Raw genomic sequence first — 109457 nt, 5'->3', positions numbered from 1 at the left:
CTCCCACCGCCGCTTTGGCGGTCGCTCTCACCGCTTTTGCCTTCAGCGGCCCGGCGTCCGCCCAGACCTCGGCGCCGAGCGCCACTCCGCCGGCGGCGAGCGCCCCCGCGGCCCAGCCGGCCGGCAGCGATCCGGTGCTGGAGACGGTCAACGGGGCCCCGGTCCGTGCCAGCGAACTGGCCATCGCGGAAGAGGATATCGGCGCCGGCCTGCCGCAGGTGCAGGGCGAGGCGCGCAAGGAATACATCCTGTCCTTCCTCACCGACATGACGCTGCTGGCGCAGGCCGCCCAGGCGCAGAAGCTCGACCAGACCCCCGAGTTCCAGGCCAAGATGAACTATCTGCGCACCAAGGCGCTGATGGAGACGCTGATGGGCGCCGAGGCCAAGAAGGCGGTCACGGAAGAGGCCAAGCGCAAGACCTATGACGAGTTCGTCAAGCAGACGAAGCCCGAGGAAGAGGTCCACGCCCGTCACATCCTGGTTGAGACCGAGGCCAAGGCCAAGGAGATCGCCGCCAAGGCCAAGGCCGGCGCCGATTTCGCCAAGCTCGCCAAGGAGAATTCCAAGGACAGCGCCGAGGACGGCGGTGACCTGGGCTATTTCACCAAGGAGCAGATGGTGCCGGAATTCGCCGAAGCCGCCTTCAAGCTCGACAAGGGCCAGGTGTCGGACCCGGTGAAGACCCAGTTCGGCTGGCACGTCATCAAGGTCGAGGACAAGCGCCAGAAGCCGGTGCCGAGCTTCGAGCAGGTGTCGGACCAGATCGACCAGTACCTGATCCGCAAGTCGCAGTCGGATCTGGTGACCAAGCTGCGCGCCGACGCCAAGATCGAGAAGACCTCGGCGGCGCCTGCCACGCCCGCGGCGCCGGCCGCCCCGGCTGCGCCCGCGACCCCGGCTGCGCCCGCGACCCCGGCTGCGCCGGCCGCGCCGAAGAACTGACGACGCCTCGTCGGCGAGACTGCCGGCGGATGCAATGGCAAGCCCGGCCGCGCCCCGCGCGGTCGGGTTGTTTTTTGCCCGGGAGGCGCCTGCATCGCCCCGGCTGGCCCCGGCGCCCGGCGCGCTCCTGACCTTGCGAGGGCCTTGCCTATGACGGCGAGGTGCGGCACACCGGCTCCCGCCAACTCTTTGGGGGCCTTCATGTCCGCGTCCATCTCGCCGCTTGCGCCCAAGTCCCTGCCCGAGGTTCCGCCCGTTCCGGGCGTGTCCTTCGCCACCGCCGAGGCGGGCATCCGCTACAAGGGCCGCACCGATGCGCTGCTGGTGGCCTTCGCCAAGGGCACGACGGTGGCCGGCGTCACCACGCGCTCGCTCTGCCCCTCCGCCCCGGTGGAATGGTGCCGGGAAGCCCTGAAGAAGGGCAAGGCGCGCGGCCTCGTGGTCAATTCGGGCAATGCCAACGCCTTCACCGGCCACAAGGGCCGCGAGGCCACCGCGCTCACGGCCCAGATCGCCGCCCGGACGCTGGGCTGCAAGTCGACGGAGGTGTTCCTCGCCTCCACCGGCGTCATCGGCGAGCCGTTGGACGCGACCAAGTTCGAGGGCGTGATGGGCACCATGGCCGGCAGCCTCGCCGCCGGGCCGTGGGAGGCGCCCGCCCGCGCCATCATGACCACCGACACCTTCCCCAAGCTCGCCACCGCGACGGTGCCGTTCGGCAAGACCAGCGTGACCATCGCCGGCATCGCCAAGGGCGCCGGCATGATCGCCCCGGACATGGCGACCATGCTGTCCTTCGTGTTCACCGATGCGCCCATCGCCGCGCCGGTGCTCCAGAAGCTGCTGAACAAATTGGTGGTCAACAGCTTCAATGCCGTGACCATCGACGGCGACACCTCCACCTCCGATACCCTGCTCATGTTCGCCACCGGCGCCGCCAAGGACGTGGGCGCGCCGCAGGTGAAGGACGCCGCGGATCCGGTGCTGCGGGCGTTCCGCAAGGCGCTGAAGGGCGTGCTCAATGATCTGGCCGAGCAGGTGGCCCGCGACGGCGAGGGCGCCCGCAAGCTGGTGCGCGTGCATGTGACCGGCGCGGTGTCCAAGTCCTCGGCCCGGCGCATCGCCTTCTCCATCGCCAATTCGCCGCTGGTGAAGACGGCGGTGGCGGGCGAGGACGCCAATTGGGGCCGGGTCGTCATGGCGGTGGGCAAGGCGGGCGAGCCCGCCGACCGCGACCGCCTCGCCATCTCCTTCGGCGACATCCGCGTCGCCGCCGAGGGCGCGCGCGACCCGTCCTATGACGAGGCCGTGGTCTCGGACTACATGAAGGGCGACGTCATCGACATCCGCGTGGACCTCGGCCTCGGCAAGGGCAGCGACCGGGTGCTGACCTGCGATCTCACCAAGGAATACGTGGCCATCAACGGCGACTACCGCTCGTGAAGATCGTCCTCGTCGCCGCCTGCGCCCTGGTGGACGTGGATGGCCGGGTGCTGGTGGCCCAGCGCCCGGAGGGCAAAGCGCTGGCCGGGCTGTGGGAATTTCCCGGCGGCAAGGTGGAGCCGGGCGAGCGGCCGGAAGAGACGCTCATCCGCGAGCTCCACGAGGAGCTCGGCATCACCGTGAAAGAGGCGTGCCTGGCGCCCCTCACCTTCGCCAGCCACGGCTATGCCGACTTCCACCTGCTGATGCCGCTGTGGATCTGCCGCCGCTGGGAGGGGCCGGTGACGGCCCGCGAGCACAAGGCGCTGAAGTGGTTGCGCGCCTCCAAGCTGCGCGACATCCCCATGCCTCCCGCCGACGAGCCGCTGATCCCGCCGCTCATCGACCTGCTGGGTCCCTGAGGCGAGGCGGAACCGCAGCCCGGCGGGACCGTTGTTGCCCATACCGGCACTTCGGAGGCTCCCGCCATGTCCGTTCGGCTGCAAATCTCGGCGATGCTGTATCTGATGATCCAGGCGGTGCTGTTCGGCGCCGGCATCATCGCCATTCTCTCCACGCCGCTGGCCCAGCAGGCGTTCACGCTCATCCCGCAGATGACCATCGCCACCGCGTTGGTCTCCGTCCCGCTCGCCTGGATGCTGGCGCCGCGGGTGCGGGCCATCGGCCGCAGGCGCAACCGCCCGCTGGCCGCAGGCGCCTGAGCGCTCACACCGCCAGCGGGGCGAGCGCGATCTTCAGATGGTCCGGCAACGGCACCGGGCGGCGGGTGTCGCGGTCCACATAGACGTGGACGAAATAGCCCTGGGCCGAGGCGGTGTCCTCGCCCTGCTTGAAGATGCCGATCTCGTAGCGCACCGAGGTGCCGCCGAGCCGTGTGACCCTGAGCCCGGCTTCGACCGTCTCGGGGAAGGTGAGGCTCTTGAAATAAGAGCACCGGGTTTCCACCACGAGCCCGATGGCCTGGCTCTCGTGCGGGTTCACCCCGTCGGTACGCATCAGATACTCCGCCACCACCGTGTCGAAATAGGCGTAATAGACCACGTTGTTCACGTGGCCGTAGACGTCCATGTCCGCCCAGCGCGTGGTGATGGGCAGGAAGTGCGGGAAGGACGCGCGGGTCGCGGGCGCTTCCCGCTTGGTCTTCGGGGCGTCGGCGGCGGTCTCTGCTTTGGTCATGCCCAGGCGGCCTCATAGATGGCGAGCGCGTCGGCTTCCTTCACCGGGCGCGGATTGTTGACCAGGAGCCGCGTCTGCTTCATCGCATCGGCGGCAAGCCGGGGCAGATGGTGCTGCGGCACGTTCACCTCGCGCAGCGTGCGCGGCAGGCCCAGCTCCACGTTCAACGCCGCGAGGCGCTCCACGAAACGCTCGGCCACCGTCTCCTGCGGGCCGCTGCCGATGTCCGTGAACACGCAGGGCGCCAGCGTGGCATAAGCGCCGGCGGCCGCCAGCAGGTTGAAGCGCAGCACGTGGGGCAGCACCAGCGCGTTGGTGAGCCCGTGCGGCAGATGGTAATGCCCGCCCAGCGGATAGGCGAGCGCATGCACCGCCGCCACCGGAGAATTGGCGAAGGCCTGCCCGGCCAGCAGGGAGCCCAGCAGCATGTTCTTGCGCGCCTCCCGGTCGGTGCCGGTGTGGACGGCGGCGCGGATGTTGGCGCCCAGCAGCCGCAGCGCCTCCAGCGCCAGCGTGCGGGAGACCGGATTGTTGTTGGGGCTCGCCGAGGCATAGGCCTCGATGGCGTGCACCATGGCATCGACGCCGGTGGCGGCGGTGACCGCCGGGGGCAGGCCGAGGGTCAGGTCGGGATCGAGCAGCGCCACGTCCGGGATCAGGCAGGCGGAGACCACGCCCTTCTTCTCATTGTGCCCGGTGGTGACGATGGAGATGGGCGTCACCTCCGAGCCGGTGCCGGCGGTGGTGGGCACCAGGATGAGCGGCAGGCGCGGCCCCCGCGCGAGGCCGACGCCATAGATGTCGGCCAGCGATTCCTCGCCCTTCGCCAGCAGCGCGGCGAGCTTGGCCACGTCCAGCGAGGAGCCGCCGCCGAGCCCGAGCACGCCCTGCGCGCCCATCTCCACCGCCTCGGCGGCGGCGGCGAGCACCACCTCCTCCGGCGGATCGGCCTCCACCCTGTCGAAGATGCGGTGGGCGATCTGCGCGTCCCGCAGGACCTCCAGGGTGGGGGCCAGGAGGCCGGCCTTCAGGATGCCGGGATCGGTGACGATCAGCACCCGTGAGACCTTGCGCAGCGCGAACAGGTCGGCCACCCGCGTGGCGGCGCCGGAGGCGCAGACGATGGAGGGGGTGGTGTTGAACACGAACCCGGGCATGGCATGTCCTCGCATGATCCGCTGGCGCGGCCGGCCGTCCACGCGGCCTTGGCGCCGATGCTGACCATGTTCGCCCCGAGGTCAAGCCTGCGATGGGGCGGCTCGGCGCCGGAGCGGGTCGAAACTCAGGCTTAGAAAATCGTCCAGCGGCTTGCGGTCGCGCTGGATGCGGCTGCGCATGAGCGCGCCCTCGAACGCCGCCAGCAGAACCCCGGCCATGGCCGGGCAATCCGTGTCGGCGGGAATGGTCCCGGCCGCGCGCGCTTCGGCCAGCACCGTGGACACGATCTCGGTCCAGTCCGCGAGGGCGGCCGCGAGGCGTTCGCGCACCAGCGGGGCGTGGTCGGCCACTTCGAGCCCCATGTTGCCGAGGAAGCAGCCGCCCGCGAACCCGCCCGCCTCCATGCGGGCGAACTGGCCTTCGAAGAAGCCGCGCAGGCGCTCCAGCGGCGGGTGCGCCGGATCGGACAGGCAGTCGGCCAGCCGCCCGCGGAGCTTGGCCCAATAGGCATCCACGGCGGCGGCGGCGAACGCCTCCTTGCTGGGGAAGTGGTTGTAGAACGAGCCCTTGGGCACGCCCGCCGCCTGGGTGATCTCCTGCACCCCACATGCGGCATAGCCGCTGGCATGCAGCCGCCGCAGGCCGGTGGACAGCAGATGGGCACGGGTTCCGGGCGTGGCGGGTCTCGGCATGCTTTTTAGATGACTGGTCGTCTTGAATCCGTCAAGCTCGCAGGAACAGCTTGAGGAGATGCCCATGACCCACGGTTCCGCGCCCGAGATCGCCATGCCCGCGAGCGGGGCCGCGCCGGCCTTCGGCTTCGTCCCGCCCGAGGTGCTGGCCTCCATGGGCGGGCTGGAATTCCTCGGCGCCATCGCCGACGGCCGGTTTCCCCGGCCGCCCATCTTCGCTCTGTTCGGCTTCGAGCTCGGCACGCTGGAGAAGGGGCGGGTGGTGTTCACCGGCGCGCCGGACCAGCGCCATTACAATCCGCTGGGCATCGTCCATGGCGGCTATGCGGCGACCGCGCTCGATTCCTGCATGGGCTGCGCGGTGCACTCCACCCTGGACAAGGGCAGCGGCTACACCACGCTGGAATTCAAGATCAGCTTCGTGCGCCCGATGACCGATCAGACCGGGCCGGTGGCGGCGGAGGGGCGCGTGCTCCATGCCGGCCGGCGCACCGCCACGGCCGAAGGCTCCCTCACCGATGCCAAGGGCCGCCTGCTGGCCCATGCCACCACCACATGCCTGGTGTTCGACCTCTGACGCCTTGGCGCCGTCAGGGCGTCTCGTCGGCCGGGCGCTCGCTGGTGCCCAGCGCGTCGGCGAGGCGCATGCGGGCGGAGCCAGGACGCAGCGGCTTCTGCTGGCTCTCGTCCGGCGCCCAGCCGGACAGCCAGACGATCTCGAACGTGGCCCGCACCCGCCCGTCGGGATCGGAGAAGCGCTCGGCATAGACCTCCGCCGCGCGCAGCAGCGTGGCCCGGCGCAGCGGCGTCCGCCGCCGCTCCACCAGCGCGTTGCCGGCGCCCATGCGGCGCAGGTCGGCCATCAGGCCGAAGGGCGAGCTGTAGCGCACCACCACCCGGTCCACGTCGGTCACGGGCAAAGCGAAGCCGGCGCGCTGGAGCAGCCCGCCGAGGTCGCGCACGTCCGCGAACGGGGCGACGCGGGGCGAGATGCCGCCGGTGGTCTCGCTCTCGGCCACCGTGAAAGCCTCACGCAGTTCGGCGAGGCTGCCGCCGCCGACGAGGGCGGCAAGGAACAGTCCGTCCGGCCGCAGGGCGCGGCGGATCTGGGCGAAGGCGCCCGGCAGGTCGTTGACCAGTTGCAGGGCGAGGGCGGAGACCACGAGGTCCAGCGCGCCATGGCCGAAGGGCAGGGCCTCCTCGTCCGCCACCACGGCGGGCGCGCGGCCGGCGAGCCCCGCCGCCAGCGGCGCCGCCGCCATGAGCGTGCCGATGCCGGGATGGCCGGCGAGCGCACGGGCGACGGCATCGGTCGGCGTGCCGAGGTCCACGGCGCGCTCGAAGCGGCGCTTGATGGTGGCGAGGCGCTCCGCCAGATCCTCCGCCGCCCGTTCCAGCAGGAACGGCTCGGGGCCGAGGCGGGCGGCGCGGGCCTGGCGGCGCCGCAGCAGGGCGCGATCGAACACGATGGGCTGGCTCATGCCCCGCATATAATCGCTTGGCGCGGCGCGCGCACCTGCGGCGCGGTCAGGGCTGGTCCTGCTCGGAACAGAGCGTCAGGGTGACCGGATCGGCATCCGGCGGCACCAGTTCGCCCATGGGGCGGCAGGTGCCGTCGAGGCAGATCCTGTAATCCGCAGTGGCATTGGACCGGCGCAGCACCACTTCGGCCAGCGGGGCGATGTGGGGATGGGCGACGTAGCGCCCGTCGAGGCGCACAGCGTCTTCCGGCGGTTCCATGCCGGCCCCCGAGCCCTCGATGCGCATCTCGGTGATGACGAGGCCCTGGGGCGTCGCCAGCCAGTCTTCCTCCCAGGAGGTCTTCTGCACCGAATGCGTCCAGGCAAGGGTGAAGGCGAGGGCGAGCTTCACTGTCGTACCGGCACCGGACAGGCAGATGAGGAGCGACGGATCCATGCCGCCAGCTTAAGACGGGAACCGGGCGGTCGGGAACCGCTTTGCGTGCCCGACCGGGCGGGAATCGGATCTGGCCATGACATGACAGGGGCGCCCCGTCCCGGTGGCCGGGAGCGGGGCGCCGGCTGCTCAGTTCATGTCGAGGACGATGCGGCCGTCGATGCCGCCTTCCTCCATGCGCTGGAAGATGGCGTTGATGTTCTCCAGCTTGTCCCACGAGAAGTGGGCGGCCACCTGGCCATTGCCGGCGAACTCCAGCGATTCTTCCAGATCCTGCCGCGTGCCGACGATGGAGCCGCGCACGGTGATGCGCTTCAGCACCGTGTCGAAGATCGGCATGGCGAACATGCCCGGCGGCAGGCCGCACAGCGCCATGGTGCCGTGCGAGCGCAGCATGTTGAAGGCCTGCTCGAACGCCTTGGGCGAGACCGCCGTCACCAGGACGCCGTGCACGCCGCCGAGCTGCTTCTGCAGCACCGCGCCGGGATCTTCCTCGCGGGCGTTGACGACGATCTCGGCACCGAGCTTCTGCGCCAGGGCGAGCTTTTCCGGGTGCACGTCGACCGCGGCCACGTGCATGCCCATGGCCTTGGCATATTGCACCGCCATGTGGCCGAGGCCGCCGATGCCGGAGATGGCGACCCATTCGCCCGGCTTCACCTCGGTTTCCTTGAGGCCCTTGTAGACGGTGACGCCGGCGCACAGCACCGGCGCGGCCGGACCCCAGTCCAGCTTGTCCGGCAGGCGGCCGACATAATTGGGATCGGCGAGGGCATATTCCGCGAAGCTGCCGTTCACCGAATAGCCGGTGTTCTTCTGGTCGGCGCACAGCGTCTCCCAGCCGGTGCGGCAATGCGGGCAGTAGCCGCAGGCGGTATGCAGCCACGGAATGCCGACACGGTCGCCTTCCTTGACGCGCTTCACCGAGCGGCCGACGCCGACCACGGTGCCGACGCCCTCGTGCCCGGGAATGAACGGCGGGCTGGGCTTCACCGGCCAGTCGCCCTTCACGGCGTGAAGGTCGGTGTGGCAGACGCCGGTGGCGGCGATGCGGACGAGAATCTGGTCCGGGCCTGGCTCTGGAACGGGCACCTGCTCGATCACGAGGGGCTGGCCCAACTGGTGGACGACGGCGGCTTTCATCATGTTTGTCATTGCCGGTCTCCTCAACTCGCCCGGGAGGACAGCGCAATGAGCCCAAGCTCACCTTGATCCTCGTCAAGCGCACGCGGCGGGATGCGGCCGCGGGGCGGCGCGGGGCCATCATGCATCGCCTGGGCGGCAAACGGTCAACACGCCATTGTGAGCGTCGGGCCGGCTGACTTGACGCGGATCAACGCCGACATGTGAGGCGGCGGGGAGACTGCCAATGCCTTCAGCCGTCGCGCCTTTTTTGATGACGCTGGGGGAAGTGGGGCGGAGGGTGCCCGCCGAAGGCGACAGGCGGTGAGGATCGATATTCCGTGCCGGACGCGCGTCCTTGAGGGCGCGAGCCGGCGCACATGGTGCGCCCGCCCGGGCGGGCGCATGCCTCCCAACAGAACGGACATGGCCATGGCCTATGCGACAACCAATCCCTACACCGGCGAAGTGGTGAAGACCTTTCCCGACGCCTCCGACGCGGAGGTGAAGACGGCCATCGACAAGGCGCACGCGGCCTTCCTTGGCTGGCGCGAGACCGCGTTCGCGCAGCGCGCCCAGGTGATGCAGAAGGCGGCCGACCTGCTGCGCAAGGACGAGGATGCCTATGCCCGCATCCTGACGCTGGAAATGGGCAAGCTGCTGGCCGAGGCGAAGGCGGAAGTGGAGCTGTCCGCCCGCATCTTCGAATACTATGCCCAGAAGGCCGAGGGCCTGCTGGCGCCGGAAAAGCTGCCGGTGGCCGATCCGGCCGAGGGCGATGCGGTGCTGGTGTGCGAGCCGCTCGGCGTATTGCTCGCCATCGAGCCCTGGAACTTCCCCTATTACCAGATCGCCCGGATCATCGCCCCGCAGCTCTCGGCGGGGAATACCATGCTGCTGAAGCACGCCTCCAACGTGCCGCAGAGCGCCGCCGCCTTCGAGAAGCTGATGGCCGAGGCCGGGCTGCCGGCGGGGGCGTTCAAGAACCTCTATGCCACCCGCTCGCAGATCGAGCTGATCCTCAACGATCCGCGCGTCCATGGCGTGGCGCTGACCGGCTCGGAGGGCGCGGGCGCGGAGGTCGCCGCGCAGGCGGGCCGGGCGCTGAAGAAATCCACCATGGAGCTCGGCGGCGCCGACGCCTTCGTGGTGCTGGCGGACGCGGACCTGGAGAAGACGGTCAACTGGGCGGTGTTCGGCCGCCATTGGAACGGCGGGCAGGTGTGCGTGTCGTCCAAGCGCATGATCATCGTCGACGCGCTCTATGACGCCTTCCTGGAGAAATACAGGACCGGCGTGGCGGCGCTGCGGGCGGGCGACCCGCTCGATCCGGCCACCACGCTCGCTCCGCTCTCCTCCCAGGGCGCGGCGGACGAGGTGCGGCAGAAGATCCAGGACGCGGTGGCCCAGGGGGCGAAAGCCGAGGAAGTCGGCCCATCCGTGCCGAACCAGGGCGCCTTCGTGCAGCCGACCATCCTCACCGACGTGGGCGAGGACAATCCGGCCCGTTACTGGGAGTTCTTCGGCCCGGTCTCCATGCTGTTCCGCGCCAAGGATGAGGACGATGCGGTGCGCATCGCCAACGACTCGCCCTTCGGCCTCGGCGGCTCGGTCTTCACCTCCGACACCAAGCACGGCGCGGAAGTGGCCAAGCGCATCTCCACCGGCATGGTGTTCGTCAACCATCCCACCATGGTGAAGGCGGACCTGCCGTTCGGCGGCGTGCGGCGCTCGGGCTACGGGCGCGAACTGCTCGGCCTCGGCATCAAGGAGTTCGTCAATCACAAGCTCATCGACGTGGTGGACATCGACGCGCCGTTCTGAGCCGCTGATTATTTCAGGTCCCCGTGCGGCCTTCCGGCTGCGCGGGGATTTTTGCGTTCAGGGGGCCGGCGCGGGCGTGCGGCGCACCTGGAGCAGGTGCCAGCCCAGGAACACCGCGAGCAGCGCGAAGCCGGAGATGTCGGACATGGGCATCGCCGCCACGAACAGGAAGGCGGCCAGCGCCGCGACCACGCGCTCGACGATGCCGAGGGGGCCGAACAGCCAGCCGATGGCGATGGCGCCCAGCAGCCCGATGACGATGCACGCCTTGAGCGATACGTAGGCCACTTCCACCCAGTAGCCGTATTGCGCGGCGATGGCGCCGCCCTCCTGGAGCATCAGGGTGGGCTCGTAGACCGCCATCACCGGGATGAGGAAGCCGGCCAGCGCGATGCGGCAGGCCTGCCAGCCGATGGCGTCGGGCGAGGCCTTGGCGATGGGCGCGGCGGCCAGCGCGGCCAGCGCCACCGGCGGGGTGAGGTCGGCGATGATGCCGTAATAGAATACGAACATGTGGCTGACGATCAGCGGCACGCCCAGCGTCAGCAGCGCCGGCGCGGCCAGCGAGGCGGTGATGATGTAGGTGGGGATGGTCGGGATGCCGGTGCCCAGGATGATGCTGGTGACGATGGTCAGCAGCAGCGAGAGCCACAGCGTATCCTTGCCGATGGACACCACCCAGCCGCCGAAGATGGTGGCGGTGCCGGTGAGCGTCAGCACGCCGATCACCGTGCCGACGATGGCGCAGGCCATGCCCACCGGCAGCGCCTGGCGGGCGCCCTCGGCGAGGCCGTCGCGGCACAGGACGAGCGTCGCCCGGCCGCCGCGGGTGGCGAAATTGGCCAGGATCAGCGCCGCCACGAGGCCGACGACGACCATCACGCCGAGCTTGAAGAAGGCCGAGCAGGCCAGCCCGATGGCGATCCAGAAGGCAAGCCGCAGCATCGGATTGCGGGCGCTGCCGGCAAGGCTCTGGCCGAGGATCAGCACGACGGTGAGAGCAAGGCCCACGGCGCCCGCGAACAGCGGCGTGTAGCCGGCGAACAGCAGATAGACCAGCACCGCCAGCGGCAGCAGCAGGTACCAGCCGCGGCGCAGCGCCGAAAGCACGTGTGGCAGCTTGTCCCTGGGAATGCCCACGAGGCCGTGCTTGCCGGCCTCCAGATGCACCATCCAGAAGGCGGAGGCGAAATAGAGGATGGCCGGGATGATCGCCGCCTTGACGATGGTGGCGTAGGGCACGCCGATGGTCTCGGCCATGATGAAGGCGACCGCGCCCATCACCGGCGGCATGATCTGCCCGCCCATGGAGGCGGTGGCCTCCACGCCGCCGGCAAAGGACGACGAGTAGCCGAAGCGCTTCATCAGCGGGATGGTGAACTGGCCCACCGTCACCACGTTGGCGACGCCGGAGCCGGAGATGGTGCCCATGAGCGCGGAGGAGAACACCGCCACCTTCGCCGGCCCGCCGCGGGCACGGCCGAACAGGCCGAGCGCGATGTCGTTGAACAGCTGGATCATGCCGGCCCGCTCCAGGAACGTGCCGAACAGGACGAACAGGAAGATGTAGGTGGCCGAGACCGCGATGGGCGTGCCGTAGATGCCCTCGGTGCCGAACGACATCTGCTCGACGATCTGCTCCAGCGAGTAGCCGCGATGGTCGAGCGGGGCGGGCAGATACTGGCCCAGCAGGCCGTACAGGAGGAAGGCCCCGCAGATCAGCGGCAGGGCCGCGCCCATCATCTGCCAGGAGATGGCGAACACCACCACGATCAGCGCGATGCCGACCACGAAGTCGGCCCGCGAGATCTCGCCGGCGCGCAGGATCAGGTCGTTATAGAAGATCCACTGGTAGAGCCCGGTGCCGAAGCCGATGAGCCCCAGCGCCCAGCCGAGCGCCACGCCGGCCTTGGAGGCGGAGCGGTGGTTGGCGATCAGCGCCGCCGAGATCAGGCACAGGAAGCCCACGTGCAGCGCGCGGATCACCTGGCTCGGCAGGATGGCGTAGGTGGAGACGAACAGCTGGTAGACCGAGAACAGGATGGCGATGGAGAACAGCAGCGTGCCCTTGAAGCCGCTGCCGAAGCCGGGCGGCAGACCGTGCTCCATGTCGTCGATGGGGGCAAAGGTCTGCGGCGGGGTGATGTCGGTCTCGGCGGAGAGGCTCGGCGCGCTCATCTTCGGGGTTCGCTCCACAAGGCGGGCCGCGCCAGCGCGGCAGGACGGAAACACGGCATCGCCACGCCCGCCTCCCGCCGCCGGGCGGACCGGCGCGGGAGTGGGGCGCGACGCTTCGCGCAGCCTGTGCGGCGGCCCGTGACGGGCGCCGCGCGGCCGGGTCTCAGGGCGTGACGCCCTTTTCCTTGAAGTACTTTTCCGCGCCGGGATGGAACGGCACCGGCGAGCCCTTCATGGCGTCCTTCAGCGAGATGGACTTGGCGGCCACGTGGGCGGCCTGGAGGTCGGCCAGATTGTCGAAGATCGCCTTGGTGATGGCGTAGACGTCGCCTTCCTTCATGTCCTCGCGCACCACGAGGAAGTTGGGCACGGCGGCGGTGGGCACGTCCTTGTCCTGGCCGGTATAGGTGCCGGCGGGGATGCTGGTCTTGAGATAGGGCGTGCCGACCTTGTCCACGACGCTGGCCGGGATTTCCACCACGTTGATCTCGACCGCGGTGGCGAGGTCCTTGATGGAGGCGACGCCGAGCCCGGCGGACTGGAGCGTGGCGTCGAGCTGGCGGTTCTTCATCAGTTCCACCGACTCGGCGAACGGCAGGTATTCCACCTTGCCGAGGTCCTCATATTTGAGGCCGGCGGCGTTCAGGATGGCGCGGGCGTTCAGCTCCGTGCCGGACTTCGGCGCGCCCACCGAGAGGCGTTTGCCCTTGAGGTCGTCGATGCTCTTGATGCCGCTGTCCTTGGACGCGACGATCTGGATGTAGTTGGGATAGATGGCGGCGAGCGCGCGCACCTTCTTGAGCGGCGCCTTGAAGCCGGCGTCCTCCTTGCCCGCCCAGCCGTCGGCGAGGCTGTCGGCGAGCGTGAAGCCGATCTCGCCCTTGCCCTGCTGGATCAGGATGAGGTTCTCCACCGAGGCCTTGGTGGCCTGCACCGAAGGGCGCGCGTCCGGCACCTTGTCGGAGATGATCTTCGCGATGGCGACGCCGAGCGGATAATAGACGCCGGACGTGCCCCCGGTCAGCACGTTGATGAATTCGGCCCGGGCGGCGAGGGGCGAGAAGGCGAGGGCGCCCGCAAGGGCGGCAATGGCTAGTTTCTTCAAGGGCGGTCTCCCAAAGCGGTGTTCTTGATTTTGTATTTGGAAGTGAAGCTACCGCCTCTCCCGCCAAAGGCCAGCGGGTTTTTGCAGGCTATCGACTAATTTCCCATAGGGGCGGCCCGCGGCCGGCGGGAGCCGTTGCCCTCCGCCGAAGGTCGGGTTACGACTATTGGCATAAAGTATACATAAGGAAACGCCATGCCGTCCGATCGGGACATCCTGCTCGCCCTGTTCGATGCCGCGCTGACGGCCGCCGTGCCGGAAGGCAAGTTCGAAGGCCGCCTGCCGGAGCCGCCCCGGGGCCGCACCATCGTCATCGGCGCCGGCAAGGCGTCCGCCCGCATGGCCCGCGCGTTCGAGGTCGCCTGGGGGCGGCCGTGCGAGGGGCTGATCGTTACCCGCTACGGCCATGGCTGCGAGACGCAATATGTGGAGATCGTGGAGGCCGCCCATCCGGTGCCCGATCAGGCCGGCTTCGATGCCGCCCGCCGCATCCTGGAACTCGCCCGCTCGGCCGGGCCGGACGACCTGGTGGTGTGCCTCATGTCGGGTGGCGCCTCGGCCCTGCTCACCCAGCCGGCCGAGGGCCTGACGCTGGCGGACAAGCAGGCGCTGAACACGCAGCTGCTGAAGTCCGGCGCGCCCATCGGCATCATGAATCGGGTGCGCAAGTCCATGTCCGCCATCAAGGGCGGGCGCCTCGCCACCGCCATCGCCCCGGCGCGGGCGGTGACATATCTGATCTCCGACGTGCCGGGAGACGACCCCGGCGCCATCGGCTCCGGCCCCACCATTCCCGAGGCCTCCGACCCGGAGGAGGTGCTGCGGCTGATGCGGGCCTACGGCATCGCGGTGACGCCGCATCTGGAGCAGGTGATCCGCACCAATGTGGTCTCCGGCGATCCCTTGCCCGGCCAGGAGGTGCACATGATCGCCACCCCGCTGATGGCGCTGGAGGCGGCACAGGCGACGGCGCGCGGCTTCGGCCTCACGCCGCTGATCCTCGGCGACGCCATCGAGGGCGAGGCGCGCGAGGCGGCGACCGTGTTCGCCGGCATCGCCCGCTCGGCCGCGAGCCACGGCCTGCCGGCTAAGGCGCCCTGCGTGCTGCTGTCCGGCGGCGAGACGACCGTGACGGTGCGCGGCAAGGGGCGCGGCGGGCGCAACGTGGAATTCCTGCTGGCCCTCGCCGTGGCGCTGAAGGGCGAGGCCGGCATCAGCGCCATCGCCTGCGATACCGACGGGGTGGACGGCACCGAGGATAATGCCGGTGCCTGGTTCGATGCCACCGTGCTGGAGGCGGCGCGGGCCAAGGGGCTCGCGCCCGACGCCTATCTCGCCAATAACGACGGCTACAGCTTCTTCCAGGCGCTGGACCGGCTGGTGGTCACCGGGCCGACGCTGACCAATGTCAACGATTTCCGCGCCATCCTCATCCGCTGACCCACCCCGCTGCCGCCGCTGCGCCGCATGATGTTGCGGCGCAGCAGGTTTGCGTGTTCCGCATGGCGGCGCAAAAATCTCCTGCTCTCAATAGCTTGCAATTTTTCATGCAACCCATTGGAGGTTAATGCTTCCATATCGGTAGGTCAGTGCGCTTGACCTTTGCTGCGATGCACATATTTACGGGAGACAACGCAGACCGGGGGGATGCAGGACAGTTGGGAGTTTTCATCATGAGCGACGAGCGCGCGCCGGGCATCATCCGCAAGCTGTGGCCCAGCGAAGTTCAGATCTTCCGTGATCATCTCCTGCGCCTCGACACCGAGACCCGCCGCAGCCGCTTCGGCTCTGCGGTCAGCGATGATTTCATCAGCCATTATGCCGAGCGCGTGTTCCGCTCCGGCGCCATCGTGCATGGCTGCTTCGTGGACGGCGTGCTGTGCGCCGCCGCCGAGCTCTATCCCTTCTCCGAGATCCTGCCGAGCGAGGCCGAAGCCGCCTTCAGCGTCGAGGCGCCCTACCAGAATCTCGGCCTCGGCACCCTGCTGATGAACCGCACCGTGCTCGCCGCCCGCAATCGCGGCATCCGCACGCTGTACATGAACTGCCTCGCCCGCAACCGGCGCATGCAGCAGATCGCCCGCAAGTTCGACGCCGACCTCTCCTTCGAGACCGACGAAGTGGTGGCGCAGCTCAAGGCGCCGTTCCCCACCGTGGCCTCGCTGGCCCGCGAGGCGGCCGCCGATGCGCAGGGCATGGCGGGCGCGCTGTTCCAGGCGCAGTGGAACGCCGGCCAGCGCATGCTCAACCTGGTGCTCAGCCCCACCGGGGCGTGAGCGCCAGCCGAACGTAAGCAACAAGCTCTCGCTTGGGAAGCTCACGGCCGTGTTCCTGCTTTAACGTCTCTATGCCATAGCGCGCGACAGATCAGGATTTCAGACGTTTAGGCGCAACTCATTGTTCCGATTCAATGATCTGAATCAGTGTCTTAGCTTGCCAAAGATAGAAGAGGCTGTTACAGATGCACATCGGTGCCGCACGGGTGGAACCGCCGCGGCGCCGATGATCTTACCCCTTATGGAAGGGGGCAGGACGGAACCGCCTTAGGGCGGACCCGCTATCAAGCGGGTGGGGTGCCAAACCACGCTGTTCTCCTTTCCCTTTTTTTGCGCCGGCTAGACGCGGGTAGATCAAGAGAAGACGCTGAGGTCGCTACCCTCAGCGGTCTCCGGCTTCGAGGCCCCTTCCGCTGCTGCGGTTGGGGCCTTTTCCGTTTGAGGAGCCTGCGCAAGGCTCCACGCGATTCCGTCACGCACGAGGATGCCGTCAGCCTTGAGCCGTGAGAGTTGAGGGCTAAGACTCGTACGTGGGTAATCAACTCCGAGCCGTTGGTTCACCTTTGGGAGAATTTCAAGAGCAGTCATGCCGTGCCCGGCATCCTTCAGAATTTCGACAACTGCCTCCTTGATGGTCTTCTCCGCGACGACCTTCTGACGTGTCCTCTCCACTGCGAAGAAACCGTTGTTCTCGCGGTACCTTTCGGTGGCGATAGCGTTCTCCTCGATCCCCGCCGCGCGGGCCGCCTTGTCGATCTGCTCGAACTCTTTGTCCAAAGCATCAAGCTCCACTCGCAGCCGATCTTGAGCCTCCGCGATCTCGCGGCGGCGACGGATGATGAAGTCTGCAAGCGTCTCTATAGTCATGGCTTGGGAATATGCCTGATTCCTTCCGCTGGCGCAATCCAAAAGACTACACCGTTAACGACTCATTAACCTAGACTCCGAGTGTAGTGAAAGGTCGGAGTTTTGGCTTGGTGCTTCCGCCACCAAACCACCCGTCAGTGCACCGGCGTCTTCGACAGCAGGTTCACCGTCAGCACCCCGGCGATGATGAGGCCGATGCCGACCGCTCCGGCCAGATCGAGCGCCTGGCCGTAGAGCGCCCAGGCGACGCCGGCCACCAGCACGATGCCGACGCCCGACCATGTGGCGTAGGCGATGCCCACGGGAATGGTCTTCAGCGTCAGCGACAGGCAGACGAAGGCGACGCCGTAGCCCGCGACGACGATCAGGCTCGGCCACAGCCGGGTGAAGCCCTCGGCGGCCTTGAGCGCCGAGGTGGCGATCACTTCGGCGACGATGGCGACCAGCAAGATCACATAGGTCATGAAACGCCTCGCAAGCGGAGGCGTCACGCTATCCCATGCGGGCCGGCCCGTCAGCCCAGCGCCCTGAGGTGGCGCATGGGGCGGCCCGGCGCGATGGCCTGCGCCGCGGCCACCATGGCGGCGGCGTCCACGCCGTGGTGCCGGTAGAGGTCCTGAAGGCTGCCGGTCTGGCCGAAATGCTCGACCCCCAGCGACCGCACGCGATGGCCCAGCACCGAGCCGAGCCAGCCGAGGGTCGCGGGATGGCCGTCGATCACCGTCACCAGCCCGCAGTGCCGGGGCAGGGGCTCCAGCAGCCGTTCCACGTGGCTCCTGGCCTGGACATGCCCCTGCTCGCGGGCGCGCGAGGCCGCCGTCCAGCCGGCGTTCAGCCGGTCGGCGGAAGTGACCATGAGCAGGCCGACGTCGCGGCGGTCCTCGGCGATGAGCCCCACCGCCGCGATGGCCTCCGGCGCCAGCGCGCCCTGCACCGCGATCACCACCTCCGCATTGGGGCCGGGCTCGCGCAGCCAGTAGGCGCCGTCCACCATGTGCCGCTTCTGGCTGTCGGTGAGCGTGCGCTTCGGCTGCTCCAAAGCGCGGGTGGAGAGGCGGAAATAGACCGAGCCGCCGGTGGCGTCGCGCAGCCAGTTGGCGGCCTCGTCGGGCCCGGCGCCGTCGCGCTGCACATAGTCGAAGGCGAATTCCATCAGCACCGCCAGTTCGTCCACGAAGGCCGGCTCGAACGAGGCCAGCCCGTCCTGCGCCATGCCGATCAGCGGGGTGGAGATGGACTGGTGCGCGCCGCCTTCCGGCGCCAGGGTGATGCCGGCGGGCTCGCCACTACGATGAAGCGGGCGTCCTGGTAGCAGGCATAGTTCAGCGCATCGAGGCCCCGGCAGATGAAGGGGTCGTAGAGCGTGCCGATGGGGATCAGCCGGGCGCCGAACAGGGAATGGGAGAGGCCCAGCGCCGAGAGCATGAGGAACAGGTTCATCTCGGCGATGCCCAGTTCCATGTGCTGCCCCTTGGGCGAGAATTCCCAGTTGAAGGTGGAGGGGATGCGCTCGCGCTTGAACACGTCCGCCAGCTCGCGCTCGGCGAACAGGCCGCGCCGGTTCACCCACGGCCCGAGATTGGTGGAGACGGTGACGTCCGGCGAGGTGGTGACGATGCGGGCGGCCAGCGCGCTGTCGCCCCGCGCCAGCTCCTGCAGGATCAGGCCGAAGCCCGCCTGGGTGGAGACGGTCGGGTTGGGCGGCGCGGCGATGGCGGGCACGGCGAGCGCGGCGTCGGTGTAGCGGCGCGCGCCCTCGCGCCGGAACGGCACCGCCTTGAGGAAGCGCTCCAGCGTGGCGGCGGGCAGCGACAGGCCCTCGAAGCGGCCCCATTCATGGCCGGGGCGGACATTCATGGCCGCGCGCAGCGTGTCGATCTGCGCCGGTGTCATCAGGCCGGCGTGATTGTCCTTGTGGCCGGCGAGCGGCAGGCCGAAGCCCTTCACCGTGTAGCAGAGGAAGCAGACCGGCCGGTCGTGGTCGATGGCGTCGAACGCCTCCATGACGGTGTGCAAATCGTGGCCGCCGAGATTGGTCATCAGCGCGGAGAGTTCGGCGTCGGTGCGCGCCGCGATCAGGCGGCTGACGTCGCCCTGGTCGCCCAGATCGTCCATCAGGCGCTTGCGCCACGCGGCCCCGCCCTGGAAGGTCAGGGCGGAATATTCGCCGTTCGGGCAGGTGTCGATCCAGTGGCGCAGCTTCTCGCCGCCGGGCTCGCGGAAGGCGGCCTGCTGGAGCGAGCCGTATTTCAGCACCACCACCTGCCAGCCCATGGCCTCGAAGATGCCGACGAAGCGCTCGTACAGCCCCTCGCGCACCACGGCGTCCAGGCTCTGGCGGTTGTAGTCGACGATCCACCACGTATTGCGCACGTCGTGCTTCCAGCCCTCCAGCAGGGCCTCGAACACATTGCCTTCGTCCAGCTCCGCATCGCCCACCAGGGCGATCATGCGCCCCTCGGGGCTGTCTTTGCGGGCAAGGCCGTGGGCGCGCACATAGTCCTGGGCGAGGCTGGCGAACAGGGTCTGCGCCACGCCGAGGCCCACGGAGCCGGTGGAGAAGTCCACGTCGTCCGTGTCCTTGGTGCGCGAGGGGTAGGACTGCGCGCCCTTGTAGGCGCGGAACGCCTCCAGTTTCTCGCGGCTCTGGGCGCCCAGCAGATACTGGATGGCATGGAAGATGGGGCTGGCGTGCGGCTTCACCGCCACCCGGTCCTGCGGCCGCAGGGTGTGGAAATAGAGCGCCGTCATGATGGTGGCGAGCGAGGCGGAGGAAGCCTGGTGGCCGCCCACCTTCAGCCCGTCCGTGGAGGGGCGCAGATGGTTGGCATTGTGGATGGTCCAACTGGCCAGCCAGAGCACCTTGCGCTCCAGGTCCGCCAGGATTTCCCGTTCCGACGCCGTGCTCACGTTTCATCTCCCTGCCGGCCTCGCGCGGCCTTGACCGCATCATAGCCGCGTCCGGGGCGGCGATTGTGCCGAATTGGCCCCCGCGGGCGGGCCGAATTGGAAAATTCGACCACACCGGCGAAGTCAGATGAAGGATCATCCCAATCCGGGCCATCGCCGCGCGGAAACGGGTGGACGTCTGGACGGGGCGCTGTCATCCGGGCCGACCTGTTCTAAGCTTCCTCTCGCGCAGGAGACGGACCCATGACCATTCGCGTCGGCATCGGCGGCTGGACCTTCGAGCCCTGGCGGGGCACCTTCTACCCGCAGGGCCTGCCCCATGCCCGCGAGCTGGAGCATGCCAGCCGGCACGTCACCACCATCGAGGTGAACGGCACCTTCTACCGCACCCAGACGCCGAAGACCTTCGCCAGCTGGGCGGAGCAGGCGCCGGACGACTTCGTCTTCGCCCTGAAGGCGCCGCGCTATGCCACCAACCGGCGGGTGCTGGCCGAGGCGGGCGAGAGCATCACCCGCTTCGTGGACAGCGGCCTTGCGGAGCTTGGCGACAAGCTCGGCCCCATCAACTGGCAGTTCCCGCCTACCAAGGCGTTCGATCCGGAGGACTTCGGCGCCTTCCTCGCTTTGCTGCCGGCGACGGCGGGCGGGGTGGCGCTGCGCCATGCGGTGGAGGTGCGCCACGCCTCCTTCTGCACGGCCGCGTTCGTGGCGCTGGCGCGCGCGCACAAGGTGGCCATCGTGTTCGCCGACGATGACGACTATCCGGCCATCGCCGACGTGACGGCGGACTTCATCTACGCCCGATTGCAGCGGGCCAAGGAGGAGGAGCCGAACGGCTACAGCGCCGCCGCGCTCAAGGACTGGCACAAGCAGGCGGCGGCCTGGGAGGCCGGCGGCGTGCCGGCGGACCTGCCGGCCTATGGCGACGCGCCGGCCGCGAAGGGAAAGCGCAAGCGCGACGTGTTCGTCTACATGATCAACGGCGCCAAGGTGCGGGCGCCGGCGGCGGCGCAGGCGCTGCTGGCGCTGCTGGCGCTGCTGGCCTAGAGCTTTTCCGGCGGGTGCCGGTCGGCCGCGCGGTGCCCGGCGGGATGAGGGGCGCTGCTGTGGTGCTCGGTGCCCGCATGCGCGGTGTCCTGCGGGTCCTGCGCATGGTGGCCGCCGGCGTGGGGCGTGCTCCTGTGGCGCACGCTCACGTGGTGCACGCCGAGGGCCTCGGAGAGGCGGGTCAGCACGGCGAAGATCAGCGCCGTGGACCAGCCGAACAGCAGCATGCCGTTGGCCGCCGTCACCGGGCCGAGCAGCCGCCAGCGCGGCGCCGGCAGCAGGTCGCCATAGCCGAGCGTCGTGAAGTTCACGAAGGCGAGGTAATAGGCGTCCTTGTCGTTGGTCACCCCGTCGACGCTGATATAGGACAGCGCCCACACCCCCACCTCCAGCAGGTGGGCGAAGGTCAGGATGGCGCCGGTCAGCGCCATGCCCAGCAGCAGGCCGCGCATGGGATGGCGGATGCGCACCCTTTTGCCGAGCGCCAGCATCGCGCGGACCAGCAGCACGCTGGCGATGGACTGGATCACCACGTTCACCAGGCTGATGATGATCCCGTACAGCAGTTCCAGCTGCATGCGCGCAATGCTCCTCGGTTCCGCCGCCGGCATCCTCGCCGCGCTCATGGCCCGCGAGCACGGTTCTGGCAAGGCCGCATTGCGGCGCCCGTGCACGCCTTCGCGAGGCGGGCCAGGAATTTTCGCGAGGCGGGCCGGGAATTTTTCGACCGGGCGTGGAACCAAAGCCGCCTGCCGCCGTTCTGACAGGGTCACGTCGCGGCGCCGCCGAGCGACAGACGGCGCGCGACCTCTCCAACAGGAGGCACGCTCATGACGCCGGAAACCTCTCAGACCAAGCCGGTGAAGCTGCAATACTGGTCCAGTTCCCACGCGGTGAATGCGCCGGACGGCTGGCCCGAACCCTATGGCTTCGATACCGTGGACGATGCCGTGGCGTTCGCCATGACGCAGGCGCCGGCCAATCGGGAACTCGCCTGGCTGCGCACCGAATCCGGCGAGGTCCTGAAGCCCGAGCAGATCTACCGGCGCTGGTCCATGCGCCGGCTCTGACGGCCCCGAAACGGCGGGCGGGCAAGGCCCGCCCGTGGCCGTTTCAGCGAAATGGCCGCACGGCGTTGAATTTCGCGCGTTGTCGTGTATTTTGCGCCGCAAAATTCCGGCAAGCGGGTTCGAGGGATCGGGCCCGCGTTTTGGTGTTTAGGGACCCCATGCAACTGCGCAACATTGCGATCATCGCCCACGTCGACCACGGAAAGACCACGCTGGTGGACAAGCTCCTCCAGCAGTCCGGCTCCTTCCGCGAGAACCAGCGCGTGGCTGAGCGCGTCATGGACTCGAACGATCTCGAGAAGGAACGCGGCATCACCATCCTCGCCAAGGCGACGTCGGTGGTGTGGAACGACATCCGCATCAACATCGTGGACACCCCCGGCCACGCCGACTTCGGCGGCGAGGTGGAGCGCATCCTCTCCATGGTGGACGGCGCCATCGTGCTCGTCGACGCCGCTGAAGGCCCCATGCCGCAGACCAAGTTCGTGGTCGGCAAGGCGCTGAAGATCGGCCTCAAGCCCATCGTCGCCATCAACAAGGTGGACCGTCCGGACGGCCGCCCGCAGGAAGTCATCAACGAGGTGTTCGACCTGTTCGCGGCGCTCGACGCCACCGACGAGCAGCTCGACTTCCCGATCCTCTACGGCTCCGGCCGCGACGGCTGGATGGCCATGGCCCCGGAAGGCCCGAAGGACCAGGGCCTCGCGCCGCTGTTCGACCTCGTGGTCAAGCACGTGCCCCCGGCGCATGTGGACGACGCGCCGTTCCGCATGCTCGGCACGCTGCTGGAGGCCAACCCCTTCCTCGGCCGCATCATCACCGGCCGCATCGCCTCCGGCACCGTGAGGCCGAACCAGTCCATCAAGGTCATCGACCGCGAGGGCAAGCTGGTCGAGACCGGCCGCGTCTCCAAGATCCTCGCCTTCCGCGGCATCGAGCGCTCCCCGATCGAGGTCGGCGAGGCGGGCGACATCGTCTCCATCGCCGGCCTGGTGAAGGGCTCGGTGGCCGACACCTTCTGCGATCCCTCGGTGGATACGCCGATCCAGGCCCAGCCGATCGATCCGCCCACCGTCACCATGAGCTTCATCGTCAACGACAGCCCGCTGGCGGGTACCGAGGGCGACAAGGTGACGAGCCGCATGATCCGCGACCGCCTGTTCAAGGAGGCCGAGGGCAACGTCACGCTGAAGATCGAGGAATCCGCCGACAAGGATTCGTTCTTCGTCTCCGGCCGCGGCGAACTCCAGCTCGCGATCCTGATCGAGACCATGCGCCGCGAGGGCTTCGAGCTCGCCGTGTCGCGTCCCCGCGTGGTGTTCTCGCAGGGCGAGAACGGCGAGACGCTGGAGCCGATCGAGGAAGTCGTCATCGACGTGGACGAGGAATATTCCGGCACCGTGGTGCAGAAGATGTCCGAGCGCCGCGCCGAGATGGTGGAGATGCGCCCCTCCGGCGGCAATCGCCAGCGCCTGCTGTTCCACGCCCCCACCCGCGGCCTCATCGGCTACCAGTCGGAACTGCTCACCGACACCCGCGGCACGGCGATCATGAACCGCCTGTTCCACGCCTACCAGCCGTTCAAGGGCGACATCCCGGGCCGCATCAACGGCGTGCTGATCTCCAACGAGCAGGGCGAGGCCGTGGCCTACGCGCTGTGGAACCTGGAAGACCGCGGCCCGATGATCATCGAGCCGGGCTGGAAGGTGTACCAGGGCATGCTGATCGGCATCCACAACCGGGACAACGACCTGGAAGTGAACGTGCTGAAGGGCAAGAAGCTCACCAACATCCGCACCACCTCCAAGGACGAGGCGGTGCGCCTGACCCCGCCGATCCGCATGACGCTGGAGCGCTCGCTGGCCTGGATCCAGGACGACGAGCTGGTGGAGGTGACGCCGAAGTCCATCCGCCTGCGCAAGCGCTATCTCGATCCCAACGAGCGCAAGCGCATGAAGGGCAAGGCGGCGGAAGTCGCCTGAGCCCGGCCGCATCCCGTTCGAAAGCCCCGGCCCTGCGCCGGGGCTTTTTCGTTTCGGGACCCGGTTCAGGCCGCGGGCGGCAGCGGCGTGGCGGCGGCGGGCGGCAAAGCGGCGAGGCGCTCGGCGATCATGCGGCTGCGCATGCGGTCGCGCTTGTCCCGCGCCAGGCCGGGAATGAGGAAGACGTCCACCAGCAGCCACAGGAAGCCGATGCCGATGAAGAAGGTGAGGATCTGCAGGACGGCGGTGCCCGGGCGCCCCAGATAGAAGCGGTGGGCCGAGACGATGCCGAGGAAGAACCAGAACAGATAGGCCAGCACGAGGCTCGGCCCGTCGTTGGCGAGGCGGGTCTCGATGAGGATCTGCTCGTTGAGGTCGAGCGCGCGGTGCGTATCCGCCATGGCCTGTTTCCCGTTTCGCGGAACCGGGGTGGAACCGCGCCGCACCCTTCTGGCTTCCGTTCCGTGCGCTGGCAAGCTTCCCCAGCGGAGGGGGCGTGCGGGAATGTGAGGCCAAACATCGCCATCCCGCCTCGGCTGTGGCGGTACGTGAAGGTGCCGAGCCGCCGCGAAAACCACGTTCAGAACGGAATAAGGGTCCGTTGACAGTTTCTCCAAGCGCTCCTACCACTGATAAGCCGGCCGGTTTGCAAGAACAGAGGCGCGGGTTCGGGGCCTCCCCGATCCTTCGCCCAACAGGGATCAAATCGCATGGCTCTTCGTGTCTCGGGTAAGAACATCGATGTCGGGGAAGCGCTGAGGCAGCGTCTTTCGGATCGCGTTTCCGAGGTTGTCGGCAAGTATTTCGATGGTGGGTGGTCTGGCCACGCCACCGTCTGCCGCGAAGGTTCCGGATACCGCTCCGAGCTTCTCCTCCACCTTGATTCGGGCGCCAATCTCCAGGCGCAGGGCAATGCGCAGGATCCCAATTCCTGCGCCGATGCCGCCATGGACAAGATCGAGAAGCGCCTGCGGCGCTACAAGCAGCGCCTCAAGGATCGCCACGGGCACGGCAACAACGGCGCGGAAAGCTATGCGGCGCAGAGCTATGTGCTTGATGTCGCCCCGCTCGACGAGGCCGCCGAGGAAATCGACGGCTGGAGCCCGACGGTGGTGGCCGAGGCGGCCTCCCGCCTGCACACCCTCTCCGTGCGCGACGCGGTGGTGGAACTGGAAGTCACCGGCGCGCCGGTGGTGGTGTTCCGCCATGCCGGGCATGGGCGCGTGAGCGTTGTGTACCGCAGGGCCGACGGCCATGTGGGCTGGATCGACCCCTCCGCATTTTCAGCCGAGGAAAGCCATTGACCGACGCCAGCGCTTGGGACTAGCGTCCGCCGCCCGTCCCAAGCGCCTCTCGTCGGCCAGCCTTCCGCAGGGATTTTATTGAATGCCCCTTGCCGATCTCTTGGCCCGCGAAGCGGTGTTTCCCTCGTTGCGGGCGAGCAGCAAGAAGCAGGCGCTTCAGGAGCTTGCCCAGCACGCCGCCACGCTGCTCGGCCGCGACCCGCGCGAGATCTTCGAGACGCTGCTGCAACGCGAGCGTCTCGGCTCCACCGGCGTCGGCAATGGCATCGCCATCCCGCACGGCAAGCTGCCCAAGCTCGACAAGCTGTTCGGCGCCTTCGCGCGCCTGGAGAAGCCGATCGACTTCGAAGCCCTAGACGGCGAGCCGGTGGACCTGGTGTTCCTGCTGCTGGCGCCGGAGGCGGCGGGAGCGGACCATCTGAAGTCGCTCGCCAGGGTCGCCCGCATGCTGCGCGACCCGGCCACCGCCGACAAGCTGCGCGGCACGCGCGACGCGGGCGCCATCCACGCCCTCCTCACCGCGACGCAGGCCTCCGACGCGGCCTGACCGCGGAAGGCCACGGGGCGCCTCCGGCGAGGCATCGGGCAGGGCACGGACAGGCGCGGTGGCGGCGGGTCATAGGCCCGCCCTTTGGCCGCGCGGCAACGCCCGGCCGTTCGTCCCCGCGATGGGATTTTCAGGAGATCGCCGGCGCAGCGGCACCCGCCAGCATGATCCGCCAAACCTGATCCGCCAAACGGCGCCGCCGGCGTTTCGGCCGGCTACGCCCAGGCTGGCGGGTGGCGTCAGTGGACGCTCACCGCCGTCAGTTCGTGCTGCGAGGCGTTGGCCAGCGCGGCTTCGCGGCTGTCGGTCAGCATGATCGGCGTGCCGTCGGCGGCATGCAGCGTGAACAGCGTCAGCCCCGGCGCGATGCTGGGCGCCTGCGGGAACAGCCGCTGCACGTCCTCGGACTTGATGGCCCGCACATAGGCCAACTCGCCCCCGCCCAGCACAGCCAGCGCCTCGGGGCTCATGTCGATTGTCGTCTCGTTGATCTTTTCCGTGTTCATCTCGCAACCCTCTCTTCCCGCTGCACGCTTTCCGTCACCCGTCAGGAACACGAAACGATGTCGATCCGTTTCGCCTGCCGTATGGGCTCGGGCCGCACGAGGTCGATGGACAGGAGGCCGTTGCGCAGTTCGGCGCCGAGGACGTTCATCCCCTCGGCCAGAACGAAGGTGCGCTGGAACTGCCGGGCCGCGATCCCCCTGTGGAGGAAGATCCGGGCCTCGCCATCCTCGGCCTGACGGCCCCGAATGGTCAGTTCCTTCTCTTCGAGCGACACTTCGAGCTGGTCCGGGCCAAACCCAGCCACCGCCAGCGTGATGCGCAGGCGAAGCGGGGAGCCCGGTGCGGCTTCGATCCTCTCCACATTGTAGGGAGGATATCCGTCCGCGCCCTTGGTCACCCGGTCGAGCGTGCGCTCGACCTCGTCGAAGCCCAGCAGGAAGGGGCTCGACAGCGAAGAGAGTCGCGACATGTGCCAAAGTCCTCATCAAGCGACTTTGCGGGTACACGGCGCGATCCTATCCGGACCCCGCCCATCGGAGCCCTGCAAGGCACCCCGACGCTTTCGCATATGGGGGCCGACCATCCTCATCGCAAGCCTCGCAAAGAAGGGTTGCGTGGGGATGTCGCCACAATCTGCGCGCGGGTTTCAGGCCGCCCGGCGCGGCCCGACGTCGATGCGCGGCACGAAGCTGTCGGCGTCCGCCGCCCGCCATTCGGCCGCATAAGGGGTGTCGTCGGGGGCCTCCACCAGGGCGAACGGGGCGAGGAAGGTATAGAGCCGGTCGAGCGGGCGCACCTCGATCGGGCTGAGGCGGTGCCAGACGTGGTGCGGCAGCAGGTCGGAGGGGTGGGCGAGGCCGGCAGCCGCCACCAAATCGGCCAGCGCCGCCACGGTGTGCTTCTGGAAGCTCGCCACCCTCAGCGCCTTGTCGGCGACCACCAGCCCGCGCTGGAGGTGCTCGTCATTGGTGGTCACGCCGGTGGGGCACAGGCCGGTGTGGCAGCGCAGGGACTGCACGCAGCCGAGAGAGAACATGAAGGCGCGGGCGGCGTTGCACCAGTCGGCGCCGATGGCCATGTTGGCGGCCATGGAGAAGCCGGAGGTGACCTTGCCCGAGGCGGCGAGCCGCACTTCGCCGCGCAGGCCCGCGCCCACCAAAGCGTTGCGCATCAGCACGAGGCCCTCGCGCAGCGGCATGCCCACGTGGTCGGCGAGCTCGCGCGGGGCGGCGCCGGTGCCGCCTTCCGAGCCGTCCACCACCACGAAGTCCGGGCGGATGCCGGTCTTCAGCATGGCCTTGACGATGGCGAAGGTCTCGCTGGGATGGCCGACGCAGAGCTTGATGCCCACCGGTTTGCCGCCGGACAATTCGCGCAGCTGGGCGACGAACTCCATCATCTCCACCGGCGTGGAGAAGGCGGGATGGCGGGACGGAGAGATGCAATCCTCGCCCAGGGCGATGCCGCGGATCTCGGCGATCTCGGGCGTCACCTTGGCGGCCGGCAGCACGCCGCCGTGGCCCGGCTTGGCGCCCTGGCTGAGCTTGATCTCGACCATCTTCACCTGGTCGTCCGCCGCCTTTTCGGCGAAGCGCTCGGGCGAGAAGGAGCCGTCGCGGTTGCGGCAGCCGAAATAGCCCGAGCCCAGCTCCCATACGATGTCGCCGCCATGGATGCGGTGGTAGGGCGAGAGCCCGCCCTCGCCGGTGTCGTGATAGAAGCCCCCACGCTTGGCCCCGAGGTTCAGCGCCTCGATGGCGTTGCGGCCCAGCGAGCCGAAGCTCATGGCGGAGACGTTGAGCACCGCGGAGGAATAGGGGCGGGTGCATTGCGGCCCGCCGACCGTCACCCGGAACGGCTCTTCCGCCGCCGGCAGGGGGGCGAGCGAATGGGTCATCCACTCATATTCGCTGGAATAGGCGTTCAGCTCCGTGCCGAACGGCTGGCGGTCCTCCTCCGCCTTGGCGCGGGCATAGATGAGGCTGCGGTCGCTGCGCGGATAGGGCCGGCCTTCCTGGTCGCCCTCCACGATATACTGGCGCAGATAGGGGCGCAGGTCCTCGAACAGCCAGCGCATGGTGCCGATGAGCGGATAGTTGCGCAGCAGCGAGTGCTGCTGCTGCACCATGTCGAACACGCCGATGGCGACCAGCGGCATGGCGGCGCAGAACAGCCAGATCCAGGCCGGGCTTCCGGCGAACGACAGGACGAGGCCGAGCAGCGCCACCGCCACCACCGCGAAGAAGACGCTGTGGCGCCTGAGCCAAAGGATCGTGCCGGGTTGAAGCGCGCCGGACATTGTGAGCCTCCCTGAGAACCGCGTGCCGTGCGAACGCCATGGCACGTGTCGAACACCCGGATATGACGATCCCGCCGCGCCGGCGGGCGGCGGGACGGGATCGTCAACGGACGTTTTCGCGCGTGAGGTTAGGCGGGCGCCCGGCGCGGCACAAGGCGCGGCCGGCGGGCGGTGGCGGTGCTGGGCTAGAGCGCGATCCGATCAGATTGAATCAATCTGATCGGTGAATCGCCCTCTGACGTGCTCTAGGCGGCGGCGAGCCCGGCGGTGGCGGCGAAGTCCGCGCCCAGGCGGCGCAGCACGCCGATCTGCTCCGGCAGCTCGCTCCAGTAGCGGCGGTGCAGCTCCAGATTGACCACGGCGCCGGGCGCCAGCACGCACTGGCGGGTGATGTCCGCCCAGGGAATGTCGCCCCAGCCGAGCGGCAGGTGCAGGTCGCCTTCGCCGAGGCCGAGCCGCTCGCCGTCGTCGATGGCCCAGCTTTCCAGCGGCCGGCCGAAGCTGTCATGCACGTGCACGTGCTTGGCGAAGGGCGCCAGCGCCACCAGTTCCGGCAGCAGCGGCACGCGCGCGTCGGTGCAGCGCAGGTAGGCGTGGCTCACGTCCAGGGTGGCCCGCACATGAGGATGGTCGAGCGCGTCCAGCTCGGCCGCGAGGCGCGAGGGCAAGGGCGTCTCGCGCATGCGCTCGAAACGGAACACGTTCTCCACGCAGAGCGTGGTGCCGTTGGCGGCGGCGACATCGCCGGCGGTGGCGAGGGCGTCGCGCTGGCGCTTGTAGGCGACCTCGATGTCGCTTTCCTGCTCGCGCACGCAGCCGGCGTGCATCACCATGTTCACCGCGCCGACGGCGCCGGCGATCTCCAGCGCCGCCTTCAGCAGGGCCTCGTGGCGCGGCAGCTTGGCCGGCTGGTCCATGAGGTTGATGGCCAGCGGGCCGTGCACCGTATAGCCGAACGGCCGGTCGCGGGTGGCCTCCACCAGGCGCTTCAGGCGGTCAGCCAGGATCTTGCCGTTGACCACCAGTGTCCAGGCGAAGATGGGCAGTTCGACGAAGTCCACCCCGAGGCGCTCCGCCTCGTCGAGCTTGGCGCCGAGATCGTCGAACTCGGGCGAGGTGGCTCGGATCGAATAGCCGACACCGAGCAGGGAAGGGGGTTGAGTGAGCGCGTCCATCTGCTGTTCCTTCTCGCTGGGGGAGGTTCAAACCCTGAGGGAAACCAGAGCCTGGCGGCGCGCGAGACTTAACACAGACGGGGCGTTTCTGCCTGCCCCAATCTTTCGCAGTGCATCAAAGCGTCAGGGGGCCGCCGCCCCGCGCAGCGCCCGCACGGTCTGGGCCAGCGTCATGGCGTCGAACGGCTTGGCCACCACGCCGACGGCGCCGAGGGCGCGGAAATGCTCCACCTCGTGCTGCTGGGTGCGGGCGGTGACGAAGGCGACCGGGATGTCGCGGGTGCGCGGGTCGGCGCGCAGCAGGCCGAGCGTGGTGGGCCCGTCCATCTCCGGCATCATCACGTCGAGCAGGATCAGGTCGAGGCCGCCGGCCTTCGCCCGTTCGAGCGCGGCGGCGCCGGAGGGGGCGGTCTCGGCCGTCATGTCGGGATCGAGCGAGAGCGCGAGGGCGACGATCTCGCGGATGTCCGGCTCGTCGTCCACGTAAAGCACGCTCAAGGGCACGTCGGCATCCTCCTCAAACCGTCCCGCCGGGCGCCGGCGGCTTCACCAGCCGGCCCACCGTGGCCGCCAGGATCTCCAGCGAGACCTGGGACTTGGTGAGCATGGCATCCACTTGCCGGGCGAGCTCCGGGTCCTGGTCGCGGGCGGAGAATATCACCACCGGCATCTTCTCGCCGTCGCGCCGGCGCAGGTGCGGCAGCAGCTCGCGGCCGGACCCCGTGGGCAGGCCGAGGTCGAGGATGGCGGCGTCGAAGTCGCGCTCCGCCAGCGCCGCGCGGGCCTCCTGCAAGGTGGCGGTGGACCACACCTCCATGGTCGGCGCCAGCGCCGCGCGCACCACGGCCCGCACGCTCGGGTCGTCGTCCAGGTGCAGGATGGCGGCCCGCCCGCCGTCCGGCATCGCCCGCCGCACGGCGGCGGACAGCAGCGCCGGATCGACCGGCTTCTCGATCCAGTCGAGGATCTGCAACGCCTCCGCCTCGCCCGGCGGCAGCGCGCCGCCGGAGGCCCGGGCCGAGACGATGAGGATGGGGATGGTGCGCGTGCCCTCGGCCCGCCGCAGGCTGCGGATCAGGCTGATGCCGTCGCGGTCGGGCAGGCCGAGGTCCACCAGAATGGCCTTGTAGGCGAGGGCGTGGGCCTGGCGCTCGGCCTGGGCGGCGGTGCCGGCCACGTCGGCGCGGATGCCGGTCCGTTCCAGCATGGCGCGGATCACGTCGGCATTGTCCGGATTGTCCTCCACCAGCAGCACGTCGCCGGGCCCCGCGGCGGGCTCCGGCTCCGGTTCTGGTTCCGGTTCCTGCGCCGGCGGCGGTGCGGGGAGCGGGGGCGGCGCGGCCGCCACGGCCTGCGGCTCGGGCGCGGCGTCCGGTGCGGCCGGGCGGGCGGCGGGCAGGTCCATGTGGAAGGCGGTGCCCACCCCCATCTCGGTTTCGAACGACAGGGCGCCGTCGTGGCGGTCGACGATCTCCTTGGCGATGGCGAGGCCGAGGCCGGTGCCGCCGCGCTGGCGGGTGTCGGAACTGTCGGCCTGGGCGAAGCGGGTGAAGATGGAGGGGCGGAAGCTCTCCGGAATGCCGGTGCCGTGGTCGCGCACGGTGGCGCGCACGCCGGCGCCGGCGCGGGCGACGTTGACCTCCACCGTGCTGCCGGCGGGGGAGAACTTGACCGCGTTGGAGATGAGGTTGGTCAGCACCTGGATCAGCCGGTCGCTGTCCCCCGTCACGCTGGTGTCGCCGGGGCCGAGGTTCAGCGACAGGCTGACGTCGTGCTCCAGCGCGAAGCCGCCGGTCTGGTCCACCGCCCGCTTCGCCACCTCGGCGAGCGACACCGTCTGGCGGGCGAAGGTGATGGTGGCGGACTGCATCTTCTCGATGTCGAGGATGTCGTTGATGAGCCGCACCAGCCGCTGGCAGTTCTGCGCGGCGATGGTGACCAGCCGCTGGGCGCGCTCGGGCAGGGTGCCGGTGGCGCCGCCCGCCAGCAGGCCGAGCGACCCGGCGATGGAGGTGAGCGGCGTGCGCAATTCGTGGCTGACGGTGGAGACGAACTCGTTCTTCATCACCTCCGCCCGCTTGCGCTCGGTGATGTCGTGCAGCACGGCGAGGAGGCTGCGCCCGCCGGAGGCGCGCATCTCGCCGATGGCCACGTCCACCGGCACGGTGGAGCCGTCCTTGCGCAGGCCCACCAGCTCGCGCACGCCGCCGCCCTGCGAGGCGGCGGTGCTCAGGGCGTCGAAGAAGCCGTCGCCGGTCTGGTCCGCGGGGATGCGGAACAGCGCGCTGAGATGGCGCCCGGACAGTTCCTCCGGGGTCCAGCCGAGCAGGCGCGTGGTGGCGGGGTTGGCGCTGTCGATGCTGCCGCCGGCATCCACGGTGAGGATGGAATCCATGGCGCTGGAAAGGATCGCCCGGTGCCGCGACAGCGTATCGCCCAGCGCCTGCTCGGCGCGCCGGCGGCCGAGCAGATGGGCGATCATGATGACGGTGGAGCCGCACACCACGGCGATGGCGGCGGCCAGCAGCATGAGCAGGGTCTGCTTGGTGCGCTGGCCGACGATGCGCACCTCGCGGGTGCGCTCGGCGATGGCGGCGATCTCCGCGTCGGCGATGTCCTGCACCGTCTCCGCGATATGGTCCATGATCGCCTTGCCCTGGCGCACCTGGATCATGGTGGCGATGGGAGAGGTGTCGGCCCGCTGGCGGGCGTCGATCATCTCCTGCAGCAGGCGCAGCTCGGCGTCGGCGAGCCGGTTCAGCCGGGCGAGGGCGGCCACGTGCTCGGGCCGCTCCACCGCGAACACCGTGACCTCCCGCAGCTTGCGCAGGATGGCTTCGCGATCCTCCACCAGGGGCGGCATGAACTCCGGCTCGCCGGTGATGATGAAGCCGCGTGTCGCGCTCTCGGCCGCCAGGATCTGCTCGTAGATGGACTGGAGGTCGGCACGGATGGTGGAGGAATAGATCAGGTCCTCGCGCGCGTGCTGGCTGGTCGCGAACTCACGGAAGCTGGCGAAGCCGACGGCGAGGACGATGGCGATGGAGGCGATCGCCGCCAGCACGGCGATGATGGAGACGCCGCGGATGCCCCGGCGGTAGCGCCGCCGTTCCGGCCGCTGTGCGGTGAGCGGATTCACGGCCGGCATGCGGCACTGCGGGGCTGGCGGGGCGAGGAGGCGGGCAGCGGCATGGGAGACCGGAGGAGGAGGCGGGGAGCGCGCCCCGGGGGGGGGCGCTACACTATTGCGTGATGCCGCAGTCAAAATGCGAGGTAAATCTGCGCCTGAGGCAGGACGTTCAGTCGGGGTCCTCCACCGTCAGGTCGAGCCAGGCATCCAGGAACCGCTCCAGCCAGTGGCACACCGCCGGGTCGTGGCGATACCAGCCGTCGAAATGGGCGTGGCTCGGCTGGGCGCCGGGCTGCGACAGCTTGGCGGCGCCCTTGGAGGTCCAGCGGCACATCATCTCGTGCGTGACCTCGGGGTGGAACTGCACCGCGAAGGCGTGGCGGCCATAGCGGAACGCTTGGTTGGGGAAGACGTCGCCGGTGGCCAGCAACTCGGCGCCCGCCGGCAGGTCGAAGCCCTCGGAATGCCAGTGGTAGACATGGCTGGGCCAGGGCAGCAGCTCCGCGCCGGTGGGCGTTGGCCGCAGCGGATAATAGCCCATCTCCGACAGCCCGCCCGCGTGCCGGCCGACCCGGGCGCCGAGCTGCCGCGCCATGAGCTGGGCACCGAGGCAGACGCCGAGCAGGGGTGCGTCCGCCGCCATGGCCTTGCCGACGAAGTCGATCTCGGTCTTCAGCCAGGGCAGGGGGTCGTTGACGCTCATGGGGCCGCCGAACACCAGCACGCCGCGATGGTCGTCGAGATGCTCGGGCAGGGCGTCGCCCAGCGCCGGCCGGCGCACGTCGAGCGTGTAGCCGCGCAGCTCGATCAGCCGCCCGAGGCGCCCCGGGGTGGAATGCGCCTGATGCAGGATGGTGAGGATCGGTCCCCGATCCTCGTCCGGCTCGCCCAGCGGCCGGCTGTCAACTCTCGTGTCCACCGTCCCCTTCCGCCTCTCTGCGCACGTCGCGGCGGATCCGCACGCGATCCCGCGAGCCGATGTTCAGCAACTCGGCGGCCCGCCACACCAGATTGTCCTCGAATTCGGTCAGGTTGCCGTCCGCATAGGCGACCTCGAACATCATCTCCACCACGCGCAGCCGGCCCTCCTCGTCGAGGGCGCGGTTGAGGATGCTGGTGAAGGCGTAAAGATCCACCGCCTCGGCGTCGCGGGTGATGGCCAGCTCGACCAGCGCGTCGGTGTCGCTCTCGGTCAGATCGAAGCGGCTGGAGAGGATGGTCTTCAGCACCTCCCGCTCCTCGTCCGTCACCGCGCCGTCGATGGCCATCACATGGACCAGCAGCACCGCCGAGGCGAGGCGATAGTCATTGTCCTCAAAAGCACTGGCTTCGCGCCGCCCGCCGGAGATGTCGGAAATGAAATCGGAGAGCGCGCGGAACATGAAGCCTCTCGGAACGACTGCCTTGCAAATTGGTGCCACGAAAACTCACGGGGCGGCAAGCACAAGCCTGCCGCCCGGGCTTTGTCTTGGAACAAAGCTTGGTGAATTTTCCGCCACTGTGGCCGCATTCCCACGCTCGGCGGCGATGCCGCCGCCGCGCCGGCGGCCGGCCGGTTATTGCTGGTTCTGCGGCAGCGGCTGGCGCCGGGTGCTGCCGCCCTGGATGCGCAGCGAGGAATCGCCCTCGTTGGGCCGCGTGGTCGGGGGCGGGGTGGGCACCATGTTCTGGCGCGGCTGCGGCGGCGCCGTGTTCTGTCCCGGCACCGGGGCGATATAGATCTGCGGCAGCGTCGGCTTGGTCTGCTGCGCCATCGCCATGCCCGGCGCCGCGAGGCCGGCCATGACCACGCCCACGGCCAGAAAGCCGGCGAAGCGGCGGGCGCCTGGGACTGTCGGGGTATTCGGCACGATCATCTCCACCATTCTCTGCCCCTGGAGATGGACCCGGCGCGGGCGAAGCGCAAGCGGGTGCGGTGCTCTGTCAGGGGGCGGCTCAGTGCTCGCCGGCCGGCAGATGCGGCGCGGCGCGGGCCGGCTTCACCACCAGCCGAGCGGGACCCGGCGTCGGGGCGGCGCTGTCGGCGGGATGGATCACCACCTGCCCTTCGGCCCAACGCTGGGGCGTGTCCACCAGGCGGCTGATGCCGAGGCCGACCGTGATGGCGAGCATCGCGGTGAGGAGGGCCAGGGATCCTTCTTTCAACACCAGCATGGGATTTCCGCTTCTCGGCCTTTTGGTGGCGAAATCTTGTCTGCCCTAACGCCGCCCGCGCCGGGAAGTTCCTGCCCGGCCTGCTTCGGGTGGCGGGACATGCGGGTCGCGATGTCCAGCGATCGTAATTCCAGCAATCACAAGCGCTTTCGCAGCAAAGCTCCGGTTTGCCGCGCCGCCGGAGGGTGGGCGGCAAACCTTAACAAGTGGTGAGCGCGGCTAGGCTGCCCACATTCCTCAGAGGAATGCGGGAATATAGCTGGCGCATCTTCTCGTTGATGCATGAAATGTACGGAACGGATGGCAGGAAAGCGAGTTGTCCGGGATGTAACGACTCGCGTTACTGCGCAGTCTCGATTTATGGAGCATGCAATGCGAAAGACGACGATCGCGGCGACCGCGCTGGTCGCCCTCATGGCCTCGCCGGTGTTCGCGCAGAGCGCGGCTCCGGGCGCCACTCCGCCCGCCGCTTCCTCCCCGCCGGAGGCTTCCGCCCCCGCGCCGGGCGCCAGCGCGGCCACGTCCTCCGGCACCTTCGTCGAGGCCCAGCGCCAGGACCAGTGGCTGGCCTCCAAGCTGATGGGCAGCAAGGTCCGCGGCGGCGCCGACGAGACGCTCGGCGACATCAGCGACGTGGTCATCGACGGCAACGGCTCGGTGTTGGCCGTGGTCATCGGCGTGGGCGGCTTCCTGGGCGTCGGCGAGAAGAGCGTCGCGGTGCCCTTCAAGTCGCTGGAGATGGTGCGCGCCACCACCGGCGACAAGCTGGTGCTGCGCCACTCGAAGGACGAACTGAAGGCGGCCCCGAGCTTCCAGGCCTATCGCCCGCCGTCCACCGGCGGCGCCGTCACCGGCAGCAACACCACGGCGCCGGCGACCTCCACCACCCGCTGACCCCGGCACCGGCCCCCATCGCCCCCGGCCCGCCCCGCGCGGACCGGGGGTGTATTTTGCCGGCGAGGGCCGGCGCGGCGGAACCGCGTCGCCGGGACCGCGTTGAACACCGCCGGCAGACCCGCGCGCCGATGCGGCGTCGCCCGGCATCGCCTACGCCCTTCCTTGCCGCCTGGGCTTCGGTGCCGTCGCCGGCCACGGAGCTTGGGCCCGCCCAGCGAGCCGAGAGAGCCTTGCCCGACAGCGCGCTGCGTTTCTCCCATTTGGCCGAGGCCCTGCCGCAGATGGTCTGGACGGCCGGCGCCGACGGGCAGGCGGACTATTTCAATGCCCGCTGGCAGGAATTCACCGGCGCGTCGGAACAGATCCGGTGCTGGGACGCCTATCTCCATCCCGAGGACCGCGATGCCGCGTTCGGCGCGTGGGAGGCGGCCCTGAAGGGCGGCGATCCGTTCAGCGCCGAGGCTCGCCTGCGCGGCAGCGAGGCCTATCGCTGGTTCCTGTGCCGGGCGGTGCCGGTGCGCGACGGGGACGGCGCCGTGGCGCGCTGGTTCGGCTCCTGCACCGACATCTCCGACATCATGGAGGCGCGCGAGACCCTGGCGCGCTCGCGCGAACAACTGGAGGCCCTGGTGGCGCAGCGCACCGCCGAGCTGGCGCAGGCCAATGCCCGCCTCCAGGCCGAGATCGACCAGCGCATCGCCACCGAGGTCCAGCTCCGCCACGCCCAGAAGATGGAGGTGGTGGGCCAGCTCACCGGCGGCATCGCGCATGATTTCAACAATCTGCTGACCATCATCCTGGGCAATCTGGAGGCCGCCGAGCGGCGGCTGCTGCCGCAGCAGGGCGAGGTGGCGGGCTTTCTCGACCATTCCCGCCAGGGCGTGCTGCGCGCCGCCACCCTGACCCGGCGGCTGCTGGCCTTCTCCCGCCGCCAGCCGCTCGACCCCCGGCCCGTCGACATGAACCGGCTGGTGGAGGGCATGTGCGAGCTGCTGCGCCGGACGCTGGGCCCGCGCGTCGAGGTGCGCATGGTGCTCGATCCCGCGCTGTGGCAGGCCGAGGTGGATGCGGGGCAGCTGGAGAGCGCGTTGCTCAATCTGGCCGTGAACGCGCGCGACGCCATGCCGGCCGGCGGGCGACTGACCATCGAGACCGCCAACGTCCATCTGGACGAGGACTATGCCCAAGCCCACGGCGAGGTGGTGCCGGGACCCTATGCGGCGGTGTGCGTCAGCGACAATGGCGAGGGCATGAGCGCGGACGCCCGCAGCCGGGCCTTCGATCCGTTCTTCACCACCAAGGCGAGCGGGGAGGGCGCGGGGCTCGGCCTCAGCCAGGTCTATGGCTTCGTGAAGCAGACCGGCGGCCACATCAAGATCTACAGCGAGGTGGGGGCCGGCACGTCGGTCAAGCTCTACCTGCCCAAGGTCGGCGGGGCGCGGGAGGCGCAGGAGGAGATGCCCGGCGCGCCCGGCACCCGGCGCCCGGCGGTGCTGGTGGTGGACGACGAGGGCGCGGTGCGCGCCCATACGGCCGGCCTGCTGGAGGCGCAGGGCTACGAGGTGCAGGAGGCGGCCGCCGCCGAGGCGGCCCTCGACATGCTGCGCGGCGGCGCGGGGGTGGACCTGCTGCTGACCGATCTGTTCCTGGGCGGCGGCGCGGACGGGCGGGACCTGGCCGACGAGGCCCGCCGGCTGCGCCCCGGCCTCAGGGTGCTCTACACGACGGCGTTCGCCCGTCATGCAATCGTCCATAATGGGGCGCTTGATGCACAGGCCCCTGTGCTGACAAAGCCCTTCACCCCTCTGGAACTCGCGGGAAAGGTGAGACACGTGTTGGAGCAACCGGAGCCGCGCGGCACCGCCCTTCTGGTGGAAGACGAGCCGTTCGTCGCCATGGTGGCGCGCCAGATCCTTGAGGACGAGGGGTTCGACGTGGCGGTGGCCAGCACCGCCGGCGGCGCTCTCTCCTACATGGAGCGCGACGGCGCGGGGCTGGTGATGGCGGTGGTCGATCTCGGCCTGCCGGACATGCCCGGCAACGAACTGGTCGAGCGCCTCGTCAGCCGGCGCGCCGACCTGCCCATCATGATCGCCAGCGGCTATGGCCGGGCCGAGTTGCAGAGCCTGTTCGGCGAGCATGAGCGCCTGGCGCTGCTGCCCAAGCCGTACGACGTGTCGGCCCTGCGGCGCGCCCTGCGCGAGCTGGGCTTCGCGGCGGAGGACTGACGCGCCCGCTCAGGCGCGGCGGTCGAAATCCTGGCGGCAGGCGTCGATGCCGGCCCGGTTGGCATGGGCCCAGGTCATCAGCGCGTGCAGCGGCTCGATCAGCGAGCGCCCGCGCGGGGTCAGCTCGTACTCCACCCGTGGCGGGATGGTGGGATAGACCGTGCGGCTGACGAGGCCGTCCCGCTCCAGCCCCTTCAGCGTCAGGGTCAGCATGCGCTGCGAGACACCGCCCACCTGGCGGAAGATCTCGCTGTAGCGCATCCGGCCCTTCGACAGCGCGCCCACCACCATCACCGTCCATTTGTCGCCGATGCGGGTGAGCACGTCGGCCACCGCGCGGCATTCCGAATGGTCCGGCGGGGCCGCGCGAACATCCATGTGCGCATCGCTCAAAATAGTGCCTCCTTGTGCGTTTTCGGGCGCCATGCATTTTAGCGCAACGAACAAAAAGTTCCCAACGGCAAATATGAAAGCCCAGTCGCGGGAACGGTTCGCCATGCCCTCATTCCGGAGTTCGTCCCATGAACCTCCTGCATATCGATTCCAGCATCACTGGCGCGCAGTCGGTCAGCCGCCAGCTTTCCGCCAGCGTCGTCGCGCGCCTCGCCGCGATCACGCCGGGCCTTTCGGTGGTCTACCGGGATCTGGCGGTCGCCCCGGTGCCGCAGCAGTCGCAGGACCTGCTGTTCGCCCGGCTGAAGGCCTCATATGACGCCGGCGCCCTCGCCGGCGAGGTGGCCGAGGGCGTCGCCGCCGCCGTGCGGGGCGGGGCGCAGGTGACCCCGGCGGGGCGGGACGCGGCGGCGCGGGCCGACGTCGTGCTGGAGGAGTTCCTGGCCGCCGACATCGTGGTGGTCGGCGCGCCGATGTACAATTTCGGCCCGCCCAGCCAGTTGAAGGACTGGCTCGACTGCCTGTGCGTGATGGGCAGGACGTTCCGCTATTCGGCCTCGGGCATCGAAGGGCTGGCCGGCGGCAGGAGCGTGATCATCGCCTCGTCGCGCGGCGGCATCTATTCCGCGCCCTCGCCCATGGCCGCGATGGACCACCAGGAGAGCCTTCTCGCCACGGTGTTCGGTTTTCTCGGCGTCCGCGACATTTCCTATGTGCGGGCGGAGGGGGTCAATCTCGGGCCGGAGCAGCGTCAGCGGGCCATTGCCGACGCTTTGGCGGAGGTCGCCGCCCTCAAGGCGGCCTGACGGCGCGCGCGTTCCGCCGCGCCGCGGGTTCTGGGCGCCCTTTCGGGCCGCGCCGGAACGGAGCGGGCGGCCGACGCACCGGAGACCGGGGGGAGGGAGGGGTAGTGCCCGGTGCGCTGGCCGCCCGGCTATCGAACGCCGCCCGGCCGGTGCTGTTCCCTCCGTCCGCCGGCTTATGCGCCTGCCGTCTCCGTCGCCCCGGGCGATGGGGGCGGCGCGCGTCAGCGGCGGCGGCCGGCGAGGACGGCTTGCAGCACGCCCACGCCCGCCGCCACCGCCACGGTGGCCATGGGGTGGCGCTCGGCGAAGCGCGTCACCGCCGACAGGGCGCCGAGCCCCGCCGCCGAGGCGTCGAAGGTCGGGCTGCGGCGGCGCCACAGGGCGATCATGCCGAACAGCGCGGTCAGCACCACGGCGGCGAGCGCGGTGGCGAGGGCCGCCAGCGGCGCGTGGAGCCGGGGCTCCAGCGCGCCGTAGAGGCCGATCGCCAGAAAGACCTCCGCGATCCAGACGAATCCCGCGGCGAGCAACAGGAGGAAGGCGCGGACGGCCATGGCGCTCAGCGCCGCAGCATGAGGTGGCCGAGCAGGGCGCCGACGCCGGCGGCAACCGCGATGGCCGTGAACGGCTGGGACTGGATGCAGGTGCGCAGCGTCTCCGCCTGGCCTTCGGCCCAGTCGGTCATTTCCCCGGCGGCGGCTTCGGCCTCATTGGCCGCGCCCTTGACGCTGTGCTTGGCGGTGGTTCCGAGCGTCTCCACCAGCTTGGCGAAATCCACCCGCAGTTGCTCGAGGTCGGCGCGCACGTCGGCGAGGCTGGGTTCGCTTGCCACGGGGTCCGGCTTGTCCACCATGTTCAGTCTCCGCTGTGTGTGAGAGGCATGCCCGATGGGGCGGGGCATGCCTCTCAAACGTCCTGCGGAGCGGTAAGTTCCAGCTAAGCCCACGCTGTCCGCCGGTTTCGGCCGGCCTCAGGCGATGCGGGCGGACGGGGCGGCGGCGGCCGCCGCCTCCGCCTTGCTCTGGTGGAAGAACAGCGCCTGGGCGATGGTGGCCTTCACCGTCTCGCTCAGGAACGGCTTGGTGATGAGATAGGTCGGCTCCGGCCGCTCGCCGGTGAGCAGGCGGTCCGGGAAGGCGGTGATGAAGATCACCGGCACGTCGAAGGTCTGGAGGATGTCGGTCACCGCATCGATGCCGGACGAGCCGTCCGCCAATTGGATGTCCGCCAGCACGAGGCCGAAGTCGCCGTGCCGCGCCAGCTCCACCGCCTTGGTGTGGGTGGGGGCGACGCCGACGATCTCGTGCCCGAGCTCCGACACCAGGGTCTTGAGGTCGAGCGCGATCACCCACTCGTCCTCGATGATGAGGACGCGGGTGGCGAGCTGCTGGTCGATCTCCGCCTGGGCGGCGATCACCTGGGCTTCCACCTCGTCCACCCCGACGCAGAGGATGGAGGCGGTTTCCGCGAAGGAAAAGCCCTCCATGGCGGTGAGCAGCAGCGCCACGCGGGAGCCGACGTTCAACTGCTGGAGCCGCTGGTCGGCGGCGCTGCCCGCGCCGGCATCGGGCACCGGGCGCCGGCCCCACACCTGATGGAAGGCGCGGTAGAGCGCGACGCGGGAGGACACGTTGGGATCGACGCTCACGCCGCCGTCCAGCACGGCCTGGAGCGTGTCGCGCACGAGGCCGTCGCCGGCCTTCTGCGAACCGAGGAGCGCGCGGGCGTAACGACGGAGAAACGGAAGCTGCTTGATAAGCTGTTGCTGTGGCATGCTGTGACTTCGCCTCGACAGGTCGCTTACAACGCGCCGCGGGGAAGAAAGTTCCCCACCAAAGGAACAGGAAAGCGGCTGCCGGCATTATACCCTGCGCGTCTTCCGGGCACAGCCCATTCAAGCGGGAGATCGCGACGGCGGACCGGGAGGCGCGGCACCTGCCGCGGAGGGCGGCACCCTGCCCGGGGCGGGGCAGGTTGGGGGGTGGCCCGCGTGTTTCGGGCCGAACGGGAGCAGTGAATGTCGTCGCGGCAACGGGAAGCGGTCGAGGCGTGGCGGAGGGAGCGCGCCAGCATCTTCGCATCGGCCCTCGGGCATCCCCGGTCTCTCTTGGACAGTGTCCGGCGGCGGCTGCTCCTGGTCATCCTCATCGCCATCATGCCGATCGCCTCTGCCTGCATGCTGCAAGGCGTGCTGCAATTGCGCCGTGCCGCCGAGGAGACGCAGCAGCGCCTGGTGCAGTCGGCCATCGCCGCCGCCGGCAGCGTGCAGAACGTGTTCGCCGCCGCCGAGAACGTGCTCCAGGCGCTGAAGAACGCCAATGACGTGCGCAATGCCGACACCGACTGCCAGGCGACGCTGGCGGGCGCCAACCTCAGCGTGCTGTTCAGCACCAACATCAGCCTGTTCGGGCCCACCGGCGCGCTGCGCTGCTCGGCGCTGACGCCGAACGACAACGTGGTGGCCGAGCGCGAGTGGTGGCGGGCGGCGGTGCGCGAGAAGGACTTCACCCTGAGCGCGCGCATGCTCAGCACGGTGACGCGTGGCGAGATCCTGATCGGCACGCTGCCCCTGTTCGGCGCCGACGGCGCCTTCGACGGCGCGCTCGCCATCGGCATCAACGGCCAGTGGCTGGACAACCTGCTCAAGCGCGAGATGGCGCCCACCGCCGGCATCATCGCGCTGCTGGATGCCTCCGGCCGCGAGGTGGCCTCCAATGCCAGCACCGCCAGCCGGCGGATGTTCTCGGGCCGCGACCTGTCCACCTTCGCCGGCGAACTGGGCGAGGCGCGCGACGATGCGGGCACGGTGTGGACCTTCGCCGTGGCGCCGCTGGAGCGGCACGGGCTGATGGTGGCCATCGCCCGGCCGAAGGACGAGCTGTTCCGCTGGACCACCGTGCACGTGATGATCAGCTTCGTCCTGCCGGTGGTAATGGTGATTTTCACGCTGGTGGCCATCTGGCTGGCCACCGACCGCATCGTGCTGCAATGGCTGCTCTACATGCGCCGGGTGACGGCGGTCTATGCCCAGGGCCATTACGGCTTCCGCCCCACCCGCATGCACCAGGCGCCGAGCGAGTTCCGCGTGCTCGGCCACGCCATCGAGGACATGGCGCTGGCGGTGCGCGAGCGCGACGCCAGGCTGCGCGACAATCTGGCGGAGAAGACCGCGCTGGTGCGCGAGATCCACCACCGCATCAAGAACAGCCTCCAGGTGGTGGTGTCGCTGCTCAGCCTCTACGGCTCGGGCGTCGCGCCCGGCGACGACCGCCGGCGGTTCGAGCAATTGCGGGTGCGGGTGAACACCCTCGCCGTGGTCCACCGCATCTTCTACGAGGCGAGCGAGGGCTCGCAGGTGCGGGTGCACGAATTGCTGCGCGAGATGGTGGTGCTGCTGGAGGGCGCCGCCGACCGCAACGTCGCCGTGGCGGTGGAGGCGGAGGACTTCACCCTGCCGACCGATTTCGCCGTGCCGCTGGCGCTCATGGTCACCGAGATCGTCATGGGCATGGCGCGCCCGAACGCCGGCCCGCCGGTGCGCCTCCAGCTCACCTGCGCCCTGGAAGGCGCGGCGTTCGTCATCACCATCCTCGCCTCCGAGCCGGCCGAGGGCCGCCTCGACGAGGGGCGGGCGGACCTCGCGCACGGCTTCGCCCGCCAGCTCGGCGGCTCCATCGAGACCAAGGACGGCGCCGACGGCGCCGTCATCAGGGTCGCCTTCCCGGCGCGCAAGTCCGCGGGCTGATCCGCCGGCCGGGCGGGCTCAGGCTGGCGCCGCCGCGCGCGGCGTCACCGCCTCCAGCCGGAGGCCGAGCCGCGCCATCAGCCGGACGTCGGCCTCGCGCGCCGGATTGCCGGTGGTCAGCAGCATGTCGCCGGTGAAGATGGAATTGGCCCCGGCCAGGAAGCACAGCGCCTGCGCCTCGTCGCTCAGGGCATGGCGACCGGCGGACAGGCGCACCACGCTCGCCGGCATCAGGATGCGCGCCACCGCCACCAGGCGGGCGAAGGCGACGGGGTCCACCTTCTCCTGCATCGCCGCCACCGGCGTGCCCGCGATCTCGTTCCACATGTTGAGCGGCACGCTCTCCGGCGGCGGATCGAGATTGGCCAGCAGCACCAGCATGGCGAGCCGGTCCGCCACGCTCTCGCCCATGCCGACGATGCCGCCGGAGCAGACCTTCACCCCGCCGGCCCGCACATGGGCCAGGGTCTCCAGCCGGTCGTCCAGGGTCCGCGTGGTGGCGATGCGCGGGTAGAAGGCGGGCGAGGTGTCCACATTGTGGTTGTAGTAATCGAGCCCGGCGCCGGCGAGGGCGGCCACCTGCGCCGGCGTCAGCATGCCCAGCGTGACGCAGGCCTCCAGGCCCAGCGCCTTCACCCCGGCGATCATGGCGCACACCTGATCCATGTCGCGCGCCTTCGGGCCGCGCCACGCCGCCCCCATGCAGAAGCGCGTCGCCCCGCCGGCCTTGGCGCGGGCCGCCTCCGCCAGCACATTGTCCACCTCCATCAGCTTGGTGGCGGCGACCCCGGTCTTGTGGTGGGCGCTCTGCGAGCAGTAGCCGCAATCCTCCGGGCAGCCGCCGGTCTTGATGCTGACGAGGCTCGCCGCCTCAACGGCGCAAGGGTCGAACCGCGCCCGGTGCACGCCCTGGGCGCGGAACATCAGCTCCGGCAGCGGGGCGTCGTAGAGCGCCTGCGCCGCGTCCTGGGTCCAGCGGGCGGGCGTCACCGGCCGGCCTCCGCGCGCGGCGGGACGCAGCAGGACAGCACGGCGACGCAGGCGATCTTGACCAGGTCGCCGAGGATGAAGGGGGCAAATCCCTGGGCCAGCAGCGCGCGGGCGGGGACGTAAACGGCCAGCCAGGCGAGGCCGAGGGCATAGACCAATGCCAGCCCCGCCAGCATGGCGCCGGTGCGGCCGACGACGCCGCGCCCGGCGGCGAGGCGGCTGGTGAGGGCCATGGCGGCGAGATAGCCGGCGAGGTAGCCGCCGGTGGGCCCGGCCATGTAGGCGAGGCCGACGCCGCGCGCCGGGCTGCCGGCGAAGACGGGCAGGCCGGCGGCGCCGGCGGCGAGATAGGCCAGCATGGCTGCGACCGCGAGGCGCGGCGGGACCGACAGCGCGATGGCCATGACCGCGAGGGTCTGGAGCGTCATCGGCACCGGCCAGAACGGGATCTGCACCTTGGCGCTGAGGGTGAGCGCCAGCGCGCCGCCGAGCACCAGGGCGGCCTGCGCGGCCAGGGGGAGGGAGCGGGCGGCGGCGCCGGGCGCGTGGGGAGACGTCATCGGAACTCCTAAATTATAGATAATTCAAAATCTATATCTATAGGAGTCCATAAACCCGGCGCGGGCACAAGCCCCCGGCCCCGGGGATGCCCTGGGCGGGATCAGCCGTCGCCGGCGCCGCGACCGCGCGGGCCGGCTCAGCCGACGATGGCGAAGATGTCGCGGGTCTTGCCGGCCTGCGAGGTCACCGGCTTGCGGCCGATCCACTGCACGTGGGAGGCCAGCGTGGCGCAGGCGGCGTCCACCTGCCCCTGGCGCAGAGCGGCGAGGATGGCGCGGTGGTCGTGGTCGGTGCGCGCCTCCCAGTCGGAGCGCCAGGCGGCGAACAGGAAGCGGGCGCTCGCCGCATGCAGGTCGTCGATGCTGGCGAGCAGGCGCGGCATGGCGCAGGGCGTCAGAATGAGGCGGTGGAAGCGCCGGTTGGCCTCCTCCCAGGAGCGCACGTCGCGGGAATTGTCGCCCGCCTTGGTCGCCTCCTCCGCCGCCTGGAGGATGGCGGGGGTGAGGTTGCGGGCGGCGTGGCGCAGCGCCAGCACCTCCAAGGCGGCGCGCATCTCGGCCACCTCGCGCACCTCGGACAGGTCGAAGGCGGCCACCCGTACGCCGCGCCGCGGCTCGCTCACCGCCAGCCCTTGCGCCTCCAGCCGGCGGAAGGCCTCGCGCACCGGCACATGGCTGGCGCCGAATTCGGCGGCCACATGGTCCTGCCGCAGCCGGGCACCGGGCTCGATGGCCCCGGCGATGATCCGCTCCGCCAGGACGCGGCTGATGCGCACCGCGATCGTGTCTGCCTTCGGCTCTTTCATATTTTATAGATAATCCCGCCCGCCTGGCCTGTCGACGGGCCGGCGGGCGGGCTCCCCGGATTTTGGTGGCCGGGCGCCTGGGGGGGGCGGGCCGCCCGGCCTGCGGTCAGGCGGCGTAGCGCGGGGCAGGCTGGCCGGTCTGCGAGGCGCCGAACACGGTGGCGCGCGCGGTCTCGAACGCCTCCCACAGCGCGGGATCGGCGAGCGAGGGCCAGGTCACGGCCTCGCCGCTGTCGAGGCCGGCGAGGGCGGCGTCCACCATCGCCTCGGTGGTCATGACGATCCTGCTGTCGAGCGCCGCCAGCGGCACGCCCGAGGCATCCCAGATCTCGGTGGCGGTGGCGCCGGGCAGCACCACCTGCACCCGCACGCCGGTCTGCGCCAGCTCGGCCTGGAGGCCCCGGCTGAAGGCCAGGATGAAGGCCTTGCTGCCGCTGTAGACGGAGCTGACCGGCAGGGTGTTGAGCGCGAGCACGGACGCGATGTTGATGAGGGTGCCGGCGTTGCGGGCGACGAAGCCGGGCAGCACGGCCTGGGCGAGGCGGACCGGGGCGGTGATGTTGAGCGCGATCTGGCTCAGCGAATCCGCGAGCGGCGCCTGGGCCAGCGGGGCCAGCCGGGCAAGGCCCGCATTGTTGACCAGCAGCCGGATGCCGGGGTTCGCGGCGAGGACGGCCTCGACCCGGGCGAGATCCGGCTCCTTTTCCAGATCGGCGGCGAGCACCTCCACCTGCGCCCCGTGGGCCTGGGCGAGGGTGGCGGCGAGCGCCTGGAGGCGGTCGGCGCGGCGGGCGACGAGAATGAGGTCATAGCCGCGCGCGGCGAGGCGGTCGGCATAGACCGCGCCGATGCCGGCGGAGGCGCCGGTCACCACGGCGATGGGTTTCTGGGCAGGCTGGGAGGCGGGCGTGGACATGAGCAGTCTCGCTAGAAGTTGAGGGCTCAAACATTGAGTGCTCAAGCATGTAGCGGAAGCCTTGCCCCTTTTCAATCCTACGGTGCTCAACTATTTTAGCCGCATGCCCATTCCGCACCATCCCGATGCCCGGCCGGACGCAGCGGCGGCCGATGCCGTCGACGTGTTCGGCGACCTCGTCTGCACCAACACCTCGCTGCGCCGGGCGGCCCGCCAGCTCGGCCTGCTGTATGACGACGCGGTCGCCCCGCTGGCGCTGAAGGCGACGCAGTTCGGCCTGCTGGCGCAGATCCACAATCTCGGCGGCGCGGATGGCCCGACGCTCCAGGCGCTGGCGGACCGCCTCGCCATCCGCATCTCGGCGCTGACGCATGCACTGCGCCCGCTGCTGCGGGACGGGCTGGTGGAACTGCGGCCCGACGCCCACGACCGGCGCACCAAGCATGCGGCGCTGACGCCGCTGGGCGCCCGCCGGCTGGAGGAGGGCGTGGCGCTGTGGGCGGCGGCCAACAGCCGGGTGGAACTGGTGCTCGGCCCGGCCGCCGGCCAGCTGCGGGCCCTGGCGGATCTGGTCTCGTCGCGGGATTTCTTCGACGCCTACAAGGCCGGGCGGCCGGTGGGCGGCGCCTGAGCCGGCGCCACGAAGATCGCGTCCCGAAGACGGGTGCAACGCAGGCTGGGGCGGGGAAGAATGGTGCGGGTGGTCGGACTCGAACCGACACTCTGTCACCAGAAACGGATTTTGAGTCCGTCGCGTCTACCGGTTCCGCCACACCCGCACGGTGCAGGCCCCTTCAGGGGCCGGGACAGAACGCCTCCTATAGGACACCCGCGCGGGGAACTCCAGACCCGGCCCCGCCCGCGCCCGGCTGCCCACATCTTCTCGCGTGGAGACCGGCCGGAAGGGCCGGCGCGAGGGGCAGTCTCCGCTAAGCGGCGGTCAGCTTTTCGGCGCGAACAGCGACGGCTGCGGCAGCACCGGCAGCTTGGGGGTGAGCGTGGTGCACTCCTTCAGCGTCTTGTCGACCTGCACCGCCACGTGCAGCATTCCGGTGCTGGGATCGCAGACCCACTCGCTCACCCCGTCCGGCAGGCACATGATCGCCCGCTCCCGCCCGTCCGGCGCGGTGGACAGCTTGAACGCCTTGTTCGTCTGCCAGTCGGGATGCATGCCGCCATAGGCGGCGTGGCACTGCGCCGCCGAGGTCACCGGCTTCTGGTAGAAGGTCAGGTCGTCCGCCCGGGCCGCAGGCAGGCCGAGCCCGCCGAGCAGCGCCAGGATTGCGAGGCGCGTCTTCATGCCGATGTCCCCCAATTGTCCGCGAAGCCGCAGTGCCCCGGCACCCTAACCGGGCTCGCGGCGGCCCGCAGCGGGGCGTCCGGCCGCACCTAGGCGCCGCAGGCGGGCGCGGCTGCGCTATAAGGGGGCATGACACCGCTCGCCGCCCGCCCGCCTGCCACGCGCCCGCTCGTGGCCCACATCATTCCCTGGACCAATCTGGCCGGGACGGAACTGGCCACGGTGCGCCTCGCCGAGGCGGCGCGGGCGGCGGGCTACGACAATGTGCTCTATCTGCCCGATACGCCGGAGGCGGCGCGGCTCGACGCCCTGTGCGCGGACCGGGGGCTCGCCACCGCCCGCTTCGCCCAGCCGGAGATCCGCCTGCGCCGGCCCTGGCCGTTCCTGCGCAACACCTTCGCGCTCGCCGCCGACTTCCGCCGCCGGGGGGTGCGCATCGTCCATGCGGGGGAGGTGCTGGGGGCCTATTTCACCGCGCTCGCCGGGCGCCTCGCCGGGGCGCGGGTGGTCTGCCACGTGCGCGCCGACCATCCCCGGCTGACCGACACCGACCGCCTGCTGCTGCGCCCGGTGGAGCATTATCTCTACGTCTCCGCCAGCGCCGCCCGGCACCAGGACTTCCCGGTGCGGCCGGGGCGGGGCGAGGTGCTCTACGACGCCGCCCCGCCCGCCCCGCCGACGGTGCCGCGCGGCGCGGCGCGGGCGCATTACGGACTGCCGGAAGAGGCGGTGGTGTTCGGCATGCCGGCGCGCGTCAGCCACCAGAAGGACCACGCGACGCTGATCCGCGCGGCGGCGCAGGTGATGCGGACGCGGCCGGACGTGCATGTGCTGGTGGTGGGCGATACCGACGTGGACGCCGCCCACCGGGCGCAGTTCGCAGTGCTGTCCGACCTGCTGCGCGAGACCGGCGCCGGGGCGCATGTGCATTTCGCCGGCTTCGAGGGCGAGATGGGCCGCTTCTACGCCGCCATCGACGCCCTCGTGCTCGCCACCCATACGGAGGGTTTCCCGCTGGTGCTGCTGGAGGCCATGAGCGCCGACCTGCCGGTGGTGGCGACCGACGTGGGCGGCATTCCCGAGGCGGTGGCGGATGGGGAGACCGGCCTCCTCGTGCCGCATGAGGACGCCCCCGCGCTCGCCGCCGCGATGCTGCGCCTCGCCGCCGATCCGGCGCTGCGGGCGGCCATGGGCGCGGCGGGCCGGCGGCGCTCCGATGCCCGGTTCGGCCTGCCCCGCTTCCAGCGCGAGCTCGCCGCCGTCTATGCCCGCATGCTGGGAACGGCGGAGCGCTGAGGCGCCGCTCAATCCCACGGGGCGCGTGGGCAAGCCGCTTGACGTCGGCCGGAGGCCGGCCTCTCAGTCCCGCGCCGGCGCGGGCGTGCTGCCGAGGCTGCCGTCGGGGGCGAGATATTCCAGCAGCTTGAGGGTGCGGTCGCCGGTGGTGACGAGGCGCGAGACGATGGACCGCAGCGCGTGGAACTCGTCCGCCGTCAGGCAGTCGAACAGCGTGTCGTTGGCCGGGCGCTGCACCGTGGTCAGCTCGTCCAGCAGGCGGCCGGCCTTCTCGGTGATGGTCAGCAGCACCCGCCGGCGGTCCTCCGGATTGACCTCCTTCGATACCAGCTCGGCCGCCACCAGCTTGTTCACCTCGATGGTGACGAAGGCGCCGGACAGGTGCAGGTGCTCGGCCAGCAGGTTCACGCCCACCCCCGCCTCGCGGTCCTGGAGATGGGCGACGGCGACGAGGATGGTGTATTGCGCGCCCGACAGCCCGATCAGCGCGCCGAGGCGGCTGCGCACCTCCTGGATGCGGGCGGCGAAAGCCAGCGTGTCATGCACCAGCTGGCGAAAGGCGCGATCCGATCCGTCCATCATCAACTCCGGCTTGGACACCGTCATCTGCCGCCGCTGCGCCAGCGCCGGCGGTTCCTGGCGGGCCTGGGCGGCCATTTCCGGGGCGCCCTTCGCCCCCCGGGCCCTGCCTTCCGGCCCGGCGCCCGCGCGGGCCTTGGCGGCGGGCGCGGCGCCGCGCTGCGGGGGCTTCTCCGCGCCGCCGGTCGCCCCGCCGGTCGCCCTGGTGGAGCCCTGGCCCCCGGTGCCGCGCTTCGGTGTTTTGCCGGATTCGTTCACGAAAACCGCCTTGACGAGAGTTCGATAGTAATATTAGCTTTGAAACAAAGGTAAATGGCGTCCGCAGCCGCGTGTCCGGCCGCGCCAAACACATCCACAGGCCCTATGATGAACGACGCAACGTCAGTCCCGTTCGATCTCCGGGCGTTCCGCCAGGCGCTCGGCCATTTCGCCACCGGGGTCGCGGTGGTGACCGCGCGGGCCGATGACGGGGAAGTGGTGGGCATGACCATGAGCTCGTTCAATTCGGTCTCGCTCGATCCTCCGCTCGTCCTGTTCAGCGTGGCGCGCAACGCCCACAGCCTGCCGGCCATGCTGGCGGCGCGCGGCTATGGCGTCAACGTGCTGGCCCGCGATCAGGAGCATCTGTCCAACCGCTTCGCCAAGGCGCTGGAGGACAAGTGGTCCGACGTGGACCACGTGCCTGGCCACGCGGCCGCCCCGCTGCTGACCGGGGCGCTGGCCCATTTCGAATGCGCGCCCTACGCGCACCACGACGGCGGCGACCACGTCATCTTCCTCGCCCGCGTCGTCCGCTTCGCCAATCGCGCGGAGGCGGCGCCGCTGATCTTCTTCCGTGGACGCTATCACGGCCTTGCCGCCGCCGAGGCGCCGTCAACCTGAAACCGCCGCCCGCGCCGGGCGGCCCTGCCGCCCGTGCCGCCGCCGCACCTGATGCCAGAGGGACGTTTTCGATGATCAAGACCGGCCAACAGCACACCGAGAGCCTGCGCGACGGGCGCCAGATCTTCCTGGACGGCGCCCTGGTCGCGGACGTCACCACCCATCCGGCCTATCGCGGCGCCGTGGCCTCGGTGGCCAAGATGTTCGACTTCCAGAGCGCGCCGGAAAACCGCGACCTGATGACCTTCGAGACCGAGACCGGCACCCGCGCCAACAAGATCTGGCAGTTGCCCAAGAGCTATGAGGAGCTCAAAAGCCGCCGCGCCGGGCTCGAAGCCTGGACCGAGCTGCACGCGGGTTTCCTGGGCCGCGCGCCGGACCACGTCGCCTCCTGCATCGCCGGCATGTACATGGGCCTTGAGGTGTTCGAGGCCTATGACCCGGCCCGCGCCAAGGCGCTGGCGGACTATTACCGCTACGCCCGCGACAACGACCTCTACCTCACCTACGTGATCATCAACCCGCAGGCCGACCGCTCCAAGAGCGCCGCCCAGCAGCAGGACCCGTACCTCTCCGCCGGCATCGTCGACCGCGACGCCGCGGGCATCACGGTGCGCGGCGCCAAGATGCTGGCCACCGGCGGCATCATGGCCAACGAGGTGTTCGTCACCTGCATCCAGCCGCTCCAGCCGGGCGACGAGAAATACGCGCTGTCCTTCGCCATCCCGATGAACACCAAGGGTCTCAAGATCCTGTCGCGCAAGTCCTACGAGGCGGCGAACCCCTCGGTGTTCGACAACCCCTTGTCCAGCCGCTTCGACGAGAATGACGCGGTGCTCTATTTCGACGACGTGAAGGTGCCGTGGGACCGCGTGTTCGCGGTGGACAGCATCGAGATGGTGGCCAAGCAGTTCCACGCCACCCCGGCCCACGTCTACCAGAACTACCAGGCGCAGATCCGCCTGTCGGTGAAGCTGAAGTTCCTGCTGGCCATCGCCCGCCGCACCACCGAGATCAACGGCACCACCGGCTTCCCGCAGGTGCGCGAGACGCTGGGCCAGCTCTCGGCCGAGGTGGCCTCGGTGGAAGCCTTCGTCAACGCCATGGAAGCCAAGGGCACGCAGCGCGGGCCGTATTTCGTGCCCGACCGCAACATGCTCTATGCGGCGCAGACGCTCAGCCAGCAGCTCTACGGCCGGGTGCTCAACACCCTGCGCGAGCTGGCCGGCGGCGGCATGATCATGCTGCCGTCCTCGGTTGAGGACTATGCCAACCCCGAGATCGCCAAGCTTATCAGCAAGACCCAGCAGTCGCCGGCCGCCAGTGCGGAAGAGAAGGTGAAGTTCTACAAGCTCGCCTGGGACGCGGTGGGCTCCGAGTTCGCCTCGCGCCACGCCCAGTACGAGATGTTCTATTCGGGCGCCTCCTTCGTGGTGAAGGGCCATGCCTTCCGCACCTACGACTGGGACGCCGCCAAGGCCATCCTCGACAAGATGCTGGGCTCCTACAGCCTCGCCGACGAGCTTGCGCCGGCCCGCGCGGCCGAATAATCCGGGCCTCGCCCCGCGCCCTCAACCGGCGGCCAAGCCTTGCCGCAGCCCCGCCGGCCTTTCCCCCAGAGCCTACCCGCCCACCGAAGGTCCTGATCCATGGCCATCAACAAAGCCCATGACGAGTTCTACACGCTGGATCTCTCCAGCGGCTGGGAGGTGCCCCCGGGCTATCCCCAGGGCATCCAGCAGAAGATCATCTCCGGCGCGCTGGACGAAAAGAACAAGCGCGGCTCGCGCACCCGCCTGCTGCGCTTCGATCCCGGCGTGTTCACCACCGCCCCGTTCGTGCACGAATATTGGGAAGAGGTGTTCCTGGTCACCGGCGACCTGACCGTGGGCAACGACGAGACCGGCGAGGGCGGCACCGCCTTCCCGCCCTTCACCTATGCCTGCCGCCCGCCGGGCGCCTTCCACGGCCCCTTCAAGTCGGAGAAGGGCTGCATCCTGATGGAAATCCACTATTTCGACCCGGCCTGATCGCGGCGCGTCCTGACCGGCGGCCGTTCGTCCGCCTCCGCCCTCCTCCGCCCGCGCGGGGGAGGGCGGAGCGCGTTCGGGCAGCTGCGTGAGGGCGGCGTTGCGCGCGATTGGGGAGGGGGCGCGAGCTTCTCTCTCCCGCGCAACCGCGCTCCCTCTCCCGCCTGCGGGGGAGGGTTGGGGTGGGGGCGCCGCGCCAGCGGCGGGGATGCGCTATCCCCGTCCCGCCCACGCCCCCCGGACAGCGCGTGAGATATCCGAAGCTGCGCTTCGGCCCCCNCCCNNCCCNCCCCCNCNAGCGGGAGAGGGTTTTCCCGCGCGACGGGGGAGGGGGCGCGCGCTTCTCTCCCGCGCAACCGAACTCCCTCTCCCGCCTGCGGGGGAGGGTTGGGGTGGGCGCGCCGCGCCAGCGGCGAAGCGGCGTCGCCCAGCCCCACCACCGGATGCCCCCGCTGGACATCCGCCCCCGAACCTGAACCCTATCCGCCCGTCCGCCCCCCACCGCCTCCCTGCCCGGATCCCCGCCATGACCGCACCCACCCTCGCCAGCCTCGCCGCGGACCTTGCCGCCGGGCGCACCACCTCGCGCGCGCTGGTGGAGGCGTGCCTCGCCCGCATCGACGATCCCGCCGGCGAGGGCGCCCGCGCCTTCGTCTCGGTGGCGCGCGACCAGGCGCTGGCGGCGGCGGACGGGCAGGACGCCCTGCGCCGGGCGGGCGCCGCGCCTTCGCCCTATGCCGGCATCCCCATCGCCATCAAGGACCTGTTCGACATCGCCGGCGAGGTCACCACCGCCGGCTCCAAGGTGCTGGCGGACAACCCGCCGGCGACCGCCGACGCCACCGCCGTGGCGCGCCTGCGGGCGGCCGGCTTCGTGGTCATCGGCCGCTCCAACATGGTGGAGTTCGCCTATTCCGGCCTCGGCCTCAATCCGCATTACGGCACGCCGAAGAGCCCGTGGAAGCGCGACATCGGCCATGCGCCCGGCGGCTCCACCTCCGGCGGCGCGGTGGCGGTGGCCGACGGCATGGCCCATGCCGCGCTCGGCACCGACACCGGCGGCTCCTGCCGCATCCCGGCCGCCTTCTGCGGCATCACCGGCTACAAGCCCACCGCCCGCCGGGTGCCGCAGGACGGCTGCGTGCCGCTGTCGCAGAGTCTCGATTCCATCGGCCCGCTGGCCCGCTCGGTGGCCTGCTGCGCCGTGCTGGACGCCGTGCTCGCCGGCGCGCCGCCGGCCGCCCCGGAGCCGGCGGCGCTGGCCGGCCTGCGCCTGCTGGTGCCCACCACCGTGGCGCTGGACGGGCTCGACCCGGTGGTCGCGCAGGCGTTCGCTACGGCGGTGGAACAGCTCTCCGCCGCCGGGGCGCGGGTGACCTTCGCCGAGGTGCCGGAATTCGCCGAGGTCGCCAGCATCAACGCCAAGGGCGGCTTCACCGCCGCCGAGAGCTATGCCTGGCATCGCGCCCTGCTGGCGGAGAAGGAGGCGGGCTATGACCCGCGCGTCTCCGTGCGCATCAAGCGCGGCCACCAGCAGGAGGCGGCGGACTATCTGGACGCGGTGGCGGCGCGCGCCGGGCTGATCGCCCGCGCCGGCGCCCGCATCGCCCCGTTCGACGCGCTGCTGCTGCCCTCCGTCGCCATCCTGCCGCCGGAGATCGCCCCGCTGGAAGTCGACGACGAGGCCTATGCCGGCGCCAACATCCTCGCCTTGCGCAACGCCACCTTGATCAACATGATCGACGGCTGCGCCATTTCGCTGCCGATCCGCGCCCCGGGCGATGCGCCGGTGGGCCTGATGGTGGCGGCGGCGGGCGGCATGGATGCAGGATTGTTCGCCATTGCGGCGGGAATTGAACGCCATCTTGGAGGCTGATCCGACGAACGGACGCTTCCAATTCCGCGCCGGGACGGCCATAGAGTGCCCCCCGTAAACCCGTTCGGACTTTTCGGGGAAGGATTCATCATGACGAAGCCCGCCGTCCGCGTAGCTGTCACCGGCGCCGCCGGCCAGATCTGTTATTCGCTGCTGTTCCGCATCGCCAACGGCGACGTGTACGGCAAGGACCAGCCGGTCATCCTCCAGTTGCTCGACCTGCCGCAGGCGCAGAACGCCGTGAAGGGCGTGGTGATGGAGCTGGAAGACTGCGCCTTCCCGCTGCTCGCCGGCGTGGTCATCACCGATGATCCGAAGGTGGCCTTCAAGGACGTGGACGCGGCCTTCCTGGTGGGCGCGCGCCCGCGCTCGAAGGGCATGGAGCGCCGCGACCTGCTCACCGCCAATGCCGAGATCTTCAAGGTCCAGGGCGCGGCCCTGAACGCGGTGGCCAAGCGCGACGTGAAGGTGCTGGTGGTCGGCAACCCGGCCAACACCAATGCCTACATCACCGCCAAGAGCGCCCCGGACCTGCCGGCCGGCAACATCACCGCCATGCTGCGCCTCGACCACAACCGCGCGCTGTCGCAGTTCGCCGCCAAGGTGGGCATCAACAGCGCCGACATCGAGAAGCTGGCCGTGTGGGGCAACCACTCCCCGACCATGTTCGCCGACTACCGCTTCGCCACCGTGAAGGGCGAGGCGCTGCCCAAGCTGGTCAATGACGAGACCTGGTACCGCGAGACCCTGATCCCCACCGTCGGCAAGCGCGGCGCGGCGATCATCGAGGCGCGCGGCCTGTCGTCTGCGGCCTCGGCGGCCAACGCGGCGGTGGACCACATGCACGACTGGATCCACGGCACCAACGGCCGCTGGGTCTCCATGGGCATCGCCTCGGACGGCTCCTACGGCGTGCCGGCGGGCATCGTGTTCGGTGTCCCGGCGGTGTGCGCGGGCGGCAGCTACACGGTGGTCAAGGACCTGCCCATCGACGCCTATGCCCAGTCCATGCTGGACATCACGCTGAAGGAACTGCTGGAAGAGCGCGACGGCGTCGCCGAGATCATCGGCTGAGGCTTTCTTTCAAGCTAGGATGATTAGAAGCCGGTCCTTCGGGGCCGGCTTTTTTGTTGGGTAGGGAGAGCCAATAGGCAATTGGGGCAAAGGGGAATGCCCACTAGCGAAACGCCGTCACAGCCCGCATACTGGAATGAATTTGAACGACTAGCTTCAGAACTGAGCTTGGATCATGAACATTAAGGCTCTTATTAGTGAAATCAGGTTCAAAAGCGGCCTCAGTCTCAAGTTGAACGAAAATGATATAGTAGTAGTGATCGGTCCCAACAATTCTGGAAAAAGCGCAGCATTAAAAGACATGCTCGCCGCGCTTCGCGATGGGATTCCAGGAGTTGTGCTAGAGAGCGTTACAATAACGCGGCTGACGCCATTGTCCGAATTGGAAAGGGATCTGGATCCGTATGTAGGTGCAAATGACCAAATTAATGTTCAAAATCATAGCTTTCCTAAGAGTGTTTTGGCGCATTGGTGGGAAGGGCCGCGCCGTCCCGTCGGCCCTTTTCTGGTTGAGAGGATCGTCTCTAATCTATCGACCCGCGAACGGCTTGCTGATTGCGACCCCCCACCACCCTTTGATCGCAGGCAGGGCTTCAGTGCAACACATCCATTCCAACACTTTTTTAAAGATGACGCTTTGGAGGCACGCGCGTCGGATCTCTTTAGGCGTGCTTTTAAGAAAGATTTCATCATACATCGCGGAGCGTCAGTCAATATTCCCGCTTACATTGGAGGTCGCCCCAAAGTTCTGCCCGATGAGGATCGAATTTCAGGGTCCTATCTCGATCGCTTAGAGGCACTGGACAAGCTTGAGACACAGGGCGACGGCATGCGCAGCTTCGCTTCCATTCTTGGGCGCACGCTTGCCGAATCGAAGCCAATCCTCCTAATCGACGAGCCCGAAGCTTTCCTGCATCCGCCACAGGCCAGGCTGATCGCAGACATCATCGCCGCGGAGTCAACAGAACGACAGACCTTTATCGCCACCCATAGTCGCGAGATTTTACAGGGTTTGCTGGGCAATCACGCTGCGCGAGTGTCAGTCGTTCGGCTCACACGTACAGCGTCGGGCGGATCGGCTGTCCATCTGCCAAGCGCCGATATCGCGGCACTGTGGAAGGATCCGATCCTTCGTTTCAGTAACGTGCTTGACGGCCTTTTTCACGAGGCTGTTGTAGTTACGGAAGCTGACGCTGACTGTAGATTCTACGAATCATTAGCTCAATGTACGACGCCGTCGGGCCAGTTGCCCGATATTCATTACACATACAGCGGCGGTAAAGATCGCCTGCCGGTCGTCGTCAAGGCACTTAGGAAGCTGGGTGTGCCAGTCGCGACCATTGCCGATTTCGATCTCTTGAACAACGAGACGCCTCTATCGCTCATCGTCGAAGCGCACGGAGGGGACTGGTCCGCGATCAAGCCCAACTGGGAGGCCGTCAAAAAGACCGTTGAGCAGAGCAGCACTTTCGTCGGCGCAGATCAATTCAAGACGCAGATGACGGATCTGCTCAAGTTGATCCCCTCGGGAACGGCCGTTGAAAAGTCAATTCTTTCTAGAATCAAGAGCCTCGCACGCAATGCGTCGCCTTGGGACCATGCAAAGCGTAGCGGCTTGACCAGCCTGCCCAATGGCGAGCCGACAAGAAGGGCCAAGGCTCTGTTGGCGGACCTCAATGCCATAGGCGTCTTCGTCGTACCCGATGGTGAGATGGAAGGGTTCTGCCGGGACGTTAGTGGACATGGGCCGCGCTGGGTCGAGGATGTGCTGAAGCTGGACTTGGCGACAGACGAGACGTTAGCAAATGCGCGCCGGTTCATGGGCGAGGTGGTGACGCATTTGAACGGCAAGTTGGTCTAGCGGTTCAAAGACAACCCTTGTTGATCCGCTCGCCAGCCCCCTCACATCTGCCGCGCGAGATTCTCCGCGAACGACAATATGTGCGCCCGCATCGCCGCTTCCGCGCCGTCCGCATCCCGCGCCGCGATGGCGTCGACGATGGCGGCGTGCTCCTCCACCACGCGGTGGTGGTGCTCGTGCTCGCGCAGGGAGAGGAACCACACCCGCTGCGAGCGGTCGTGCAGGTTGCGCAGGATGTCGCCCAGAACCATGTTGCGGGCGGAGGCCGAGATGGCGCCGTGGAAGCGCCGGTCGAGCGCCATCAGCGCGTCCGCGTCGCCCGCCTGCGCCGCGATGCGGCCGCGCACCACCGCGTCGGTGAGCGCCTCCACCGTCGCCCCGTCCGCCCGCTCCGCCGCGAGGCGGGCGCAGAAGCCCTCGTTGAGCAGGCGCACGGACACCATGTCCTGCACCTCGTCGCGGGTGATCGGGCGCACGATGATGCCCTTGCGCGGCAGCACCTCCACCAGCCCGTCGCGCATCAGCCGGTCGAACGCCTGGCGCACCGGGGTGCGCCCCAGGCTCAGCGCGGAGGACACGGCGGCCTCGGACAGCGCCTCGCCGGGCCGGAACAGGCCCATGATGATCCGCTGCTTGATGATCTCGTAGGCTTCCTCGCGCAGCGAGCGCGGCGCCTCCTCCGCTTCGAGGGTCCGGAAGGAGGCGCCGGGCACGAACATGCTCAGCCGGCCACCGGGAGGACGGCGACGTCATAGCCGTGGCGGATGGTGCGCTTGAGGATGGGGTCCTCGATCTCGAACTCGAAGCGCTGCGCCGGGCGGATGCCGCCCTTGGCCGCCAGCGTGCCGCAGAACATCACCGAGCCGCCGGCCAGATTCTCGCCCTGGAAGCCGGCGACGATCTCGGCCGGCGGCAGCATGGCGTTCACCGTGCCCTCCTGGTAGAGCACCCGCGCCCCGTCGATCACCGCAAATGAGCGCAGGATCAGGCTGTCCCAGTGCGGCAGCACGTCGTCCAGCGCCCACAGCTCCGGGGCCACCGGCTTGTCGCACATCTGCTTGGAGACGGTGATGTTGTAGGTCTCCACCTTGCGGTCGGTATGGTCCGAGCCGATGCCGAGATAGCGCCGGCCGCCGGCGTTGACGATCATGAACTCGATCTCGCCGGAGGAGTCCGGGCCGGTGCTCTCGATGGCGGTGGCGGTGGTCAGGCGCGCGGCCGAGACGCGGTAGTAGATCGGGGTGGAGGCGGGGCGCGGCACGCCCAGCTCCTCCAACTCGACGATGTGCTTCTCCAGCGCCACCTTGTCCCGCCCGGTCCAGCCGGCGATGACGCAGGTGCGGATCAGCAGCGTCTCCTCGAAGCTGCGCCCGTCGGCGTGGATGGTGAAAGTGAGGGCGGTGCCCGTCATGGCCTGTCCTTGAATGCAAGAAGGGTCGGAAAGAGAAGGGGGACCGGCGGCAGGGGGGAGGGCGCCGCCGGTCCCCGCGCACGCCTTATTCAGGCATGCGGGTGTCGAGCAGGGTCCACTTGCCGCCCTTGACCTCAAGGATATAGACCGGCTTCACCGCGTCGCCGTCCTTGAAGGAGATCTTGCCTTCCAGGGCGTCGTAATCCTTCATCTTGGCCAGCTCGTCGCGCACCGCGGTGCGCTCGGCCACCAGCTTGTCCTTGGCGCCGGTGGTGCCGGCCCGCTTCATCGCCTCGGCGTAGAGATAGACGATGTCGTAGACCGCGGCGTCCATCTGGTTGGGCTCGCTGCGCTCCAGGCCGGCGGCCTTGGTGCGCTTGCCGAACTCGGCGGTGAAGGCCTTGGTCTTGGCGTTCACGTCGGGGAAGAAGGTGGTGCCGATGGTGAGGTTCTCGCCGGCGCCGTCCATGCGCTTGGGCAGCTCGGGATCGGCGATGGTGGTGCCGCCGATGACGCGGGTGGAGACGCCCTGGCGCTTCAGCTCCTTGGCCAGATTCACCGCGCCTTCCGGCGGCGAGCCGAGGCCGACGATGTCGGGGGCCATCTCCTTGAGCTTGGAGACCTGGGGCGACAGGTCGAAGGCGGCGAGCTGGAAGTCCACCGCGCCCTTCACCGGAATCGCGTACTTCTCGAACATCTTGGGCACCACCACGGTGCCGATGGACTTGGACACCACGTCGTCGGTGGCATAGGCGGCGGCGCCGGAGGCGGCGGGCAGCTTCTTGTCCTTGATCGAGCCGAGCACCTGGTCGATGACGATGCCTTCGTCGGTGGTGTTGCGGAAGCCGTAGGAGAAGCCCTTGGTCAGGCCGGGGGCCGAGGAGGCCATGGACATCTGCGGCACGCCGGCGCGCTCGCCCACCGGGAAGGTGGTGCGCACCTCGGAGGAGGAGAACGGGCCGATGACGGCCAGCGCCGCGTCATCCTCGGCGAAGCGGCGCAGCGCGGTGGTGGCCTGCTTGGGATCGCCGGCGGTGTCGAACTTCACCACCTTGATCTTCTTGCCGTTGATGCCGCCCTTGGCGTTGATCTCTTCCACCGCCAGGTCCACGGCGATCTCGTTGGTGCCGGCGAGGCTCACATAGGGGCCGCTCTTGGCCATCATGTAGCCGAGCACCAATTCGCCGTCGGCGCGGGCGGCGGCGCCAGCGGACAGCGCCGCGAGAAGGGTTGCACTGAAGACAAGCGACCTTTTCATGAACCGGCTCCTTCTGGAAGATTTCTTGCTGGAAGAGTTTTCGCGGGTCAGTGGTGAGCGGGGGTGCCCTCGCCCAGATACGCCTCTTGCAGGCGGGGGTCGGCGGCGAGCGCCTTGGGGTCGCCGGCCATCACGACGCGGCCGAGTTCGAGCACCGTGGCGTGGTGCGCGACGCCGAGCGCCTTGCCGGTGTTCTGCTCCACCAGCAGCACCGACAGGCCGCCGCGGTTCAGCTCGCGGATCAGGTCGAACAGCTTGGAGACGAACAGCGGCGAGAGGCCGAGCGAGGGCTCGTCCAGCATCATCAGCCGGGGCTTGGCCAGCATGGCGCGGCCGATGGCCAGCATCTGCTGCTCGCCGCCGGAGAGGCAGGAGGCCAGCATGTGCCGCCGCTCGCCCAGGTTGGGGAAGCGCTGGTAGATGGCGTCGATCTCGGCGCGGATGGCGCGGCTGTCGGTGCGCATGTGCGCGCCCAGCAGAAGGTTCTCCTCCACCGAGAGCGAGATCAGGATGCGCCGGCCTTCCGGCACCAGCACCACGCCGGCCTTGATGCGGGCATGCGGCGGCTGGCGGGTGAGGTCCACGCCGTCGAAGGTGATGCCGCCGGCGCGGACCGGCACGGCGCCGAGGATGGCGCGCAGCAGCGTGGACTTGCCCGCGCCATTGGCGCCGAGCACGGTGACAACCTCGCCCTCCCCGACGCGGAGGTCGACGCCGGACAGCGCGGTGACGCGGCCGTACTGCACCTGGAGGGCGGAGACATCCAGCAGTGCCATGGCTCAGGCCTCCTCGTCCGTGCCGATATAGGCTTCGCGCACCTTGGGGTCGCGCCACACCACGGAGAGCGGACCCTCGGCGATCTTCTCGCCGAAGTTCAGCACCACCACGTTCTCGCAGATGCTGTCCACGAAGTGCATGTCATGTTCCACCACCAGCAGGGTGAGCCCGCGGGCGATCAGCGCCTTCAGGTGGTCCCGGAGCGCATTGGTCTCGCTGGGATTGAGCCCGGCGGCGGGCTCGTCCAGCATCAGCACGCTGGCCCCGGCGAGCGTGGCGCGCACCAGGTCGATGCGCTTGCGCACGCCATAGGGCAGGGCGCCCACCGTCTCCTCGGCATATTGCTCAAGGCCGCTCTCAGCCAGCGCCGCGCGGGCCTCGCGCTTCCAGCGGTGGTTGGGGATCAGCCGGTAGGGGGTGAGCAGCGCGGCGAGCGAGGAGGCGCGCACATGCTGGCCCACCAGCAAATTCTCCAGCACCGAGAGGTGCGACATCAGGCGGATGTTCTGGAACGAGCGCGCCACCCCGGTGCGGATGCGCCGGCGCGAGGGCAGGTGGGTCACGTCCACGCCGTTCACGTGGATCGAGCCGCTGTCCACGCCATAGACGCCGCTGACCAGATTGAACACCGTGGTCTTTCCGGCGCCGTTCGGGCCGATCAGGGCGGTGGCGCGGCCCTTCGGCACGCTGAAGGAGAGGTCGCGGATGGCGCGCACGCCGGCGAACGACTTCTGCAGGCCGGAGATGGCGAGGGCCGGCGCGGCGGCGGGGGTGGCGGTGGGAGCTGGGGCGCTCATGCGGAGGCTCCCTTGCTGCGGCGGCGGAACAGGCGGAACAGCGAGGCGGTGACCAGCCCCTGCGGCCGGAGCGCCATGAAGATGATGATGAACAGCGCGAACAGCGCGTAGCGCCACTGGTCGCTGGCCCGCAGCAGCTCGGGCACCAAAGTGAAGAAGGCGGCGCCCACCAGCGGGCCCCACACCGTCTGCACGCCGCCGAACAGCACGTAGAGCACGGTGAACACCGAGAGCAGCACGTTGAAGTGCTGGGCCTCGATGAAGCTGTAGTGGTGGGCGTACATGGCGCCGCCGAAGCCGGCCAGCGCCGCGCCGAGCGCGAAGGCGGCGACCTGGATGCCGCGCACGGAAATGCCCATGAGGTCGGCCACCGTGGCGTCGCTCTTCACCGCCGTGAGGTAGAGGGCGAAGCGGGTGCGCGAGATCAGCGCCATCAGCAGCACGACGCCGATGGCGCAGGCGAACACCACGCCGGGCGCGGCATAGTCGGTCACCGGATAGCCGGCGGCGGCGCCCACCACGTCGAGATTGAGGAAGACGGCGGCGATCACCTGGCCGAGCGCGAAGGTGGCCAGCGCCAGATAGATGCCGTGGGTGCGCAGCACCGGGATGCCGATGAGGATGCCCACCAGCCCGGCGGCGGCGCTGCCCATGGGCACGGCGGCCCACATGGACCAGCCCAGCTCATTGGTGAGATAGGCGGCGGCATAGGCGCCGATGGCCATGAAGCCGGCGATGCCGAGGTTGAGCTGCCCGGCGGCCAGCGGCAGATACACCGCATAGGCCGCCATGACGTTGAAGGCGAGGACGACGAGGACGCCGGTGAGATAGCCGCTCATCACAGCTTCTCCCGGGCCGGCGGGCGGCCGATGAGGCCCTGCGGCCGGACGATGAGGATGACCAAGAGAAGCCCATAGACGGTGATGTTGACCACGTCGGCGCCGATCAGGCTGATGGACAGGACTTCCGCCAGTCCGATCAGCAGCCCGCCGATCACCGCGCCCCAGATCGAGCCCATGCCGCCGATGATCATGGCGGCCACGGCCTTGAAGCCGATGCCCTCGCCCATGAAGGGCGAGACCTGCTGGTAGTTGACCGCGAACAAAAGGCCGGCGAGGGCAGCCAGCAGGGCGCTGCCGACGAACAGTTGCGGCACCAGGCGCTCGATATTGATGCCCATGAGCAGCGCCGTCTCGCGGTTCTCCGCCACGGTGCGGATGCGCCGGCCGGCGTTGGTGGCGCGCAGGAACCACGACAGCCACGCCACGAGGCCGAGCGAGATGGCCAGCGACACCATCTGCGCGATGCCGATGACGAGGCCGCCGACGCGCACGTTCATGTCGGCGAACAGCGCCGGGAAGGCCTGCTGGTCCGAGCCGTAGCGGATCAGGACGAGGTTTTCGAGCAGGACGAGGAAGCCGAGCGAAGAGACCAGCGGCACCTCCGCGTCGCCCTCGCGCATGCGGCGGTAGGCGAGGCGCTCCACCAGCAGCGAGACCAGAGCGGCGACGAACAGCGCGCCGCCGGCGGCGAGGAAGAAGGGCCAGCCCAGCTTGAGGAAGCCGAACGCCAGCATCCCGCCGAGCATGAACAGGCCGGGAAGCGAGAAATTGAGGAAGTTCAGGACGCCGATGGCCAGGGTGAAGGCGACGGCGACCAGCATGTAGATGGCGCCAAGCATCAGGCCGTTGATGATCTGCTGCGACAGCATGGGGCGGCTATGGCACCTTCTGTGACCGGCGCGTGGGGGCGCGCTGTCCTTCGGTCCAGCGGGTGGACCTTAGGGAATGGCAACTAAACTAGATAACAAACAAAGCTAAATATCCGGCATGGTCAAGCTGAAATTTCAGGCGGATTTCAGCCTCTCCCGCCTCTCCGCGCGGCATGTCCGGAGCCGGCCGCGCGGGCGCGGGGCGGGGTGCCGGCGCTGGCGCGGAACGGCTTGACGGAGCGGGACGCGCGGGCTGATCCTTGAGCCGGCGTCGGGTGGGGCGCCAGGTCCCGCGCGGCGCCGCCGGGCGGGGGCCGCGCCGTGCCCGCCGGGGGGAGGCGACGGCATGACGGTTGCGGACCGGGACGGCGTGACGGAGCTGACGGGACGCCTGTTCGAGGCGGCCTACGACCCGGCCGCATGGCCCGCCGCCATCGCCGCCCTGCAAGGCGCCTTCCATGGCGCGGCGGCCTGCTTCTGCATCGAGTACGGCCGCCACGCCGACGTCGTCAGCGGCAATTGCGATCCCCATTACGCCGGCCTCTACCTCAGCGAGATGATCCCGCACAATCTGGTCTGGCGCCCGCTGATGGGCGCGCCCGTGGGCGCCGTGGCCAGCGACCGGATGCTGATGGACAAGGACGACTTCCGGAAGACGGTCATCTACAACGACTGGTACGCGCCGCAGGACTACCACGCCTCGCTGAGCTGCAAGGTGTCGGCGCCCTCAGGCGGCGCCGGCTTCGTGGTGGTGAACCGGGGCGGGCGGCAGCCGGACTTCGAGGACGAGGATCTCGCGCTGATGCGGCACCTGGCGCCGACGCTGGCGCGGGTGGCCGCTTTGCGCCAGCGCTTCGGCGCGCTGCGGCTGGCCGAGCGCGCGTCCGGGCAGGTGCTGGCCAATGCCGGCGTCGGCTTCGCCTTGGCGGCGGCGGACGGGCGGCTGCTGCACATGAGCGAGGCCGCGCTCGGCCTCCTGCGCGCCGCCGGCCTCATCGGCCGCGACGGGCATCTGGCGGCGGGCGGCCATGCCGAGGCCAAGGCGCTGCGCAAGCTGGTGGCGGAGGCCTGCGCCAGCCCGCCGGGTCCCGGCGGCGACCTGCTGGTGCGCCCGCCGGGCGCCTCTCCGCCGCGTCCGGGCCCGGCGGCGCCGGCCCTGGCGGTGGCGGTGAGCCCGATGCGCGACGCGCAGGCCTATGGCATGGACGTGGCGGGGGCCGCCGCGCTGTTCCTGCGCCCGGTGGGATTTGCCTTGCCGCCGGGCTTCCCGGCCATGACGCGGGCGCTGTTCGGCTTCAGCGCGCGCGAGGCGGAGATCGCCGGCGAACTGGCGGCCGGGCGCTCGCTGAAGGAGGCGGCCTATGCCTGCGGCATCACCATCTCCACCGCGCGCACCTATATGGCGCGCATCTTCCTGAAGACCGAGACCAGCCAGCAGAGCCAGGTGGTGGCCCTGCTGCGCGGCCTGCTGCCGGCGCCGCCCTCCGGCGGGTGAGCCGGCTCACATCTCCAACGGCCGCTGGAGGCCCTGCCGGTCGGTGATCCGGGCGGAGGAGTGCGCCCGCAGCGGTGCGCCGCGGGCCAGCAGGCTGTCTAACTCCGGACGGCCGGGCTCGGTGAGGGCGTCGAGGAAGCTCTGCGCCCAATGGTCGATGTCGTGGTCGGTGAGCACGGCCATCATCCGGGCATGGCGCTCCCTGCGCTCGGCGAGCGGCATCTCCAGCGCCCGGCGCAGCGCGGCGGCGACGCCCTCGGTCTCGTGCGGGTTCACCATCAGCGCCCCGCCGCCCATCTCCGCCGCCGCGCCGGCGAATTGCGACAGCAGCAGCACGCCGGGATTCTCCGGGTCCTGGGCGGCGACGAACTCCTTGGCGACGAGGTTCATGCCGTCGCGCAGCGGCGTCACCATGGCCACGTCCGCCGCGCGGTAGAGGCCGGCCAGCGCCGAGCGGGAATAAGTGCGGTTCACATAGCGCAGCGGCGTCCAGGAGACGTGGCCGTAATCGCCGTTGATCTGCCCCGCCTTGGTGGAGACGTAGCGGTCCATCTCGGCATATTCCGGCACTTCCGTGCGGCTCTTGGGGGTGATCTGCACGAAGGTCACCTTCTGGTGCCACTCCGGCGTGGTGCGCAGCAGGGTCTCGAACGCCTCCAGCCGGTTGGGGATGCCCTTGGAATAGTCCAGCCGGTCCACCCCCAGCACCATCTTCTTGTCGCCGAGGCTGGCCTTGAAGTCCTTCATGAAATTGGTGCGCATGGCATGCCGGGCGCGGCGGGCGAAGCTCTCGGTCTCGATCGCCACCGGGAAGGCGCCGACCCGCACCCGCCGGCCGCCGATGTCATAGGCCTTGCGGTCGGCGGTGGCCTGGCCGCCGCGCGATTCCAGGTAGCGGCCGAAATTCTCCTTGTCGTTCTCGGTCTGGAAGCCGAGCAAATCGTAATGCGCCAGCGAGCCGATGATCTCGCCGTGGCGCGGCAGGGTCTGGATCAGCTCCGGCGGCGGCATGGGGATGTGCAGGAAGAAGCCGATGCGGTTCTTGTGCCCGCGCTCGCGCAGGTACCGGGCCAGCGGCATCATGTGATAGTCGTGCACCCACAGGATGTCGTCATCCTCGATGATCTTGGACACGTGCTCGGCGAAGTTCCGGTTGACCCGGATGTAGCCGGACAGGTCGGAGCGGTGGAATTCGGCCAGATCCACGCGATAGTGCAGGATCGGCCACAGCACGCGGTTGGCGAAGCCGTTGTAATATTCCTGGTAGTCGTCCTCCTTGAGGTCGACCACGGCGTATTTCACCCCGTTGCGGCTGGAGATGGCCGGGCGCTCGGAGGGCTGCTCGGTGATCTTGCCGCTCCAGCCGAACCAGATGCCGGAGCGCTCCTTCAGGGCCGCGTTCACCGCCACCGCGAGGCCGCCGGCGGAGACCTTGCCATTGGCCTGGGGAACGGCAACGCGGTTGGATACGACGATCAAGCGCGACACGGTCAGGCCCTCCGGCTGTTGGCGGCGATGGTGTCCAGCAGGGCGCGCACGTCCTGCGCCTCCGGCAGCACCACGTCCGCATCGGGAAAATCGCGCCCCACGGAAATGACGATGCCGCCCATGTCCTTGATGACGGCGAACGCCGCCTCGTCGGTCACGTCGTCGCCCATGAACACCGGCGTGCGGCCGGCGAAGGCGGGGGTCTGCATGAACTGGCGCACCGCGCTGCCCTTGTCGTGGCCGGCGTGCTTGAGCTCGAACACCAGCCGGCCGGGCAGCAAGGCGAGGCCCGCGTCCGCCGCCACGAAGCCCGCCAGCGTCTCGCGCAGGCGCGGGCCGATCTCGGGATTGAGCCGGTAGTGCAGGGCGATGCTGCTGCCCTTGTCCTCCACCAGCACGCCCTCCAGGTCGCGGGCGAGCGCCGCCACGGCGCCGCGCAGCCCCTCGGCCAGCGCCGGGCTCTGCCGGGCGGTCTCGGCGTCGGGGGAGAGGCGGACCTCCGCGCCATGCACGCCGGAGGCGGCGAGGCGCAGCGGCGAGAACAGAGCGTCGAGCCCGGCCACCGGGCGGCCGCTGACCAGCGCCAGCGCGCCGCCGGTCTCGCGGTCGAGGATGTCGAGGGTGTCGAGCAGGGACTTGGGAACGCTGACCGCGTCCGGGTGAATGGCGATGTCGATCAGTGTGCCATCCACGTCGAAGAAGAACGCGCACTGCCGCGGGTTCAGAAGATCTTCCAGCGGGGCCGCCGAACGATCATGCGCCTTTGGAGGTGCAAAGGTAGCGTGCATGAAATCCTCTTGCATGAAACTCCAAGGTCCAACGTGATCGCGCTGCCATTGTTCCCGCAAACGTCGGTCGAACTTCCGCCACGAACACTTCCGGGTGACGCAACGGAGATTGCGCCCGCGCAACCTGGACCGTCGCCGGAACCGTCGCCGTCCGCCGGCGTTCTTGAGGACATTCCCTCGGATGCATCCGGGACCATCAACGGAGACAGGCTCATGCTCGGCTACGGATCGCGTTCCTCCACCACCGACATCTCCCGCCAGATCGACGCGCTGAAGACCGACCTCGCCAAGCTGGGCGAGGCGCTGGCCGACGCGGCGGCGGAAAATTCCCGCGCGCCGCGGCGTGAAGCCGCGCGCTATGCCGACCGGGCGCTGCATCTGGTGGAGGACGGCGCCCAGGCGCTGGCCGCCGGCGGCCTGTCGCTGGCCCGCGACGGCTCGCGCTCGGCGGCGCGCAAGATGGGCCGCACGGTGGACCGGGCCGAGCATCTGGTGAGCGCCAATCCGGGCACGGCGGTGCTGGCGGCGGTGGCCGTGGGCTTGACCGTGGGCGCGGTTCTGTATGCCATTGCGGCCGGCGAACGCGCCGGCCGCCGCTGACCGCGATTTTCGGCGCGGGATCGGCGCGGACGCCAAACGGTCGCAAAAAAGTGTTCTTTCCCGTTCAGCTTAAGGTTAAGGGAGCGGTGGAAGGACCTGCCGGGGACGCCGACGCCCCCGGGGGCACGCCCCTCGGGGGGAAGGTTTCCCCAGGGGTATCCGAGCCCGAGCATGGGGCGGGCGAATCTGGTAACGCGCAGGACAACCGGCTCGGGCCGGCAATGCCTTAAGGGAGAGTCCAAATGAAAAGTGCTGTGATCGTCCTCGCTGCCGCCCTGGCTCTCGCCGGCTGCAGCCAATATTCCGAATCCGACCGCGCCGTGGGCGGCGGTCTGCTGGGCGCGGGCGCCGGCGCGCTGATCGGCGGCGCGGCGACCGGCAATGCCACGGGTGCCCTGGTCGGCGGCGCGCTGGGCGCGGCCACCGGCGCGGTGGTCGGCGCGGCCACCACCCCGAACGCCTGCTGGGCGCGCGACGCCTATGGCAACGCCTACCAGGTGCGCTGCCCCTGAGCGGCGACCGGACCTGACGGTTTCGACGGGGCGCTTCGGCGCCCCGTTTTCGTTTCGGCCGGCCGTGCGTCGCCGCCGGTCCTCGCCTCGGCCCTAGAGCGCGATCCGATCAGATTGAATCAATCTGATCGGTGAATCGCCCTCTAACCTGTTGATAGAGAACGCGTTATCCGATCAGCTTGCGTTGCAAGCTGATCGGCGCGTGCTCTAGGCGGGCGGCAGCGGCGTGGCTTCGGCCGGCGGCGCGGCGGCGGGCGCCACGGCCTCCACCTCGTCCAGCGCCGAGGCCGGGCCGGACGGGGGCTGGGCGAGGCTTTCGCCCTCCAGCAGCTCCGCCACCTCGGCGGGCACCGTGATCGGCGCCTCGGCGGCGGGCGGGGCCTCCACCGGCAGGGCTTCCACCGGCGGGGCGTCATCTGACGGCTGCGGCTCCTGCGCCCCGGCCTCCGGCGGCGCGGCCTCCGGCGGGGCTGCCGCCACGGCGGGCACGGCTTTCGCCGGCCGCGCCGGCGCGGCCGCCTCCGCCGGCGGGGTGGAGCGCACCGGCACGGAGGGCCGCACCCCGTGCGAGGACACCAGCACTTCCACGTCCATGCCGAGGAAGGCGCCGGCCGAGCCGTGGAAGCTGCCGCTCACCGGGATCGCCTGGCGCGGATCGCGCACCACCGCCACCCGCACCAGATGCTCGGTGCCGACCAGAGCGTTAGTGGGGTCGAAATCGATCCAGCCGGCGCCGGGCAGGTAGACCGTGGCCCAGGCATGGGTGGCGCCGGCGCCGAGGAAGTCGCCCTCCGCCAGCGGGTCGAGCTGGGGCGTGTAGAGATAGCCGGTGACGAAGCGCGCGGCGAAGCCCAGCTCGCGCACCGTCTCCATGAACAGCAAAGCGAAGTCCCGGCAGGTGCCGCTGCCCAGGCTCAGCGTCTCGGCCGGGCTCTGCGTGCCTTCCTCGTAGCGCGCCTTGTAGGCGAGGCGGTCCTTGATGGCCTGGTTGATGGCCATCAGCAGGTCCAGCGTCGGCAGGTGGCCGGAGGCCGGCAGGAACGAGCGGGCGAAGGCTTCCACCGCGCCGCTGTCGGTATAGTGGCGGGTGGAGATGAGCGAGATGTCGAGGCGGTCGTCGCTGGAATAGACGAAGGGGTAGGTGGCGGCGTCCGGCGAGATCAGCCCTTCCAGCGGCGGCACCGGATAGATTTCCAGCTCCAGCACGCTGTCGATGCGCAGCTCGTCCGCGCTCTCCTGGAAGTCCAGCAGGGCGATGGAATTGCCGAACACGTCATAGACGTAGGTCACCTCGGCGATGGGAAACAGCGTGAGGGTGGAATCCAAGAGGCGCAGCCCATGGCTGTCGCGCGGGCGCAGCATCAGCCGATGCTGGCCGAAGGACACCGGCTCCGCATAGCGGTAGTGGGTCTTGTGCTCGACGGTGAGGCGCCTCATGTCGGTCCCGATCCTTCAGCGATGGGCCGGCGGAAGGTCCGCTTGCCCGCTCCCGGCTGTTGCCTCCCGGCCTGTCCCGGCCGGCTTTTCGCCCCCGGCCCGGCGCGCGGCGCGGACCAGGGTGCGTCATCTTAGATCAAACGGCGCGCGATGCAGCCGCCGACCCTCGCCGGCCACCGGGCATTTGCGCCCGGTCTCGCGCCCGAACAAAAAAGCCATGGTCCCGGTGGTCGGGGCCATGGCGTTTCTCGCACCGGCCACGGGGCCGGCGGACGTGAGGGACCGTGCGATGCTCAGGGCACGGTCGGGCCGCGGCCGCGCCGCATGAAGCCCATGACGGCGGAGATCAGGAACAGGATGATCGCCACGTAGAAGATGATCTTGGCGATCTCGATGGCCGTGCCGGCGATGGCGGTGAAGCCGAGCACGGCGGCGATCAGCGCGACCACGAGGAAAGTGAGAGCCCAACTCAGCATGTCCGATACTCCTGTCGTGTTGCGGTTGATATGTTGCGGTCCGCGCCCGGTTCAGGGCCGGCGGCTCCACGGCCGGCGCGATGCGCGGTTGGCTGAGGCGGCTTCCCGCCATTGCGCGAACGAGGTCTGCCCCGGAGCGTCGCGCCACGTCTGGTAGGCGGCGTCATAGGCTCGCGCCTGATCCTGCCGCCATGCCTGATAAGCTTCGTCGAGGCTCCGAAGTTCCGCCTCCCGCCACGCCAGATAGTCGGGGTCGGCGGGCGGGGCGCGGCGGGCGCCGGGCGCGCGGGGGTCGGTCTCGCGGGTGTCGGGCCCGGCGGCGTCGGCGCGCCGTCCGGGGGGCACGCCGTCGTCATGCACCAGCGAGGCGCGCGGGTCGTCATAGTCGCCCTGGCGCTCGAAATGGCCGGGGTCGTTCTTTTCCTGCTCCGCCGGATCGAACACCGCCGACCGGGGCGAAGCGCTGGACACGGCCTCTGACATGCCCGCCTCCAAAGCCTTGCTGAACCTGTGCTGTAGGAACCGCACAGGGGCTTTTCGGGTTCCCGGTCCGAGCCAAGTCGCCGGCATGAAAAAGCGGCGGCGACATCATGGAACAAACGTTCAGGAACGGCGTTTCTTCACAACTGTACGGTAGAAGGAGAGCACCATGGCCGCTTCGCGCACGCCCGGAACCGGGACACCGCACCGCGATCAGGGCGCGGGGCAGGTCATCTGGCCGGCGGGGGCTGTCCCCCATGGCTACGACCAGTGCGAATTTTCTCCCGAGCAGTGCACGCGAGATTTCGCGCGGCCCCGTCGTCCGCGCGAGGCGGACGAGGAACGGCGGCAGCTTCGCGTGGCGCACGCCGCCATCGGCGAAGGGCAGAGCGAGAGTGCGGTCGGCAATGTGGACGAGAAATGGGACGCCGAGGACGGTCCGTCCGTCAACGGCGCATCGCGTCTTTACAGGGATTGAGGCCATGGCGCGCGCGGCGGGGCGGTGCGAGGCGGGGAGGTCCGGTGCACGGACGTCTCTTGCAAGGCGCTGCCGAGCCGTGGCAGAGCTTGAGGCTGAAGTCTTCGGTCGAAATTTTACAGCAGGCGGGCAGTCACGATGCGCACGCAGCGCCCGGATCGTCTTATGACGCAAGACCAGAGAGAGGGAGGCGGCATGAAAGCGCCTCATCGTCGAGACATTTCGGCGCGGCAGGATTTGCTGGGCAAGGAGCTGCGACAGCTCTTCGACGACTATACCCAGGAAGACATGCCCGACGAACTGCTGAAGCTGGCCGCCCAGCTCCAGGGTGCGTTCGAGCGCCCGGCCGCTCCGGCGACGCCGGCGGCCGGGCCTGGCGAGGGCACCGCCAAGGACCCTGCGAAGGACCCTGCCGCCGCGCAGCCGTCCGATCCCGAAGTCGCCTGAGCACCGCGCCTGACCGCGACGTCGGCTGACGTCGCGCGAGGGGACGCGCGGGCGAGCCATGGGCGACGCCTGACGCAACGCGATGCCAGCCGGCGCAGAGCCCGGCTGGCCTGAGGCCGCGCCGGGACGCGCCGAGAGCCGGGCGCCGAGAGCAGGCTCCAAAGATCTGCCCCCACAGATTGGGCCCCCAAAGACTGGGCCCCGAGGATTCGGACCGAGAGCCGATCCGAGCTCCGCGCCCGGACGCCCGAGGGGCGCCAAGCCCCAAGCCCCGATCACCGCCAGGCCCCGATCAGCTTCACGGCTGGCTCGCCGCCACGGCCGGATCGCCACACGCTCCGATCACCACCAAGCTTCGACCACCGGCGGATCCCGCCAGGGCCGTTCGGCCCCGCGTCCGCGAGGCGCCCGCCGGGATCGCGTCCGGACGCTTTCGCCCAAGGTCGCGCTCAGGCGGGGGGGCACGCGGTCGTCGGCACCCAGACGGGTCCGCCGGCGTTCCGCTCCCCCCCTCCGCCGGTCGTGGCCGAGGGGGCAGAGCCGCGCCGGGGCGTCCTCGTCCGGCCCGCCTCGGAGCCCCGCCGGCGGCGAGGGCGTCCGAAAAGTTATGGGCGGGGGGGCATTCCATCAGGTCATGAGCGAGCTATTGAGCGGGGCGATTCTGCCCGCTGCGCGGCGGTGCGCGCTGCTTCGCGTCGGTGCGCGGCCCTCGCATGTGCCACACATGCCGGCGCGGCCCGTCCGGGCCGGCGCAACGCCTTGCGGGGCAAAGGGTCGCGGGCGCGGGGCGGTCGCGGTGTCACAAATGGGGAATTTCAGGTCGATGCGCGGATGCGGTGTCGCATCGCGCCGGCGGCTCAGCTGCGCGCGGCGGAGAGCGCCAAGGCGTCGGTTTCCACCACGTCGGAGGTGCCGTCGGCGCCCATCAGGGTGAGCAGCTTGGCGCGGGCGCGGTTGACCCGGCTCTTGATGGTGCCGAGCGCGCAGCCGCAGACCTCGGCCGCCTCCTCGTAGGACAGGCCGGCGGCGCCCACCAGCACCAGCGCCTCGCGCTGGTCGGTGGGCAGCAGCTCCAAGGCTTCCTTCAGGCTGGTGAGGGTGACCGCCCATTCCTGCGCCGGACCCATGTTGGAATCCTGCTGGGCCAGCGTGGCCATGCCGTCGTTCTCGCGCCGGCGCTTGCGGATCTCGGTGTAATAGGTGTTGCGCAGGATGGTGAACAGCCACGCCCGCAGGTTCGTGCCCGGATCGAATTTATCGATGTTTGACAGGGCCTTGAGCAGGGTCTCCTGGACCAGGTCGTCGGCTTCCGTGCGGTTCCGGGTCAGCGAGCGCCCGAAGGCGCGCAGGGCCGGCAGGAACTCGAGCACCTGGGTCCGCAAGTCGTTTCCGCCGGGCACGTCTGTCTTTCGAGGCAAGTCCATGGGGCGTCCGATATCCGCTTCCTCTGGATGATACATGCCCGCCCCCCATCGCGAACGAGGGGGTCATACCCCCGGCCACGCCAATGCTGACGCCACCTGGATCGCAGCTGGGACAGCCACGTCATCCCTTCCGTGAAGAGTTCAACGTCAGCTCGGCGGATAAGGTTCCCGTGCCCTCTCACACAGTCACGTTTGGCAGGCCGCTTGGTAAATGGCGGCTTGCCGGCCGGGGAAAGGAAAAGCGGCTTGCGCCGCTTCCCCCTAGGAGCGGTCGGTATTGCTGCCGGAATGCGAGGCCTGGCCGCCTTTCTGGCCGGCCTGGGAGGCCAGCGAGCGGTCGCGGGAGAAGCTGCGATCCTCGTCGGCGACGCTCTGGCCGCCCTTGCGCCCGGCGGCGGAGGCCAGTTCCCGGTTCTGCGAAAAGCTGCGCTTTTCCGCCGGGACGCTCTCGCCGCCCTTGCGCGCGATGGCCCGTTGCTTCTCCGCATCCATCGCCGCGAACCCCCGGTTGGATGCTCCCTTTGCGCGGGTTTCTGCCATCTCCTTAGCTCCTCGGTGCTGGGTCAGCCGTTGTTGACTTCCCTGGCACAACGAAGCGGGATGGCTCCGGTTCCGACCGGCAAATGCGAAGCGGCGCCAAACGGTTCGGGCTTGGCGCCGGAATGGTATCTCGGGGTAGCTCAGGCGTTTCCGGCGACGAGGCGCGCCGCCACCAGGTCCTCCAGCGCCGCGCCCACCGACTTGAACAGCGTGACCGCGGCGGCGTCCTGCCGGCCGGACACGCGGCCGGCGCACAGATCGTGCAGGTCGCCGCGCAGGCGCTCGGGCGACCAGGCGCCGGCGGCAATGGGCTGGAGCAGGTCGCCGGCCTCCGCCAGCGTTCCCGCCGCCGTGTCCACATAGACCTGCGCCTTGGCCACCAAGGCGTCGTCGCTCTCGCGCATGGCCGGGGTGAAGGCGCCGACCAGGTCCACATGGGTGCCCGGCCGCACGTCGGCGCCCAGCACCAGGGGCACGGTGGAGGTGGTGGCGGCGCTGACGATGTCGGCCTCGCGGACGGCGGCGGAAAGGTCGAATACCGCTTCCGCCGCAAGGCCTTGCGCGCGCAGGCCGGCGGCGGCGGCTTCCGCCTTGGCGCCGCTGCGGCCCCATACCAGAATGCGGGTGATCGGCCGCACGCTGGCATGGGCGGCGGCGAGATAGGGCGCCAGATGGCCGGTGCCCACCAGCACCAGGGTGGCGCTGTCCGGCCGGGAGAGGAAGCGCGCGGCCAGCGCCGAGGCGGCCGCCGTGCGCCGGTTGGTCAGCGCCTCGCCGTCGATGATCGCGGCAGGCGCGCCGGTCTGGCCGTCGAACAGCACATAGAGCGAGGAGACCGCGCCGAGCCCGCGCTGGGCGTTGGTGGGGAAGACGTTGACCATCTTGACGCCGATCGCCTGCCCGCGCTGCCAGGCCGGCATGGTGAGCAGGTGCGCCGGGGCACCGGGCTGGCCCACCTCATAGGCGGCGCGCACCGGCGCCTCGACCGTGCCGGCGGCGAACGCCCCGGCCAGGGCCTCGATCAGGCGCGGAAACGCCAGGGCGCGATGCACGTCGTCGGCGGCATGGAAACGCATGGGCAGTCCTCTTAGGGGGGCGTCTTGAGGGCGGGCGCCGCTCAGTGGCGGACGACGGCAGGGTCTACCCTCTGATCGCGGGCGGCGGCAACAATCCAGCGCACGAAGGCGGTGACGGCGCCGGTGCCGGCCTTGGCCTCGGGATAGACCACGTAATAGGCCTTCTCGCTGGCCATCGGGCAGTCGAACAGCTCCACCAGCCGGCCGTCGGCGATCTCGTCGCCGGCCAGGAAGCGCGGCACCAGGCCGACCCCGAGGCCGGCCGCGGCGGCCTCGGCGATCATCGAGAACTGCTCGAAGCGCGGGCCGCGGAACGGGCCGGCGTGGCTGGCCTTGGCCAGGGCCAGCCATTCGCTCCACAGGTGCGGGCGGGTACTTTGTTGCAGCAGCGGCACGCCGGCGAGGGCGGCGGGCGTGGTCAAATGGTGGCGGGCGCGCAGCGCCGGGCTGCACACCGGCACCACCTCCTCATCCATCAAATGCTCGCAGATGGCGCCGGGCCACACCGGGTCGCCGTAATGGATGGCGAGGTCCAGCGGCTCGGCGGCGAAATCGAACGGCGCGATGCGGGTGACGAAATTGATCGTGGTGTCGGGGAAGCGGGCGAGGAAGTCCGGCAGGCGCGGCATCAGCCAGCGGATGGCGAAGGTGGGCAGCACGGCGAGTTGGAGGCTGCCGGCGCCGCCGCCATAGGTCATCGCCCGCTGGGTGGCGTCCGACAGCGCCTGGAGGATCTGCCGAACGTCGGCCAGATAAAGCCGCCCGCCGTCGGTCAGCACCACCCGCTGGCGCACCCGCTCGAACAGCTCGATCCCCACCTGCTCCTCCAGGTGCCGGATCTGCCGGCTCACCGCCCCCTGGGTCAGATGCAGCTCCGCCGCCGCCCGGGAAAACGACTGGTGCCGCGCCGCCGCCTCGAAGGCGGTCAAGGTGGGGATCGGGGGCAGAAAACGATGCCGCATCGCGCTCATTCCGAATGCTCATGAGGTCCTGACAATCTATCGCTTGGCAATGGCGCGTGTGAAGGAAATTCTCCGCCAGCCCACGCGCGATCATGACGCGAAGCCATGATATGGCTTCCGATCACGGTCCTGCCGGACACCGACGCCGCGGTCCGTCCGCCCCGGCCGCCGCCTTTGTTTTTGAACCGGGAGCCCCCCATGTCCTCGTTTCCGCGCCCTGGCACCATCGCTGCGGAGGCCCGCGCCATCCTCGACCGCCTCGGCGTTCCGGCGGCGGCGCTCACCGGCGATCTCCCGGTCCGCTCCCCGCTGACCGGCGAGATCATCGCCTCCATCGCCCAGACCGATGCCGCCGGCGCCACCGCTGCCATCGACACGGCGCATGACGCCTTCCTGGCCTGGCGGGCTGTGCCCGGCCCGCGGCGCGGCGAACTGGTGCGCCTGATGGGCGAGGAATTGCGGGCAGCGAAGGCCGACCTCGGGCGCCTCGTCACGCTCGAGGCGGGCAAGATCACCTCGGAGGGCCTTGGCGAGGTCCAGGAGATGATCGACATCTGCGACTATGCGGTCGGCCTGTCGCGCCAGCTCCAGGGCCTGACCATCGCCACCGAGCGCCCGGACCATCGCATGATGGAGACGTGGCACCCCGTCGGCGTGGTCGGCGTCATCTCCGCCTTCAACTTCCCGGTGGCGGTGTGGTCGTGGAATTCCGCGCTCGCTCTGGTGTGCGGCGATTCGGTGGTGTGGAAGCCGTCGGAGAAGACCCCGCTCACGGCGCTGGCCACCCAGGCAATCTTCGAGCGCGCCGCCGCCCGCTTCGGCGGCGTGCCGGCCGGCCTCTCCACGCTGCTGATCGGCGGCAAGGCGGTGGGCGAGGCTCTGGTGGACGACACGCGCGTGCCGGTCGTCTCCGCCACCGGCTCCACCGCCATGGGCCGGGCCGTCGGCCCGCGCCTCGCGGCCCGCTTCGCCCGCGCCATCCTGGAACTGGGTGGCAACAACGCCGCCATCGTCTGCCCGACCGCGGACCTCGACCTGGCGGTGCGCGGCATCGCCTTCGCGGCCATGGGCACCGCCGGCCAGCGCTGCACCAGCCTGCGCCGCCTGATCGTCCATGAGAGCATCTACGACGCGCTGGTCTCGCGCCTGAAGCCGGCCTACGCCTCCGTGAAGGTGGGCGATCCCGGCACCGAGGGCACGCTCATCGGCCCGCTGATCGACAAGGCGGCGTTCGAGGGCATGCAGAAGGCGCTCGACGCGGCCCGCGCCCAGGGCGGCACCGTCACCGGCGGTGATCGCGTCGCGGCCGAGGGGCTGGGCGAGGCCTATTATGTGCGCCCGGCCATCGTCGAGATGCCCGGCCAGAGCGAGATCGTGCGGCACGAGACCTTCGCCCCCATCCTCTATGTGATGCGCTATTCCGATTTCGACGCCGCCATCGCCGTGCACAACGGCGTGCCGCAGGGCCTGTCCTCCTCCATCTTCACCAACGATCTGCGCGAGGCGGAGCGGTTCATGTCCGCCGCAGGCTCGGACTGCGGCATCGCCAATGTGAACATCGGCCCGTCCGGTGCCGAGATCGGCGGCGCCTTCGGCGGCGAGAAGGAGACGGGCGGCGGCCGCGAGGCGGGCTCGGATTCCTGGAAGGCCTACATGCGCCGGGCCACCAACACGATCAATTACGGCAGCAGCCTGCCGCTGGCCCAGGGCGTCACCTTCGACGTCGGCTGAGCCGTCCCGCGCGTACCCCCGATCAGAGACCTTTGGCCGACGAGGCAGGATCCCATCCGATGACTGAGCTGACATCCCGTACCGGCGGCCAATTGATCGTGGACCAACTGCGTGCCCAGGGCACCGAGCGCATCACCTGCGTGCCCGGCGAGAGCTACCTTGCCGTGCTCGACGCCCTGCATGACGCGGACATCGACGTCCTCGTCTGCCGCAACGAAGGCGGCGCGGCGATGATGGCGGACGCCTATGGCAAGCTCACCGGGCGGCCGGGCATCTGCTTCGTCACGCGCGGCCCCGGCGCCACCAACGCCTCGCACGGCCTGCACATCGCTGCGCAGGATTCGACGCCCCTCATCCTGTTCGTCGGGCAGGTGGAGCGCGGCATGCGCGAGCGCGAGGCGTTCCAGGAACTGGATTACCGGGCGGCGTTCGGCTCCATCGCCAAATGGGTGGTGGAGATCGACGATGCCGCGCGCATCCCCGAACTGGTCAGCCGCGCCTTCCGCGTCGCCATGCAGGGCCGCCCCGGCCCGGTAGTGATCGCGCTGCCTGAGGACGTGCTGGTGGAGACCGCCACGGTGCCGGACGCGCCCTATGTCGCTCCGGCCGAGCCGTTCCCGCATCCGGCCGACGTGGCGCGCCTCGCCGGCCTGCTGGAAGGCGCCGAGCGCCCGCTGGTCATCCTCGGCGGCAGCCGCTGGACCGACGCGGCCTATGCCGGGATGGTGGCCTTCTCCGAGCGCTACCATCTGCCCATCGCCACCTCCTTCCGCCGCGCGCATCTCTTTCCGGCCGACCATCCCAACTATGCGGGCGACGTGGGCATCGGCCTGAACCCGAAGCTCGCCGCGCGGGTGAAGGAGGCGGACGTCCTGATCCTGGTGGGCGCGCGCATGTCGGAGATGCCGTCCTCCTCCTACACGCTCATCGACATTCCGGCGCCGCGCCAGACCCTGGTGCAGGTGCATCCGGGCGCCGAGGAACTCGGCCGGGTCTACCAGCCCGCCCTCGCCATCGAGGCGACGCCCGGCAGCTTCGTGGCGGCGCTGTCCGCCCTTTCGCCCGGCCAGACGCCGCGCTGGGCCGAGGATACCAAGACCGCCCATGCGGACTATCTGGCCTGGACCGAGCAGCCGTCGGCGCTGCCCGGCCCGTTCCAGTATGGCGAGGCCATGCGCCACCTGCGCGACACGCTGCCGCCCGAGGCCATCGTCTGCAACGGCGCGGGCAATTACGCCACCTGGCTGCACCGCTACTACCGCCTGCGGCAGCGCGGCACCCAGCTCGCGCCCACCTCCGGCTCCATGGGCTATGGCGTGCCGGCGGCGGTGATGGCCAAGCGCCAGAAGCCGGACGTGCCGGTGGTCGCCTTCGCCGGCGACGGCTGCTTCCTGATGAACGGCCAGGAATTCGCGACCGCCGTGCAATACGACATCCCGATCATCGTGGTGGTGGTGGACAATGGCATGTACGGAACCATCCGCATGCACCAGGAGCGCGAATATCCCGGCCGCATCTCGGCGACGCGGCTGAAGAATCCGGATTTCGCAGCTTACGCCCGCGCCTTCGGCGGCCATGGCGAGACGGTGGAACGCACCGAGGATTTCGCCCCCGCCTTCGCCCGCGCCGTGGCCAGCGGCCTGCCGGCCATCCTGCACTGCAAGCTCGATCCGGAAGCCATCACGCCCATGACCACGCTGACGGCGATCCGCACGGCGGCGCTCGCCCGCCAGGGAGCCTGAGCCGATGGCCGAGGCGCATTATGACGTGGTGATCGTCGGCGGCGCGGCGGTGGGCAGCTCGGTCGCCTATCATCTGGCGGCCGACCCCGGTTTCACCGGCTCGGTGCTGGTGCTGGAGAAGGACCCGACCTACCAGCGCTGCGCCTCGGCGCTGTCGGCGGCATCCATCCGCCAGCAATATTCCACGGCCATCAATGTGGAGATTTCGCTCTACGGCATCTCCTTCCTGCGTGACATCGGCAGCCATCTCGCCGTGGACGGCGAACGCCCGGACATCGGCCTGCACGAGGGCGGCTATCTTTTCCTGGCGACCGACAGCGGACGTCCGGCGCTGGAGGCGGGCCACGCCGTCCAGGCGCGCCTCGGCGCCAATATCGCCCTGCTGACCCCGACCCAGCTCCAGGGCACGTTTCCCTGGCTTTCCACGGCGGACCTCGCCGCCGGCTGCTACGGCCGCTCGGGCGAGGGCTGGTTCGATGGCTATGGCCTGATGCAGGCGTTCCGCCGCAAGGCGAGGTCCCTCGGCGTCACCTATCAGGCGGCCCAGGCGGTGGACGTGGTCCGCGACGGCGGGCGCATCACCGGCGTGGTGCTGGCGGATGGCACGCGCATCTCCTGCGGCGCCGTCGTGAATGCGGCCGGGGCCGGCGGCCCGGCGCTCGCCAAGGCGGCGGGCATCGAGATCCCGGTGCACAACAAGAAGCGGATGATCTTCACCTTCCGCTGCCCCGACCCCGTGGAGCGCTGCCCCCTGGTGATTGATCCCACCGGCGTCTACTGGCGGCCGGAGGGGGAAGGCTTCCTGTGCGGGCTCGCCCCGCCGGACGAGGAGGACCCCGACAGCACGGATTTCGACGTGGACGTGGGCTTCTTCGAGGAGCGCATCTGGCCGGTGCTGGCCGGGCGCGTGCCGGCTTTCGAGCGTATCCGGCCCGGCCGGGCCTGGGCCGGGCACTACGACATGAACGCGTTCGACCACAACGCCATCGTCGGGCCGGCGCCGGATCTGTCGAACTTTTACTTCGCCAACGGCTTCAGCGGCCACGGCTTGCAACAATCCCCGGCGGTGGGCCGCGGGATCGCCGAGCTCATCGTCCACGGCCGCTTCACCACCCTCGATCTGGCGCCGCTGCGCTTCGCGCGCATGGCCGAGAACGACCCGGTGCTGGAACTGAAGGTGGTGTGACCGGGGCCGGCGGCCCCCGCTGGAAAAGCGAGGGCGCCCGGCGCCTCACCCGCGGCCGACGAACGGCATCTTGGTGGCCATCACGGTGATGAACTGCACGTTGGCGTCCAGCGGCAGGTTGGCCATGTAGACCACCGCGTCGGCCACGTGCTTGGCGTTCATCACCGGCTCCGGCTTCAGGGAGCCGTCGGCCTGGATGATGCCGGCCTTGATCCTCTGGGTCATTTCCGTCTCGGCATTGCCGATGTCGATCTGGCCGCAGGCGATGTCATAGGCGCGGCCGTCCAGCGAGGTGGACTTGGTCAGCCCGGTGATGGCGTGCTTGGTGGCCGTGTAGGGCGCCGAGAACGGGCGGGGCGCGGTGGCGGAAATGGAGCCGTTGTTAATGATGCGGCCGCCGCGCGGCTCCTGGTCCTTCATGATGCGGAAGGCTTCCTGCGTGCACAGGAACGGGCCGGTGAGGTTGGTGTCCACCACCTTCCGCCACTCCTGCACCGTCAGGTCTTCCAGCGGCACGCCGGGCGCGCCGGTGCCGGCGTTGTTGAACAGCACGTCCACCCGGCCGAAGCGGTCCCGCACCGTGCCGAACAGCCGCGCCACCTGGTCGGGATCGGTCACATCCGTCGGCACCGCCAGCGTTTCGGCGCCGATCTCCTTGGCGACGGATTCGAGCGCATCCGCTCGCCGGCCGGCCAGGGCCACCGTATAGCCGGCTTCCGCGAGACCCAGGGCCACGGCCTTGCCGACGCCCGAGCCCGCCCCCGTCACGATCGCGATTTTTCTGGTCATGCGCGTATCCTCCAAATCGTTTTAGATCAGGAGACGATGCCGTTGCCAACCGCCGGGACGGCTGTGCTCCAGCTTTTTTGGATCCGGAATCGGGAGGAAAAACCCTTGCCGCGCCTCAGCTTCGCCGCAGGGCCGGCGAGGCGGGGACGCGGTGCCGCTCAGTCGGAGGCGCGGGCGGTGAGGGCGTCGAAGTCGATATAATGGCCGGCGCGGTCGCGCTTGGAGGCGAGATAGCGCACGTTCTCGGCGGTCGGGCGGCCGAGCACGCGGCGGTCGGCCACCACGTCGATCCCGGCTGCCTTCAGCGCGGCGATCTTCTGCGGATTGTTGGTGATGATCTCCACCGCCGCGACCCCGAGCTGGCGCAGCATCTCCGCCGCGAAGTCGAACCGCCGCTGGTCGAGGTCGAAGCCGAGCGCCGCGTCGGCCTCATAGGTGTCGAAGCCCTGCGACTGGAGCTGGTAGGCGCGCATCTTGTTGGCGATGCCGTTGCCCCGGCCTTCCTGGTCCAGATAGAGCAGGATGCCGCCGCTGGAGCGCGCCATGCGCTGCACCGTGTCGCGCAACTGGTCGCCGCAATCGCACTTCAGCGAGCCGAACAGGTCGCCGGTGAGGCAGGCGGAATGCAGCCGCACCGGGACGGCCTGCGTCAGGTCGGGCTTGCCCACCACCACGGCCACCTGGTCGCGCAGGCCTTCGCCGCCGCGGAACACGACGAATTCCGTATCCACGGCCCCTTCCAGAGGCACTGGCGCGCGGCCGACCACATGCAGGGAGCGTACCTGCTCGCTGTGGAAGGCGGCGATGTCCTCCTTCTCCACCCGGAGAAGATGGGGAAGGGCGTCGCCGGCGATGGGGGTGACGACGGCGGCCGGGAGCAGCAAAGCGAAGCCGAGAAGTTCCAGGGCGGCCCGGTCGAGCGGGGTCGCCAGCGCCACCGGCGCGTCGATGCGTCCGTCGATGCGCAGCGCCAATGTCTCGATGCGGGCGAGGTCCATGTCGGGCAGCGCGATGGAGCCGGCGCAGGAGCGCGGCGCGCCGATCCGCGTCAGGCGCGGCGCGGGCAGCACAAGGCGGCCCAGCCCCGGCCCAAGAGCGGTGAAACCTTCAGCGATGCCAGCATCCAGCGCTTCGACGCCGATGACGAGCAGGGCCTGATCCTCGAACCCGATGACGACGGGACGCCCGGAGCGCAATTCCGCTATGGCGCGCTCGACGGCCGTCTGCGTGGCACCGAAGGAGAGACCAGGTATTTCCACAGGTGGAGACATGAGAGCCTCACGATACGCTGAAAATCAGGGGTTTGACAGTGGGGCGTGCCGCTAAAGCCGCCGGAAATGATGTTCCATCTTAATTTGCACGAACGCGCACTGTGCAACCCATCCGGGGTGACTGCGGGTCCGTAACCTTGCTAAGCGTCATCATGTTCCGGCTTAACCCCCCTTCGTCCCATACGGTGAGGCTTCGCTCATGGATGACCGCAGCATGGATTTGGGGACGATCCTGGCCGAACTCAATGCCTCTCCCGCATTCGTGGTCGGGCAATTGGGACAGTCGCTGGACGGGCGCATCGCGCTGCCCTCGGGCGAATCCAAATACATCAACGGCCCGGCGGGGCTGGATCACATCCACCGCCTGCGGGCGATGGTCGATGCGGTGATCGTGGGCGTGGGCACCGTGCTGGCGGACGATCCCCTGCTCACCGTGCGGCGCGTGCCCGGCCGCAGCCCGGCGCGGGTGGTGATCGATCCCTCCGGCCGGCTGCCGCCGGACGCCCGCTGCCTCGCGGACGATGGCGTGCGGCGGCTCGTGGTGCGACGCCCTGCCGCAGAGCTCAAGTTGCCGGCGCACCCCGCCGGCATAGAGGTCGTCGTGGTGGGAGGGGCCGACGGCCCGCTGGCGCCGCAGGCGATCCTCGACGCGCTCCGCGCCCGCGGGCTCGCCCGCATCCTGGTGGAAGGCGGGCCGCGCACGCTCTCGGCCTTTCTCGATGCCGGCTGCATGGACCGCTTCCATATCGTCGTGTCCCCGGTCATCCTGGGCAGCGGACGGGCCGCCCTCGATCTCGCGCCCATTGCCAGCCTGAGGCAGGCGCTGCGGCCGGCGACAGCCGTCCATGTGTTCTCGGACGGCGACGTGTTGTTCGCGTGTGATCTACGCCGAAGCGCAGGCGGGGAGGGAGCCCATGACGACGCAAATCGTGCCTTATGCTCGACCGGCTAGGTGGATCCATTGGCTCACGGCGCTCGCCGTGCTGTTCGTGATCCCGGCCGGCATCGCCATGATGAACCTGCCTTCGGGGCCGGCGCAGGACCGCCTGTTCGACCTGCACCGATCCGTGGGCATCCTGATTCTCACCCTTTCGGTTCTGCGCGTGGCGGTGCGGGTCGCCCTCGGCACGCCGCCACGCCCGGAGGGCATTCCCGACTGGCAGTGGCGCGCGGCCAATTCGGTCCACCATCTGCTCTATGCGCTGATCTTCATCATGCCGCTGCTGGGCTGGGCCTCGTCCTCGGCCTTCGGCGCGCAGGTCAGCGTGTTCGGCTTGTTTACCTTGCCGAACCTCGTGCCGAAGAACGAGGCCATGTCGGATCTGTACGGCAACATCCACGCCTATCTCGGATTCTTCATGACGCTCCTGGTGCTCGCCCACATCGCCGGCGGGCTCTATCACGGCATCATCCGGCGCGACGGCGTGCTGTCGCGCATGCTGCCCGGCCTCAGCCGCTGAACCTCCACACCGTCTAGCGCCGCTGGGGGGATGTCTTCGGCCAGGCGAGAAGGTCCGCATGGCCGATGCGGCACTGCCGGGCCTCCTGCCGGGCTTCGAGCCAGGCGTCGAGCCGCGCGGGCGGGACGAAGCCCGTCTCACCCGCCGCGTCGGCGGTGCCCGTGGCGAGCGCCGCCATGAGGCGGCGGTCGGCGGCATCGGCGGCGTCGAGCAGCCAGGGGCTGTCCTGCACGCGGGTCTCGTAGCCATGCTGGTGGAAGGCATGCAGCAGCAGGTCGGTGGCCACATCGCCGGCGGCGGGGCCAAAGCCCTTGTCGCGTCCCTGATGGGTGCGGAAGGCTGCGGCAACGGCGGCGTCGGTGGCATGGGGCGGGGCCCAGTCGTTGCGCCCGTCGCAGGTGAGCACGGTGAAGAACACCGCCTGCGCCCGCGCCACCGCCGCCGTGAAACGCTCGATCCAGGCGGCGGACGCGAGGTCGAAGAAGGCGGAGGCCGTGACCAGATGCGGCGCGCGGGAGGCGGCCGCCTCCGGATGGGCGGACAGGTCCACCAGTTCCACGGTGACGTGGATGTGCTGCGCCCCCCGGGTGAGGAACAGGCCGCTGCCTTCGATTTCGGCCTCGTCCGCCCAGGCGGCGAGCGCGCTGCCCGCCGCCGCCAGCAGCTCGGGGTCGTGATCGAGCAGATGCCAGCTTTGCAGCGGGCCGAGATAGGGGGCGGTGGCGCGCAGGTTGGCGCCCGTTCCGGCGCCCACATCCACGACTCGCACGGGGCTCTGGCGGGTCAGGTGATCCCCGAGAAGGCGGGCGAGGCTGGTATCGCGTGCCCGCAGGTCGGCATGCTCGCGCAGGGCGAGCCAGTCGGTGGAGAAGCCGCTCATGCCGTCACCGCGTGGCGCACGGCGCGCAATGCGGCGGCGATGCGTGCCGCCGTGTCGTCCCAGGTGGGCAGGGCGCGACCGGCAAGGGCCGCGGCATCCGCCAGCCGGCGGCGTTCGGCCGGCGCAGCCAGCAGGGACCGCAGCGCGGCAGCCAGGGCCGCCGTGTCGCCGGGCGGGACCTTGAGGGCCGCGCCGTCCGGCACCGTCTCGCCGGCTGCCCCGCCGGTGGTGCAGATCATCGGCAGGCCGCGGCGCAGGGCATCGGCCAGCACCATGCCGTAGCCTTCGTAAAGCGAGGGATGAACGAACAGGTCGCAGGCCGCATAGGCCGCTTCCAGCGCCTCGGGCGCGACCGCGCCATGAAGGGTGACGCGATCGCCCAATTGATGACGCGCGATGCGGGCCCGCACCTCCGCCACCGTGTCGGGCGCGAAACCGAGGCCGCCGATGATGGTGAGCTGCCAGCGGAGATCACGGGCCTGCGCCAGTGCCTCCACAAGGCCCGCGTAATTCTTGCGCGGGATGACCGATCCGACGGCGAGAAGGCGCGGTGGGTCGCCGTCCGCCGCCGCGCGGGGCGCGGGGGCGACGCCGGGCTCGGCGATGGTGAGGCGGTGGGGAGCGACGTCGTAATGGGCCGTCAGATCCCGCCCCGTGGCGGGGCTGGTGGCGATGACCCCGGCGCAGGCGGAGAGCGCCGCCCGCTCGCTCGCCGCGAAGCGGGCCTTCTGCCCGTCGGAGAGCCCGGCCTCACGGGCCAGCGGGTGGTGGATCAGCGCGACCACCGGCTGCTCCAGCGCCCGCAGCATGTCCGCCGGCAGCACGCCGAGGGCGAGCCCGTCGATCAGCAGGACACTGTCCGGCGGCGCGGCGCGGAGGTGCCGCGCCGTGGTATCGAGGTCGGCAGGGTCGGCAAAGGGAAAGGCCGGGGGCAGCGCCAGCGGCGCGATCGCGACCCCTTGCCCGGGGAGGGCCTTGAGCACCGCGCGGTCGTAGGCATAGCCGCCCGTGGGCGTGTCGAGCGTGCCGGGAAAGGCCAGGATTGCCCTCATGCGCCGATGGGTCCTTCGAACCAGGCGCGGGCCGCATGGGATTCGTGCAGGGTCACGCGCAGCCGGGACAGCCGGTCGCCTCCGGTGCCGAGACGGCCCTCGCGCGCGGCCGCCGCCATGGCATCGAAGATGTGCCGGGCAACCACTTCGGTGGTGGTGTTGCGGCCGGCGAAGGCGGGTTCGTCGTCGAGGTTGCGGTAGTTGAGCGGGCCCAGCACCGCCTTGAGCGCCTCGGTGGCCCGGCCGATGTCCACCACCACGCCCTCGGGCGTGAGGTTCTCGCTCATGAAGGCGACATCCACCACGAAGGTCGCCCCGTGCAGCGCCTGGGCGGGGCCGAAGAGGCCGCCCTTGAAGCTGTGGGCGATCATGATGTGGTCCCGGACTTCCACCGCATAAAGCGGGCCGCTGGCAAGGGGGGCGTTGGGCAAGAGGGCACTCCGGCGGACGATGGACAGGGAAGCGGCTCAGGAATAGCGCACGACTGTGGCGACGCCGGGCGGGCCGTCCCCCAGGATACGCTCCAGCGCATCCGGCAGATCGGCGAACGCCACTTCCTCGGTGATGAGCGCATCGAGGCGCGGGTCGGCGAGCAGATCGAGGGCCTTGGCGAGGCGCCGCTTCAGCGGCCAGCGCGGGGCGCGGGGCGCCGGCACGGCGCCGACCTGGGAGGAGATCAGCCGCAGCCGCTTGGCGTGGAAGTTGCCGCCGAGCGCCACCGTCACGGGCGCGTCGCCATACCAACTCACTTCCACCAGGCTCGCCTCCATGGCGCAGCAGGCCAATGCCGCGGCGAGCCCTTCCGAACAGGCGCTGGTGTGGAACACCACGTCCGCCTCGCCCGCCGCATCCGCCCGGTCGGTGAAGCGTGCGCCGAACGCCCGCGCCAGGGCGCCGCGAGCCGGGTCAGGATCCACCGCCACCACCTCGGCTCCCGGCAGGCCGGCGGCGAGGAAGGTGATGAGCAGCCCGATCAGTCCCGCCCCGACCACGATGATGCGGTCGCCAGCGCCAGCGCCGCTGTCCCAGAGCGCATTCAGCGCGGTCTCCATGTTGGCCGCGAGCGTCGCCCGGCGGGCGGGCACCGCCTCGGGCACCAGCACCACGTCGTCCCGCTTCACCACGAAGCGGTCCTGGTGGGGATGCAGCACGAAGACGTTGCGGCCGAGGAAGCGTGGCCCGCCGGCCTCCACCTGCCCGACGCTGCAATAGCCGTATTTCACCGGGAAGGGGAATTCGCCATCCTGCATGGGCGCGCGCATGCGCTCCCTGTGGCACGGGCCGACAAGGCCGGAGAAGACGAGCCGCTCCGTCCCCCGGCTGAGCGCGCTCCATTGCGCTGCCACCAGCAGTTCATCAGGGCCCGGAAGAGGAAGATCCTCACGGCGAAGATCCGCGCGGCGCGGCCCGACGTACCAAAGGGCACTCGCTGAAGAGTGAGCTTGAGCCAAGCGTTCGCGTGCGGATTGTGCTTCCATTCGGACACCTTCCTGAGAGTATCGCCTCACTGCCCGTTCCCCCGAATTCCGCGCCAGGGATCCGCAATGCCGTCACGGCCGATGTCGAAGCGCCGGGGTGTGTCCCGGCCCAGTGCCACTGCGCAGCATGCACATGTGTTACGTCAAGATCCTGAAACGGCCGAACACGATCCCGTTGTTTTTCACGGATCACCCTCGCTGGCCGGCCGCCGGCTGCTCGTCCTGGCGCTCAACCTTGCCACCTGGGCGGCGATCGGGCTCGTGGCGGCGCATCTGGCGGGGCTGGCCGGCTGGCGGGTGGCGGACATCCTCCTCTTCCTCTGCGTGCTCATGGCAACGCCCTGGATCGCGATTGGTTTCTGGAACGCCGCCATCGGCCTTGTCCTCGCCCACGTGGCGCGCGGCGGCGTGGAGGTTGCCGCCCCCTTCCTGCGCGGCGCGCGCGAGGAGGGCCGCGTCGCCGGCCGTACCGCCATCCTGATGACGCTGCGCAACGAGGACCCGGCGCGGGCGGTGGCGCGTCTGAAGGCGGTCAAGGCGGACCTCGACGCCACGGCGCACGGGCTCCAGTTCGACTATTTCCTGCTCAGCGACACGTCTCGGCCCGACGTCGCCCAGGCCGAGGAAGCGGAGGTGGCGCGCTGGTGCGAGGCGGACGCCGGCCGGCGCATCCACTACCGGCGTCGCGATACCAACGAAGGCTTCAAGGCCGGCAACATCCGCGACTTCTGCGAGCGATGGGGCGCGGACTATGACTACATGCTGCCGTTGGACGCGGACAGCGTGATGGGGGCGTCCGCCATCCTCGCCATGGCGCGCATCCTGGACCGGCATCCGCGCATCGGCATCCTGCAAAGCCTCGTGGTGGGCATGCCGAGCGCCAGCGCCTTTGCCCGCATTTTCCAGTTCGGCATGCGGCACGGCATGCGCTGCTACACGCTGGGGGCAAGCTGGTGGACCGGCGATTGCGGCCCGTTCTGGGGGCACAACGCGCTGGTCCGCGTGAAGCCGTTCCATGCCGCCTGCCACCTGCCGGTGCTGCCCGGCCGCCCGCCGCTCGGCGGGCCGATCCTCTCGCACGACCAGGTGGAGGCGGTGCTGATGCGCCGCGCCGGCTACGAGGTGCGGGTGATGCCGGTGGAAGGGGAGAGCTATGAGGAGAATCCTCCCACCATTGCCGAATTCGTGGCCCGGGACCTGCGCTGGTGCCTGGGCAACATGCAGTATCTGCGTCTCCAGGGCCTGTCCGGCCTGAAGCCGGTGAGCCGTTTCCAGTTGCTATGGGCGGTGCTCATGTTCGCCTGCGTTCCCGCGGTGCCCGTCGCGCTCGCCGTGCTGCCGTTCGCCGCTGCCGGATTGAGCGCCGAGGCGGCCGAGGCGCTCGGGCCGGAAACCGCATGGTTCTATGGCGGCCTGCTGCTGCTGGGGCAGTTCCCCAAGCTCGCGGGGCTGCTCGACGTGGCGCTGACGCGCGGCGGCGTGGCCGCCTACGGCGGGCCGGTCCGCTTCCTCGCCTCGGCGCTGCTCGAAATGACGTTCTCGCTGCTGCTCGGGGCCATCACGGCGCTGGCCACCACGCGCTTCCTGGTGGGGCTTACCCTCGGCAGGGTCAGGGCGGGCTGGAACGGGCAGGTGCGCGATGCCCATGCCCTGTCATGGGCCAGCGCGTGGCGGGGCCTGTGGGGCCAGACCCTGTTCGGCCTCCTGGTCGGCGCCGCCCTGGCCGTCTGTGCGCCGGCCCTGCTGTTCTGGACGGCGCCGCTGCTGGCGGGGTGCTGGCTGGCGGTGCCGTTCGCGGTGGTCACCGCCGACCCGCGCACGGGCGCATGGCTGGCGGCGCGCGGCCTCTGCGCCATTCCGGAGGAGCGGCGCATGCCGCTGATCCTGCGGCGCCTCGCCGGTCCCGACACGCGGGACCACCTGGAGCAGGCGGCTTAGGCTGCGCGGCCACCGGGACGGCCACCGGACATGAAAACGGGCGGCCTCCCGGCCGCCCGTTTCGTCTTGCTCGTGTGTCTCGTCTTGAGCTGATGCGGCGTCGGGCTCAGCGGCGGAAACCGCCGCCGCCGTGGAAACCACCGTAGCCCCCGCCACCGAAGCGGTCGCCGCCGCCATAGGCGCGCTGGCTGCTCCAGTCCCGGGCCTGGCGTTCGCTGTCGAGGCCGCTCATGTCCGCGGAGCGGTCCACCGGCTGCCAGCTGTTCCCCGACCGCTGGCTCCAGCCGGAGCCGTCGTGCTGGTAGATGTTGCCGTTGTGGTCCGTGTAGACGTTGCCATTGTTCCAGGCGACCGAGTTTCCGGTGTGCTGGTTGGTGGCGACGCCCTTGCTGTCCACATTCACCTGGCCGTCCACGCGGGTCGCCGTGGTCTGCGAGGCATGGGCGGTGCCGGTGGTGGTGTTGTAGCCCGCCGACTGCCGGCCGGCGGCCGCATTGCCGGTATAGGCATTGCCCACCGTGCCGGCGCGGGCCGCCTCGGTGGAGCCCGTGGCCGGGTTGTGTTCCACGCCCTCACGGCCGGCGGCATAGTTGCCCGTGTAGGCATTGCCCTCGACGCCGGCGCGGCCGGCCCCGGAGGCGCCCGTATAGGGATTGTGGTAGCTGCCTTCACGCCCGGCGGCGTAGTTGCCGGTGTAGGGGTTGAAGGCAGCGGCCGAGCGGCCCTGGAAATCGGTGCCGCGGGCGGTGGTGCCGGCGACGCCGCGCGCGCCCCACTCCGTCCCGTACGGCGTCGTGCCCCAGGCGTGGCCGACCACCGCGTCGCCGCCCCAGCGCCCGTAGACGTTGGCGGCGTTGACGTTCACATAGCCCCAATGGCCGCCCCACGGTCCGGCGCCCCAATAGGGACCCCAATAGGGCGTGACCGCCGCGCCCCAGGCCCAGCCGGCGGCGAAGCCGAAGCCGAAGCCCACCGCCGAGCCGACGGAGAAGCCGGCGCCGTAGCCATAGGTGGCCGGGCAGCCGTACCAGTAGGTGCCCACATAGCCGTTGCAATAATAGCCGGTGCCGTAGACCACCGTGCCGCCGGGCTGGACGATGACGCCCATGTAGCCGGGGGTGTAGCCCACCACGACCGTCTCCGGCTGCACCGAATAGATGCGGACGTAGGTGACGTAGGAGATCGGCGAGGTGATCGGGATCGTATAGATCACCTCCGGCACGAAGGTTGCCACCTTCCACGGCCCCATGGGGCTGGCGGCGACGAACCACACGCCCTGCGAGACCATGTAATAGGTGCCGCGATCCACCTGGATCACGGGCTGGGGCGTGTTGACCGCATATTTCAGCACCGTGCCGGGAATGGCGACGAACTTCGGCTCGCCGTCATAGCTCACCTTGGCGGTGGTGGTTTTCTTCACCGTGGCGGTCTGCGGGATGGTGGCGGCGATCGCCGCCTCCTTGGCTTGCGGCGTGCCGGCCACCGACACCAGGACGTTCGCCTTGGGATCGTTGGTCGAGATCTTGGCGAAATCCGCCGGAAGGGCGTCGTTCGCCACGTAGCTCCAGGCCCCGTCCAGGCTGGTGGAGCGGAACCAACGGCCGGAGATCAGCACGTAATAGGCATTGGAATTGGGGTCCATGAACACCGCATGGTCCGCATTCTTCATGCTCATCAGCTGGGTGCCGTCCACCGGCAGCAACTCGGGCTGGCCGTTGGTCTGGATCAGTTCCGTCGGCTCGGTCGCGACGCGGATCGCCGGCGGGGGCGTGACCGGCTTGCCGTCCTGCGACAGCAGCGGGTCGGCCTTCTGCGTCTTGACGGCGGCCTTGGCCGCGGCCTGGAGCGCCTGGGGCACCTGCGGCGTCACCACCCAAGGGCCGGCGAGGCTGGGGGCTTCATACCAGGCGCCGGCTGCCTGGAGGTGGAAAGTGCCGGCGGCATCCTTCAGCAGCAGGGGCTGGGTGTTGATGACGCGCTGGAACTCGCGCGCGCCGTCCACCGGCCGCAGCACGGGCTGGCCGGCGACGGGCACCAGGATGGTCAGCGTGCTGACGAAGACGATCTTCGGGGGCTCGTTCTGCACCGGCTGCGTGCGCAGGTCGGCGATCTTCTTGTTGACCGCGTAGCTCGCCTGCAACTGCACCAGCGCCACGGTGATGCCGTTCTTGGGCAGCCGCGATTCCAGTGCCTTGCGGACCGCGCCGGCCTGCTGGGGCGCGGTGGCCACGTCCACCGTGTCGACGGCGATGGCTTCCAGGTGGACGAGCCCGGCGCTCTTGTCCACGGTCGCGCGCGCCGTGAAATGGGCATAGCCATAGACCGGAGCGCCGTCCTTCGGCCCGATGGCCAGGGCGGCGCGGCCACCGATGAGGTCGCCTTCCCAGCTCTCGATCTGCGGCTGGTAGAGCTGCAGGCGGTTGTCGCCTACATCGAAATTGCGGGGCCAGGCCAGGCCCGGCGCGCCGATCGGCGCGGACTGCGCGGACTGCGCGGAAGTGCTGGGTTGCTGCGCCCACACCGGGCTTCCGCCCAGCAGCGCTGCAACCAAGCCCAGCGCCAGTGCTTTCTTACCCGTGACGGACGGCATGGAAACCGGCTCCTCATTACCTCCCAGCGGTGGCGAAGCACTATCACGTCACTGGCGCAGCGTCAGCGGGGGCCGGCGTGTCTGCCCGCGCCAAAATTGGCCGGATTGTTGCGGGCTCGAAACAGCGCTCGCTATCTCGCGCGGACAAATCTTGCCGTGCCGGGCATTTCGCGGAGAAACGGCGGTTGCCGCGGGCTGTTACATTTTGAAATACATGGCTGACCCGGCGCGGGCGTCTCGGCCAAGCGGGCAGATTTCTCGGCGGCCCGGCAACTGGCCTGCGGTGCCCGCCGCAGAGGGGCGTTCCCCGGAGGCAGCGCTACCGGCCGCGAATGGGCGCCGCCGGCCGGTGCCGGCATCGGGGGATCATTGCGCTATGCTCGGGCATGCCCTGCAAAGCCGCGCCTTGCCTCGCGCGCGGTTCGCGGCTAAGCCGCGCGCTTGGCGCACGCGGGCAAAGACCCGCCGCGTGGACGGCGCGAGGATGGAATGGCGCAGGACGGTCTCAATTATCGCGATGCAGGCGTGGATATCGACGCCGGCAACCGGCTGGTCGATCTCATCAAGCCGCTGGTGAAAGCCACCGCGCGCCCCGGCGCCGACGCCGACATCGGCGGGTTCGGCGGCATCTTCGATCTCAAGCGCGCCGGCTTTTCCGATCCGCTGCTGGTGGCCGCCACCGATGGCGTCGGCACCAAGCTGAAGATCGCCATCGAAACCGGGCAGCACCAGACCATCGGCATCGATCTCGTGGCCATGTGCGTCAACGATCTGATCGTTCAGGGCGCTGAGCCGCTGTTTTTCCTGGATTATTTCGCCACCGGCCGGCTGTCGCCGGAGGTGGGCGCCCACATTGTCGCCGGCGTGGCGCGTGGCTGCAAGGAGTCCGGCTGCGCCCTCATCGGCGGCGAGACCGCCGAGATGCCCGGCATGTACAAGGACGGCGACTACGACCTCGCCGGCTTTGCGGTCGGCGCGGTCGAGCGCGATGCGCTCTTGCCGCGGCCGGGCGTGGCGGCGGGCGACGTCATTCTCGGCCTCACCTCCTCGGGCGTGCATTCCAACGGCTATTCCCTGGTGCGCCGCGTGGTCGAGCGCTCGGGCCTGCCCTGGGACGCTCCCGCGCCGTTCGCGCCCGAGCGCAGCCTCGGCGCGGCGCTACTGGAGCCGACCCGGCTCTATGTGCAGAGCGTGCTGAAGGTGCTGCGCGGCACCGGCGGCATCAAGGCGCTGGCCCACATCACCGGCGGCGGCATCACCGAAAACCTGCCCCGCGTGCTGCCGCAGGGCACGCTCGCCCGCGTGGACCTGACCAATCTCATCGTTCCGCCGGTGTTCCGCTGGCTCGCCGCAACCGGCGGCGTGGCGCCGGAGGAGATGCTGCGCGCCTTCAACTGCGGCATCGGCATGGCCGTGGTGGTCGCCGCCGAGGACGAGGAGACGGTGGCCGACGCCTTCGGCGATGCGGGCGAATGCGTGGTGCGCCTCGGCACCATCGAGCCCGGCGCGGGCGCGCCCCACGTCACCTATGACGGCGAACTCGCCCTCGGTGCGGCATGAGCGGGCGCAAGCGCACCGCCGTGCTCATCTCCGGGCGCGGCTCGAACATGGCCGCGCTGGTGAAGGCCGCGCAGGATCCTGATTTTCCGGCCGAGATCGCGCTCGTGCTGTCCAACCGCGCCGATGCGGCGGGCCTCGACTTCGCGCGGGAGCACGGCATCGAGACGCTGGTGCTCAGCCACCGGGATTTTGCCGACCGCATCGCGTTCGACGCGGCGCTGGACGCCAATCTGCGCATCGCCGGCATCGAGATCATCTGCCTCGCCGGCTTCATGCGCCTCCTCACCCCCTGGCTGGTGGAGCGCTGGCGCGACCGCATGATCAACGTGCATCCCTCGCTGCTGCCGAGCTTCAAGGGGCTCGACACCCACGCCCGCGCCCTTGGGGCGGGCGTGCGCGTGCATGGCTGCACGGTGCATTTCGTCCGCGCCGAGATGGACGAGGGGCCGATCATCCTCCAGGCCGCCGTGCCCGTGCGCGGCGACGACACGCCGGATGCGCTGGCCGCCCGCGTGCTGGAGCAGGAGCACGTGATCTATCCCAAGGGTCTCGCGCTGCTGGCCTCGGGCCGCCTGAAGGTGGAGAATGAGCGGACCGTCGTGGAGGGCGAGCGCCCGCCCCGCGACGTGCTGGTGGTGCCGCGGGTCTGAGCCTGCGGCGCCCGCGCTTCAGGCGGCAGGATCCAGCCGCACCACGTCCACACGGTTGTCGTGGAAGGCCGCCCCGCCCACCGGCGCCACCGGATCGGCGCCGGTCAGCGAATTGATGCCGCGCCCGCCTTCATGGGCGAAATTCGGGTGGATCTGCTCAGCCACCACGACGCCGCGCCGGAGCCCGTCGAACAGCCGCGCCTGAAGCACCACCGCCCCGCGCGGATTGCGCACCTCCACGCGATCGCCCGCCGCGATGCCGCGCGCCGCAGCATCTTCCGGATGGATGAGCAGCGTCGGCCCACCCTCGCGCTTCATCGAGGTGGGTGTCTCGTTGAAGGTGGAGTTGAGGAAGTTGCGCGCCGGGGCTGTCACCAGACGGAACGGATGCTCCAGCGTCGCCTCCTCGATCACCGCCCAATGGTCGGGGAATTCCGGCATCTCCTCCCACGGGCCGAACAGCGCCGGGGAGGGGATGGGCGGGCGGCGCCAGTCGGGCTTCAGGCGGTAGCGCCCGTCCTTGTGTCCGAAGCCGGTGAGGAAATGGGCGCTCTCGAAATCTGGCTGGATATCGAGGAAGCGCGCCGCCTCCAGGTGCGCCAGCGAGCCGCGCTGGGACGCGTTCAGCGTCCAGTCGATCAGCTCGCGCGGGCTCATGGAAAAGCCGGGATGCTCGGCGCCCACGCGCTTGGCGATCTCGCCGATGACCGCGTGGTTGGAGCGGCATTCGCCCGGCGGGTCCACCAGCTTGGCCCCCAGCAGCAGGTGCTGGTGGCCGCCGCCCTGGTAGAGGTCGTCATGCTCGGTGAACATGGTGGCGGGCAGCACGATGTCCGCCTGCCGGGCGGTCTCGGTGAGAAACTGCTCGTGCACCGCCACGAACAGGTCGTCCCGCGCGAAGCCCCGCTTCACCCGCTCCTGGTCGGGGGCGATGCTCATGGGATTGGTGTTCTGGATCAGCATGGCGGTGACCGGCGGCCCGCCCGCCAGCACCTCCGGGTCGCCGGTGAGGATCGCGCCGATGCGCGACTGGTCGAGCTGGCGGACCTTGGGATCGAGGATGTCCAGGCCCTCGATCATGGTCTTGCGGGTGCGGAAGATGCCGGAATTGGAATGGAAGGCGCCGCCGCCCTCGTGCTGCCAAGCCCCTGAAACCACCGGGATGGAGGCGATGGCGTGCATGTTGACCGCGCCGTTGCGGCTGCGGGAGAGGCCGTAGCCGATGCGGAAGAAGCTGCGCGGCGTCTCGCCGACGAGCTTGGCGAAGGCCTCGATCTCATCCACCGGCAGGCCGGTGATGGCCGCCGCCCAGGCCGGCGTGCGGGTCGCGAGGTGGGCTTCGAATTCCGCGACATCGTTGGCGTAGCGGGCGAGATAGGCCCGGTCCGCGCGATTGTCGCGGAACAGCACGTGCATGACGGCGCAGGCGAGCGCGCCGTCGGTGCCGGGGCGGATGAGCAGCGGGATGTCCGCCTGCTCCATGGTGGGGGTGCGATAGACGTCCACCACCGCGATCTTCGCGCCGCGCTCCTTCCGCGCCTTCACCGCGTGGGTCATCACATTGACCTGGGTGGCCACCGCATTGGTGCCCCAGATGACGACAAGGTCGGAAACGGCCATTTCGCGCGGGTCGGCGCCGCCGAGGCGGCCGGTGCCGGCGATATAGCCGCTCCAGGCCGGGTTCACGCAGATGCTGGAGAAGAAGCGGGAGTATTTCTTGGCGTGGGTCAGCCGGTTGATGCCGTCGCGCATCACGAGGCCCATGGTGCCGGCATAATAATAGGGCCACACGCTTTCCGCGCCGTGGGTGCGCTCGGCGGCCAGCAGGCCCTCGGCCACCCGGTCCAGCGCCTCGTCCCAGGAGATGCGCTCGAACTGACCTGAGCCCTTCGGTCCCACCCGGCGCAGCGGGTGCATCAGCCGTTCGGGATGATCGATACGCTCGGCATAGCGGGCCACCTTGGCGCAGATGACGCCGGCCGTGTAGCTGTTGTCCTTGGCCCCGCGCACCCGGCCGATGCGGCTGCCGTCCAGCACCTCAACTTCAAGGGCGCAGGTGGACGGGCAATCATGCGGGCAGGCGGACGCGCGCATCAGCGTCTGGGCCGCCCGGGCGGGGACGTGCTGGTTCATAAGCGGGGCTCCTCGCCATCCTTATAGCGCGAAGCCGGCTTGCGAAGACACCCGCCGGGCCGGGCGGGGACAGAGGCGGTGCAGGCACCGCCTTCGCCTTATGCGTTGTGGGCCGCCATGCGCCGTCCGCGCAGGGCAAAGCCGAACGCCAGCACGAACAGGGCGCCGAGGCCGCCGGCCACGTAATGCGGCAGCTTGGCCGGCCCGACGCCGCCCGGTGCCTCCTCGTCAGCCTTCACCCAATGGGGGTCGATGCCGCGCAGCAGGTCCACGGACACGACGTCGCTCACCAGCATCTCGCCGGCGATGAAGCCGAGCAGGGCGGCGCCCGCCCATACCAGGGCCGGCAGGCGCTGGAGCAGGGCCAGGACCAACTGAGAGCCGGCCACGATCAGCGGGATGGTCAGCAGCAGGCCGAAGATGAACAGCTCCGGATGGCCGCGGGATGCGGCGGCGATGGCCACCACATTGTCCAGGCTCATCACCGCGTCGGCGATGGCGATGGTGCGCACGGCCCGCCAGAGGCTGTCGGCGGCGGCGATGGTGTGGGCGCTCTCTTCCTCGGTCAGTACCAGCTTGACCGCGATCCACAGCAGCAGCAGGCCGCCGGCGATCTTCAGCAGCGGCACGCCGAGCAGATAGGAGATGGCGAGGGCGAAGACGATGCGCAGCCCGACCGCCGCCCCGGCGCCCAGCAGGATGCCCCAGCGCCGCTGTCCCGGCGGAAGCGAGCGGCAGGCGAGGGCGATCACCACCGCATTGTCCCCGGAGAGGAGCAGATCGATCCAGATGATCTGAAGCAGGGAAAGCCAGAAGGTGGGACTATCGAAATCCATGCCACATCCTCTTACGACGTTCGCGCCACGATCCCCCTGAAGGAGTGTGACGTTGCGTCATGTGATCTGTCCGAAACGAAATGCTGCCCCTGAGGGGTGGCGCGATGGCTAAGCGGCGTTGCGGGGGTGGTTGCGTCCGCGCAGGCGGCTCCAGCTCCAGGCGACGACCACGACGAACGCGGCGCCGGCAGCGGCTGTGATGTGCGACCAATGGGCCGCCACTTCGACGCCGCCGATGCGGCTGGTGATGGCGGTGTCGCTCAGGAGCATCTCACCCGCGACCCAGCCCAGCAGCGCCGCGCCGGCCCAGACAAGGATGGGAAACCGATCCAGCAGGGTCATCACCAGCGACGAGCCGGCGACGATGAGCGGAATGGAGATGGCGAGGCCAAGGGCCAGCAGCAGCAGGTCGCCATGGGCGACGGCAGCCACCGCGACCACGTTGTCGAGGCTCATGAAGACATCGGCCAGGGCCACGGTGCCCACGGCCCGCCACAGGCTTTCGCTGGCCTGCACGGCTTCCTCGCCGTCCTCATTGGGCAGGGCGAGATCCACGGCGATGTAGAACAGCGCGAGGGACCCCACCACCTTCAGCCAGGGCAGGGCGAGCAGGGTCGCGACGATGCCGGTGAAAACGATGCGCAGGCCGACGGCCACGCCCGAGCCGAGGACGATGCCCCACTTTCGCGCCCGGTCCGGCAGCGAGCGGCAGGCCATGGCGATCACCACGGCGTTGTCGCCGGACAGCAGCACGTTGATCCAGATGATCTGGACGAAGGCGATCCAAAATTCGGGCGAGCTGAAAAGCATGCGTATGGCCCTCCCTCAAGCATCAGGTCTTGGGGTGCCTGGCGCCCAGCCCCCGTTTGGGGATACATACCCCAACGTCAGGCTAAGGGAAGCCCTGGGCGGAAACAATCAAAACCGGACATTCCGCGTGGCGGTCCGGTGCGAAAATCCAGGCGCGGCGAAGCTTGCCCTGCCGCGCCTGAGTTCACGTCAGCCGACGATCTCGTTCTGCGAGAAGAACTGCGCGATCTCGATCGCGGCGTTCTCGGCGCTGTCGGAGCCGTGGACCGAGTTGGCCTCGATGGATTCGGCGAACAGCTTGCGGATGGTGCCTTCGGCCGCATTGGCCGGGTTGGTGGCGCCCATCACGTCGCGATACTTCGCGATCGCGCCCTCGCCTTCGAGCACCTGCACCACGACGGGGCCGGTGATCATGAAGGACACGAGGTCGTTGAAGAAGGGGCGCGCGCGATGCACGGCATAGAAAGCCTCAGCCTGCGCCTGGGTCAGCAGGACGCGCTTCTGGGCGACAATGCGCAGGCCGGCCTTCTCGATGACCGCATTGATCGCGCCGGTGAGGTTGCGACGCGTCGCGTCGGGCTTGATGATCGAGAAAGTGCGCTCGATCGCCATGATGACCGTCCTGTATATCTTGAAGCTGAAAGGGACGCGCATTCACGCGCGATGAGGGGGCTCTTAGCAGCCGGGGCGATCTGCGGCAAGGGAAGGCGGGCCGAAGGGGTTGTGAAGGCGGTTGCGGCGAGGGCCACGCAAGTTTAGCTTCCGGGCGTTGGCGACGTCCTGTCCGACGTGCTTTTCCTGACATACCGACATATGAGGCGAACCATGGACCACCGTCCGCTCGGTCGCACCGGCATTTCCGTGTCCGCCATCGGCCTCGGCTGCATGGGCATGTCCGAATTCTACGGGGCCAGCGACGACGACCAGTCGCTGGAGACCCTGGAAGCCGCGCTGGAAGCCGGCATCACCCTGTTCGACACCGCCGACATGTACGGCACCGGCCATAACGAGCGGCTGCTGGGCCGCTTTCTCGCCGACAAGCGCGACAAGGTCGTGCTCGCCACCAAGTTCGGCAACGTGCGCGGGCCGAACGGCGAACGCCTGGGCATCGACGGCAGCCCGGCCTATGTGCGCAGCGCCTGCGAGGCCAGCCTGAAGCGTCTCGGCATCGAGACGATCGATCTCTATTACCAGCACCGCGTGGACCCGAAGACCCCCATCGAGGACACGGTCGGCGCCATGAAGAGGCTGGTGGAGGAGGGCAAGGTGCGCTTCCTCGGCCTGTCCGAATGCGCGGTTCCGACGCTGCGGCGGGCGGCGGCGGTGCATCCGATCAGCGCGGTGCAGACCGAATATTCCCTGTGGACCCGCGATCCCGAGGAGGGGATGCTGGCCGCGTGCGCGGAACTGGGCGCCTCCTTCGTCGCCTACAGCCCGCTCGGGCGGGCCTTCCTCACCGGCGCCGTGACCAGCCTCGACGGCCTGGCGGAGAACGACTTCCGCCGCAACAACCCGCGCTTCCAGGGCGCGGCATTCGAGCAGAACCGGCGCCTCGCGGAGGCTCTCGCCGCCTTCGCCGCCGCCCGCAAGGCCACGTCGGCGCAGATCGCGCTCGCCTGGATCCTGAACAAGCAGGCGAACGTGATCCCGATCCCCGGCACGCGGCGGGTGAAGTATCTGCGGGAGAATGCGGCCGCCACGGCGATCCGCCTGTCGGCGGCGGAGGTGGCGGAACTCGACGCCATGTTCCCGCCCGCGGCGGTTGCGGGCACGCGCTATCCGGAGCCGGTGATGGCCAATCTCAACATCTGAGCGGCCATCGCCTCGTGATGCCTGGGGCGCCGGTCAGACCGAGCGGCGCTCCAGGAACACCACGCTTTCGAAATCGATCACCAGATCGCCATGCTGGTTGGTGCCGGTGTTGTAGGCGGTCAGCAGGCCCCATTTCGGGCGGCTCTTGCTCACCTGCTTGTCCTTGACCTCGGTGGCATAGGTGATGGTGTCGCCCGCATAGACGGGCTTCAGCCAGTGCAGGTTCTTGAAGCCCGGCGAAGGCCCGAAGGTGGCCGGGGTCTGGCCGGCGGCCTTGGCCTGCGCCATCGCCTGCATCTGGTGGTCCACGAAGCAGCGCATCCACATGGCGGCGGTGTGCCAGCCGGAAGCGCACAGAGCCCCGAACAGGCTGCGCCGGGCGGCTTCGTCATCCACGTGGAAGGGCTGCGGATCGAACTTCTGCGCGAAGCCGATGATCTCCTCGCGGGTGAAATGGTGGGCGCCCAGGATCTGGCGGCTGCCGATCTCGGTATCCTCGAAGAATCTCATGCCAGTCGCGCCCCCGGATTGCGCCGCGAGAACATGATGACCACGGTCTGGTCCATGGCCACCGTGCCCTTCGGCTTCAGGAGCTCGAAGCGGAAGGTGACGAGGCCGATCTCCGGACGGCTCTTGGAGCTGCGGCTTTCCAGCACCTTGCGGCGCAAGGTCACCACGTCGCCGGGGTGGATCGGCTCGCGCCAGACGGTTTCCTGGACACCGGGCGAGCCCATGCCGGCGGCACGCAGCAGGAAGCCGTCGCAGATCAGCCGCATCATGATGGCGCAGGAATGCCAGCCGGAGGCCGCGAGGCCGCCCAGCAGCGAAGCCTTGCCCGCCGCCGGATCGAGATGCATGGGCTGGGGATCGAACGCGGTGGCGAAGTCGATGATCTCCGCTTCTGTCACTTCGTGGGAGCCGAACGTCTTCACGTCGCCCTCCACGAAGTCCTCCCAATAGATTTCGGGCATGCCTTCCTCCGGCTTCGTCCCGATCTCAGTCGTTGCGGCACCGAAGGTCAAGCCGGGGCGGTGGACGGCACCCCGGCCGATCGTCAGTTGGCGAAGCGGAAGTGCAGCACGTCGCCGTCCTGGACGACGTAATCCTTGCCTTCGAGCCGCAGGCGACCGGCGTCGCGGGCGCCAGCCTCACCCTTGTACTGGACATAGTCCGCGTAGGCGATCGTTTCCGAGCGGATGAAGCCCTTCTCGAAATCCGAATGGATCACGCCGGCCGCCGCGGGCGCCTTGGTGCCCTTGGTGATGGTCCAGGCGCGGGCTTCCTTCGGGCCGACGGTGAAATAGGTGGCCAGATCCAGCAGTTCGTAGCCGGCGCGGATCACCCGGTTGAGGCCGGGCTCGTCCAGCTCGATGGCTTCCAGATACTCGCGCTGCTCCTCGGGCGGCAGGATGGCGATCTCGCTCTCGATCTTGGCGGAGACGACGACGGCCTTGGCACCCTCTTCCTTGGCGCGGGCGAACACCTGGGCGGACAGCGAATTGCCCTCGTGGGCCGAGGCTTCCTCCACATTGCACACGTAGAGCACCGGCTTGGCCGTCATCAGGCCGAGCATGCCGAACGCGCGCTGCTCCTCCGGCTTCACCTCGGTCAGGCGGGCCGGCTTGCCGTCGCGCAGCAGCACCAGGGCGCGCTGCATCAGCTCCAGCGTCTCCTTGGCCTCCTTGTCGGCGCCCTTGGCCTTCTTCTCCAAGGCCGCGGCGCGCTTCTCCAGGCTGTCGAGGTCGGCCAGCATCAGCTCGGTCTCGATGGTCTCGATGTCGTCCACCGGGGCGATCTTGCCCTCCACATGGGTGACGTCACCATCCTCGAAGCAGCGCACCACATGGGCGATGGCGTCGCATTCACGGATGTTGGCCAGGAACTGGTTGCCGAGGCCCTCGCCCTTGGAGGCGCCGCGCACCAGGCCGGCGATGTCCACGAAGGTCAGCCGGGTGGGGATGATCTGGCCCGAGCCCGCGATCTCGGCGAGCGTGCTGAGGCGCGGGTCCGGCACCGCCACTTCGCCCACGTTCGGCTCGATGGTGCAGAAGGGGTAGTTGGCGGCCTGGGCCGCGGCCGTCTGGGTGAGGGCGTTGAAAAGGGTGGACTTGCCCACGTTGGGCAGTCCGACGATGCCGCATTTGAAACCCATGCTGCGCGATCTTTCTTGGAAGAGCCGGTCGTTTGAAGCTTGGCGCGATCCATAAAGGCCGGGAGCGCATTTGTTAAGGTCGCGGGCCGCCGGATGGGGGAAATCCGCGCCGGAGGGGCCGTCATCGGTCCTTCAGAGCGGCGAAAACTGTCTCGATGTCGGTGGTGAAGGGGTTGACGATGGTGGTGCGCTCCACCTCGGTGCCGTCGTCGATGGCTTCCGTCACCAGCAGCCGGCATTCCGCCGCCACCGCCGCCGCCACCAGGAGGCAGTTCCACCAGTCGAACCGGAAGCGGTCCTCGATGCGCCAGGCGGTGCCCATCAGTTCGCCCGCGCCCTCGGTGCGGCAGGCGGGCAGCAGGTCGCGCAGGAAATCGCGGATGTCATCACGGGGGGCGAGCGGAAACCGCGCGGCGGCGAGGCCGTAGAATTCCGTCATCACCTGCGGCGACACCACCAGTTCACCGTGGCGGCGGATGGAGCGCAGGCTATGCCTCGTCAGCGCGCGCTTCCGCGCCGCGCTGCGGTCGTGCAGGTAGATCAGCACGTTCGTATCCACGAAGCACCGGACGGTCATGGATGTCCTCGCGCGTGGGCGGGTCTCCGGCGCCGGCGTCCCAGCCGGGGCCGGCGAGCCAGCGATCGAAGGGAATGAGCGGATCGGTGTGGCCGCCCAGCGCGCGGCTCAGATGTTCGGCGATGAATTTGGAGAGGCTCTTGCCCTCCCGCGCGGCGGCGAGGCGCACACGGCTGGCGAGGTCGTCGGAAAGCGTAATCGTCACGTTCTTCATGGGCGGGCCTCGACGGGCGCGGGCGGGCTGACGCGGGGACGCTCTTCCGCAAGGTTCGGCCTTTGTGCGCTGCGGTCAAGTGCGCGTTGCAGCGCAGCCGTCCACGTCAGGGGCGGGGCGCGCCCAGCGGCTTGATGTCGGCAAAGCCTTGCGCCTCAAGGAAAAGATGCGCGCGGTTCTGGAATTCTTCCGCCTTCCCGGCGGTGAGCGCGGGGGCAAAATCCGCGCAGGCCGTGCAGACGCCGTCCACCCAGTCACGCTCGGCCTTGCCGAAATCGTTCAGGACGTAGGAATGCACCAGCGACTTGTCGCCCGGATGACCGATGCCGAGGCGCACCCGCCAATAATCGTTGCCGCATTGGGCGGTGATGGAGCGCAGGCCGTTGTGGCCGGCGTTGCCGCCGCCCTTCTTCACCCGGATCTTGGCGGGAGGCAGGTCGAGCTCGTCGTGGAACACGACGATGCGCTCCAGCGGGATCTTGTAGAATTTGGCGGCTTCGGCGACCGCGCGGCCGCTCTCGTTCATGAAGGTTTCCGGCAGCAGGGCCAGGACCTTCTGGCCGGCGATCTCGCCTTCGCTCACCGCGCCCTGGAACCGCCGGCGCCAGGGGGAGAGGCGATGGCGGCGGACGATCGCGTCCACCGCCATGAAGCCGATATTGTGCCGGTTGCCGGCATATTTCGAGCCGGGATTGCCCAGGCCTGCGAACAGGAACACGGGAAGCCCCGGCCCGAAAGGCGCGTCAGGCCTTGGTGGCCGCGGCGGCCGCAGCCGCCTCGTCGGCCTGCGCTTCCTTGAGGCCCGACGGGGCCATCAGGGTCGCGAGGGTGTCGTCGCCGTGGACGGCGGAGGTGACACCGGCCGGCAGCTTGATGTTGGACAGGTGCACGTTGTCGCCGATATCGAGGCCGGTCAGGTCCGCCTCGATGTGGTCGGGAATGGCGTCCGCCGGGCATTCCAGCTCGACGGCGTGGGCCACGACGTTGAGCGTGCCGCCGGTCTTGATGCCGGGGGAGGCGTCCTGGTTCACGAAGTGCACGGGCACTTCAACGGTGATGCGCGCACCCTGGGACACCCGCAGGAAGTCCACGTGCAGCGGCAGGTCCTTCACCGGATCCAGCTGATAATCGCGGGGGATCACGCGGTACTTCGTGCCATCCACGTCGAGCTCGAACAGGGTGGTCAGGAAGTGGCCAGCGTAAATGATGCGGGTGAGGTCCTTGTGGTTCAAGGAGATGGTCACCGGCTCTTTCTTCTCACCGTAAATCACGGCGGGCACGCGTCCAGCGCGGCGCTCTTCACGGGCGGCCCCCTTGCCGGCCCGCGGGCGCGCCACAGCCTTCAATTCTTTGATGGCGGTCATGGCACTCGTCCTAATCTGAGACTGGGTCTAAAACAGCCAACGGCCGCTTGCGCGGCCGTCTGACTTTCCCGTCAGGCACGCCTCCAGGGGGGCGCATGCCATCGGAGAACGCGGGCTTATAGCCGTGTTGGGCGCGGAAGGCAACAAACATAAGGGGTCGGGGGATCTCATGGCGTGGGTGAAGGCATCGGGCCGCATGCTGGTGTTGGCGGTGGTGGGCACGTTTTCCGTATGTGCGGGGGCTGCGAGCGGATGGGCGCAAGGGGCAGGCGCGGGGCGGCCGGTCGTCGTCTGGGACGTGCCGGATGTGGACCGCCTCCCTGATACGGCGTTCGGCCAGTTGGTGCGCTATGGCCGCTCGGTGCTGGAGGAGACCTCCGCCCATATCGGCCCGGCCGCCCCCGATCCGGCGCAGCGCTTCGCCGGCAACAACATGGCCTGCGCCGATTGCCACCTGAACGCGGGCCTGAAGAAATTCGGCCTGCCGCTGGTGGCGGCGTCGGCCGATTATCCCGGCTACAGCTTCCGCCGCGGCGCCGACGCCAGCATCGAGGACCGGCTGAACAGCTGCATGACGCGCAGCATGAACGGACGGCCGATGCCGGCCGATGCCAGGCCCATGCAGGCGCTCGCCGCCTATCTCAAGGTGCTGTCCGAGCATATCCCGCCGGACGCCCGGATTGCCGGCGGCGGCGTGGGGGCCATGGCGGAGCTGGACCGGGCGGCGGATCCGGCCAAGGGGGCACAGGTCTATGCGCGTGACTGCGCGGAATGCCATCGCCGCGACGGTCTCGGCGTCCGGCGGAACGAGGCGGATGCGAGCTTCGGTTATGGCGTGCCGCCGCTCTGGGGTCCGGACAGCTTCAATGACGGGGCCGGCATGGCCCGCCTCATCACCCAGGCGAACTTCGTCCATGACAACATGCCCAACGGCACCAGCTGGGTCATGCCGCAACTGAGCCCCGAAGACGCCTGGGACGTGGCGGCCTTCGTGCTCTCCCAGCCGCGCCCGCAGCGGACGGGCACGGCCAAGGACTTTCCGGACCTGCTGGCGAAGCCCGTGGACGCGCCCTACGGCCCCTATGCGGATGCCTTCCCGGAGGCCCAGCACCGGCTTGGGCCGTTCGCGCCGATCCGCGCCGAGATCGCCCGGCTCAAGGCCGCACGCGGCAGCGTGCCGAACCCGAACGAATAGGCGCCTATTGGGCCTTGGGCTCGGCCGAGCAGGTCTTGGCCGGGCCGGTCTTCTGCCAGAACCAGTCGCCGCAGCGGTCGCAGCCTGAAACCGCGAGGCCGAGGGTCGCCACCAGGGCCAGGCGCATCACCATCCGCATAAGGGCGTTTCCTTCAATGTGTCCGGCGCGACGCTAATGCGCGGTGGTCGTCGTGGGAAGTCCCCGCGCACGGATGCGGGAAACGGGTCAGAGAAAGCTCATGGGGTCCACGTCGATGGAAACCTTGGTATTGCCGGTCACCCGCGGTGCCACCGCGCGCCAGGCGCGCAGATAGCCGGACAGGTCGAAGGCACGCGGGGCGCGCACCAGCAGCCGCCAGCGGTGGCGGCCGCGCAGGACGGCCAGCGGGGCCTCGGCGGGGCCGAGCACCCGCACGCCCTCCGCGCGCGGCGCGCTGGCCGCCAGGCGCCGGGCGTGTCCCTCCGCCGCCGGCCCCTCGTTGGCCGAGACGACGAGGCTCGCCATGCGGCCGAAGGGCGGCAGTTGCGCCTCCTCGCGGGCGGCGATCTCGGTCTCGTAGAAAGCGGCGCGGTCGCCCTTCATCAGCGCCTGCATCACCGGATGCTCCGGCATGTGGGTCTGGATGAAGCCGCGCCCCTCGGTGGACCCGCGTCCGGCGCGCCCGGCCACCTGGTGCACCAGTTGGAAGGTGCGCTCGGCCGCCCGTGGGTCGCCATGGCCGAGGCCGACATCCGCATCCACCACCCCGACCAGGGCGAGACCGGGGAAATTGTGGCCCTTGGCGACGAGCTGCGTGCCCACCACCACGTCCACATCGCCCTTGGCGACGGCGTCCAGTTCCGCCCGCATGCGCTCGACGCCGCCGATGTCCGACGACAGCACGAGGCTGCGGGCCTGCGGAAACAGGCTCTGCACCTCCTCCTGGAGGCGCTCCACGCCGGGGCCGCAGGGGATCATGCTGTCCTTCTCGCCGCAGGCGGGGCATTGCTCCGGCACCGGGGCCTGGTAGCCGCAATGGTGGCAGGAAAGGCGGCGTCGGAAGCGGTGCTCCACCAGCCAGGCGGAGCAGGACGGGCATTTCATGCGCACGCCGCAGGAGCGGCAGAGGGTGAGCGGGGCATAGCCGCGCCGGTTGAGGAACAGCAGCGCCTGCCCGCCGTCCTCCAGCGTCTGGGCGATCTCCGCCTGGAGGCGCGGGGCGATCCAGCGGCCGCGCGGCGGGCCGTCCTTGCGCAGGTCGATGGGCGACAGGCCCGGCACCTTGGCGCCGCCGAAGCGCAGCGGCAGGGAGAGGCGCGCGTAGCGCCCACGCCGGGCATTCACCTCGGTCTCGATGGAGGGCGTCGCGGAGGTGAGGACTATGGGCGACTTCGTGAACCGCGCCCGCACCACCGCCATGTCGCGGGCGTGGTAGGTGACGCCGTCTTCCTGCTTGTAGGCGGGGTCGTGCTCCTCATCGACGATGGTCAGGGCCAGATCCCTGAAGGGCAGGAACAGCGCCGAGCGCGCGCCCGCCACGACCTGGACGTCGCCGTCCGCCACGCCGCGCAGGATCCGCCCGCGCCGCCGGGTGGAGACACCGGAGTGCCATTCCGCCGGCAGCACCCCGAAGCGCTTGGTGAAGCGGTCGAGAAAGGCCTGGGTGAGGGCGATTTCCGGCAGCAGGATCAAGGCTTGCCGCCCCGCTCGCACGGCTTCAGCCACCGCCTCGAAATAGACTTCCGTCTTGCCCGAGCCGGTGACGCCGTCCAGCAGGTGGACGGAGAAGGCCTTGGCCCGCACGGCCTTTACGAGCGCCTGGGCAGCCTCCGCCTGCGGTTCGCTTAGGGTGGGGGCGGCGTGGTCCGGGTCCGGTGTCTCCGCGGCGGGGGCGGGCGGCAGAACCAATGTTTCCAGGGCGCCTTCGTCCACCATGCCGTCCACGACGGAGGGGGAGACGCCGGCTTCGCGCGCTGCGTCCGGCTTGGCGCGGGTGAAGCCGTCAGCCATCACCTGGAGCAGGCGGGCACGGGCGGCGGTCATGCGCTCGGGTGTGTGGCCGGTGGCCCGCACCCCGACCCGCTCGCGCGGCGGGGCGGGGTTCTCCTCGTGCCGCAGGGCCATGCGCAGCACCATGCCGCGCGGCGCGAGCGTATAGTCGGCCATCCAGTCGATCAGTTGGATGAGGTCGGGCGGCAGGGGACGGTGGTCCAGCTTCTTGCGCACGGCCTTGAGCTTGGAGGTATCCACCGCCTTTTCCGGCGCATCCGCCGCGCGCGGCCAGACGCAGCCGACCACGAGCCGCGATCCCAACGGCACGGCGACGAGATCGCCGGGGACAAGGTCGAGCCCGTCGGGGACCAGATAGGAATAGGGAACGTCGAGCCCGAGCGGCAGCAGGACATCGACGATGGAGGCGCTCATGTTCTTCTTTTGGTCCGGCGCGGGAGAAAGGTCAAAGCCTGGCTTGCCGCACATCCCCAGCTCAACCGGGCGCGGCCAGGCAGGCGTGCCGAAGCCCGAGGCACTGGCGGAAGCTTGAGCAATCACACCGCCGCTCTTGCGTGAAAGCCCGGCGGCGTCTACCTCCTCGGCCATGAAATTCCTCGATCAGGCCAAGATATATGTGCGCTCCGGCGATGGGGGCGCGGGATGCGTCTCGTTCCGGCGCGAAAAATTCATCGAGTTCGGCGGTCCCGACGGCGGGAACGGCGGACGCGGCGGCGACGTATGGATCGAGTGCGTCAATGGCCTGAACACGCTGATCGACTATCGCTACCAGCAGCACTTCAAGGCCAAGAAGGGCGAGCACGGCATGGGTGCGAACCGCACCGGCGCGCGCGGCTCGGACGTGGTGCTCAAGGTGCCGGCGGGAACCCAGATTCGGGACGTGGATGACGAGACCATCCTCGCCGATCTCACCCAGGTGGGCCAGCGCATCAAGCTGCTGGAGGGCGGCAACGGCGGCTTCGGCAACGCCGAGTTCAAGACCTCCACCAACCAGGCGCCCCGCCGCGCCAATCCCGGCCTCGAGGGCCAGGAGAAGTGGATCTGGCTGCGGCTGAAGCTGATCGCGGATGCGGGCCTCGTCGGCCTGCCCAATGCCGGCAAGAGCACTTTCCTCGCCGCCACCACGGCGGCAAAGCCGAAAATCGCGGACTACCCCTTCACCACGCTCCATCCCGGCCTCGGCGTGGTGCGGGTGGACGGGCGCGAATTCGTGCTGGCCGACATTCCCGGCCTGATCGAGGGGGCGCACGAGGGCGCCGGGCTCGGCGACCGCTTCCTTGGGCATGTGGAGCGCTGCCGTGTGCTGCTGCATCTGGTGGACGGCACCTGCGAGCATGCGGGCAAGGCCTACAAGACCGTGCGCCAGGAACTGGTCGCCTATGGCGGCGGGCTGGAGGATCGGGTGGAGGTCGTCGCTCTGTCCAAGATCGATTCCCTGACGCCCGAACTGCTGAAGCAGCAGAAGGAGCGCCTCCAGCGGGCGGCGAAGAAGAAGCCGCTGCTGCTGTCCTCGCAGTCGGGGCAGGGGGTGCCGGAGGCGTTGCGGGCCTTGCTCGCGGTGATCGACGAGAGCCGCGCCGCCGAGGTGGCCGCGACCAAGACGAAGGAATGGCGCCCCTGAGCGCTGCGGGTTTGCCCTTCGGCCGCGCGGTGCGCCCCCGCTCCGGGCGGGCATGCGACCTTGAGATCGGAACAGGCCATGGCGGAACGGTTCGAGCGGCATCGGCAACCCTGGACCAATGAGGAGATCCAGCGGCTGCACACCTATGCCAAGAAAGGCATGTCGCTGAAGGCCATCGCCCAGGCGCTGACCCGCAGCGAGGAATCCGTCAAGATCCGCGCCAAGGCCGACAGCCTCACCATCGTCAAGCTGCGCTGACCGGCCGCGTTCCGGGAAGGACGCCGCGCGTCTCAACTCTGCGGCTGCTCGGCCGCATCGAGATCCGAGGCGGTGCGATTGCGCCCGCCGCTCTTGGCGGCATAGAGCAGCCGGTCCGTCCGGCCGTAGAGCCCGTCGAACTCCTCGTGCGGCTGGAGTTCCGCCACGCCGAAGCTTGCCGTAACGGAGCCCAGTTCGCCGGGCAGCGGGAAGGCATGGCGGAAGATGGCGAGCCGGAACGCCTCCGCGCGGGCGCGCGCATCTGGCAGGCCGACCTCGGGCATGAAGATCGCAAACTCCTCGCCGCCCAGACGGCCGATGAGGTCTGATGCGCGCGCGGCCTGGCGGAGCACCGCCCCGACCTCGCGCAGGACCGCGTCCCCTGCGTTATGGCCGAAGGTGTCATTGATCCGCTTGAACCGGTCGATGTCCAGGAGGATCAGCGCCCCTGGCGCGGGCCGCGCGGTGGCGTGGGCGAAGCTGTTCTCGAAGCCGCGGCGGTTCAGCAGGCCGGTCAGCATGTCGAGGTCGCGCTCGCGCCTCACCTCCTCGATGATGTCCACGGCGGTGGCGGCTAGGATGGCAAGGGCGAGGCTGGTGCCGAACAGCGCAAGGCAGAGCTGCAGCGTCTGCCAGAACCAGGAATTCACGAAGGCGGCTAGGCTCAGGACTCATTGATCACAGCCAGAAGATGACGACTGCTGCGATGCATATGGCAGAGAAGAAGGTGTGGGCGCATCGGTCGTATCGCGTGGCGATGCGCCTCCAGTCCTTGAGCTTGGCGAACAGGTTCTCGACCTTGTGCCGCTGCCGGTAGAGGGATTTGTCATAGAGGAAGGGCTGCTTGCGGCTCCGCGATGAAGGAATGCAGGGATTGATGCCCCTGGAGGCCAGTGCCTCGCGGAACCAGGCACTGTCGTAGCCCCGATCGGCGATCAGGCTTCT

Annotated in this window: 112 protein-coding genes, 1 tRNA gene and 1 pseudogene (1 of these 114 running past the window's edge); 42 read left to right on the top strand and 72 right to left on the bottom strand. The window is 69.6% G+C overall.

Annotation, left to right across the window (positions count from 1 at the left end):
- The 4 genes from YU1_RS0110480 to YU1_RS0110465 all read left to right on the top strand — a co-directional run.
- Nucleotides 1-944, top strand: partial view of a peptidylprolyl isomerase gene (locus tag YU1_RS0110480; protein WP_029004019.1) — the 3' portion only. Its footprint begins 13 nt before the window's first position; 944 of the gene's 957 nt are visible here — the last part of the coding sequence; its start codon lies off the left edge, out of view; the stop codon is at nucleotides 942-944.
- 201 nt (nucleotides 945-1145) lie between these two features.
- The gene (argJ, locus tag YU1_RS0110475) at nucleotides 1146-2387 is read left to right on the top strand and encodes a bifunctional glutamate N-acetyltransferase/amino-acid acetyltransferase ArgJ (protein ID WP_029004018.1); all 1242 of its coding nucleotides are present in this window, start codon (nucleotides 1146-1148) and stop codon (nucleotides 2385-2387) included.
- Nucleotides 2384-2788, top strand: a complete 405-nt coding sequence (locus tag YU1_RS0110470) for a (deoxy)nucleoside triphosphate pyrophosphohydrolase (RefSeq protein WP_029004017.1) — start codon at nucleotides 2384-2386, stop codon at nucleotides 2786-2788. Before argJ ends, YU1_RS0110470 begins: the two co-directional genes overlap by 4 nt.
- A 66-nt stretch (nucleotides 2789-2854) precedes the next feature.
- On the top strand, nucleotides 2855-3088 hold the full coding sequence (locus tag YU1_RS0110465; RefSeq protein WP_029004016.1) for a hypothetical protein: 234 nt from the start codon (nucleotides 2855-2857) through the stop codon (nucleotides 3086-3088).
- Between the two features lie 4 nt (nucleotides 3089-3092).
- On the opposite strand, the gene YU1_RS28975 is transcribed toward YU1_RS0110465, so the two are convergent.
- From YU1_RS28975 to YU1_RS33415, 3 genes are all read right to left on the bottom strand, one after another.
- Nucleotides 3093-3563, bottom strand: a complete 471-nt coding sequence (locus tag YU1_RS28975; RefSeq protein WP_051356724.1) for an acyl-CoA thioesterase — start codon at nucleotides 3561-3563, stop codon at nucleotides 3093-3095.
- Nucleotides 3560-4720 carry an iron-containing alcohol dehydrogenase gene (locus YU1_RS0110455; protein ID WP_029004015.1) on the bottom strand — a complete coding sequence of 387 codons (1161 nt, stop codon included), beginning with the start codon at nucleotides 4718-4720 and terminating at the stop codon, nucleotides 3560-3562. Before YU1_RS0110455 ends, YU1_RS28975 begins: the two co-directional genes overlap by 4 nt.
- 81 nt (nucleotides 4721-4801) lie before the next feature.
- The gene (locus YU1_RS33415) at nucleotides 4802-5413 is read right to left on the bottom strand and encodes a TetR/AcrR family transcriptional regulator (RefSeq protein ID WP_035714847.1); all 612 of its coding nucleotides are present in this window, start codon (nucleotides 5411-5413) and stop codon (nucleotides 4802-4804) included.
- Between the two features lie 64 nt (nucleotides 5414-5477).
- On the opposite strand from YU1_RS33415, the gene YU1_RS0110445 reads away from it, so the two are divergent.
- Nucleotides 5478-5990, top strand: coding sequence for a PaaI family thioesterase (locus YU1_RS0110445; RefSeq protein ID WP_245263288.1), 513 nt, complete (start codon nucleotides 5478-5480; stop codon nucleotides 5988-5990).
- A gap of 13 nt (nucleotides 5991-6003) precedes the next feature.
- Here the strand turns inward: YU1_RS0110445 and YU1_RS0110440 are convergent, their stop codons facing one another.
- The 3 genes from YU1_RS0110440 to adhP form a co-directional block, all read right to left on the bottom strand.
- Nucleotides 6004-6894 carry a methyltransferase domain-containing protein gene (locus YU1_RS0110440; protein ID WP_156922042.1) on the bottom strand — a complete coding sequence of 297 codons (891 nt, stop codon included), beginning with the start codon at nucleotides 6892-6894 and terminating at the stop codon, nucleotides 6004-6006.
- 46 nt (nucleotides 6895-6940) lie between these two features.
- The gene (locus YU1_RS0110435; protein WP_029004012.1) at nucleotides 6941-7330 is read right to left on the bottom strand and encodes a DUF1850 domain-containing protein; all 390 of its coding nucleotides are present in this window, start codon (nucleotides 7328-7330) and stop codon (nucleotides 6941-6943) included.
- A 129-nt stretch (nucleotides 7331-7459) separates the two neighbouring features.
- Nucleotides 7460-8485 (bottom strand): alcohol dehydrogenase AdhP, encoded by a 1026-nt coding sequence (gene adhP / locus YU1_RS0110430; RefSeq protein ID WP_029004011.1) that lies wholly within the window; start codon nucleotides 8483-8485, stop codon nucleotides 7460-7462.
- A 399-nt stretch (nucleotides 8486-8884) separates the two neighbouring features.
- On the opposite strand from adhP, the gene YU1_RS0110425 reads away from it, so the two are divergent.
- A complete protein-coding gene (locus YU1_RS0110425) occupies nucleotides 8885-10276 on the top strand; it encodes an NAD-dependent succinate-semialdehyde dehydrogenase (protein ID WP_029004010.1) in 1392 nt (463 codons plus the stop codon).
- 57 nt (nucleotides 10277-10333) lie between these two features.
- On the opposite strand, the gene YU1_RS0110420 is transcribed toward YU1_RS0110425, so the two are convergent.
- Complete coding sequence (locus YU1_RS0110420; protein ID WP_084539795.1) at nucleotides 10334-12454, bottom strand: TRAP transporter permease; 2121 nt, start codon at nucleotides 12452-12454, stop codon at nucleotides 10334-10336.
- A gap of 163 nt (nucleotides 12455-12617) precedes the next feature.
- On the bottom strand, nucleotides 12618-13559 hold the full coding sequence (locus YU1_RS0110415) for a TAXI family TRAP transporter solute-binding subunit (RefSeq protein WP_029004008.1): 942 nt from the start codon (nucleotides 13557-13559) through the stop codon (nucleotides 12618-12620).
- Nucleotides 13560-13754: 195 nt separating this feature from the next.
- Here YU1_RS0110415 and YU1_RS0110410 point away from each other — a divergent pair, with 195 nt between their 5' ends.
- Both YU1_RS0110410 and YU1_RS28965 read left to right on the top strand, forming a co-directional pair.
- Nucleotides 13755-14999 (top strand): glycerate kinase type-2 family protein, encoded by a 1245-nt coding sequence (locus tag YU1_RS0110410; RefSeq protein ID WP_029004007.1) that lies wholly within the window; start codon nucleotides 13755-13757, stop codon nucleotides 14997-14999.
- A gap of 233 nt (nucleotides 15000-15232) precedes the next feature.
- Complete coding sequence (locus YU1_RS28965; RefSeq protein ID WP_051356723.1) at nucleotides 15233-15835, top strand: GNAT family N-acetyltransferase; 603 nt, start codon at nucleotides 15233-15235, stop codon at nucleotides 15833-15835.
- Nucleotides 15836-16189: 354 nt separating this feature from the next.
- Here the strand turns inward: YU1_RS28965 and YU1_RS0110400 are convergent, their stop codons facing one another.
- From YU1_RS0110400 to YU1_RS28960, 3 genes and pseudogenes are all read right to left on the bottom strand, one after another.
- Entirely contained in the window at nucleotides 16190-16702 is a 513-nt protein-coding gene (locus YU1_RS0110400) for a hypothetical protein (protein ID WP_029004006.1), read from the bottom strand.
- A gap of 134 nt (nucleotides 16703-16836) precedes the next feature.
- Nucleotides 16837-17166, bottom strand: a complete 330-nt coding sequence (locus YU1_RS0110395; protein ID WP_029004005.1) for a DMT family transporter — start codon at nucleotides 17164-17166, stop codon at nucleotides 16837-16839.
- 50 nt (nucleotides 17167-17216) lie between these two features.
- Nucleotides 17217-19612: pseudogene (locus tag YU1_RS28960) on the bottom strand (transketolase).
- A 243-nt stretch (nucleotides 19613-19855) separates the two neighbouring features.
- Here YU1_RS28960 and YU1_RS0110385 point away from each other — a divergent pair.
- Nucleotides 19856-20659, top strand: coding sequence for a DUF72 domain-containing protein (locus YU1_RS0110385; protein ID WP_029004004.1), 804 nt, complete (start codon nucleotides 19856-19858; stop codon nucleotides 20657-20659).
- Here the strand turns inward: YU1_RS0110385 and YU1_RS28955 are convergent.
- Nucleotides 20656-21237, bottom strand: coding sequence for a potassium channel family protein (locus YU1_RS28955; protein WP_084539794.1), 582 nt, complete (start codon nucleotides 21235-21237; stop codon nucleotides 20656-20658). The two genes, YU1_RS0110385 and YU1_RS28955, sit on opposite strands and share 4 nt — an antisense overlap.
- 252 nt (nucleotides 21238-21489) lie before the next feature.
- Between YU1_RS28955 and YU1_RS0110375 the strand changes: the two genes are divergently transcribed.
- Together YU1_RS0110375 and typA are read left to right on the top strand one after the other, a co-directional pair.
- On the top strand, nucleotides 21490-21729 hold the full coding sequence (locus YU1_RS0110375; protein WP_029004003.1) for a hypothetical protein: 240 nt from the start codon (nucleotides 21490-21492) through the stop codon (nucleotides 21727-21729).
- A gap of 158 nt (nucleotides 21730-21887) precedes the next feature.
- Entirely contained in the window at nucleotides 21888-23711 is a 1824-nt protein-coding gene (gene typA, locus YU1_RS0110370; protein WP_029004002.1) for a translational GTPase TypA, read from the top strand.
- Between the two features lie 65 nt (nucleotides 23712-23776).
- Here typA and YU1_RS28950 read toward each other — a convergent pair whose 3' ends face one another.
- Entirely contained in the window at nucleotides 23777-24112 is a 336-nt protein-coding gene (locus YU1_RS28950) for a TM2 domain-containing protein (protein WP_035714843.1), read from the bottom strand.
- A gap of 309 nt (nucleotides 24113-24421) precedes the next feature.
- On the opposite strand from YU1_RS28950, the gene hpf reads away from it, so the two are divergent.
- Together hpf and ptsN are read left to right on the top strand one after the other, a co-directional pair.
- Nucleotides 24422-25015 (top strand): ribosome hibernation-promoting factor, HPF/YfiA family, encoded by a 594-nt coding sequence (hpf, locus tag YU1_RS0110360; protein WP_029004001.1) that lies wholly within the window; start codon nucleotides 24422-24424, stop codon nucleotides 25013-25015.
- 82 nt (nucleotides 25016-25097) lie between these two features.
- Entirely contained in the window at nucleotides 25098-25562 is a 465-nt protein-coding gene (ptsN, locus tag YU1_RS0110355; protein ID WP_029004000.1) for a PTS IIA-like nitrogen regulatory protein PtsN, read from the top strand.
- A gap of 239 nt (nucleotides 25563-25801) precedes the next feature.
- Here ptsN and YU1_RS0110350 read toward each other — a convergent pair whose 3' ends face one another.
- From YU1_RS0110350 to YU1_RS0110305, 10 genes are all read right to left on the bottom strand, one after another.
- Nucleotides 25802-26068 (bottom strand): BQ00720 family protein, encoded by a 267-nt coding sequence (locus YU1_RS0110350; protein WP_051356722.1) that lies wholly within the window; start codon nucleotides 26066-26068, stop codon nucleotides 25802-25804.
- A gap of 41 nt (nucleotides 26069-26109) precedes the next feature.
- Nucleotides 26110-26538 (bottom strand): Hsp20 family protein, encoded by a 429-nt coding sequence (locus YU1_RS0110345; protein ID WP_029003998.1) that lies wholly within the window; start codon nucleotides 26536-26538, stop codon nucleotides 26110-26112.
- A 177-nt stretch (nucleotides 26539-26715) separates the two neighbouring features.
- On the bottom strand, nucleotides 26716-28368 hold the full coding sequence (locus tag YU1_RS0110340) for an FMN-binding glutamate synthase family protein (protein WP_029003997.1): 1653 nt from the start codon (nucleotides 28366-28368) through the stop codon (nucleotides 26716-26718).
- 245 nt (nucleotides 28369-28613) lie between these two features.
- Nucleotides 28614-29543: a sugar phosphate isomerase/epimerase family protein gene (locus YU1_RS0110335; protein WP_029003996.1), complete on the bottom strand. Its 930-nt coding sequence runs from the start codon at nucleotides 29541-29543 to the stop codon at nucleotides 28614-28616.
- A gap of 123 nt (nucleotides 29544-29666) precedes the next feature.
- A complete protein-coding gene (locus YU1_RS0110330; protein WP_035714840.1) occupies nucleotides 29667-30047 on the bottom strand; it encodes a response regulator in 381 nt (126 codons plus the stop codon).
- A gap of 13 nt (nucleotides 30048-30060) precedes the next feature.
- The gene (locus YU1_RS28945) at nucleotides 30061-32691 is read right to left on the bottom strand and encodes a response regulator (protein ID WP_051356721.1); all 2631 of its coding nucleotides are present in this window, start codon (nucleotides 32689-32691) and stop codon (nucleotides 30061-30063) included.
- Between the two features lie 151 nt (nucleotides 32692-32842).
- On the bottom strand, nucleotides 32843-33592 hold the full coding sequence (locus tag YU1_RS0110320) for a glutamine amidotransferase (RefSeq protein WP_245263287.1): 750 nt from the start codon (nucleotides 33590-33592) through the stop codon (nucleotides 32843-32845).
- Complete coding sequence (locus YU1_RS0110315; protein ID WP_029003993.1) at nucleotides 33576-34055, bottom strand: tellurite resistance TerB family protein; 480 nt, start codon at nucleotides 34053-34055, stop codon at nucleotides 33576-33578. The genes YU1_RS0110320 and YU1_RS0110315 overlap by 17 nt, the downstream gene beginning before the upstream one ends.
- A gap of 174 nt (nucleotides 34056-34229) precedes the next feature.
- Nucleotides 34230-34538 carry a hypothetical protein gene (locus YU1_RS0110310; protein WP_029003992.1) on the bottom strand — a complete coding sequence of 103 codons (309 nt, stop codon included), beginning with the start codon at nucleotides 34536-34538 and terminating at the stop codon, nucleotides 34230-34232.
- A gap of 70 nt (nucleotides 34539-34608) precedes the next feature.
- On the bottom strand, nucleotides 34609-34827 hold the full coding sequence (locus YU1_RS0110305; protein ID WP_029003991.1) for a hypothetical protein: 219 nt from the start codon (nucleotides 34825-34827) through the stop codon (nucleotides 34609-34611).
- A gap of 372 nt (nucleotides 34828-35199) precedes the next feature.
- On the opposite strand from YU1_RS0110305, the gene YU1_RS28940 reads away from it, so the two are divergent.
- Together YU1_RS28940 and YU1_RS28935 are read left to right on the top strand one after the other, a co-directional pair.
- Complete coding sequence (locus YU1_RS28940; RefSeq protein WP_051356720.1) at nucleotides 35200-35721, top strand: PRC-barrel domain-containing protein; 522 nt, start codon at nucleotides 35200-35202, stop codon at nucleotides 35719-35721.
- A gap of 233 nt (nucleotides 35722-35954) precedes the next feature.
- A complete protein-coding gene (locus YU1_RS28935) occupies nucleotides 35955-37952 on the top strand; it encodes a hybrid sensor histidine kinase/response regulator (protein ID WP_051356719.1) in 1998 nt (665 codons plus the stop codon).
- Between the two features lie 9 nt (nucleotides 37953-37961).
- Here YU1_RS28935 and YU1_RS0110290 read toward each other — a convergent pair whose 3' ends face one another.
- The gene (locus tag YU1_RS0110290) at nucleotides 37962-38330 is read right to left on the bottom strand and encodes a winged helix-turn-helix transcriptional regulator (protein WP_029003990.1); all 369 of its coding nucleotides are present in this window, start codon (nucleotides 38328-38330) and stop codon (nucleotides 37962-37964) included.
- 143 nt (nucleotides 38331-38473) lie between these two features.
- On the opposite strand from YU1_RS0110290, the gene YU1_RS0110285 reads away from it, so the two are divergent.
- Nucleotides 38474-39151 carry an FMN-dependent NADH-azoreductase gene (locus YU1_RS0110285; protein ID WP_029003989.1) on the top strand — a complete coding sequence of 226 codons (678 nt, stop codon included), beginning with the start codon at nucleotides 38474-38476 and terminating at the stop codon, nucleotides 39149-39151.
- Nucleotides 39152-39372: 221 nt separating this feature from the next.
- Here YU1_RS0110285 and YU1_RS0110280 read toward each other — a convergent pair whose 3' ends face one another.
- From YU1_RS0110280 to YU1_RS0110270, 3 genes are all read right to left on the bottom strand, one after another.
- Complete coding sequence (locus tag YU1_RS0110280) at nucleotides 39373-39705, bottom strand: hypothetical protein (RefSeq protein WP_029003988.1); 333 nt, start codon at nucleotides 39703-39705, stop codon at nucleotides 39373-39375.
- Nucleotides 39706-39710: 5 nt separating this feature from the next.
- Entirely contained in the window at nucleotides 39711-40004 is a 294-nt protein-coding gene (locus YU1_RS0110275) for a glycine zipper domain-containing protein (protein WP_029003987.1), read from the bottom strand.
- A gap of 117 nt (nucleotides 40005-40121) precedes the next feature.
- Entirely contained in the window at nucleotides 40122-40925 is an 804-nt protein-coding gene (locus tag YU1_RS0110270; protein ID WP_029003986.1) for a response regulator, read from the bottom strand.
- Between the two features lie 243 nt (nucleotides 40926-41168).
- Between YU1_RS0110270 and YU1_RS0110265 the strand changes: the two genes are divergently transcribed.
- Nucleotides 41169-42896, top strand: coding sequence for a sensor histidine kinase (locus tag YU1_RS0110265; RefSeq protein WP_029003985.1), 1728 nt, complete (start codon nucleotides 41169-41171; stop codon nucleotides 42894-42896).
- Between the two features lie 18 nt (nucleotides 42897-42914).
- Here the strand turns inward: YU1_RS0110265 and bioB are convergent, their stop codons facing one another.
- The 4 genes from bioB to YU1_RS0110245 form a co-directional block, all read right to left on the bottom strand.
- Nucleotides 42915-43886: a biotin synthase BioB gene (gene bioB, locus YU1_RS0110260; RefSeq protein ID WP_029003984.1), complete on the bottom strand. Its 972-nt coding sequence runs from the start codon at nucleotides 43884-43886 to the stop codon at nucleotides 42915-42917.
- Entirely contained in the window at nucleotides 43883-44446 is a 564-nt protein-coding gene (locus tag YU1_RS0110255; RefSeq protein ID WP_029003983.1) for a biotin transporter BioY, read from the bottom strand. Before YU1_RS0110255 ends, bioB begins: the two co-directional genes overlap by 4 nt.
- Nucleotides 44447-44583: 137 nt before the next feature.
- Complete coding sequence (locus YU1_RS0110250) at nucleotides 44584-45252, bottom strand: GntR family transcriptional regulator (protein WP_029003982.1); 669 nt, start codon at nucleotides 45250-45252, stop codon at nucleotides 44584-44586.
- Between the two features lie 106 nt (nucleotides 45253-45358).
- Nucleotides 45359-46168, bottom strand: a complete 810-nt coding sequence (locus YU1_RS0110245; protein WP_029003981.1) for an SDR family NAD(P)-dependent oxidoreductase — start codon at nucleotides 46166-46168, stop codon at nucleotides 45359-45361.
- 103 nt (nucleotides 46169-46271) lie between these two features.
- Between YU1_RS0110245 and YU1_RS0110240 the strand changes: the two genes are divergently transcribed.
- Nucleotides 46272-46799: a MarR family winged helix-turn-helix transcriptional regulator gene (locus YU1_RS0110240; protein ID WP_035714896.1), complete on the top strand. Its 528-nt coding sequence runs from the start codon at nucleotides 46272-46274 to the stop codon at nucleotides 46797-46799.
- A 61-nt stretch (nucleotides 46800-46860) separates the two neighbouring features.
- Here the strand turns inward: YU1_RS0110240 and YU1_RS0110235 are convergent.
- Nucleotides 46861-46947, bottom strand: a tRNA-Leu gene (locus YU1_RS0110235).
- 161 nt (nucleotides 46948-47108) lie between these two features.
- Entirely contained in the window at nucleotides 47109-47468 is a 360-nt protein-coding gene (locus YU1_RS0110230; RefSeq protein ID WP_029003979.1) for a hypothetical protein, read from the bottom strand.
- 129 nt (nucleotides 47469-47597) lie between these two features.
- Between YU1_RS0110230 and YU1_RS31925 the strand changes: the two genes are divergently transcribed.
- Complete coding sequence (locus tag YU1_RS31925) at nucleotides 47598-48764, top strand: glycosyltransferase (RefSeq protein ID WP_051356717.1); 1167 nt, start codon at nucleotides 47598-47600, stop codon at nucleotides 48762-48764.
- A gap of 63 nt (nucleotides 48765-48827) precedes the next feature.
- Here YU1_RS31925 and YU1_RS28925 read toward each other — a convergent pair whose 3' ends face one another.
- Nucleotides 48828-49601 carry a MarR family winged helix-turn-helix transcriptional regulator gene (locus YU1_RS28925; protein WP_245263286.1) on the bottom strand — a complete coding sequence of 258 codons (774 nt, stop codon included), beginning with the start codon at nucleotides 49599-49601 and terminating at the stop codon, nucleotides 48828-48830.
- A gap of 108 nt (nucleotides 49602-49709) precedes the next feature.
- On the opposite strand from YU1_RS28925, the gene YU1_RS0110215 reads away from it, so the two are divergent.
- From YU1_RS0110215 to YU1_RS32625, 6 genes are all read left to right on the top strand, one after another.
- A complete protein-coding gene (locus tag YU1_RS0110215) occupies nucleotides 49710-50225 on the top strand; it encodes a flavin reductase family protein (protein ID WP_029003978.1) in 516 nt (171 codons plus the stop codon).
- A gap of 71 nt (nucleotides 50226-50296) precedes the next feature.
- Nucleotides 50297-51775 carry a 4-hydroxyphenylacetate 3-hydroxylase family protein gene (locus YU1_RS0110210; protein ID WP_029003977.1) on the top strand — a complete coding sequence of 493 codons (1479 nt, stop codon included), beginning with the start codon at nucleotides 50297-50299 and terminating at the stop codon, nucleotides 51773-51775.
- Between the two features lie 99 nt (nucleotides 51776-51874).
- Nucleotides 51875-52255, top strand: a complete 381-nt coding sequence (locus YU1_RS0110205; protein ID WP_029003976.1) for a cupin domain-containing protein — start codon at nucleotides 51875-51877, stop codon at nucleotides 52253-52255.
- Nucleotides 52256-52781: 526 nt separating this feature from the next.
- Nucleotides 52782-54131, top strand: a complete 1350-nt coding sequence (locus YU1_RS0110200; protein ID WP_029003975.1) for an amidase — start codon at nucleotides 52782-52784, stop codon at nucleotides 54129-54131.
- Between the two features lie 90 nt (nucleotides 54132-54221).
- On the top strand, nucleotides 54222-55205 hold the full coding sequence (locus tag YU1_RS0110195; protein ID WP_029003974.1) for a malate dehydrogenase: 984 nt from the start codon (nucleotides 54222-54224) through the stop codon (nucleotides 55203-55205).
- A 175-nt stretch (nucleotides 55206-55380) separates the two neighbouring features.
- Nucleotides 55381-57066, top strand: coding sequence for an ATP-dependent nuclease (locus YU1_RS32625; RefSeq protein WP_084539789.1), 1686 nt, complete (start codon nucleotides 55381-55383; stop codon nucleotides 57064-57066).
- Between the two features lie 41 nt (nucleotides 57067-57107).
- Here YU1_RS32625 and YU1_RS0110185 read toward each other — a convergent pair whose 3' ends face one another.
- The 7 genes from YU1_RS0110185 to YU1_RS0110155 form a co-directional block, all read right to left on the bottom strand.
- Entirely contained in the window at nucleotides 57108-57785 is a 678-nt protein-coding gene (locus tag YU1_RS0110185) for a GntR family transcriptional regulator (RefSeq protein ID WP_051356716.1), read from the bottom strand.
- A 2-nt stretch (nucleotides 57786-57787) separates the two neighbouring features.
- Nucleotides 57788-58477, bottom strand: coding sequence for a DUF2848 domain-containing protein (locus YU1_RS0110180; RefSeq protein WP_029003971.1), 690 nt, complete (start codon nucleotides 58475-58477; stop codon nucleotides 57788-57790).
- Between the two features lie 85 nt (nucleotides 58478-58562).
- A complete protein-coding gene (locus YU1_RS0110175; RefSeq protein WP_029003970.1) occupies nucleotides 58563-59735 on the bottom strand; it encodes an ABC transporter substrate-binding protein in 1173 nt (390 codons plus the stop codon).
- Nucleotides 59736-59782: 47 nt separating this feature from the next.
- Nucleotides 59783-60505: an ABC transporter ATP-binding protein gene (locus YU1_RS0110170; RefSeq protein WP_198018900.1), complete on the bottom strand. Its 723-nt coding sequence runs from the start codon at nucleotides 60503-60505 to the stop codon at nucleotides 59783-59785.
- A 9-nt stretch (nucleotides 60506-60514) separates the two neighbouring features.
- Nucleotides 60515-61309 carry an ABC transporter ATP-binding protein gene (locus tag YU1_RS0110165; protein WP_051356715.1) on the bottom strand — a complete coding sequence of 265 codons (795 nt, stop codon included), beginning with the start codon at nucleotides 61307-61309 and terminating at the stop codon, nucleotides 60515-60517.
- Nucleotides 61306-62148 carry a branched-chain amino acid ABC transporter permease gene (locus tag YU1_RS0110160; protein WP_029003967.1) on the bottom strand — a complete coding sequence of 281 codons (843 nt, stop codon included), beginning with the start codon at nucleotides 62146-62148 and terminating at the stop codon, nucleotides 61306-61308. Before YU1_RS0110160 ends, YU1_RS0110165 begins: the two co-directional genes overlap by 4 nt.
- Nucleotides 62148-63020, bottom strand: a complete 873-nt coding sequence (locus YU1_RS0110155; RefSeq protein ID WP_029003966.1) for a branched-chain amino acid ABC transporter permease — start codon at nucleotides 63018-63020, stop codon at nucleotides 62148-62150. The genes YU1_RS0110160 and YU1_RS0110155 overlap by 1 nt, the downstream gene beginning before the upstream one ends.
- Before the next feature lie 346 nt (nucleotides 63021-63366).
- On the opposite strand from YU1_RS0110155, the gene YU1_RS31920 reads away from it, so the two are divergent.
- The gene (locus tag YU1_RS31920) at nucleotides 63367-64515 is read left to right on the top strand and encodes a helix-turn-helix transcriptional regulator (RefSeq protein WP_051356714.1); all 1149 of its coding nucleotides are present in this window, start codon (nucleotides 63367-63369) and stop codon (nucleotides 64513-64515) included.
- A 6-nt stretch (nucleotides 64516-64521) separates the two neighbouring features.
- Here YU1_RS31920 and otsA read toward each other — a convergent pair whose 3' ends face one another.
- Both otsA and otsB read right to left on the bottom strand, forming a co-directional pair.
- On the bottom strand, nucleotides 64522-66003 hold the full coding sequence (gene otsA / locus YU1_RS28915) for an alpha,alpha-trehalose-phosphate synthase (UDP-forming) (protein ID WP_084539788.1): 1482 nt from the start codon (nucleotides 66001-66003) through the stop codon (nucleotides 64522-64524).
- Between the two features lie 2 nt (nucleotides 66004-66005).
- Entirely contained in the window at nucleotides 66006-66791 is a 786-nt protein-coding gene (gene otsB / locus YU1_RS28910) for a trehalose-phosphatase (protein WP_051356741.1), read from the bottom strand.
- Between the two features lie 213 nt (nucleotides 66792-67004).
- On the opposite strand from otsB, the gene YU1_RS0110135 reads away from it, so the two are divergent.
- Both YU1_RS0110135 and YU1_RS0110130 read left to right on the top strand, forming a co-directional pair.
- Nucleotides 67005-67391: a hypothetical protein gene (locus YU1_RS0110135; RefSeq protein WP_029003965.1), complete on the top strand. Its 387-nt coding sequence runs from the start codon at nucleotides 67005-67007 to the stop codon at nucleotides 67389-67391.
- 242 nt (nucleotides 67392-67633) lie between these two features.
- Nucleotides 67634-67903 (top strand): glycine zipper domain-containing protein, encoded by a 270-nt coding sequence (locus YU1_RS0110130; protein WP_029003964.1) that lies wholly within the window; start codon nucleotides 67634-67636, stop codon nucleotides 67901-67903.
- A gap of 207 nt (nucleotides 67904-68110) precedes the next feature.
- Here the strand turns inward: YU1_RS0110130 and YU1_RS28905 are convergent, their stop codons facing one another.
- From YU1_RS28905 to YU1_RS0110115, 3 genes are all read right to left on the bottom strand, one after another.
- Nucleotides 68111-69340 carry a transglutaminase N-terminal domain-containing protein gene (locus YU1_RS28905; protein ID WP_156922036.1) on the bottom strand — a complete coding sequence of 410 codons (1230 nt, stop codon included), beginning with the start codon at nucleotides 69338-69340 and terminating at the stop codon, nucleotides 68111-68113.
- A 293-nt stretch (nucleotides 69341-69633) separates the two neighbouring features.
- Nucleotides 69634-69816 carry a DUF1328 domain-containing protein gene (locus tag YU1_RS0110120; RefSeq protein WP_029003963.1) on the bottom strand — a complete coding sequence of 61 codons (183 nt, stop codon included), beginning with the start codon at nucleotides 69814-69816 and terminating at the stop codon, nucleotides 69634-69636.
- A 51-nt stretch (nucleotides 69817-69867) separates the two neighbouring features.
- A complete protein-coding gene (locus YU1_RS0110115) occupies nucleotides 69868-70299 on the bottom strand; it encodes a hypothetical protein (protein ID WP_029003962.1) in 432 nt (143 codons plus the stop codon).
- Nucleotides 70300-70465: 166 nt separating this feature from the next.
- Between YU1_RS0110115 and YU1_RS0110110 the strand changes: the two genes are divergently transcribed.
- Nucleotides 70466-70774 (top strand): hypothetical protein, encoded by a 309-nt coding sequence (locus YU1_RS0110110; RefSeq protein WP_029003961.1) that lies wholly within the window; start codon nucleotides 70466-70468, stop codon nucleotides 70772-70774.
- Nucleotides 70775-70969: 195 nt separating this feature from the next.
- On the top strand, nucleotides 70970-71221 hold the full coding sequence (locus YU1_RS0110105; protein ID WP_156922034.1) for a hypothetical protein: 252 nt from the start codon (nucleotides 70970-70972) through the stop codon (nucleotides 71219-71221).
- An 857-nt stretch (nucleotides 71222-72078) separates the two neighbouring features.
- On the opposite strand, the gene YU1_RS28900 is transcribed toward YU1_RS0110105, so the two are convergent.
- The 4 genes from YU1_RS28900 to YU1_RS28895 form a co-directional block, all read right to left on the bottom strand.
- On the bottom strand, nucleotides 72079-72621 hold the full coding sequence (locus tag YU1_RS28900) for a sigma-70 family RNA polymerase sigma factor (protein ID WP_035714833.1): 543 nt from the start codon (nucleotides 72619-72621) through the stop codon (nucleotides 72079-72081).
- A 285-nt stretch (nucleotides 72622-72906) separates the two neighbouring features.
- On the bottom strand, nucleotides 72907-73185 hold the full coding sequence (locus YU1_RS0110095; RefSeq protein ID WP_035714831.1) for a con-10 family general stress protein: 279 nt from the start codon (nucleotides 73183-73185) through the stop codon (nucleotides 72907-72909).
- Between the two features lie 140 nt (nucleotides 73186-73325).
- Nucleotides 73326-74261 (bottom strand): bifunctional Delta(1)-pyrroline-2-carboxylate/Delta(1)-piperideine-2-carboxylate reductase, encoded by a 936-nt coding sequence (gene lhpI / locus YU1_RS0110090; protein WP_029003958.1) that lies wholly within the window; start codon nucleotides 74259-74261, stop codon nucleotides 73326-73328.
- Nucleotides 74262-74302: 41 nt separating this feature from the next.
- On the bottom strand, nucleotides 74303-75223 hold the full coding sequence (locus YU1_RS28895; RefSeq protein ID WP_051356740.1) for a LysR family transcriptional regulator: 921 nt from the start codon (nucleotides 75221-75223) through the stop codon (nucleotides 74303-74305).
- Nucleotides 75224-75421: 198 nt separating this feature from the next.
- Here YU1_RS28895 and amaB point away from each other — a divergent pair, with 198 nt between their 5' ends.
- Genes amaB through YU1_RS0110070 form a run of 3 tightly spaced genes read left to right on the top strand, consistent with a single transcriptional unit; the run spans nucleotide 75422 to nucleotide 79882 of the window.
- Complete coding sequence (gene amaB / locus YU1_RS0110080) at nucleotides 75422-76954, top strand: L-piperidine-6-carboxylate dehydrogenase (RefSeq protein ID WP_029003957.1); 1533 nt, start codon at nucleotides 75422-75424, stop codon at nucleotides 76952-76954.
- Between the two features lie 59 nt (nucleotides 76955-77013).
- Nucleotides 77014-78696 (top strand): thiamine pyrophosphate-binding protein, encoded by a 1683-nt coding sequence (locus YU1_RS0110075; protein ID WP_029003956.1) that lies wholly within the window; start codon nucleotides 77014-77016, stop codon nucleotides 78694-78696.
- 4 nt (nucleotides 78697-78700) lie between these two features.
- On the top strand, nucleotides 78701-79882 hold the full coding sequence (locus tag YU1_RS0110070; RefSeq protein WP_029003955.1) for an NAD(P)/FAD-dependent oxidoreductase: 1182 nt from the start codon (nucleotides 78701-78703) through the stop codon (nucleotides 79880-79882).
- 45 nt (nucleotides 79883-79927) lie between these two features.
- On the opposite strand, the gene YU1_RS0110065 is transcribed toward YU1_RS0110070, so the two are convergent.
- Both YU1_RS0110065 and ribA read right to left on the bottom strand, forming a co-directional pair.
- Nucleotides 79928-80671, bottom strand: coding sequence for an SDR family oxidoreductase (locus YU1_RS0110065; RefSeq protein ID WP_029003954.1), 744 nt, complete (start codon nucleotides 80669-80671; stop codon nucleotides 79928-79930).
- Nucleotides 80672-80829: 158 nt separating this feature from the next.
- A complete protein-coding gene (gene ribA, locus YU1_RS0110060) occupies nucleotides 80830-81942 on the bottom strand; it encodes a GTP cyclohydrolase II RibA (protein WP_051356712.1) in 1113 nt (370 codons plus the stop codon).
- Nucleotides 81943-82156: 214 nt separating this feature from the next.
- Between ribA and YU1_RS28890 the strand changes: the two genes are divergently transcribed.
- Complete coding sequence (locus YU1_RS28890) at nucleotides 82157-82894, top strand: RibD family protein (protein WP_245263284.1); 738 nt, start codon at nucleotides 82157-82159, stop codon at nucleotides 82892-82894.
- Complete coding sequence (locus tag YU1_RS0110050) at nucleotides 82857-83402, top strand: cytochrome b (protein ID WP_029003952.1); 546 nt, start codon at nucleotides 82857-82859, stop codon at nucleotides 83400-83402. Before YU1_RS28890 ends, YU1_RS0110050 begins: the two co-directional genes overlap by 38 nt.
- 13 nt (nucleotides 83403-83415) lie before the next feature.
- Here YU1_RS0110050 and YU1_RS0110045 read toward each other — a convergent pair whose 3' ends face one another.
- From YU1_RS0110045 to YU1_RS0110030, 4 genes are read right to left on the bottom strand one after another with little or no spacing between them, the layout of a single operon-like run.
- Entirely contained in the window at nucleotides 83416-84282 is an 867-nt protein-coding gene (locus YU1_RS0110045) for a hypothetical protein (protein ID WP_029003951.1), read from the bottom strand.
- A complete protein-coding gene (locus YU1_RS0110040) occupies nucleotides 84279-85334 on the bottom strand; it encodes a glycosyltransferase family 4 protein (protein ID WP_029003950.1) in 1056 nt (351 codons plus the stop codon). Before YU1_RS0110040 ends, YU1_RS0110045 begins: the two co-directional genes overlap by 4 nt.
- Nucleotides 85331-85765 carry a 6-pyruvoyl trahydropterin synthase family protein gene (locus YU1_RS0110035; protein ID WP_280790710.1) on the bottom strand — a complete coding sequence of 145 codons (435 nt, stop codon included), beginning with the start codon at nucleotides 85763-85765 and terminating at the stop codon, nucleotides 85331-85333. The genes YU1_RS0110040 and YU1_RS0110035 overlap by 4 nt, the downstream gene beginning before the upstream one ends.
- Nucleotides 85766-85801: 36 nt before the next feature.
- The gene (locus YU1_RS0110030; protein ID WP_245263283.1) at nucleotides 85802-86812 is read right to left on the bottom strand and encodes a zinc-dependent alcohol dehydrogenase; all 1011 of its coding nucleotides are present in this window, start codon (nucleotides 86810-86812) and stop codon (nucleotides 85802-85804) included.
- A 135-nt stretch (nucleotides 86813-86947) separates the two neighbouring features.
- Here YU1_RS0110030 and mdoH point away from each other — a divergent pair, with 135 nt between their 5' ends.
- Nucleotides 86948-88750, top strand: coding sequence for a glucans biosynthesis glucosyltransferase MdoH (gene mdoH, locus YU1_RS28885; RefSeq protein WP_245263282.1), 1803 nt, complete (start codon nucleotides 86948-86950; stop codon nucleotides 88748-88750).
- A gap of 106 nt (nucleotides 88751-88856) precedes the next feature.
- Here mdoH and YU1_RS0110020 read toward each other — a convergent pair whose 3' ends face one another.
- Nucleotides 88857-91340: a carbohydrate-binding family V/XII gene (locus YU1_RS0110020; RefSeq protein ID WP_051356710.1), complete on the bottom strand. Its 2484-nt coding sequence runs from the start codon at nucleotides 91338-91340 to the stop codon at nucleotides 88857-88859.
- 489 nt (nucleotides 91341-91829) lie between these two features.
- On the opposite strand from YU1_RS0110020, the gene purM reads away from it, so the two are divergent.
- Together purM and purN are read left to right on the top strand one after the other, a co-directional pair.
- The gene (gene purM, locus YU1_RS0110015; RefSeq protein WP_029003946.1) at nucleotides 91830-92900 is read left to right on the top strand and encodes a phosphoribosylformylglycinamidine cyclo-ligase; all 1071 of its coding nucleotides are present in this window, start codon (nucleotides 91830-91832) and stop codon (nucleotides 92898-92900) included.
- Nucleotides 92897-93550 carry a phosphoribosylglycinamide formyltransferase gene (gene purN, locus YU1_RS0110010; protein ID WP_029003945.1) on the top strand — a complete coding sequence of 218 codons (654 nt, stop codon included), beginning with the start codon at nucleotides 92897-92899 and terminating at the stop codon, nucleotides 93548-93550. Before purM ends, purN begins: the two co-directional genes overlap by 4 nt.
- An 18-nt stretch (nucleotides 93551-93568) precedes the next feature.
- Here purN and YU1_RS0110005 read toward each other — a convergent pair whose 3' ends face one another.
- From YU1_RS0110005 to ndk, 4 genes are all read right to left on the bottom strand, one after another.
- Nucleotides 93569-95683, bottom strand: a complete 2115-nt coding sequence (locus YU1_RS0110005) for a molybdopterin-containing oxidoreductase family protein (protein ID WP_029003944.1) — start codon at nucleotides 95681-95683, stop codon at nucleotides 93569-93571.
- Nucleotides 95684-95781: 98 nt separating this feature from the next.
- A complete protein-coding gene (locus tag YU1_RS0110000) occupies nucleotides 95782-96519 on the bottom strand; it encodes a TerC family protein (protein WP_029003943.1) in 738 nt (245 codons plus the stop codon).
- 108 nt (nucleotides 96520-96627) lie between these two features.
- Entirely contained in the window at nucleotides 96628-97329 is a 702-nt protein-coding gene (locus tag YU1_RS0109995; protein ID WP_029003942.1) for a TerC family protein, read from the bottom strand.
- Nucleotides 97330-97518: 189 nt separating this feature from the next.
- Nucleotides 97519-97941 (bottom strand): nucleoside-diphosphate kinase, encoded by a 423-nt coding sequence (gene ndk, locus YU1_RS0109990; RefSeq protein ID WP_029003941.1) that lies wholly within the window; start codon nucleotides 97939-97941, stop codon nucleotides 97519-97521.
- A 213-nt stretch (nucleotides 97942-98154) separates the two neighbouring features.
- On the opposite strand from ndk, the gene YU1_RS0109985 reads away from it, so the two are divergent.
- Nucleotides 98155-99141, top strand: a complete 987-nt coding sequence (locus YU1_RS0109985) for an aldo/keto reductase (protein ID WP_029003940.1) — start codon at nucleotides 98155-98157, stop codon at nucleotides 99139-99141.
- Between the two features lie 33 nt (nucleotides 99142-99174).
- Here YU1_RS0109985 and YU1_RS0109980 read toward each other — a convergent pair whose 3' ends face one another.
- The 7 genes from YU1_RS0109980 to YU1_RS0109950 form a co-directional block, all read right to left on the bottom strand.
- Entirely contained in the window at nucleotides 99175-99651 is a 477-nt protein-coding gene (locus tag YU1_RS0109980; RefSeq protein WP_029003939.1) for a MaoC family dehydratase, read from the bottom strand.
- Nucleotides 99648-100112 carry a MaoC family dehydratase gene (locus YU1_RS0109975; protein ID WP_029003938.1) on the bottom strand — a complete coding sequence of 155 codons (465 nt, stop codon included), beginning with the start codon at nucleotides 100110-100112 and terminating at the stop codon, nucleotides 99648-99650. Before YU1_RS0109975 ends, YU1_RS0109980 begins: the two co-directional genes overlap by 4 nt.
- Nucleotides 100113-100195: 83 nt before the next feature.
- Nucleotides 100196-101293 (bottom strand): redox-regulated ATPase YchF, encoded by a 1098-nt coding sequence (gene ychF, locus YU1_RS0109970; protein WP_029003937.1) that lies wholly within the window; start codon nucleotides 101291-101293, stop codon nucleotides 100196-100198.
- Between the two features lie 121 nt (nucleotides 101294-101414).
- Nucleotides 101415-101870, bottom strand: coding sequence for a PIN domain-containing protein (locus tag YU1_RS0109965; RefSeq protein ID WP_156922032.1), 456 nt, complete (start codon nucleotides 101868-101870; stop codon nucleotides 101415-101417).
- Nucleotides 101782-102084, bottom strand: a complete 303-nt coding sequence (locus tag YU1_RS28880; RefSeq protein ID WP_051356709.1) for a ribbon-helix-helix protein, CopG family — start codon at nucleotides 102082-102084, stop codon at nucleotides 101782-101784. Before YU1_RS28880 ends, YU1_RS0109965 begins: the two co-directional genes overlap by 89 nt.
- A gap of 106 nt (nucleotides 102085-102190) precedes the next feature.
- Entirely contained in the window at nucleotides 102191-102802 is a 612-nt protein-coding gene (pth, locus tag YU1_RS0109955; protein WP_029003935.1) for an aminoacyl-tRNA hydrolase, read from the bottom strand.
- 25 nt (nucleotides 102803-102827) lie between these two features.
- Nucleotides 102828-103448 carry a 50S ribosomal protein L25/general stress protein Ctc gene (locus tag YU1_RS0109950; protein ID WP_029003934.1) on the bottom strand — a complete coding sequence of 207 codons (621 nt, stop codon included), beginning with the start codon at nucleotides 103446-103448 and terminating at the stop codon, nucleotides 102828-102830.
- 169 nt (nucleotides 103449-103617) lie between these two features.
- Here YU1_RS0109950 and YU1_RS28875 point away from each other — a divergent pair, with 169 nt between their 5' ends.
- Nucleotides 103618-104643, top strand: a complete 1026-nt coding sequence (locus YU1_RS28875) for a c-type cytochrome (protein ID WP_156922030.1) — start codon at nucleotides 103618-103620, stop codon at nucleotides 104641-104643.
- A 4-nt stretch (nucleotides 104644-104647) separates the two neighbouring features.
- Here YU1_RS28875 and YU1_RS34715 read toward each other — a convergent pair whose 3' ends face one another.
- Together YU1_RS34715 and YU1_RS0109935 are read right to left on the bottom strand one after the other, a co-directional pair.
- Nucleotides 104648-104782, bottom strand: coding sequence for a hypothetical protein (locus tag YU1_RS34715; protein WP_280790709.1), 135 nt, complete (start codon nucleotides 104780-104782; stop codon nucleotides 104648-104650).
- 87 nt (nucleotides 104783-104869) lie between these two features.
- Nucleotides 104870-107047, bottom strand: a complete 2178-nt coding sequence (locus YU1_RS0109935) for a primosomal protein N' (RefSeq protein WP_029003933.1) — start codon at nucleotides 107045-107047, stop codon at nucleotides 104870-104872.
- Nucleotides 107048-107219: 172 nt separating this feature from the next.
- Here YU1_RS0109935 and obgE point away from each other — a divergent pair, with 172 nt between their 5' ends.
- Complete coding sequence (obgE, locus tag YU1_RS0109930; RefSeq protein WP_029003932.1) at nucleotides 107220-108254, top strand: GTPase ObgE; 1035 nt, start codon at nucleotides 107220-107222, stop codon at nucleotides 108252-108254.
- Between the two features lie 78 nt (nucleotides 108255-108332).
- A complete protein-coding gene (locus YU1_RS0109925) occupies nucleotides 108333-108512 on the top strand; it encodes a hypothetical protein (RefSeq protein ID WP_029003931.1) in 180 nt (59 codons plus the stop codon).
- A 32-nt stretch (nucleotides 108513-108544) separates the two neighbouring features.
- On the opposite strand, the gene YU1_RS28870 is transcribed toward YU1_RS0109925, so the two are convergent.
- On the bottom strand, nucleotides 108545-109162 hold the full coding sequence (locus YU1_RS28870; protein WP_051356708.1) for a GGDEF domain-containing protein: 618 nt from the start codon (nucleotides 109160-109162) through the stop codon (nucleotides 108545-108547).
- A gap of 28 nt (nucleotides 109163-109190) precedes the next feature.
- The coding region (locus YU1_RS0109915) for an IS5/IS1182 family transposase (RefSeq protein WP_029003930.1) at nucleotides 109191-109457 on the bottom strand (267 nt) is incomplete at its 5' end.

This window comes from Azorhizobium doebereinerae UFLA1-100, from assembly GCF_000473085.1.
Lineage (GTDB): Bacteria > Pseudomonadota > Alphaproteobacteria > Rhizobiales > Xanthobacteraceae > Azorhizobium > Azorhizobium doebereinerae.
Note: the sequence above shows the minus strand (reverse complement) of the source record. Positions and strands in the feature narration are given on the sequence as shown.

Bases quoted from the DNA above. Each gene is read 5' to 3' on its own strand.
- YU1_RS0110230 (WP_029003979.1), bottom strand. From the start codon at position 47,468: ATGAAGACGCGCCTCGCAATCCTGGCGCTGCTCGGCGGGCTCGGCCTG.
- YU1_RS0110115 (WP_029003962.1), bottom strand. From the start codon at position 70,299: ATGTCAGAGGCCGTGTCCAGCGCTTCGCCCCGGTCGGCGGTGTTCGAT.
- YU1_RS0110255 (WP_029003983.1), bottom strand. From the start codon at position 44,446: ATGACGTCTCCCCACGCGCCCGGCGCCGCCGCCCGCTCCCTCCCCCTG.
- YU1_RS0110340 (WP_029003997.1), bottom strand. From the start codon at position 28,368: ATGTCCGGCGCGCTTCAACCCGGCACGATCCTTTGGCTCAGGCGCCAC.
- YU1_RS28905 (WP_156922036.1), bottom strand. From the start codon at position 69,340: ATGAGGCGCCTCACCGTCGAGCACAAGACCCACTACCGCTATGCGGAG.
- YU1_RS0110185 (WP_051356716.1), bottom strand. From the start codon at position 57,785: ATGTTCGTGCCCGGCGCCTCCTTCCGGACCCTCGAAGCGGAGGAGGCG.
- ndk (WP_029003941.1), bottom strand. From the start codon at position 97,941: ATGGCGATCGAGCGCACTTTCTCGATCATCAAGCCCGACGCGACGCGT.
- YU1_RS0109975 (WP_029003938.1), bottom strand. From the start codon at position 100,112: ATGCCCGAAATCTATTGGGAGGACTTCGTGGAGGGCGACGTGAAGACG.
- YU1_RS0110020 (WP_051356710.1), bottom strand. From the start codon at position 91,340: ATGCCGTCCGTCACGGGTAAGAAAGCACTGGCGCTGGGCTTGGTTGCA.
- YU1_RS0110435 (WP_029004012.1), bottom strand. From the start codon at position 7,330: ATGGATCCGTCGCTCCTCATCTGCCTGTCCGGTGCCGGTACGACAGTG.
- YU1_RS0110165 (WP_051356715.1), bottom strand. From the start codon at position 61,309: ATGAGCGCCCCAGCTCCCACCGCCACCCCCGCCGCCGCGCCGGCCCTC.
- YU1_RS0110160 (WP_029003967.1), bottom strand. From the start codon at position 62,148: ATGAGCGGCTATCTCACCGGCGTCCTCGTCGTCCTCGCCTTCAACGTC.
- YU1_RS0110215 (WP_029003978.1), top strand. From the start codon at position 49,710: ATGAACGACGCAACGTCAGTCCCGTTCGATCTCCGGGCGTTCCGCCAG.
- YU1_RS0110445 (WP_245263288.1), top strand. From the start codon at position 5,478: ATGACCCACGGTTCCGCGCCCGAGATCGCCATGCCCGCGAGCGGGGCC.
- YU1_RS28895 (WP_051356740.1), bottom strand. From the start codon at position 75,223: ATGCGGCATCGTTTTCTGCCCCCGATCCCCACCTTGACCGCCTTCGAG.
- YU1_RS0110410 (WP_029004007.1), top strand. From the start codon at position 13,755: ATGCCGTCCGATCGGGACATCCTGCTCGCCCTGTTCGATGCCGCGCTG.
- YU1_RS0110420 (WP_084539795.1), bottom strand. From the start codon at position 12,454: ATGAGCGCGCCGAGCCTCTCCGCCGAGACCGACATCACCCCGCCGCAG.
- YU1_RS0110245 (WP_029003981.1), bottom strand. From the start codon at position 46,168: ATGTCCACGCCCGCCTCCCAGCCTGCCCAGAAACCCATCGCCGTGGTG.
- YU1_RS0109925 (WP_029003931.1), top strand. From the start codon at position 108,333: ATGGCGGAACGGTTCGAGCGGCATCGGCAACCCTGGACCAATGAGGAG.
- YU1_RS28880 (WP_051356709.1), bottom strand. From the start codon at position 102,084: ATGAAGAACGTGACGATTACGCTTTCCGACGACCTCGCCAGCCGTGTG.
- YU1_RS0110465 (WP_029004016.1), top strand. From the start codon at position 2,855: ATGTCCGTTCGGCTGCAAATCTCGGCGATGCTGTATCTGATGATCCAG.
- YU1_RS28965 (WP_051356723.1), top strand. From the start codon at position 15,233: ATGAGCGACGAGCGCGCGCCGGGCATCATCCGCAAGCTGTGGCCCAGC.
- YU1_RS0110345 (WP_029003998.1), bottom strand. From the start codon at position 26,538: ATGTCGCGACTCTCTTCGCTGTCGAGCCCCTTCCTGCTGGGCTTCGAC.
- obgE (WP_029003932.1), top strand. From the start codon at position 107,220: ATGAAATTCCTCGATCAGGCCAAGATATATGTGCGCTCCGGCGATGGG.
- YU1_RS0110120 (WP_029003963.1), bottom strand. From the start codon at position 69,816: ATGCTGAGTTGGGCTCTCACTTTCCTCGTGGTCGCGCTGATCGCCGCC.
- YU1_RS0110180 (WP_029003971.1), bottom strand. From the start codon at position 58,477: ATGACGGGCACCGCCCTCACTTTCACCATCCACGCCGACGGGCGCAGC.
- YU1_RS0109965 (WP_156922032.1), bottom strand. From the start codon at position 101,870: ATGACCGTCCGGTGCTTCGTGGATACGAACGTGCTGATCTACCTGCAC.
- YU1_RS0110335 (WP_029003996.1), bottom strand. From the start codon at position 29,543: ATGGACGCGCTCACTCAACCCCCTTCCCTGCTCGGTGTCGGCTATTCG.
- YU1_RS0109935 (WP_029003933.1), bottom strand. From the start codon at position 107,047: ATGAGCGCCTCCATCGTCGATGTCCTGCTGCCGCTCGGGCTCGACGTT.
- YU1_RS0110070 (WP_029003955.1), top strand. From the start codon at position 78,701: ATGGCCGAGGCGCATTATGACGTGGTGATCGTCGGCGGCGCGGCGGTG.
- YU1_RS0110075 (WP_029003956.1), top strand. From the start codon at position 77,014: ATGACTGAGCTGACATCCCGTACCGGCGGCCAATTGATCGTGGACCAA.
- YU1_RS0110105 (WP_156922034.1), top strand. From the start codon at position 70,970: ATGAAAGCGCCTCATCGTCGAGACATTTCGGCGCGGCAGGATTTGCTG.
- amaB (WP_029003957.1), top strand. From the start codon at position 75,422: ATGTCCTCGTTTCCGCGCCCTGGCACCATCGCTGCGGAGGCCCGCGCC.
- YU1_RS0110240 (WP_035714896.1), top strand. From the start codon at position 46,272: ATGCCCATTCCGCACCATCCCGATGCCCGGCCGGACGCAGCGGCGGCC.
- YU1_RS0110385 (WP_029004004.1), top strand. From the start codon at position 19,856: ATGACCATTCGCGTCGGCATCGGCGGCTGGACCTTCGAGCCCTGGCGG.
- otsB (WP_051356741.1), bottom strand. From the start codon at position 66,791: ATGCACGCTACCTTTGCACCTCCAAAGGCGCATGATCGTTCGGCGGCC.
- YU1_RS0110130 (WP_029003964.1), top strand. From the start codon at position 67,634: ATGAAAAGTGCTGTGATCGTCCTCGCTGCCGCCCTGGCTCTCGCCGGC.
- hpf (WP_029004001.1), top strand. From the start codon at position 24,422: ATGGCTCTTCGTGTCTCGGGTAAGAACATCGATGTCGGGGAAGCGCTG.
- YU1_RS0110285 (WP_029003989.1), top strand. From the start codon at position 38,474: ATGAACCTCCTGCATATCGATTCCAGCATCACTGGCGCGCAGTCGGTC.
- YU1_RS28875 (WP_156922030.1), top strand. From the start codon at position 103,618: ATGGCGTGGGTGAAGGCATCGGGCCGCATGCTGGTGTTGGCGGTGGTG.
- YU1_RS0110440 (WP_156922042.1), bottom strand. From the start codon at position 6,894: ATGAGCCAGCCCATCGTGTTCGATCGCGCCCTGCTGCGGCGCCGCCAG.
- YU1_RS0110040 (WP_029003950.1), bottom strand. From the start codon at position 85,334: ATGAGGGCAATCCTGGCCTTTCCCGGCACGCTCGACACGCCCACGGGC.
- YU1_RS0110005 (WP_029003944.1), bottom strand. From the start codon at position 95,683: ATGAACCAGCACGTCCCCGCCCGGGCGGCCCAGACGCTGATGCGCGCG.
- YU1_RS0110095 (WP_035714831.1), bottom strand. From the start codon at position 73,185: ATGGCAGAAACCCGCGCAAAGGGAGCATCCAACCGGGGGTTCGCGGCG.
- YU1_RS28945 (WP_051356721.1), bottom strand. From the start codon at position 32,691: ATGCCGGCCGTGAATCCGCTCACCGCACAGCGGCCGGAACGGCGGCGC.
- YU1_RS0110000 (WP_029003943.1), bottom strand. From the start codon at position 96,519: ATGGATTTCGATAGTCCCACCTTCTGGCTTTCCCTGCTTCAGATCATC.
- YU1_RS0110195 (WP_029003974.1), top strand. From the start codon at position 54,222: ATGACGAAGCCCGCCGTCCGCGTAGCTGTCACCGGCGCCGCCGGCCAG.
- ychF (WP_029003937.1), bottom strand. From the start codon at position 101,293: ATGGGTTTCAAATGCGGCATCGTCGGACTGCCCAACGTGGGCAAGTCC.
- purM (WP_029003946.1), top strand. From the start codon at position 91,830: ATGGCGCAGGACGGTCTCAATTATCGCGATGCAGGCGTGGATATCGAC.
- YU1_RS0110200 (WP_029003975.1), top strand. From the start codon at position 52,782: ATGACCGCACCCACCCTCGCCAGCCTCGCCGCGGACCTTGCCGCCGGG.
- ptsN (WP_029004000.1), top strand. From the start codon at position 25,098: ATGCCCCTTGCCGATCTCTTGGCCCGCGAAGCGGTGTTTCCCTCGTTG.
- YU1_RS0109950 (WP_029003934.1), bottom strand. From the start codon at position 103,448: ATGACCGCCATCAAAGAATTGAAGGCTGTGGCGCGCCCGCGGGCCGGC.
- typA (WP_029004002.1), top strand. From the start codon at position 21,888: ATGCAACTGCGCAACATTGCGATCATCGCCCACGTCGACCACGGAAAG.
- YU1_RS0110425 (WP_029004010.1), top strand. From the start codon at position 8,885: ATGGCCTATGCGACAACCAATCCCTACACCGGCGAAGTGGTGAAGACC.
- YU1_RS28890 (WP_245263284.1), top strand. From the start codon at position 82,157: ATGGATTTGGGGACGATCCTGGCCGAACTCAATGCCTCTCCCGCATTC.
- YU1_RS0110280 (WP_029003988.1), bottom strand. From the start codon at position 39,705: ATGGCCGTCCGCGCCTTCCTCCTGTTGCTCGCCGCGGGATTCGTCTGG.
- YU1_RS31920 (WP_051356714.1), top strand. From the start codon at position 63,367: ATGACGGTTGCGGACCGGGACGGCGTGACGGAGCTGACGGGACGCCTG.
- adhP (WP_029004011.1), bottom strand. From the start codon at position 8,485: ATGACAAACATGATGAAAGCCGCCGTCGTCCACCAGTTGGGCCAGCCC.
- YU1_RS0110270 (WP_029003986.1), bottom strand. From the start codon at position 40,925: ATGCCACAGCAACAGCTTATCAAGCAGCTTCCGTTTCTCCGTCGTTAC.
- YU1_RS0110175 (WP_029003970.1), bottom strand. From the start codon at position 59,735: ATGAAAAGGTCGCTTGTCTTCAGTGCAACCCTTCTCGCGGCGCTGTCC.
- YU1_RS0110065 (WP_029003954.1), bottom strand. From the start codon at position 80,671: ATGACCAGAAAAATCGCGATCGTGACGGGGGCGGGCTCGGGCGTCGGC.
- YU1_RS0110050 (WP_029003952.1), top strand. From the start codon at position 82,857: ATGACGACGCAAATCGTGCCTTATGCTCGACCGGCTAGGTGGATCCAT.
- YU1_RS0110455 (WP_029004015.1), bottom strand. From the start codon at position 4,720: ATGCCCGGGTTCGTGTTCAACACCACCCCCTCCATCGTCTGCGCCTCC.
- YU1_RS0109980 (WP_029003939.1), bottom strand. From the start codon at position 99,651: ATGAGATTCTTCGAGGATACCGAGATCGGCAGCCGCCAGATCCTGGGC.
- YU1_RS28940 (WP_051356720.1), top strand. From the start codon at position 35,200: ATGCGAAAGACGACGATCGCGGCGACCGCGCTGGTCGCCCTCATGGCC.
- YU1_RS0110400 (WP_029004006.1), bottom strand. From the start codon at position 16,702: ATGACTATAGAGACGCTTGCAGACTTCATCATCCGTCGCCGCCGCGAG.
- YU1_RS0110290 (WP_029003990.1), bottom strand. From the start codon at position 38,330: ATGGATGTTCGCGCGGCCCCGCCGGACCATTCGGAATGCCGCGCGGTG.
- purN (WP_029003945.1), top strand. From the start codon at position 92,897: ATGAGCGGGCGCAAGCGCACCGCCGTGCTCATCTCCGGGCGCGGCTCG.
- YU1_RS28950 (WP_035714843.1), bottom strand. From the start codon at position 24,112: ATGGCGGATACGCACCGCGCGCTCGACCTCAACGAGCAGATCCTCATC.
- argJ (WP_029004018.1), top strand. From the start codon at position 1,146: ATGTCCGCGTCCATCTCGCCGCTTGCGCCCAAGTCCCTGCCCGAGGTT.
- YU1_RS0110315 (WP_029003993.1), bottom strand. From the start codon at position 34,055: ATGTTCCGCGCGCTCTCCGATTTCATTTCCGACATCTCCGGCGGGCGG.
- YU1_RS0110305 (WP_029003991.1), bottom strand. From the start codon at position 34,827: ATGCTGGTGTTGAAAGAAGGATCCCTGGCCCTCCTCACCGCGATGCTC.
- ribA (WP_051356712.1), bottom strand. From the start codon at position 81,942: ATGTCTCCACCTGTGGAAATACCTGGTCTCTCCTTCGGTGCCACGCAG.
- YU1_RS0110110 (WP_029003961.1), top strand. From the start codon at position 70,466: ATGGCCGCTTCGCGCACGCCCGGAACCGGGACACCGCACCGCGATCAG.
- YU1_RS0110210 (WP_029003977.1), top strand. From the start codon at position 50,297: ATGATCAAGACCGGCCAACAGCACACCGAGAGCCTGCGCGACGGGCGC.
- YU1_RS0110250 (WP_029003982.1), bottom strand. From the start codon at position 45,252: ATGAAAGAGCCGAAGGCAGACACGATCGCGGTGCGCATCAGCCGCGTC.
- YU1_RS0110275 (WP_029003987.1), bottom strand. From the start codon at position 40,004: ATGGTGGACAAGCCGGACCCCGTGGCAAGCGAACCCAGCCTCGCCGAC.
- YU1_RS0110205 (WP_029003976.1), top strand. From the start codon at position 51,875: ATGGCCATCAACAAAGCCCATGACGAGTTCTACACGCTGGATCTCTCC.
- YU1_RS28955 (WP_084539794.1), bottom strand. From the start codon at position 21,237: ATGCAGCTGGAACTGCTGTACGGGATCATCATCAGCCTGGTGAACGTG.
- YU1_RS0109995 (WP_029003942.1), bottom strand. From the start codon at position 97,329: ATGCTTTTCAGCTCGCCCGAATTTTGGATCGCCTTCGTCCAGATCATC.
- YU1_RS0110135 (WP_029003965.1), top strand. From the start codon at position 67,005: ATGCTCGGCTACGGATCGCGTTCCTCCACCACCGACATCTCCCGCCAG.
- YU1_RS0110310 (WP_029003992.1), bottom strand. From the start codon at position 34,538: ATGGTGGAGATGATCGTGCCGAATACCCCGACAGTCCCAGGCGCCCGC.
- YU1_RS0110350 (WP_051356722.1), bottom strand. From the start codon at position 26,068: ATGAACACGGAAAAGATCAACGAGACGACAATCGACATGAGCCCCGAG.
- YU1_RS28975 (WP_051356724.1), bottom strand. From the start codon at position 3,563: ATGACCAAAGCAGAGACCGCCGCCGACGCCCCGAAGACCAAGCGGGAA.
- YU1_RS0109985 (WP_029003940.1), top strand. From the start codon at position 98,155: ATGGACCACCGTCCGCTCGGTCGCACCGGCATTTCCGTGTCCGCCATC.
- YU1_RS0110045 (WP_029003951.1), bottom strand. From the start codon at position 84,282: ATGAGCGGCTTCTCCACCGACTGGCTCGCCCTGCGCGAGCATGCCGAC.
- YU1_RS33415 (WP_035714847.1), bottom strand. From the start codon at position 5,413: ATGCCGAGACCCGCCACGCCCGGAACCCGTGCCCATCTGCTGTCCACC.
- YU1_RS34715 (WP_280790709.1), bottom strand. From the start codon at position 104,782: ATGCGGATGGTGATGCGCCTGGCCCTGGTGGCGACCCTCGGCCTCGCG.
- lhpI (WP_029003958.1), bottom strand. From the start codon at position 74,261: ATGCGTTTCCATGCCGCCGACGACGTGCATCGCGCCCTGGCGTTTCCG.
- YU1_RS32625 (WP_084539789.1), top strand. From the start codon at position 55,381: ATGAACATTAAGGCTCTTATTAGTGAAATCAGGTTCAAAAGCGGCCTC.
- YU1_RS0110395 (WP_029004005.1), bottom strand. From the start codon at position 17,166: ATGACCTATGTGATCTTGCTGGTCGCCATCGTCGCCGAAGTGATCGCC.
- YU1_RS0110265 (WP_029003985.1), top strand. From the start codon at position 41,169: ATGTCGTCGCGGCAACGGGAAGCGGTCGAGGCGTGGCGGAGGGAGCGC.
- YU1_RS31925 (WP_051356717.1), top strand. From the start codon at position 47,598: ATGACACCGCTCGCCGCCCGCCCGCCTGCCACGCGCCCGCTCGTGGCC.
- YU1_RS0110375 (WP_029004003.1), top strand. From the start codon at position 21,490: ATGACGCCGGAAACCTCTCAGACCAAGCCGGTGAAGCTGCAATACTGG.
- YU1_RS0110030 (WP_245263283.1), bottom strand. From the start codon at position 86,812: ATGGAAGCACAATCCGCACGCGAACGCTTGGCTCAAGCTCACTCTTCA.
- YU1_RS0110155 (WP_029003966.1), bottom strand. From the start codon at position 63,020: ATGCTGTCGCAGCAGATCATCAACGGCCTGATGCTTGGCGCCATCTAC.